The sequence below is a fragment of the Streptomyces griseicoloratus genome, from assembly GCF_014534645.1.
GTDB lineage: Bacteria > Actinomycetota > Actinomycetes > Streptomycetales > Streptomycetaceae > Streptomyces > Streptomyces griseicoloratus.
In genome coordinates this window covers 1-81,381 of record NZ_JACVQF010000178.1, presented here as the reverse complement: position 1 = coordinate 81,381, position 81,381 = coordinate 1, and the positions used below count along the sequence as shown (strand labels likewise).

Annotated in this window: 73 protein-coding genes and 2 pseudogenes; 26 read left to right on the top strand and 49 right to left on the bottom strand. The window is 70.3% G+C overall.

The features are described from left to right. Positions 1-178 precede the first annotated feature (178 nt). The 5 genes from H0H10_RS09525 to H0H10_RS09505 all read right to left on the bottom strand — a co-directional run bounded on the left by H0H10_RS09525 (position 179) and on the right by H0H10_RS09505 (position 7,710). Complete coding sequence (locus H0H10_RS09525) at positions 179-1,462, bottom strand: tetratricopeptide repeat protein (protein WP_188180417.1); 1,284 nt, start codon at positions 1,460-1,462, stop codon at positions 179-181. A 415-nt stretch (positions 1,463-1,877) separates the two neighbouring features. Further along, positions 1,878-2,543, bottom strand: a complete 666-nt coding sequence (locus H0H10_RS09520) for a pyridoxamine 5'-phosphate oxidase family protein (RefSeq protein ID WP_188180416.1) — start codon at positions 2,541-2,543, stop codon at positions 1,878-1,880. A 344-nt stretch (positions 2,544-2,887) separates the two neighbouring features. Further along, on the bottom strand, positions 2,888-5,104 hold the full coding sequence (locus H0H10_RS09515; protein ID WP_188180415.1) for an MMPL family transporter: 2,217 nt from the start codon (positions 5,102-5,104) through the stop codon (positions 2,888-2,890). A 330-nt stretch (positions 5,105-5,434) separates the two neighbouring features. Beyond that, a complete protein-coding gene (locus H0H10_RS09510) occupies positions 5,435-6,220 on the bottom strand; it encodes a hypothetical protein (protein WP_223179616.1) in 786 nt (261 codons plus the stop codon). A gap of 665 nt (positions 6,221-6,885) precedes the next feature. Then, positions 6,886-7,710 (bottom strand): helix-turn-helix transcriptional regulator, encoded by an 825-nt coding sequence (locus tag H0H10_RS09505; protein ID WP_188180414.1) that lies wholly within the window; start codon positions 7,708-7,710, stop codon positions 6,886-6,888. Positions 7,711-7,928: 218 nt separating this feature from the next. Between H0H10_RS09505 and H0H10_RS09500 the strand changes: the two genes are divergently transcribed. From H0H10_RS09500 to H0H10_RS09480, 5 genes and pseudogenes are all read left to right on the top strand, one after another. Further along, a complete protein-coding gene (locus H0H10_RS09500) occupies positions 7,929-8,666 on the top strand; it encodes an SDR family oxidoreductase (RefSeq protein WP_188180413.1) in 738 nt (245 codons plus the stop codon). Between the two features lie 146 nt (positions 8,667-8,812). Further along, positions 8,813-9,424, top strand: a complete 612-nt coding sequence (locus H0H10_RS09495; RefSeq protein ID WP_188180412.1) for a TetR/AcrR family transcriptional regulator — start codon at positions 8,813-8,815, stop codon at positions 9,422-9,424. After that, entirely contained in the window at positions 9,421-9,855 is a 435-nt protein-coding gene (locus tag H0H10_RS09490) for a DUF6069 family protein (RefSeq protein ID WP_309141765.1), read from the top strand. Before H0H10_RS09495 ends, H0H10_RS09490 begins: the two co-directional genes overlap by 4 nt. After that, positions 9,815-9,940 (top strand): annotated as a pseudogene (locus tag H0H10_RS09485) (chorismate synthase); the annotation flags it as partial. The gene H0H10_RS09490 and the pseudogene H0H10_RS09485, both read left to right, overlap by 41 nt. 100 nt (positions 9,941-10,040) lie before the next feature. Continuing rightward, positions 10,041-10,808 carry a hypothetical protein gene (locus H0H10_RS09480; RefSeq protein ID WP_188180411.1) on the top strand — a complete coding sequence of 256 codons (768 nt, stop codon included), beginning with the start codon at positions 10,041-10,043 and terminating at the stop codon, positions 10,806-10,808. 278 nt (positions 10,809-11,086) lie between these two features. Here H0H10_RS09480 and H0H10_RS39760 read toward each other — a convergent pair. From H0H10_RS39760 to H0H10_RS09470, 3 genes and pseudogenes are all read right to left on the bottom strand, one after another. Then, positions 11,087-11,671 (bottom strand): annotated as a pseudogene (locus H0H10_RS39760) (FAD-dependent monooxygenase); the annotation flags it as partial. Positions 11,672-11,739: 68 nt separating this feature from the next. After that, the gene (locus tag H0H10_RS09475) at positions 11,740-12,873 is read right to left on the bottom strand and encodes an aromatic ring-hydroxylating oxygenase subunit alpha (protein ID WP_188180410.1); all 1,134 of its coding nucleotides are present in this window, start codon (positions 12,871-12,873) and stop codon (positions 11,740-11,742) included. 67 nt (positions 12,874-12,940) lie between these two features. Then, positions 12,941-13,618, bottom strand: a complete 678-nt coding sequence (locus tag H0H10_RS09470; RefSeq protein ID WP_188180409.1) for a sarcosine oxidase subunit gamma — start codon at positions 13,616-13,618, stop codon at positions 12,941-12,943. A 339-nt stretch (positions 13,619-13,957) separates the two neighbouring features. Between H0H10_RS09470 and purU the strand changes: the two genes are divergently transcribed. Beyond that, positions 13,958-14,830 (top strand): formyltetrahydrofolate deformylase, encoded by an 873-nt coding sequence (gene purU / locus H0H10_RS09465; RefSeq protein WP_188180408.1) that lies wholly within the window; start codon positions 13,958-13,960, stop codon positions 14,828-14,830. Positions 14,831-15,019: 189 nt separating this feature from the next. Here the strand turns inward: purU and H0H10_RS09460 are convergent, their stop codons facing one another. From H0H10_RS09460 to H0H10_RS09430, 7 genes are all read right to left on the bottom strand, one after another. Beyond that, on the bottom strand, positions 15,020-15,625 hold the full coding sequence (locus H0H10_RS09460; RefSeq protein WP_188180407.1) for a sarcosine oxidase subunit gamma: 606 nt from the start codon (positions 15,623-15,625) through the stop codon (positions 15,020-15,022). Beyond that, entirely contained in the window at positions 15,618-18,920 is a 3,303-nt protein-coding gene (locus H0H10_RS09455) for a sarcosine oxidase subunit alpha family protein (RefSeq protein WP_188180406.1), read from the bottom strand. Before H0H10_RS09455 ends, H0H10_RS09460 begins: the two co-directional genes overlap by 8 nt. 12 nt (positions 18,921-18,932) lie before the next feature. Beyond that, positions 18,933-20,165, bottom strand: coding sequence for a sarcosine oxidase subunit beta family protein (locus H0H10_RS09450; RefSeq protein WP_188180405.1), 1,233 nt, complete (start codon positions 20,163-20,165; stop codon positions 18,933-18,935). Next, the gene (glyA, locus tag H0H10_RS09445; protein WP_188180404.1) at positions 20,162-21,451 is read right to left on the bottom strand and encodes a serine hydroxymethyltransferase; all 1,290 of its coding nucleotides are present in this window, start codon (positions 21,449-21,451) and stop codon (positions 20,162-20,164) included. The genes H0H10_RS09450 and glyA overlap by 4 nt, the downstream gene beginning before the upstream one ends. Then, positions 21,448-22,308, bottom strand: a complete 861-nt coding sequence (locus H0H10_RS09440; protein ID WP_188180403.1) for a bifunctional methylenetetrahydrofolate dehydrogenase/methenyltetrahydrofolate cyclohydrolase — start codon at positions 22,306-22,308, stop codon at positions 21,448-21,450. Before H0H10_RS09440 ends, glyA begins: the two co-directional genes overlap by 4 nt. Positions 22,309-22,321: 13 nt before the next feature. Then, positions 22,322-24,760: a GcvT family protein gene (locus tag H0H10_RS09435; RefSeq protein WP_188180402.1), complete on the bottom strand. Its 2,439-nt coding sequence runs from the start codon at positions 24,758-24,760 to the stop codon at positions 22,322-22,324. Positions 24,761-25,051: 291 nt separating this feature from the next. Then, positions 25,052-25,888: a methylenetetrahydrofolate reductase gene (locus H0H10_RS09430; RefSeq protein WP_188180401.1), complete on the bottom strand. Its 837-nt coding sequence runs from the start codon at positions 25,886-25,888 to the stop codon at positions 25,052-25,054. 167 nt (positions 25,889-26,055) lie between these two features. On the opposite strand from H0H10_RS09430, the gene H0H10_RS09425 reads away from it, so the two are divergent. Next, positions 26,056-26,853 (top strand): IclR family transcriptional regulator, encoded by a 798-nt coding sequence (locus H0H10_RS09425; protein ID WP_188180400.1) that lies wholly within the window; start codon positions 26,056-26,058, stop codon positions 26,851-26,853. 68 nt (positions 26,854-26,921) lie between these two features. Here the strand turns inward: H0H10_RS09425 and H0H10_RS09420 are convergent, their stop codons facing one another. From H0H10_RS09420 to H0H10_RS09360, 13 genes are all read right to left on the bottom strand, one after another. Beyond that, positions 26,922-28,085 carry an NAD(P)/FAD-dependent oxidoreductase gene (locus H0H10_RS09420; RefSeq protein WP_188180399.1) on the bottom strand — a complete coding sequence of 388 codons (1,164 nt, stop codon included), beginning with the start codon at positions 28,083-28,085 and terminating at the stop codon, positions 26,922-26,924. Next, positions 28,082-28,444 carry a bifunctional 3-phenylpropionate/cinnamic acid dioxygenase ferredoxin subunit gene (locus tag H0H10_RS09415; protein ID WP_188180398.1) on the bottom strand — a complete coding sequence of 121 codons (363 nt, stop codon included), beginning with the start codon at positions 28,442-28,444 and terminating at the stop codon, positions 28,082-28,084. The genes H0H10_RS09420 and H0H10_RS09415 overlap by 4 nt, the downstream gene beginning before the upstream one ends. Before the next feature lie 118 nt (positions 28,445-28,562). Then, complete coding sequence (folP, locus tag H0H10_RS09410) at positions 28,563-29,474, bottom strand: dihydropteroate synthase (RefSeq protein ID WP_223179615.1); 912 nt, start codon at positions 29,472-29,474, stop codon at positions 28,563-28,565. Next, on the bottom strand, positions 29,471-30,676 hold the full coding sequence (locus tag H0H10_RS09405) for an NAD(P)/FAD-dependent oxidoreductase (protein ID WP_188180397.1): 1,206 nt from the start codon (positions 30,674-30,676) through the stop codon (positions 29,471-29,473). Before H0H10_RS09405 ends, folP begins: the two co-directional genes overlap by 4 nt. Continuing rightward, on the bottom strand, positions 30,673-31,038 hold the full coding sequence (locus tag H0H10_RS09400) for a bifunctional 3-phenylpropionate/cinnamic acid dioxygenase ferredoxin subunit (protein WP_188180396.1): 366 nt from the start codon (positions 31,036-31,038) through the stop codon (positions 30,673-30,675). The genes H0H10_RS09405 and H0H10_RS09400 overlap by 4 nt, the downstream gene beginning before the upstream one ends. Before the next feature lie 184 nt (positions 31,039-31,222). Continuing rightward, entirely contained in the window at positions 31,223-32,269 is a 1,047-nt protein-coding gene (locus H0H10_RS09395) for a chorismate-binding protein (protein WP_188180395.1), read from the bottom strand. 127 nt (positions 32,270-32,396) lie between these two features. Continuing rightward, positions 32,397-33,032, bottom strand: a complete 636-nt coding sequence (locus H0H10_RS09390; RefSeq protein WP_188180394.1) for an MBL fold metallo-hydrolase — start codon at positions 33,030-33,032, stop codon at positions 32,397-32,399. Continuing rightward, complete coding sequence (locus H0H10_RS09385; protein ID WP_188180393.1) at positions 33,032-34,117, bottom strand: S-(hydroxymethyl)mycothiol dehydrogenase; 1,086 nt, start codon at positions 34,115-34,117, stop codon at positions 33,032-33,034. Before H0H10_RS09385 ends, H0H10_RS09390 begins: the two co-directional genes overlap by 1 nt. A 154-nt stretch (positions 34,118-34,271) precedes the next feature. Further along, positions 34,272-35,894, bottom strand: a complete 1,623-nt coding sequence (locus H0H10_RS09380; RefSeq protein ID WP_188180392.1) for a BCCT family transporter — start codon at positions 35,892-35,894, stop codon at positions 34,272-34,274. Positions 35,895-36,072: 178 nt separating this feature from the next. Beyond that, positions 36,073-37,407: a D-inositol-3-phosphate glycosyltransferase gene (mshA, locus tag H0H10_RS09375; protein ID WP_188180424.1), complete on the bottom strand. Its 1,335-nt coding sequence runs from the start codon at positions 37,405-37,407 to the stop codon at positions 36,073-36,075. A gap of 55 nt (positions 37,408-37,462) precedes the next feature. Continuing rightward, entirely contained in the window at positions 37,463-38,845 is a 1,383-nt protein-coding gene (locus H0H10_RS09370) for an L-serine ammonia-lyase (RefSeq protein WP_188180391.1), read from the bottom strand. A 572-nt stretch (positions 38,846-39,417) separates the two neighbouring features. Then, entirely contained in the window at positions 39,418-40,506 is a 1,089-nt protein-coding gene (locus H0H10_RS09365) for an S-(hydroxymethyl)mycothiol dehydrogenase (protein ID WP_188180390.1), read from the bottom strand. Between the two features lie 189 nt (positions 40,507-40,695). Beyond that, positions 40,696-42,108: an MFS transporter gene (locus H0H10_RS09360; RefSeq protein WP_188180389.1), complete on the bottom strand. Its 1,413-nt coding sequence runs from the start codon at positions 42,106-42,108 to the stop codon at positions 40,696-40,698. A 412-nt stretch (positions 42,109-42,520) separates the two neighbouring features. Between H0H10_RS09360 and H0H10_RS09355 the strand changes: the two genes are divergently transcribed. Then, positions 42,521-43,318, top strand: coding sequence for an IclR family transcriptional regulator (locus tag H0H10_RS09355; protein ID WP_188180388.1), 798 nt, complete (start codon positions 42,521-42,523; stop codon positions 43,316-43,318). Positions 43,319-43,402: 84 nt separating this feature from the next. Further along, positions 43,403-43,924, top strand: coding sequence for an ester cyclase (locus tag H0H10_RS40955; protein WP_309141764.1), 522 nt, complete (start codon positions 43,403-43,405; stop codon positions 43,922-43,924). On the opposite strand, the gene H0H10_RS09345 is transcribed toward H0H10_RS40955, so the two are convergent. Next, positions 43,899-44,300, bottom strand: a complete 402-nt coding sequence (locus tag H0H10_RS09345) for a RidA family protein (RefSeq protein ID WP_188180387.1) — start codon at positions 44,298-44,300, stop codon at positions 43,899-43,901. The genes H0H10_RS40955 and H0H10_RS09345 overlap by 26 nt on opposite strands. A 101-nt stretch (positions 44,301-44,401) precedes the next feature. Between H0H10_RS09345 and H0H10_RS09340 the strand changes: the two genes are divergently transcribed. Beyond that, on the top strand, positions 44,402-44,785 hold the full coding sequence (locus H0H10_RS09340; protein WP_188180386.1) for a winged helix-turn-helix transcriptional regulator: 384 nt from the start codon (positions 44,402-44,404) through the stop codon (positions 44,783-44,785). A 47-nt stretch (positions 44,786-44,832) separates the two neighbouring features. Here H0H10_RS09340 and H0H10_RS39745 read toward each other — a convergent pair whose 3' ends face one another. Both H0H10_RS39745 and H0H10_RS09330 read right to left on the bottom strand, forming a co-directional pair. Further along, positions 44,833-45,036 carry a hypothetical protein gene (locus H0H10_RS39745; protein WP_223179614.1) on the bottom strand — a complete coding sequence of 68 codons (204 nt, stop codon included), beginning with the start codon at positions 45,034-45,036 and terminating at the stop codon, positions 44,833-44,835. A 30-nt stretch (positions 45,037-45,066) separates the two neighbouring features. Further along, complete coding sequence (locus tag H0H10_RS09330; RefSeq protein ID WP_188180385.1) at positions 45,067-46,032, bottom strand: NADP-dependent oxidoreductase; 966 nt, start codon at positions 46,030-46,032, stop codon at positions 45,067-45,069. Between the two features lie 124 nt (positions 46,033-46,156). On the opposite strand from H0H10_RS09330, the gene H0H10_RS09325 reads away from it, so the two are divergent. Continuing rightward, entirely contained in the window at positions 46,157-47,137 is a 981-nt protein-coding gene (locus H0H10_RS09325; RefSeq protein WP_188180423.1) for a GlxA family transcriptional regulator, read from the top strand. 36 nt (positions 47,138-47,173) lie between these two features. Here H0H10_RS09325 and H0H10_RS09320 read toward each other — a convergent pair whose 3' ends face one another. Next, positions 47,174-48,625 carry an MFS transporter gene (locus H0H10_RS09320; protein WP_188180384.1) on the bottom strand — a complete coding sequence of 484 codons (1,452 nt, stop codon included), beginning with the start codon at positions 48,623-48,625 and terminating at the stop codon, positions 47,174-47,176. Between the two features lie 130 nt (positions 48,626-48,755). On the opposite strand from H0H10_RS09320, the gene H0H10_RS09315 reads away from it, so the two are divergent. Next, positions 48,756-49,793, top strand: a complete 1,038-nt coding sequence (locus H0H10_RS09315; RefSeq protein ID WP_188180383.1) for a LysR family transcriptional regulator — start codon at positions 48,756-48,758, stop codon at positions 49,791-49,793. Between the two features lie 150 nt (positions 49,794-49,943). On the opposite strand, the gene H0H10_RS09310 is transcribed toward H0H10_RS09315, so the two are convergent. The 4 genes from H0H10_RS09310 to H0H10_RS09295 form a co-directional block, all read right to left on the bottom strand. After that, positions 49,944-50,303 carry a hypothetical protein gene (locus H0H10_RS09310; protein WP_188180382.1) on the bottom strand — a complete coding sequence of 120 codons (360 nt, stop codon included), beginning with the start codon at positions 50,301-50,303 and terminating at the stop codon, positions 49,944-49,946. Positions 50,304-50,664: 361 nt separating this feature from the next. Then, positions 50,665-51,306, bottom strand: coding sequence for a TetR/AcrR family transcriptional regulator (locus H0H10_RS09305; RefSeq protein WP_188180381.1), 642 nt, complete (start codon positions 51,304-51,306; stop codon positions 50,665-50,667). Positions 51,307-51,529: 223 nt separating this feature from the next. Next, positions 51,530-52,204, bottom strand: coding sequence for an SGNH/GDSL hydrolase family protein (locus H0H10_RS09300; RefSeq protein ID WP_188180380.1), 675 nt, complete (start codon positions 52,202-52,204; stop codon positions 51,530-51,532). 60 nt (positions 52,205-52,264) lie between these two features. Then, positions 52,265-53,221: an SDR family NAD(P)-dependent oxidoreductase gene (locus tag H0H10_RS09295; protein WP_188180379.1), complete on the bottom strand. Its 957-nt coding sequence runs from the start codon at positions 53,219-53,221 to the stop codon at positions 52,265-52,267. 123 nt (positions 53,222-53,344) lie between these two features. Between H0H10_RS09295 and H0H10_RS09290 the strand changes: the two genes are divergently transcribed. Both H0H10_RS09290 and H0H10_RS09285 read left to right on the top strand, forming a co-directional pair. Further along, positions 53,345-54,544, top strand: coding sequence for a sensor histidine kinase (locus H0H10_RS09290; RefSeq protein WP_188180422.1), 1,200 nt, complete (start codon positions 53,345-53,347; stop codon positions 54,542-54,544). Beyond that, positions 54,541-55,194, top strand: a complete 654-nt coding sequence (locus H0H10_RS09285) for a response regulator (protein WP_188180378.1) — start codon at positions 54,541-54,543, stop codon at positions 55,192-55,194. The genes H0H10_RS09290 and H0H10_RS09285 overlap by 4 nt, the downstream gene beginning before the upstream one ends. A gap of 345 nt (positions 55,195-55,539) precedes the next feature. Here the strand turns inward: H0H10_RS09285 and H0H10_RS09280 are convergent, their stop codons facing one another. Next, a complete protein-coding gene (locus tag H0H10_RS09280) occupies positions 55,540-56,322 on the bottom strand; it encodes an MBL fold metallo-hydrolase (protein WP_309141763.1) in 783 nt (260 codons plus the stop codon). A 106-nt stretch (positions 56,323-56,428) separates the two neighbouring features. Here H0H10_RS09280 and H0H10_RS09275 point away from each other — a divergent pair, with 106 nt between their 5' ends. The 4 genes from H0H10_RS09275 (at position 56,429) to H0H10_RS09260 (ending at position 59,198) form a co-directional block, all read left to right on the top strand. Further along, entirely contained in the window at positions 56,429-57,031 is a 603-nt protein-coding gene (locus H0H10_RS09275; protein WP_373566826.1) for a CGNR zinc finger domain-containing protein, read from the top strand. A gap of 191 nt (positions 57,032-57,222) precedes the next feature. Then, entirely contained in the window at positions 57,223-57,390 is a 168-nt protein-coding gene (locus tag H0H10_RS09270; protein ID WP_188180375.1) for a hypothetical protein, read from the top strand. A 278-nt stretch (positions 57,391-57,668) separates the two neighbouring features. Continuing rightward, on the top strand, positions 57,669-58,097 hold the full coding sequence (locus H0H10_RS09265; RefSeq protein WP_188180374.1) for a VOC family protein: 429 nt from the start codon (positions 57,669-57,671) through the stop codon (positions 58,095-58,097). Positions 58,098-58,628: 531 nt separating this feature from the next. Beyond that, a complete protein-coding gene (locus tag H0H10_RS09260) occupies positions 58,629-59,198 on the top strand; it encodes an SMI1/KNR4 family protein (RefSeq protein ID WP_188180373.1) in 570 nt (189 codons plus the stop codon). 91 nt (positions 59,199-59,289) lie between these two features. Here H0H10_RS09260 and H0H10_RS39735 read toward each other — a convergent pair whose 3' ends face one another. The 5 genes from H0H10_RS39735 to H0H10_RS09235 all read right to left on the bottom strand — a co-directional run bounded on the left by H0H10_RS39735 (position 59,290) and on the right by H0H10_RS09235 (position 65,517). Further along, a complete protein-coding gene (locus H0H10_RS39735; protein ID WP_223179613.1) occupies positions 59,290-59,931 on the bottom strand; it encodes a hypothetical protein in 642 nt (213 codons plus the stop codon). 97 nt (positions 59,932-60,028) lie between these two features. Further along, complete coding sequence (locus H0H10_RS09250) at positions 60,029-61,270, bottom strand: cytochrome P450 family protein (RefSeq protein ID WP_309141762.1); 1,242 nt, start codon at positions 61,268-61,270, stop codon at positions 60,029-60,031. 669 nt (positions 61,271-61,939) lie between these two features. Continuing rightward, positions 61,940-62,446 carry a hypothetical protein gene (locus H0H10_RS09245; RefSeq protein ID WP_188180372.1) on the bottom strand — a complete coding sequence of 169 codons (507 nt, stop codon included), beginning with the start codon at positions 62,444-62,446 and terminating at the stop codon, positions 61,940-61,942. 963 nt (positions 62,447-63,409) lie between these two features. Beyond that, positions 63,410-63,931 (bottom strand): hypothetical protein, encoded by a 522-nt coding sequence (locus H0H10_RS09240; protein ID WP_223179612.1) that lies wholly within the window; start codon positions 63,929-63,931, stop codon positions 63,410-63,412. Between the two features lie 944 nt (positions 63,932-64,875). Further along, a complete protein-coding gene (locus H0H10_RS09235; RefSeq protein ID WP_188180371.1) occupies positions 64,876-65,517 on the bottom strand; it encodes a carbonic anhydrase in 642 nt (213 codons plus the stop codon). Between the two features lie 436 nt (positions 65,518-65,953). Between H0H10_RS09235 and H0H10_RS09230 the strand changes: the two genes are divergently transcribed. After that, the gene (locus tag H0H10_RS09230; RefSeq protein WP_223179611.1) at positions 65,954-66,853 is read left to right on the top strand and encodes a class I SAM-dependent DNA methyltransferase; all 900 of its coding nucleotides are present in this window, start codon (positions 65,954-65,956) and stop codon (positions 66,851-66,853) included. A 26-nt stretch (positions 66,854-66,879) separates the two neighbouring features. On the opposite strand, the gene H0H10_RS09225 is transcribed toward H0H10_RS09230, so the two are convergent. The 4 genes from H0H10_RS09225 to H0H10_RS09210 all read right to left on the bottom strand — a co-directional run bounded on the left by H0H10_RS09225 (position 66,880) and on the right by H0H10_RS09210 (position 71,521). Next, entirely contained in the window at positions 66,880-67,833 is a 954-nt protein-coding gene (locus tag H0H10_RS09225) for a phosphatase PAP2 family protein (protein WP_188180370.1), read from the bottom strand. A gap of 853 nt (positions 67,834-68,686) precedes the next feature. Beyond that, the gene (gene grpE / locus H0H10_RS09220) at positions 68,687-69,265 is read right to left on the bottom strand and encodes a nucleotide exchange factor GrpE (RefSeq protein WP_309141761.1); all 579 of its coding nucleotides are present in this window, start codon (positions 69,263-69,265) and stop codon (positions 68,687-68,689) included. Positions 69,266-69,267: 2 nt separating this feature from the next. Beyond that, positions 69,268-71,124 carry a molecular chaperone DnaK gene (gene dnaK, locus H0H10_RS09215; protein WP_188180369.1) on the bottom strand — a complete coding sequence of 619 codons (1,857 nt, stop codon included), beginning with the start codon at positions 71,122-71,124 and terminating at the stop codon, positions 69,268-69,270. Positions 71,125-71,170: 46 nt separating this feature from the next. Next, positions 71,171-71,521 (bottom strand): J domain-containing protein, encoded by a 351-nt coding sequence (locus tag H0H10_RS09210; RefSeq protein WP_188180368.1) that lies wholly within the window; start codon positions 71,519-71,521, stop codon positions 71,171-71,173. Between the two features lie 197 nt (positions 71,522-71,718). Here H0H10_RS09210 and H0H10_RS09205 point away from each other — a divergent pair, with 197 nt between their 5' ends. Then, complete coding sequence (locus H0H10_RS09205) at positions 71,719-72,720, top strand: sporulation protein (protein WP_188180367.1); 1,002 nt, start codon at positions 71,719-71,721, stop codon at positions 72,718-72,720. A gap of 82 nt (positions 72,721-72,802) precedes the next feature. Here the strand turns inward: H0H10_RS09205 and H0H10_RS09200 are convergent, their stop codons facing one another. Continuing rightward, positions 72,803-73,726, bottom strand: a complete 924-nt coding sequence (locus H0H10_RS09200) for a LysR family transcriptional regulator (protein ID WP_188180366.1) — start codon at positions 73,724-73,726, stop codon at positions 72,803-72,805. A 103-nt stretch (positions 73,727-73,829) separates the two neighbouring features. Between H0H10_RS09200 and H0H10_RS09195 the strand changes: the two genes are divergently transcribed. Beyond that, positions 73,830-74,960, top strand: a complete 1,131-nt coding sequence (locus tag H0H10_RS09195) for a diaminopropionate ammonia-lyase (protein ID WP_188180365.1) — start codon at positions 73,830-73,832, stop codon at positions 74,958-74,960. Further along, positions 74,954-75,571 (top strand): LysE family translocator, encoded by a 618-nt coding sequence (locus H0H10_RS09190; RefSeq protein ID WP_188180364.1) that lies wholly within the window; start codon positions 74,954-74,956, stop codon positions 75,569-75,571. The genes H0H10_RS09195 and H0H10_RS09190 overlap by 7 nt, the downstream gene beginning before the upstream one ends. Before the next feature lie 206 nt (positions 75,572-75,777). Here the strand turns inward: H0H10_RS09190 and H0H10_RS09185 are convergent, their stop codons facing one another. After that, entirely contained in the window at positions 75,778-76,707 is a 930-nt protein-coding gene (locus H0H10_RS09185; protein ID WP_188180363.1) for an NADP-dependent oxidoreductase, read from the bottom strand. Continuing rightward, positions 76,704-77,174 (bottom strand): MarR family winged helix-turn-helix transcriptional regulator, encoded by a 471-nt coding sequence (locus tag H0H10_RS09180; protein ID WP_188180362.1) that lies wholly within the window; start codon positions 77,172-77,174, stop codon positions 76,704-76,706. Before H0H10_RS09180 ends, H0H10_RS09185 begins: the two co-directional genes overlap by 4 nt. Before the next feature lie 149 nt (positions 77,175-77,323). Between H0H10_RS09180 and H0H10_RS09175 the strand changes: the two genes are divergently transcribed. The 4 genes from H0H10_RS09175 (at position 77,324) to H0H10_RS09160 (ending at position 81,165) form a co-directional block, all read left to right on the top strand. Beyond that, a complete protein-coding gene (locus tag H0H10_RS09175) occupies positions 77,324-78,535 on the top strand; it encodes an MFS transporter (protein WP_188180361.1) in 1,212 nt (403 codons plus the stop codon). Positions 78,536-78,586: 51 nt separating this feature from the next. Then, positions 78,587-79,009 carry a GlcG/HbpS family heme-binding protein gene (locus H0H10_RS09170; protein WP_188180360.1) on the top strand — a complete coding sequence of 141 codons (423 nt, stop codon included), beginning with the start codon at positions 78,587-78,589 and terminating at the stop codon, positions 79,007-79,009. A 118-nt stretch (positions 79,010-79,127) separates the two neighbouring features. Further along, positions 79,128-79,955: an aldo/keto reductase gene (locus H0H10_RS09165; protein ID WP_188180359.1), complete on the top strand. Its 828-nt coding sequence runs from the start codon at positions 79,128-79,130 to the stop codon at positions 79,953-79,955. 187 nt (positions 79,956-80,142) lie between these two features. Further along, the gene (locus tag H0H10_RS09160; protein WP_188180358.1) at positions 80,143-81,165 is read left to right on the top strand and encodes a TIGR03571 family LLM class oxidoreductase; all 1,023 of its coding nucleotides are present in this window, start codon (positions 80,143-80,145) and stop codon (positions 81,163-81,165) included. Positions 81,166-81,381: the final 216 nt, after the last annotated feature.

Genomic DNA, 81,381 nt, shown 5'->3' with positions numbered 1-81,381 from the left:
CACCCCCTTAGCCCTACAAGGTGAACCCTGACACCCCCTCACCCCCACCACCCACCCCACACCCCACAAGACCACACCAACCAGACCACAGCCGCTCGGCCCGTCCCGTGGTCCCGGTACTGGTAACGCGAGCTATGGGAAGTGGCGAGCTGCTCGGGCGGACGTCGGCCGGCACAGGTTAGGTGGCCTCCCCCAGGTAGCTCAGGGCTTGGCGGAAGTCATCGAGCGCGGGCCTGAACTCGCGGGCGGCTGTGTGGAAGGTCGATCGGTCGATCAGGGCCCTGGCCAGTGTTCGCATTCCGTCTGCCGGGTCGTGCTGAGACAGCCGGCGGGCCAGGTCCACTCCGTCGTCGAACAGGGAGCGCACTCGCTCCGCGAACAGATGCGTACGGTGCTCCCAGTAGACGGCGGAGCGGACGGTGAGGACCCGATGCAGCCGGACCAGTTCGGCCAGGTACTGGTCCGGATCCTCGGCGGCTCGCGGAGCAAGGGCATCCAGCTCTTCACGGAGGGCATGGCGGCTCTCGAAGTAGCGCCGCCTGGCATCGGGCGACCACTGCATGGGCGTCGCCCCCGAAGGGGGACGCGGTTCATCGGACGCAGGCCGATCGCTCTCGGCGCCCGAGATGGAGAGCACCACCGCCCAGAACGACGCCTGATAGCCACTCCAGGATTTCCGCTCACCGGTATCGGCCAACTCCGTCAGCAAGGCCAGTGCGTCTTGCCGGACGCGGGCCGCCCGCCCTCCTCGGCCGTGGGTATCGAGCACCTGTGCGTACCCGATGAGCGAGTAGAGATGGCAGGCCATCGGGCCGCGGTCATTCGCGGCTTCGGCCGCTTCCATGCTGACGAGTGTCTCGAACGCGGCGAGCGCTTCGCCGGACCGGCCGGCGTCATGGAGAGCGGCGATCCACTCCAGGAGTGACCAGGCAAGACCCCCGCTGCCGGGCCCGTCGGGCAGGATCGCTGAGACCAACTCGGTCATGGCATCGGCAGCCTCGGCATACCGGCCTTCCTCGGAAAGACCGGCAGCCCACTCACGCAGTCCTTTGACCACGGGGTCTCCGGACAGTTCCGCCTGTGCGCGGCCAATGGCAAGCATCTCGGCGCGCATGGCCAGCCCTTCGGCGCGTCGACCCAGGCTGTACAGCTCCCTCTGGCACGTGTTGAGAGCCTCGTACAGAACATCCGCACGGGCAGGTTCGGCCGGATCGATGGACCGTGCTACGGCCACTGCCTCCTCTCGCAGCGCGAGACAGGCTGCATGCTTCTTGCCGGAGCCGCTGTCGTAGCTCAGACGTTGTAGCGCCCTGGCCAAGAGCGGCAGGTACGAGGCGGGGCTGACCTGAGCGAGCACCCGGTAGGCGTCGACTTCCTCGCGCGGCGTGCGGCGACCTGATGCGAGCAGCACATTCCGCGCTCGCACGATGTCTTCCTGATCGACTTTCCCCGAATGATTCACAACGGGAATTCTGGGTGCCCCGGAGAGGGCCCAACAAGGCTCGTCACCTGTGCCGTTCCTCCTACGAAAACGCCCTATGACCTGTCATGATGGGTGCGACATCACTTTCCCGGGGCGTATCGGTAACCCCGGCCATCAGTTCTTGGGGAGTTCCCTCCGCGCCACCGCTGCCGTGGGGGCCGCCGCGGCGATGCACGAAGCGAATCAACGCACGTTCCCATCCCATCTGTTCACGGGCACCGGGGCAGCTGCGCTCTCAGCGCCCGCACATGCTGCCCAGCGGTGGCCTCGGCCGGCAGCAACCGGCCCTCCGCCGGGCCCCGTCAACCGGCTCCTCCGGTCACAACAACCGAGCTTCGGCCTACAACTGTGCAGCTCAGCCTGGCAGGTTGGAAAATGCTCACTCAGTCCCGATTCACTCGTAACGCAGGCGCAGTGACTCCCGTTCGGCCTCCTCGATCTGGTCAACGGTCAGGCCCGGCAGGTTCAGTTGGGCCAGCGTCACCTCGGCGCTGGTCGGCTGGGCGTCGGCAGGCACCCACTGCTCCGGTTGCCAGGCGTTGGCGCGCATCAGCGACTTCGGACAGTGCGGATAGACCTGCTCCGCATGCACCACAATCGCCGTGACCGGCGGTTTGCCGACGGGAGTGAGTTGGGCAAGCAGCTCCGGGCGCGCCGAGACACAGGCGCGGCCGTTGACGCGCAGCGTGGTAGGGCGGCCGGGGATGAGGAAGAGCAGGCCGACGCGTCCGGTCTGCAGGACGTTGTGCATGGTGTCGAGCCGCTTGTTGCCGGTCGCGTCGGGGATCACCAAGGTGCGTTCGTCCAGCACCGAGACGAACCCGGCCGGGCCGCCACGCGGCGTCACGTCCGCCCGGCCCTCGGCGTCCGCACTGCCGATGAACACCAGCGAGGAACAGCCGATCAGCGCCCGGGTCTCCTCGGTCAGGCGGTCGGTCTCCTTGCGGAGCGAGTTCTGGTTCGGCTGCGGGTAGAGCTCGCGCAGCTGGTCCGGGCTGGTGAGGGCATCTGCCTGGAGGGATTCGAAGAGCAAGCCGGCGGCCCCAGTGTCGATCATCATACGGACGACCCTAGAAGACGACCGCGGCAGTACGCGGGTCAGCACGTGATCTCGCCCGCGTTGACCGTTCACTGCTCCTCAGCGCAGTCAGAGGACGTGGGGGTGTGCCGGACGCCTACCCGCAGCTGGTCGGCGCCGCCCGGGGCGGGCGTTGTCGCGGCCGAGGCGCCTTCGACCACGCGCTCGACCCACTGCCGTCGGGATGCGAGAGGGAGGAAGCTCGCCCGCACCCTCGCCCGGGCACAGGTACGGCGTACGTGCGAAGGCCCCGGCGTCCTGGAAGCCAAGGCCCCGGCGCTCTGGAGGCCAGGGCGCCGGGGCACGGGAACCGTACGCGTGGGAGGTCAGACTCCGGCCGTCTCCGGCTCGCGCGTGTGCGGCGCGGGCGCGGTGTCGCCGAGTTCCTTGTGCAGCTTCTCGCCCTCGACGTCGACGTTCGGCAGGACGCGGTCCAGCCACTTGGGCAGCCACCACGCCTTGGTCCCGAGCAGCGCGAGCACCGCGGGCACGATGGCCATGCGGACCACGAAGGCGTCGAAGAGGACGGCGATCGCCAGGCCGAAGCCCATCATCTTGATCATGTCATCGTTCTCCATGATGAAGCCGGAGAAGACGCTGATCATGATGATCGCGGCTGCCGCGACGACCCGGCCGCCGTGGGTGAAGCCCGTGGTGACGGAGTCGGCGGCGGAGGACCCGTGGACGTAGGCCTCCCGCATGCGCGTCACGAGGAAGACCTCGTAGTCCATGGCCAGGCCGAAGACCACGCCGATCATGAAGATGGGCATCATCGACATGATCGGGCCCGGCTGGTCCACCCCGAAGACGTCCGCGAGCCAGCCCCACTGGAACACGGCGACGACCGCGCCGAGCGCCGCGGCCACCGAGAGCAGGAAGCCCAGAGCCGCCTTCAGCGGGACGAGGATCGAGCGGAAGACCAGCATCAGCAGCAGGAACGCGAGGCCGACGACCAGAGCCAGGTACGGGAGGAGCGCGTCGTCCAGGGTCTGCGAGAAGTCGATGGTCATCGCGGTCATGCCGGTGACCAGCATGGTCGCGCCCGTCTCGTCCTTGATGTCGCCGGACAGCGCACGGATGTCCTTGACGAGCGACTCGGTGGCCGCGTCGCTCGGACCGGTCTTGGGCACGACCGTCAGCACGGCGGTGTCGCCCGCCTCGTTGAAGTTCGCCGGGGTGACGGCCGCGGCCTCGCCCAGGTCGGTGATCTCCTTGCCGACGGTCTCGGCGGCGGCCTTCGGGTCGTCCGCGCCCCGCGTGTCGACGGTGACCATCAGCGGGCCGTTGAACCCGGCGCCGAAGGACTCCGACAGCATGTCGTACGCCTTGCGCTGCGTGGAATCGGGTGCCGCGCTGCCCTCGTCCGGCAGGCCCAGTTCCAGGCTGGTGGCCGGTACGGCGACGACACCCAGGCCGAGCACCGCGGCGAGCAGCACGGTCAACGGCCGCCGCAGGACGAAGCGGGACCAACGGGTGCCGAGCCTGGGCTTGGCGGACGCCTCCCGCTCGCCGGCGGGCGCCTTGCGGTCCTTGCGGCTGAGCGCCTTCTTGCCGGCGAAGCCGAGCAGGGCCGGGGTCAGGCTGAGTGCGATCAGTACGGCGATGGCGACCGTGGCCGCGGCGGCCAGGCCCATCTTGGTGAGGATCGGGATGTTGACCACCGCGAGCCCTGCCAGGGCCACGATGACGGTGAGTCCGGCGAAGACGACCGCGGAGCCCGCGGTGCCGACCGCGCGTCCCGCGGCCTCCTCGGGGGTGCGGCCTTCGGCGATCTCCGCTCGGTAGCGGGAGACGATGAACAGGGCGTAGTCGATGGCGACCGCGAGGCCGATCATCATGGCCAGCGTGGAGGTCGTGGCGGACAACTCGAGCGTGCTGCCGAGCGCTCCGATACCCGAGATGCCGATGCCGACACCGATGATCGCCGAGAGCAGCGGCATGCCCGCCGCGACGAGCGAGCCGAAGGTCAGCAGGAGGACGATCGCGGCGACGCCTATGCCGATCAGCTCGGCGGTGCCGCCCATCTCCTGCTCGGCCATGACGGCGTCACCGCCGGTCTCGACGGTGAAACCGTCGCTGCGCGCGTCGTCGGTGGCTTCGGTGAGCGAGTCGCGAGCCTGGTCGGTCAGCTCCATGGAGTTGACCTTGTACGTCACCGAGGCGTACGCGGTCGTGCCGTCCTTGCTGACGGCGTCCGCCTTGAACGGGTCGGCGACCGAGGCCACCTGCGGGCCGGCGCCGAGCGCAGCGACGAGCTCCTCGACCTTGGCCTTGCCGGCCGGGCCGGAGATCTTCTCACCCTCGGGTGCGCGGATCACGACGCGCGCGGTGGCGCCTTCGGCGCTGGCGGCCGGGAAGCGCTCGTCGAGCAGATCGAATGCCTTCTGCGACTCGGTGCCGGGCATCGAGAAGGAGTCTTCGGGCGGGGCGGGCGCCGTGGATGCGGCAACGCCGGCGCCCACGAGTATGGCCACCCACAACAGGGCGACGAGGCCGCGGCGCCGGAACGCGCGTCGGCCGAGTCGATAAAGGAACGTAGCCACCTGGGACCAATCCGTCGGGTTACGGGCAGGGCGAATACCCGGCACATGGAGAAGGCAGGGGTTCTGACCGGGGTACCCGTCCATGCTCGCCCGGGCTGCCCCGGCCTTTTATCCGTCCCTGGGTCTGGACTGGCGTACTGCATTGGGTGTAGTGCGCCCCCGTGTGCCTCTCCCCCGGGTGTAGATCACGGCGATGCATGTACGCCGCATCCTCTCGGCTGCGAGGTGCGGGGTGCGTCAACGGGAAGAACCTGCAGAGTTCCACCGGCATGCGGCGGGCGCCATGGGGCCCGGTCACGCCAGGTGGATGGCCGGTTGCCGTCTGAGCGGCTACTGCATCAGTTCAGTGTGAGGATGCTCCGGCGAAGTCGGGCAGACGTAGAGCTGCTGTACGTATCCGCTGCCCATTTGGACCGCGGTCGGTTGTCTCGGGACAGGGTCAATGACGGGCGACGTGGCGCGGGCTTCCAGGGGGACACGACCACGGACGTGGACCCCAATGCCTTTGGCTCGGAAGAAATCGATCACGGCCTGGTCCTCCGGGCGAGTATGCGTGGAGGACACCCTGGTGCGGGCTTGACCTTCGTCGGGGTTCCAACTGCGGTTGCTGTCGTCCCATTCGAAAGTGGCGATGGTCAGCAGCGGGTCCATCTTGGTGTCGCAGGCGGGGCAGACCTGGGGGTCGGGGTCGGTGGGGCCCCAGGAAGCCCAGCCGCCGACTTTCCAGCCGGGTGCGACGGACAGGTTGTTCCGGTAGAACTCCTCCGGGTAGGGCTCGTAGGAGCTGTCCACACCCACGTCGGCTGCCTGCCACGTGTTCCAGTCCCCGAGCGGCTCTCGCACCTCTTTGCTCAACTCCATGGGGTTGGGGTATTCGGTGATCTGCTCCGGGTTGAGCAGGCACGGCTCGGGCAGGTAGCCGTCGAACTGCACCGCGGGTGGTTCCGGGGGCGTGGTGAGAATGTCGGTCACCGTGGCTGCCGACCGCCAGAACAGCGCAGTCCTGGGCATGATCGGGTGATCGAAGGGGCACCACAGCACCTGAAGCAGATCGGCCCCGGCCGGTGCGTGCAGATCGGGCACATCCCGCACGTACAACTGCGCGACCGGCAGCATGGCTATGGATCCCTCATACGGCTGGGCGACCGCCGGTTCCAGCGGCAGCTCCCGCCGGGGACGGATTCGGTCAAGGGTCTCTCGCTCCTGCGGGGTCAGGGTCCTACCTCGCGTGGCGGCACGGCTCCGTCGCTCCAGCCGCACCTCCGCCGGGGACATCACCCGTCTCAGTCCGTCCACTTCATGAGGACCTTCGCAGTGGGGCCAGGGCTCGTCGGCGGGCCACAAGAGCGGCCCACCGACCGAACTGTCGCGCGGTGACGGAGCCCCAGGGTAGGGGTGCAAGCGGGTTGCTGTGCGGGGGGGCCAGTTGAGGGAAGACCGCGGTGACGTCGACCGGCCGCGGCGGGGTGGTACGGATGACGTTCATGGCGGCGATGCTGCCAGCAGCCGCTGACAATGGCCGCACCGATCCGCGTACGGCTGGCATCAGGCAACTTCCGTGGGTCAGAGGCGGATTGTGCCTCTCGGCCGAAGGCCGGTGGCCTGCCGCCCCGGCTGCCCCGGCGCAGTCGGTGACGTCGCTGGTCGGCCGGGACGGGGATCACTCCGTCCCGGCGGCGGGGAACGCACAGACGGGCCATCACCCAGCAGTTGCCCGGCGTGCAGCCGCCGGCCCTCCGCCGCCGTGGCGTGAGCGCTGATACGGCCGCCGGCGCCCTCCTTCATTCGCCGGTCCGGGCTGCGCCCCCGTCGCTCGGTTGGCTGCTGTCGACATACACGACCAGCGTCTGCTCCGGCTGTTCGGCCAGGTGAAAAGCGGTGTACGCATAATCGACCGTTCCCCGTTGCGGGTGCCGTAGCCGTTTCCGGCCGCCGTGCCGGGCCTGCACCTCGTACTGCGGCCACCAGTCCCTCACCTCCGGGCTGCCCTCGTTCAGCTCCTCGATCAGTCGGGTGTACCGCGGGTCGCCGGAATGGCGTGCCGCCAGCGTCCGAAATCGGCCGAGCAGGCCGCGTGCCTCGGGTTCCCAGTCGATCAGGACGTCCCGGGCCACCGGTTCGAGGAACACCCAGCGGAGGAAGTTGGCGGGCCGGTCCGCTTCGGTGATGAGCCTCGGGAACAACGCGTCGGCTGCCTGGTTGTGGCTGAGGACGTCATAGTTGCCACCGATGATGTACGCCGGGTTCGGCTGGAGCAGCAGGGGGACGGCACCCGCCTCGGCCGTCAGCGGCTCGCGTTCCTCGGCTTCGGCCGCGGGCGCGTGACCGGCGAGCTGGAGGAGATGATCGCGCTCGTGCCGGTCGAGCCGCAGCGCCGCCGCAAGGGAGTTGAGCACCTGTTCGGAGACGCGGATCTCCCGCCCCTGCTCCAGGTAGGTGTACCAGGTGGCGCTGATCCCGGCCAGCAGTGCCAGTTCCTCCCGTCGAAGTCCCGGTGTCCGACGGCGGCCGGTCTGCGGCAGCCCCACCTCTTCAGGGGTCAGGCGCTCTCTCCGGCTGCGCAGGAACTCACTCAGCTGACGGCGTCGGTCCGGCTGCGTGAGCATAGTGGCACCTTCAGTTCCAGAATAAATTCGGTCTGGATACCAGGCTAAGCCTCCCGGAGACTGGTGCGCGAGCACGGGGCCGCGGCACCACCGACGGCCTCACACGGTCACACCGGACCCGGCCGTCCGGTGCGCAAACGGCTTCCGGACGCTCCTCCAGGACCCGCTGCCGTTCGGCGCACCCCAGCCCCGGTGCCGAAGACGGAGAGGACGACGTCATGTCCGGAATCAAGGGCAAAGTGGTGGCGATCACGGGAGCGAGCAGTGGCATCGGCGAGGCGACGGCGCTGCTGCTCGCCGAGCGCGGCGCGCGACTCGTCCTCGGCGCCCGCCGGTCCGAGCGCCTGGTGGAACTGGTGGCCCGCATCGAGAAGGCAGGTGGCACGGCCGTGCAGATCCGCACCGACGTGACCCGGCGGGACGACCTGCAGGCCCTGGTCGCGCTGGCCGGTGAGGCCTTCGGCCGGCTCGACGTACTCGTCAGCAACGCCGGAGCCGGCACCATCTCGCCCCTCGACGATCTGCGCGTCGACGAGTGGGACCACATGGTCGACGTCAACGTGAAGGGGGTGCTGCACGGGATCGCCGCCGCACTGCCGGTTTTCCGGGCGCAGGGCACCGGCCACTTCATCACCACCGCCTCCACGGCCGCGTTTCGCATCGTGCCGGCCATGGCCGTCTACGCCGGCACCAAGTTCGCGGTCCGGGCCATCTGCGAAGGACTGCGCCAGGAGGCCGGCGACTCCCTACGGGTGACCACCGTCTCGCCTGGTGCGACTGCGACCGACTTCGCGGAGGCGTCGACCAACAGCCGGGTCAGAGCAGAGATCACGAAGATGCGGGACGCCCTCGCGATCCCGCCCGACGCGATCGCCCGGGCCATCGCTTTCGCGATCGAACAGCCTGCCACGGTCGATGTGAACGAGATCGTCGTCCGGCCCACCGCCCAGAGCTGACCTCCCAACCCCTCCGGTGCGGACACCCGCACCCGCGGGAGGGGTTCCACCTGGCTGCCATCGACGAGCGCCCAGGACGGGAAATGTGAGCGGAGTGAGGACTCACTCATTGACGGAGTGAGTCCTCACTCCGTACTCTCGCAGTCATGACAGCACCCAAGGAGAACCAGACCACCCGTCGCCGCGCCCCCGGCATGTCGCCGGAGCAGCGCCGCAAGATGATCATCCAGACCGCGATCCCGCTGATCACCGAGTACGGCGCCGCGGTGACGACCGCGAAGATCGCCCGCGCCGCGGGCATCGGCGAGGGCACGATCTTCCGGGTCTTCGCCGACAAGGACGAGCTGCTGCAGGCCTGCATAGCCGAGGCCCTCTCTCCCGAGCACGCGGTCCGCGAGCTCGACGCGATCGACGTGTCCCAGCCACTGCCCGACCGGCTCGCGGAGGCGGCCGAGGCGCTGCAGGCGCACATCTCCAGGATGGGCGCGATCATGGGCTCGCTGGGGCATCGCGGCGGCAAGCATCCCGGCACGGTGCGCGGCGCGGGCCGCAACGAGTCGACGACCCGTATCCGCGCGGCCCTCGCGGAGCTGCTGGAGCCCGACAAGGCCACCCTGCGCCGGCCGCCGGAGCAGATCGCGGCCCTCTTCTTCGGGCTGCTCTTCACCCAGCCGCATACGGAGGACCAGCCCGACCTGACCCCCCAGGAGCTGGTGGAGGTCTTCCTGCACGGGGCGGTCTCGGGGAGTGCCGAGTGAGCGCGTGGAGAAGGCGCTTCGGGGTTGCGGCCCTGGCCGTCCTGGCCCCCGTCTTGGTGTGGCTGGTCGCGGACCCACTGCTGGGGCACCGGCTGCGGATCGCCGACGGCGAGCAGACGCTGGACATCGGCGCCGTGCCCGTGGCGGTGGTCGCGCTGCTCGCGTCACTCGCCGGATGGGGACTGCTGGCTGCCCTGGAGCGGTTCGTGGCGCGGCGCGCCCACGCCATCTGGACCGGGGTGGCCGGCGCCGTACTGGCCGTGTCCTTCCTGCCGTTCATCGGCGACGGCATGGACGGCGGCACCCGGGTCGCCCTCGCTCTGATGCACCTGGCGGTGGCGGCGGTGCTGATCCCGGGGCTGGGCGGCAGGTCCCCCGGGGCGGGAGCCGGTGCCGCGGGCGTTGAAGACCGTGGACGTGGCCGCCGGTGAGTCGACGGCCACGCGCTACCGGCGTCCGGATGTGAGCGCGGCACCTGCGGCCGGGATCGTGGCTGAGGCGGTGATCGCGCTCGTGAGCGGACATGTCGGCCTCCAGCCTGAGTACGCGTACTCATGTCCTGGACGCCGTGCGGTCGGACCATGAAGGCCCTGTGCGTCTCAGGTTGGGGGTCGGCGTGGGGAAGATCGTGGCCGGGACGGTGGCGGTCGGAGTGACCGTCGGGGCGCTTGTGCTCGCCTACGCCGTGGGTGCGCCGCTCGGGACCGTGCTGGGGACGGCGGCAGGGGTGCTGGCCCTGCTGTGGCTGCTGGTGCTGCTCACCGTGCCGTGGAACCTGTACTTCAGGGCGCACTCGGTGCTGGCCGAGATCACGCTGAGCCGGGAGAAGGGGCTCGACGTGCCGCCCGTGCGCGACACGGAGGCGTCCCGGATCGCCCGGATCATGCTGCGGACGGCCGTGGCGGGGCATCTGGTCACCGCGGGGGCGGTGCTGGCCGTTGCGGTGGCGACGGGAGAGCGATTGGGGTACTGGTTCGCCGGGTTCTTCCTGCTCAGCACGGCCTTCCGGCCCGCGGGCGCGTGGTTCGGACAGGTGCGGCGGCGGCTGGGGACGCTGCTGCGGGACGTGACGTACCCGCGGGACGACGTGGTGGAGCTGAGGAGCGAGGTGCACCGGCTGGTACGGGGCGCGGAGGTGCTGCAGGGCAAGGCGGAGGAGCAGTACCGCGCGCTGGCCGAACTGCGTCGGACCATGGACGCGCTGACCGCCACGGTGTACGCACGCGCCGACGACGCCGACCGCAGGATCGCCGCCCTCGGCCGGGAGTTCGAGGCCACGGTGAACCGGCTGACGACGAATGAGGAGATCATCAGCGGAGTGAAGGCGTTCCTGCGGCTGATCCGGTCGGAGGACCTGGGGGCTCCGGCAGTGCCGCCCCCATGATCACCTGCCGCCGGCGGAGGAAGGCGAGGACGGGTTCCCGGGAGGGAGGACGGCTCTTCCTCCGGCAGCCCTGTGGAGTCAGAGTCGTGCGCCACGGGGTCGGGGCCCCCGTCCATCTCAAGAGTCGGCAGTTCGCCGCGGTCATGCGTGTAGAGCCAGGCCGTGGCCTTCTCGTAGAAGAGACGGACCCCTACGGGCATCACCAGGTCGCGCATCCGCCGTGCGAGCGGCCCGGCCGTCTTGGCGTCGCGGTTGTCCGATGCCGCCTTGGCCATCTTGGCCACACGGCTGGAGCGGACAGCCTCGTAAGCCGCGAGTGCAGCCGCCGCCGAAGGCTCTGCGGCCAGGGACCGGGCCAGGACGAGTGCGTCCTCCAAGGCCATCGACGCGCCCTGTTCCGCACCGACAGGGTGGGCGGCGTCGCCCAGCAGCGCGATGCGGTCGCTGTGCCGGACCGGGACCGGGTCGAGCCTGTGCATGAGGGTGGGGCGGTGCAGTTCGACGGTGGCGTCAAGGATCGCGGACGGCACCTGCTCGTGCCGATAGAGCCCGGCCAGACGACGCAGCCATTCCCCGTCGGTGAGTGTCGGCTCCGGCTGCACGGGGCTCGAGACCTGGGCCGACCACCAGATCTTGCCGCCGGGGGCGGCGAGGTGGATGAAGGTGCCGTTCCGGGCGAAGGTCAGGTTGAAGATGCCGGGTTCGGTCTCGATGCCGTGGGCGACGCCCGAGACGCTGTACGGGCCGGCGTACTCGGGGGTGGGCGCGTGCCGGTCGAGCAGCGACCGGGTGGCCGACCGGATGCCGTCCGCGCCGATGAGCAGGGCAGCCTCCGCCGTGCGGCCGCTTGCGGGTGGCCGCACAGCCGGTGCCGGGCGGAGCGGGGGCCTGGCTCCCGCCCGGCACCACTTGCCGGCCTCGCTCCTGGTGGCTACTGGGACAGCTGGGCGCCCAGCCGGGCCTGGACCCACTCGTGGAACTCGCCGATGTGGTGCTCGCTCGGCACCAGGACGCCGCCCTTGGCGTACAGACGGGAGCTCATGGCCGGCTGGCAGCGCTCACACGCCTCGAAGTCCTGCCGGTTGACGCGGTCGAACAGCTCCACCGACCTGCTGACGTCCTTGCCGCTCTCCACCACGTGGGGCAGATACAGCCAGTCGCACTCCACGATCGTGCGGTCGGCCGCCACGGGGTACATCCGGTGGAAGATCACATGGTCGGGGACCAGGTTGATGAACACCTGCGGCCGCACCGTGATCGCGTAGTAGCGGCGGTCCTGGTCCTCGGAGACCGTGGGAATGCGGTCCAGGCCCTCCGACCCGTCAACGGTGAAGCCCTGGATGTCCTCTCCGAACTCCGCGCCGTGCCCCACGTAGTACTGGGCGGCGTAGCCGTCGGCGAACTCAGGCAGTACCTCGGTGAGTTCGGGGTGGATCGTCGCGCAGTGGTAGCACTCCATGAAGTTCTCGATGATCAGCTTCCAGTTCGCCTTCACGTCGTAGACGATGCGCTTGCCGACCTCCAGACTCCCGATGTCGTAGCGGTCGATGGACTCCACGTCGCCCAGGCGTGCCACCACGTCGTCGATCACCGACTGCTCGAACGAGGGCGGGTTCTCGGCCAGGCACACCCACACGTAGCCCAGCCACTCGCGCACCGCCACGGTCGCCAGGCCGTACTGGGTGCGGCTCACGTCCGGCATCTTCGTCAGGTTCGGGGCCGCGACGAGCTTGCCTTGGAGGTCGTAGGTCCAGGCGTGGTACGGGCACTGGAACGCCCGCTTGACCTCGCCGGACTCCTCCGTGCAGAGCTTCGCGCCCCGGTGCCTGCACACGTTGAAGTAGGCACGGATGGAGTTGTCCCGCGACCGGGTCACCAGGATGCTCTCTCGCCCCACGTCCACGGTCCTGAAGGCACCGGGCTTCGCCAGCTCCGACGAGCGCGCCACGCAGAACCACATGTTCTCGAAGATGCGTTCCTGCTCCAGCCGGAAGATCTCCGGATCCGTGTAGTGATCACCGGGGAGGGTCGCGATCAGGCTCTCCGGGAGGTCGGTCGTAGTCATTGTTCACCTCGAGGGATGTGTCGTGGCAGGTGGTTCGTGCCGACGGCTGGGGAGGTCAGGGGCTGCTTCAGCTCACCTGGAGGGCCGGTTGCCCGACGTGCTCCGTTGCCGCGTCCAGGAGCCAGTCGGCGAGGTAGCCGGCGAAGGAGGAGCGGACCAGCACCCAGAATCCGGGCCTGAGATCGTCACGGGCCACGAGGACGACGTGGGCACGGGCGAGCGTGGTCTGCGCGCAGCGGCCGATCCCGAAGGCCCGCGGATGCAGGTCGATGGGGCAACCGTGGGCGAGGAGGTCACGGGAGCGGGGTCCGGCGACGAGCAGCGTGGTGCGCTGCGCGGAGACGTCGACGACCGCAGTGTGCTCGTCGACGACCGCCGTGTGTTCGTCAACGACCGCCGCGTGTTCGTCGGCGATCGTCACGTGTTCGTCGCCGATCGCGGTTCGCAGTCGCTCGGCCAGGCCGGTTGTCGCCGCCGGCCCGACGACCAGCCACTCGTCGGGGCCGAGCCACAGCACGGCCAGTTCGCCGCCGCGGTTGACGGTGTTCGGCACCAGGGGCAACGGAACCCCCAGGGCCAGGCCGGCGGCCTCCGCCGCCGGGCTCTTGGGGTCGAGCCGGACGGTGACCTGGGCGAGGAAGGGGAGCTCGGCCAGGCGCAGGGCCCCGCGTGAGCTCCGGGTCACTGCCGCGAAGCGATCGGCGGTGTGGGCCAGTGGGCTGCGACGGGCAGCGGTGTCAGCCATCGCGGCGGGCTCTTTCGGAGTTGCGCGGATGCCCCGGAAGACCGGCACCCGGAAGGCGAGCATGCATCAGAACTCCCTAACGCGTACGGGGGAGAGACCAGGGAGAAACCAGGAAGTTGCCTTATTCGCAACGTGCATCAGCTTGCGCAACACACAGTGCATCCCACCCGGACTGCTGTCAAGAGGTCGCAGAGGGTCGGCCCGTCCGACAGGCCGGCACGCCGGCCCACCACGGATCAACGTCGGGGCAGGCCCTTGACCACAGGCCGCCACGGCCCGACCATGTTGCGTATCAATCTCATCGTTGCGTAATGCGCTACGCATCTCCGGGAGGACTCAGTGTCTCTTCGACCCCAACCCGACCGCGAGTTCGTCCTCACCCTCTCGTGCCCTGATCGCTCCGGCCTCGTCCACGCCGTCACGAGCTTCCTCGTCCGGCACTCCGGGAACATCCAGGAGAGCCAGCAGTTCGACGACCGGCTCCAGGACCGCTTCTTCATGCGGGTGCACTTCGACGTCTCGGACCCGGGCACGTCCCTGGAGGACCTGCGGACCGGCTTCGCTCCGGTGGCGGAGGCGTACCGGATCTCCTGGCAGCTGCACCACGCGGCGACTCCGACCCGCACGCTGATCATGGTGTCGAAGTTCGGTCACTGCCTGAACGATCTGCTCTTCCGCTGGAGCATCGGCGCGCTGAACATCGAGGTACCGGCGATCGTCTCCAACCACCGGGACTTCGAACCGCTCGCCGAGAGCCACGGGATCCCCTTCCACCACATCCCGGTGACTCCCGAGACGAAGCCCGAGGCGGAGGCGCGGCTGCTGGAACTCGTCGACCGGCTCGACATCGACCTCGTGGTCCTCGCCCGCTACATGCAGATCCTGTCCAACGACCTGTGCAAGCAGCTCGAAGGGCGGGCGATCAACATCCACCACTCGTTCCTGCCGAGCTTCAAGGGCGCACGGCCCTACGTCCAGGCTCACGAGCGGGGCGTCAAACTCATCGGAGCCACGGCGCACTACGTCACCCCGGACCTCGACGAGGGTCCCATCATCGAGCAGGACGTCGTCCGCGTGGACCACTCGCAGAGCCCGGACAGCCTGGTCAGCCTGGGCCGTGACGTCGAGGCGCAGGTCCTCGCCCGGGCCGTGGAGTGGCACAGCCGGAGCCGGATCATGATCAACGGCAACCGCACGGTCGTCTTCCGCTGAGGGGCGAGTCCCCGGAGGAACAGCCCACTGAGGCCGCCGCGTACGCGGCGGCCTTTTCGTGTGAGCGGCAACGGCAAGAGTCCCGGTGGTCCGCAGCGAGCCGCTGCGGACCACCGGGACGGGCGGCGATCGGTGATCAGAGGCCGGGCCTGCTCACCGACCGCACGACATGGCGGCGTGAGTCCGGGCTCAGGCCCTCCACTCCGTGGCCGCGTCCAGCAGCCAGTCCGTCAGGTAGCCGGCGAAGGACGAACGGACCAGCACCTGGAACCCGGCACCGGGTTCCTCCGGAGCTACCAGCACGACCTGTGCGCGGGCCAGAGTGGTCTGCGCGCAGCGTCCGGTCGAGAAGGCACGCGGGTGCAGATCCAGTGCACAGCCGTGGGCCAGCAGGTCGCGGGCGCGTGGCCCCCCGACGAGAAGCGTGGTGCGCTGGGCGGAGACGTCCGTGACGGACACGAAGGCGTCACCCGCCGCTTCACGGATCCGGCTCTCCAGGTCCTGCCGGCTGCCGGGCGGACCGAGCACCAGCCACTCGTCGGGGCCGAGCCACAGAGCGGTCAGGTTCCCGGCGCGTACGACGGTGTGGGGTTCGACGGGCAGTTGCAGGCCCAGCACCAGCCCGACGGCGTCGGCCGCCGCGCCTTTCGGGTCGAGCCGGACACCGATCTGGGCGAGGAAGGGCAGTTCGGCCAGGTGCAGCGCTCCGCCCGTGTCCCGGCTGACGGCGGCCAGACGGTCCGCCGCGTGCGCCAGGGGACTGCGGCGCGGCACGGGACGTACGGCGTCAGCCATCACGGCGGGCCCCCTCCGGGTCGTAGAGGACGGGACTGGCGACGGTCACGGGGACCAGCCGGTCGCCCACGGGGGCGTACAGCCGCTCTCCGATGCGGTCCCTGCCGCCCTTGATCAGGGCGAGGGCGAAGGTCCGGCCGAGCGCCGCGCTGCGGTAGCTGGAGGTGACGTGGCCGAGCATCGGGACGGGGGGCGCGGGCAGCTCACTGTCGGCGACCAGGTGCGTGCCCTCGGGGAGGAAGGTGCCGGGGTCCTCGGGAAGCAGTCCGACCAGGTGCTTGCGGTCGGGGCGGACGGTATCGGCGCGTGCGAAGGAGCGCTTGCCGACGAAGTCCGGCTTCTTCTTGGACACCACCCAGCTCATGCCGAGGTCCTGCGGCGTCACCGTGCCGTCGGTGTCCTGGCCGACGATCGGATAGCCCTTCTCCGCCCGCAGCACGTGCATGGTCTCGGTGCCGTACGGGGTGATGCCGTACGGCCGGCCCGCCTCGTACAGCGCCTCCCAGAGCGCCAGGGCCTCCCACGGCGACACGTTGATCTCATAGGCCAGTTCGCCGGAGAAGCTGATCCGGCAGATCCGCGCGTCGATGCCCGCGACCGTCGTGTCCCGCCACGCCATGAACGGGAAGCTGTCGTTGTCCACCGCCAGCGTCGGCGCGAGCCCGGCCAGCACCTCGCGGGAGCGGGGGCCGACCAGAGCCACTGTGGCCCACTGCTCGGTCACCGACGTGCAGTGCACGCGCAGCTCCGGCCACTCGGTCTGCAGCCACTCCTCCATCCAGTCCAGCACGGTGGCGGCGTTGCCCGTGGTCGTGGTGACCAGGAAGCGGTCCGGTGCCAGGCGGATGACGGTGCCGTCGTCGAAGACCATCCCGTCCGCCCGGCACATCACGCCGTAGCGGATCATGCCGACTTTCAGGGTGCTCATCATGTTGGTGTAGAGCCGGTCCAGGAAGACACCGGCGTCCGGCCCCTGCACGTCGATCTTGCCGAGGGTGGAGGCGTCCATGAACGCCACACCCTCACGGGCCGCCCGGCACTCGCGCAGCACCGCCGCCTCCATGTCCTCGCCGTCCCGTGGGTAGTACCAGGGCCGCTTCCACTGCCCGACGTTCTCGAACAGCGCGCCGTGCTCGACGTGCCACTCGTGCAGCGCCGTCACGCGGATCGGGTCGAGCAGAGCGCCCCGGTGACGACCGGCGAGCGCGGCGAACGACACCGGCGTGTAGGGCGGCCGGAACGTGGTGGTGCCGAGGGCGGAGATGTCCACGCCGAGCAGTTCGGCGACGATGCCGCTGGACAGGAGTCCGGAGGTCTTGCCCTGGTCGTTGGCGGTGCCGGCCGTGGTGTAGCGCTTGGTGTGCTCCACCGAGCGCAGACCGGCGCCGGTCGCGCGGGCCAGGTCGTCGACCGTGACATCGCGCTGGAGGTCGACGAAGCGGGGTGCTCCGGCCGCTCCGGGGACGAGGAAGACCTGCATGGGCGGCGCCTGCGGTACGGCGGCCACGTCGGGCAGGCGGGGCACCTCGCAGGTGTAGCCCACGGCTTCGATCGCGCGGGCGCCGGCCGCGGCGCCCTCGGCGAGGGCCCCGGCGAGGTCCAGGACGCCGTTCGCGCCACCCGCGACCTCCACGGCCTGGCGGCAGGTGTCGGGGACGAAGGAGCCGAGCGTGTCGTCGTAGCGCAGCTTGCCGCCCGCCTGGCTGAACAGGTGGGCGACGGGGTTCCAGCCGCCGGAGACCAGCAGCAGGTCGACGGCGAATTCCCTGCGTGCGGTGGCCTCCCCGTACGGGGCGACGGACACGGCGGTGAGCCGCTCTCCGCCTTCCGTGCCGGTGACGGCGTGTCCGGTCAGCACCTCGATCCCGGCGTCCCGGGCGCGGTCCGCCCACGGGCCCGGCTCGGGCCGGGTGTCGACGATCGCCGCGACCTCCACGCCTGCCGCAGCGAGGTCGAGAGCGGCGGCGTAGGCACTGTCATTGGTGGTGAAGACGACGGCGTGGCGGCCGGGCAGGACGCCGTGGCGGTTGACGTACGAGCGGGCCGAGGCGGCCAGCATCACGCCGGGGCGGTCGTTGTCCGCGAAGGCCAGCGAGCGCTCGTGGGCGCCGGTGGCGAGGACGACGTGCCGGGCGCGGATGCGCCAGACGCGCTCGCGCGACACGTGGGCGGGAGCCTGGGCGCCGAGGTGGTTGGTGCGGCGCTCGACGGCGAGCAGGTGATTGTCGTCGTAGTGGCCGAAGACGGTGGTGCGGTGCAGCACGCGCACCTCGGGGGCGGCTGCGAGCTCGCGGCCGGTCTCGGCCACCCAGTCGAGCAGTTCGCCCGTGCCCAGCAGGCTTCCGCCCGGCTCGGGCTGGTCGTCGGCGAGGATGACGCGGGCGCCGCTTCTCGCTGCCGCCGCCGCGGCCGCGAGGCCGGCCGGGCCCGCGCCCACGACCAGCAGGTCGCAGTGCGCGTGTACGGCGTCGTAGCGGGCCGGGTCCGGTTCGGTGGCGAGGCGGCCCTGGCCGGGGAGGCTGCTCGCCACCAGGCCGTCGTACAGCTCGACCGTGGTCGCGGGGAGCATCGGCTCGGGGAAGGGTTCCTCGATCTGGATGACGGCGTTGGGCTCCTCGACGCCGGCGGAGAAGATGCCGCGGGGGCGGCCGAGTTTGATGCTGGTGCCGGTCTGGATGACGCCGTTGGCGAGGAGGGCGGAGGCGAGGGTGTCGCCTCGGTAGCCCTGGTATTCGGTGCCGTCGAAGGTGAACTTGAGGGGCGCGGTGCGGTCGATTCGGCCGCGGGTGGGGTGGCGGAAGGGGTGGTCGCCCCCGCCGCCCCTGCCCGTCCCGTCCTCCAGGGGCGCTGCCCCTTCGGCCCCGCCAGGGGGCTCCGCCCCCTGGACCCCCGTCGGACCTGGACGGGCCTCGTCCTCGAACGCCGGACGGGCTGGTGATCCCGGGCGCGGCTGAGAAGTGGCCGGAAGAGGCTGCGAAGTGGCCGGTCGCTGCTGGGAAGTCGCCGTGAGGCTCAGGTCCTCGGAAGACGGGCGGTCCTCGCCCGGCCGGTACACCGTGAGGATCTCGTTCGTCGACGTGTCCCGGACGGCGTTGAACCAGCGGCGGCAGCCTGCCGCGTGGCTCCAGCGTTCGGCGAAGGGGCCCTTGGGATTGTCGCGGAAGAAGAGGTAGCGGGCCCACTCCTTGTCGGACAGGGACGCCGGGTCCTGCGGATACGGCACGTGGGCCTGGCCGCCGTAGTGGAACTCGGCCTCGTCACGGGGCCCGCACCAGGGGCATGGGATGAGAAGCATGGGTTCGGCTCCCTAGTGGGCCACCGCGGCCGCGCCGTGCTCGTCGACGAGCGCGCCGGTGGTGAAACGGTCGAGCGAGAAGGGTGCGTTGAGGTGGTGTGGGGTGTCGTGGGCGATGGTGTGGGCGTAGACCCAGCCGAGGCCCGGGGTGGCCTTGAAGCCGCCGGTGCCCCAGCCGCAGTTGAGGTAGAGGTTGTCGACGGGGCTGAGGCCGACGATCGGTGAGGCGTCGGGGCTGACGTCGACGATCCCGCCCCAGGTCCGCAGCACATGGGCGCGGGCGAAGACGGGGAAGAGCTCCAGCGCTGCCGACATCTGCTCTTCGATGATGTGGAAGGCGCCGCGCTGGGTGTAGGCGTTGTACGCGTCGATGCCCGCGCCCATCACCAGCTCTCCCTTGTGCGCCTGGCTGACGTACACGTGGACCGCGTTGGACATCACGACGGTCGGGTGCACCGGCTCCAGGAGCTCGGAGACCAGCGCCTGCAGCGGGTGGCTCTGGATGGGGAGTTCGATACCGGCCATGGCGGCGAGCACCGAGGTGTGTCCGGCCGAGCAGAGCGCCACCTTGCCCGCCGCGATCGGGCCGAGCGTGGTCTGCACTCCGACGACCCGGCCGCCCGCGACGTCGATGCCGGTGACCTCGCAGTTCTGGATGATGTCGATCCCGGCCGCGTCGGCGGACCGGGCGAAGCCCCAGGCGACGTAGTCGTGCTTGGCGATGCCGGCGCGCGGCTGGTAGGTGGCGCCCAGCACCGGATAGCGCACGTCCTCGGAGACGTTGACGATCGGGCAGACCTCTTTGACCTGCTTGGCGTCGAGCCATTCGGCGTCCACGCCGTTGAGCCGGTTCGCCTCGACGCGGCGGACGCTGTCGCGCACGTCCTGGAGCCCGTGCGCGAGGTTCAGCACGCCACGCTGCGAGAACAGGATGGGGTAGTCGAGTTCCTCGTCCAGCCCCTCCCACAGCTTGAGCGCGTGCTCGTAGATGCCGGCGCTCTCGTCCCACAGGTAGTTGGACCGGATGATGGTGGTGTTGCGGGCCATGTTGCCGCCCGCGAGCCAGCCCTTCTCCAGCACGGCGACATTGGTGATGCCGTGGTTCTTCGCCAGGTAGTGGGCGGTGGCCAGGCCGTGGCCGCCGCCACCGACGATCACCACGTCGTACGACCGCTTGGGCTCCGGCGTGCGCCAGAGCCAGTCGGGGTGGTCCGGGAGGTCGGCGCCGGGGGTTCGGGGACTCATCGGGCGTCTCCGGCTTCTGCTTCGGAAAGGTGCGGGTAGAGCGGGTGCTTGGCGGCCAGCGCCTCGGTGCGGGCGCGCAGGGCCTTGATGTCCGGCTCGGGCTGGAGCGCCAGGGCGATCACGTCGGCGACCTCGGCGAAGTCCTCTTCGGTGAAGCCCCGGGTGGCCAGTGCCGGGGTGCCGATGCGCAGTCCCGAGGTGACCATGGGCGGGCGCGGGTCGAAGGGCACGGCGTTGCGGTTGACGGTGATGCCGATCTCGTGGAGCAGGTCCTCGGCCTGCTTGCCGTCGAGTGCGGAGTCACGCAGGTCGACCAGGACGAGGTGCACGTCCGTGCCGTCGGTGAGGACCTTCACGCCGGCGGCCGCCGCGTCCGGCCGGGTGAGCCGTTCGGCGAGGATGCGGGAGCCGGCGAGGGTGCGGGCCTGGCGTTCGGCGAACTCGGGCGAGGCGGCCACCTTGAACGCCACCGCCTTGGCGGCGATGACGTGCTCCAGCGGTCCGCCCTGCATACCGGGGAACACCGCCGAGTTGATCTTCTTCGCGAGGTCGGCGTCGTTCGTGAGGATGACTCCCCCGCGCGGTCCGCCGAGCGTCTTGTGCGTCGTCGTGGTGGTGACGTGGGCGTGCGGTACGGGGCTGGGGTGCAGTCCGGCGGCGACCAGGCCGGCGAAGTGCGCCATGTCGACCATCAGCAGGGCGCCCACCTCGTCGGCGATCCGCCGGAAGGCCGCGAAGTCCAGCTGCCGCGGGTACGCCGACCAGCCCGCGATGATCATCTTGGGGCGGTGTTCCTTGGCGAGGCGCTCCACCTCGTCCATGTCGACGAGGTTGTCCGCCTCGGAGACGTGGTACGGCACGACGTTGAGCATCTTGCCGCTGTAGTTGATGCGCATGCCGTGGGTGAGGTGGCCGCCGTGTGCGAGGTCGAGGCCGAGGACGGTGTCCCCGGGCTTGAGCAGCGCGAAGAAGACGGCGGTGTTGGCCTGGGCGCCCGAGTGCGGCTGCACATTGGCGTACCCGGCACCGAAGAGCGACTTGATCCGCTCGATGGCCAGCCGCTCGGTGACGTCGACGTGTTCGCAGCCGCCGTAGTAGCGGCGGCCGGGGTATCCCTCGGCGTACTTGTTGGTCGCGACCGACCCTTGCGCCTCCATCACGGCGGTGGGGGCGAAGTTCTCGGAGGCGATCATTTCGAGGGTGGACTGCTGGCGGTGCAGCTCGGCGCGGAGCGCGGCGTGGACCTCGGGGTCCAGCTCCGCCAGGGGGGTGTTCAGCGCGTTCATACGGAGTTCGCGTTCCTCTCGGCGGCCTCGACGACATTGGCGAGCAACATGGCCCGGGTCATGGGACCCACGCCTCCGGGCATCGGCGCGAGCCACCCGGCCACCGTGGCCGCGTCCGGGTGCACGTCGCCGACCAGCCCCTGGTCGGTACGGGTGATGCCGACGTCCAGGACGGCCGCGCCGGGGCGCAGCATGTCCTCGGTGATCAGCCCGGGCGAGCCGGCGGCGGCGATGACGATGTCCGCCTCGCGTACGTGCCAGGCCAGGCCCTTGGTGCCGGTGTGGCACAGGGTCACGGTGGCGTTCTCGGACCTGCGGGTGAGCAGCAGTCCGATGGGGCGTCCGACCGTGATGCCCCGTCCGATCACGCACACGCGCGCTCCGGCGAGCGGCACGTCGTGGCGCCGGAGCAGTTCGACGATGCCGCGCGGGGTGCAGGGCAGCGGGGCGTCGACGCCGAGGACGAGCCGGCCGAGGTTGACGGGGTGCAGGCCGTCGGCGTCCTTGGCGGGGTCCATGCGTTCCAGTACGGCGTTGGCGTCGAGGTGGCGCGGCAGCGGGAGCTGGACGATGTAGCCGGTGCAGGCCGGGTCGGCGTTGAGCTCGTCGATGACGTCCTCGACCTGCTGTTGCGTGGCGTCGGCGGGCAGTTCGCGCCGGAGGGAGGCGACGCCGATCTGTGCGCAGTCCCGGTGCTTTCCGTTGACGTAGGCGTGGCTTCCGGGGTCGTCACCGACGAGGACGGTGCCGAGGCCGGGTGGGCGGCCGGCGGTGGCGGTCAGCTTGGCCACGCGTTCGGCGAGTTCATGACGGATCGCGGCGGCGGTCGCCTTGCCGTCGAGCAGCTGCGCAGTCATCGTGTTCCCTCGGTCAGCCACGGAGGCGGGACATGGTCGGGTCGAACAGGGGCTCCTCGGCGACGACGGCCTCGACACGCTGGTCGAAGTAGCCGATGTGCAGGGCACGGCCGGTGGTGGCGAGCTCCGCCGGGAGCCACGCGTAGGCGATGCCCTTGCCGATCGTGTAGCCGTAGGCGGCGCTGGTGACGTAGCCGACGGGGCGGTCACCGTCGTACACCGGCTCCTTGCCCATGACGACGGCCCGCGGGTCGTCGATGGTGAGGCAGGTCAGCTTGCGCCGCACGTCGGCCCTGCGGCGCTCCAGCGCGGCCTTGCCGATGAAGTCGTCCTTGTCGGGCTTGACGGCGAACCCGACCCCGGCCTCGTAGGGGTCGTGTTCGTAGGTCATGTCGGTGCCGAACGAACGGTAGCCCTTCTCCAGGCGGAGGCTGTTGAAGGCGCCGCGGCCCGCCACGATGCCGCCCAGCGGACGGGCCGCCTCCCACAGGGTGTCCCACAGCTTCTGGCCCTGGTCGGCGGTGGTGTACAGCTCCCAGCCGAGTTCTCCGACGTACGACAGTCGCATCGCGGTGACGGGCACGGAGCCGATGTACGCCTGCTTGGCCCGGAAGTACTTCAGGCCGGCGCCCGAGAAGTCCGCGTCCGTGAGCGGCTGGAGCACCTTCCGGGCCAGCGGTCCCCACAGGCCGATGCAGCAGGTCCCGGCGGTGATGTCGCGGACCTGGACCGTGCCGTCGGCGGGCAGGTGCCGGGTGAACCAGTCGAGGTCCAGGTTGCCGTTGGCGCCGACCTGGAAGCGGTCGGGGGCCAGCCGGGCGACGGTGATGTCGCTGCGGATGCCTCCGTCCCGGTCGAGCAGCAGGGTGTACGTGACCGAGCCGACGGATTTGTCGACCTTGCCGGTGCACAGCCGCTCCAGGAAGGCGGCGGCGCCGCGCCCGCTCACCTCGAGCCGCTTGAGGGCCGTCATGTCGTACATGGCGACGGTCTCCCGGGTGACCTGCGCCTCGGCGCCGACGATCGGCGACCAGTAGCGCGCCGCCCAGTCGTTGGGCGTGGTGATGGTACGGCCCTCGGCCAGGCCCGCGTTGGCCTCGTACCACTGCGGGCGCTCCCAGCCGTTCGCCTCCAGGAAGAAGGCGCCGAGTTCCTGCTGGCGGGCGTAGAAGGGGCTGGTGCGCAGCGGCCGCAGGTCCTCCGCCGGCTGGAGCGGGTGGAGGATGTCGTAGACCTCGGCGAAGTTGCGGCAGTCGCGGGCCAGGACGTACTCCGGGGCCAGCTGGTGCGGCTCGAAGCGGTTGACGTCGCACTCGTGCAGGTCGAAGGTCGAGCAGTGGCCGTCGACGAGCCATTCGGCCATGGCGCGTCCCACGCCGGCGGAGTGGGTGACCCACACGGCCTCCGCGACCCAGAAGCCCTTGACGTCCGGGGACTCGCCGAGGAGGGGCAGGCCGTCGGTGGTGAAGGAGAACAGGCCGTTGATGCCTTCCTCGACCTTGGCCTCCCGGGTGGCCGGGAGCAGCGACTGTGTCTCGGTCCAGGCGTCCTCGAAGTCCTCCTCGGTGAACTTCAGCACCGACGGCATCTCGTCGGCGTCGTCCACGGAGAGGATGTCGTCGGCGGAGACCGGCATGGGGCGGTGGCCGTAGTACCCGATGCCCAGGCCGTCGAAACGGTCGCGGTAGTAGAGGTCGGCGTCCTGGTGGCGCAGGATCGGGCGCACCGCCTCCTCGGTCTGGCCGGCCAGCGCCGGGACGGGGCCGGTCCAGGCCAGCTGGTGGGCCAGCGGCGTCAGCGGCAGGTTCATACCGGCCATGCGGGCGATCTTCGGGCCCCAGATGCCGGCGCAGCACACGACGATGTCGGCGGGGAGCTCGCCCTGGTCGGTGAGGACGCCGGTCACCCGGCCCTCGCTGTGCCGGACGTCCAGGACCTCGTGGCGGGCGAGGAAGCGCACGCCGCGTTCGGTGGCCCGCCGGATCTGCGCCTCGACGGCGAGGACGGCCTTCGCGAGGCCGTCGGTCGGGACCAGCAGACCGGCGAGGACCTTGTCCGGGTTCACGAGCGGGTGCTGTTCGACGCACTCCTCGGGGCCGAGCAGGCGGGCCTCGATGCCCCATGAGGTGAGCCAGCCGTGGCGCCGCCGGAGTTCCGCGACGCGCTCGGGGCCGGTCGCCACTTCGAGGCCGCCGACCTGGAGGAAGCAGGGCTGCCCGTCGACGTCGAGCGAGCAGAACTTCTCGACGGTGTAGCGGGCCATCTCGGTCATGGTCTTCGACGAGTTGGTCTGGAAGACCAGGCCCGGGGCGTGCGATGTCGATCCCCCCGTGGCGGGGAGCGGGCCCTGGTCGACCACCGTCACTTCGGTCCAGCCTCGAACGGAGATCTCGTCGGCGAGTGCCGCTCCCACGACGCCCGCTCCGATGATGACCACCCGGGGTCCCGCCATCGCCGCACCTCCGACGTTGAAAACACTTGAGTTGCTTTCTGCGCAACACAGTTCAGGTTGCGCAACTCAATGTGCCCCCCGAGGGGGTGAGTGTCAAGGGGTCCGTGACGTCGGAGAACAGGCCGGAACGCGGCAGGGCCCGGCAGGCCGTGGAGGGGCCTGCCGGGCCCTGCCGGCGGGTGTCGGGGCACGCGCGAGCGGCGGAACCGGGCCGCTGTCCGACGGCCCGGTTCCGCCGCTCGCGCATGCCGGCGCGCGGTCGTGTCGTGTACGGCTTCCTGCGCCGGTGACTCAGCCGCCCGACCGGTCGAGCAGGGCGCGGCGCCACCGCTCGGTCTCGGCGATCTGGTTGAAGGTGAAGACGTGCAGGCCGGCCACTCCCGCCGAGGGCGCGGTGAGCGCTCCGGCGCTGCGGGCGAGCAGCCGGTCGGGCGAGTAGCCACCGGGGGCCGCGAAGCGCAGGAACCAGGACGCGTGCTTGGTCAGGAAGCGGGTCGACTCCCCCACCCCGATCTTCGCCGCCATGGACAGCAGCTTGGCCCGCTGCACGGGCCCCGCGACGCCCACCCGGAGGGGCAGGGTCACGCCGCGGCGGCGCACCCGGCCGACCCAGTCACCGAGCAGCCGCGGGTCGAAGCAGAGGTTGCTGACGATGTACGTGGCGTGCGTCCGCTTGTCCCACATCGCCTGGACGGTGAGGTCGTCGTGGATCAGCGGATGGCTCTCGGGGTATCCGGTGATCCCGAGCTGGGCGAAGGGGCTGCCCAGCTCGCCCAGCCTCCGCAGCATCGGCAGCGCCCCGTCGTAGGGGCCGGCCGGCGGATCGGCGTCGCCCGCCGGGACGAAGACGTCGTCGACGCCCGCACCGCGGAGCCGGTCGACGACGTCCTTCAGGTGCGCGTCGTCCCGCACCAGCCGTGCGGGCACGTGCGGGACGACGCGATAGCCGTGCGCCGCGAGCCGGGCGGTGAGGTCGAGCGTGGGTTCCAGGCCCTTGACCGGCGAGGCCGTCACGGTGACGGTGATGTCGCGCGGGACATGGGTGAGGACCTTGTCCTCGGTCGCCTTCGCGGGCAGCACCTCGTAGCGGACGCCGTCCAGAAGCGCGCGGAAGGATTCGCCGCTCATCGCACCTCCCTTCTCATCGCGCCTTCCTTCTCATCGCATCTTCGCGATCCAGGCGAGGATCTCGGCAACATATGCATCGTGTTGCGCAATATGCAACGTCCGCAGCCCGCACCCGACCCGTGGTGTGTACCACTGTTGTCCATGTTTACCGGGAGTATAGTTTCGCCATGAGCAACTTCAGTCCGGATTACGAAACGACAGGTCCACCCGCCGGCGGAGTCCAGTCCGTCGACCGCGCCATCACCGTGCTGGAGATCCTGGCTCAGCGTGGTGAGGCCGGAGTCAGCGAGGTGGCCGCCGAGATCGACGTGCACAAGTCCACCGCGTTCCGGCTGCTCGGCGCCCTGGAGGCGCGGGGCCTGGTGGAGCAGGCGGGCGAGCGCGGCAAGTACCGCCTCGGCTTCGGTGTCGTACGCCTCGCCGGCGCTGTCACCGGCCGGATCGACATCACCCAGCAGAGCCGCTCCGTCTGCGAACGTCTCGCCGAGGAGATCGGCGAGACCGTCAACGTGGCCGTGATGCAGGAGCACTACGCGATCAACCTCTACCAGGTGCGTGGCCCCGGTGCCGTCACCGCGCACAACTGGGTCGGCCAGCTGACCCCGCTGCACGCCACCTCCAGCGGCAAGATCCTCCTGGCCCACATGCCCGCCAAGGAACGCGCCGCGTTGCTGTCGGAGGCCGGCCTGCCCAAGGTGACCCCGCGCACCCTCACCGCGAAGACGAAGCTCGAGAAGCATCTCGCCGAGGCACGGGAGCGTGGCTACTCCTGGAGTCTGGAGGAGTTCGAGGAGGGGCTGCACGCCATGGCCGCACCGGTCCGCGACCGGGACGGAAAGGTCATCGCCGCGCTCAGCGCCTCCGGACCCGCGTACCGGCTCACCGAGGAGCGCATCCATGAAGTCGCCCCGGTGCTGGTCAAGGGCGCGGACGAGGTCAGCCACCGCATGGGCTACCTGGGCTGAGACGACGCACGGACGGAAGTCACCGAGCGCTCCCGGGGCAAGGCCGCGGACCGGATGCGCCGGCACAGTCAGGACGGTGATACCGCTAGCTGCTTGCGCCATCGCATGAACTCCCGCGGCTTGTTCATGCCGAGCACGGCGACCGGACGCCCGGCACGCCGGTAGACGGCCAGGACGTCGCGGTCCTCCGGGGTCCCCTCCTCGATCGTCACGCTGTCCGCGCCCGCCGCATGACCGGCGAACTGGACCCTCACGCCGTACTGGTCGGACCAGAAGTACGGCGGCCGGGGCACGCCCTGTTCCGCCGTGCCCCACGACAGCAACGTGGCGACGGCCGTGTCCGGCCGCTCCCGCGCACCGGTCCAGTGCTCGACGCGGCGGTGCGCCCCTGCCCGCGGGTCGTACCAGGAGGCGCAGTCACCGACCGCGACGACACCTGCCAGGCTGGTGCGGCCGTCCGCACCGCACGTGACGCCGTCGTCCAGTGCGACACCGGAGCCCTCGAGCCACTCGACGCAGGGGCGCGCACCGACACCGACGACGACGGTGTCGGCGGGGACGGTACGGCCGTCGTCAAGCAGAACGGCGCTGACCCGGGGCCCACCGCTCAGCCCCTTGACGCCCACACCGCACAGCAGCCGCACGCCGTGGTCCGCGTGGAGTGCGGAGACGATGCGGCCCATGGCCTCGCCGAGCGGACCGGCCAGTGGGGTGGGCGCCGCCTCGACGATCGTCACGTCGAGTCCGAGGGCGTACGCGGTCGAGGCGACCTCGGCGCCGATGAACCCTCCGCCGATCACGACGAGCCTGCCGCCCAGGGCCAGGTCGTCCCGGAGGGCACGGGCGTCGTCCAGGGTGCGCAGGGTGTGCACACCGGCGAGACCGTCCGCGCCCGGCAGATTCCGCGCGGCCGCGCCGGTCGCGATGACGATGCCGTCGGCCCTCACCTCTCGGCCGTCGGCGAGCCGGACGGCGCGCTGCTCCCTGTCGAGCCGGACCGCGCGGGTGCCGAACAGCCACTCCGCCGCCAGGTCCTCGCCGTCCCGCTCCAGCACGAGATCGGCTTCGCCGATCTTGCCGGCCAGGAACTCCTTGGACAGCGGTGGCCGGTCGTACGGGCGGTGCGGTTCCTCGCCGATGACGATCAGCTGTCCGTCGAAGCCCCGGTTCCGCAGCGCTCGTGCCGCGGACAGGCCGGCCAGCGAGGCGCCCACGACGGCCACGGTCCTCATGCGGGACCGCCGGCGAGCCTGGCCGCGATGCAGGGCGGCAGGTTGGGGGCCTCCGTGGACGGCTTGACGTAGATCATGCCGTCCTGGACGACGACCTCGTGCGTGCGGACGGGGAGCTTGGCCGGCGGAGCGTCGACGGCTCCGGTCCGGAGGTCGAACTTCGATGCGTGGAGCGGGCATTCCACCTCGCAGCCCTCCAGCCAGCCGTCGGCGAGCGAGGCGTCCTGATGGGTGCAGGTGTCGTCGATGGCGAAGATCTCGCCGTCGTCGGTGTGGAAGACCGAAACCGGCGGATCGATGTCGAGCCGGTGAGCCTCGCCTCGGGGAAGATCCGCGAGACGGCACGCGGGAATCATCATGACACCTCGGTGCGTATAACGAAACGGAGTGCGATTGACGCAACGCCAGTGTGAGGGCGGCCGCAAACCCCTGTCAAGGAGTCCGGAGGGCCCGTACGACGGCTGCGTCCGAGGGCCTTCACAGCAGCGGCATCCGCATCGCCGCTGCCGCGGCCTCCAGGCCCCAACGGGCCGTCACGCGCACCGCGTCCGACGTCGAGGCGACGTCGTGCACACGGACGCACCAGGCCCCCTGGGCGGCCGCCAGGACGGACACCGCGGACGTGGCAGCGTCCCGCAGCGGCGCCGGACGGGGCAGGCCCGTCGAGGGGTCCGCCAGCAGATGACCGAGAAAGGACTTCCGCGCCGCTCCCACGAGAACCGGCTGGCCGAGCGCGACCACCTCCCCGAGCCGGGCCAGCAGCTGCCAGTTGTGATCGGCGCGTTTGGCGAACCCGAGCCCCGGGTCGAGGATCAGGCGGTCCGGCGGGATGCCGGCGTGCAGCGCCGCTTCGGCCCGCAGCCGCAGCTCGTCGACCACCTCGGCGACGACGTCGCCGTACACGGCGTTCGCCTGCATGCCGGCGGAGTGCCCGCGCCAGTGCATGGCCACGTACGGTGTCCCGGCCTGTGCCACCAGCGGCAGCATCGCGGGATCGGCGAGCCCGCCCGAGACGTCGTTGACCAGCGTCGCACCGGCCTCGACGGCGCGCGCGGCGACCTCGGCCCGCATGGTGTCGACGCTGACGGGCACACCGGTGGCGGCGAGTTCCCGGACGACGGGCAGCACGCGCCGCAGCTCCTCCTCGACCGGCGGGCGCACGGCCCCGGGACGGGTCGACTCGCCGCCCACGTCCAGGATGTCCGCGCCCTCGTCGATCAGCGCGAGGCCGTGCGCGACGGCCCGTCGCGGATCGGACCACCGCCCGCCGTCGGAGAACGAGTCCGGCGTGACGTTCACGATGCCCATGACCAGGGTCCGGTCGCGCCCGGGAAGCCCGCGCGGGTACAGCGCGGGGACTCCCCCGCCCGTCCGGGTGGCGGTGCTCATGCGACTCCGGCCTGGGCCGCGGCGGTGGCCAGCTGCCGACGCCAGCGCGTGAACACCTTGGTCCGGTCCACGCCCAGGACGGCGACCGGATGTCCGGCACGCCGGTAGACCGCGAGGAAACTCCGGTCGGCCGGGTCACCGTCCTCCACCGTCACGCTGTCGGCCTGTGCGGCATGCCCGGCGAACTGGATCCGCACACCGTACTGGTCGGACCAGAAGTACGGCGGGCGGGGCGGGGCGAACGGGGCGGTGCCACCGGAGAGCAGGGCGGCCACTGCCGTCGCCGGGCGCTCCTTGGCGCCGGTCCAGTGCTCGATGCGGCGGTGGTCGGTGAGAGCCGGGTCGTACCAGGCGGCACAGTCGCCGACCGCGACGACGCCCGGCACACTCGTGGTGCCGTCGGTGCCGCAGCGAACCCCGTTGTCGAGCGCGACGCCGCTGCCTTCGAGCCAGCCGGTGCAGGGAGTCGCGCCGATTCCCGCGACGACGATGTCGGCCGGGATACTGCGGCCGTCGTCGAGGAGGACGGCCGTCACCCTGCCCCGGTCCGTACCCGAGCCGTCGGCCGGCCCGCCCGTCACCCCTCGCACGCCGGTCCCGCACAGCAGGCGGACGCCGTGATCGCCGTGCAGCAGGGAGACGGCCGCCGCCATGTCCGGGCCGAGCACACCGGAGAGCGGTGTGGGGCCGGCCACGACCAACGTCACGTCCAGGCCCATTCCGCGAGCCGTGGAGGCCACTTCGGCACCGACGAAGCCGCCGCCGACGACCATCAGCCGCCCACCCAGCGCCAGATCGTCGCGCAGGGCCCGGGCGTCGTCGAGTGTGCGCACCACGTGCACGCCGGCGAGCCCGTCGCTGCCGGGCAGGGTCCGTGCGGTGGCTCCCGTGGCGATCACGACGCCGTCCGCGCGCACCTCCCTGTCGTCGGCGAGTCGCACGGTGCGGTCCCGGGTTCCCAGGCCGACTGCTCGTGCGCCGAGAATCCATTCGGCACCGAGGTCCTCGCCGTCCGTCTCAAGGGCGAGTTCGGCCTCGGAGACGGCACCGGTGAGGAACTCCTTCGACAACGGCGGCCTGTCGTAGGGACGGTGGGATTCGTCACCGATGACGAGGAGGCGACCGTCGTAGCCCTGCACGCGCAGCGAGCGGGCGGCGGACAGTCCGGCGAGGGAGGCGCCCACGATCGCCACGGTCTTCACGCGGAGCCTCCGATCAGACGGGCGGCCGTGCAGGAGGGCGGCAGGTTCGGCGGGGCGTCGGACAGCACCACGTGGATCACGCCGTCCTCGATGACGACCTCATGGGTGCGCACCGGGAGTCTGGCCGGAGGGGCGTCCGCACCTCCGGTGCGGAGGTCGAACTTCGAGGCGTGCAGCGGGCATTCGACCCAGCAGCCCTCCAGCCAGCCGTCGGCGAGCGAGGCGTCCTGATGGGTGCAGGTGTCGTCGATGGCGTAGATCTCGCCGTCCTCGGTGTGGAACACCGCGACAGGCGGGTCGGTCTCGAGCCGGTGGGACTCGCCTCGCGGCAGATCGTCGAGACGGCACGCGGGAATCACCATGACACCTCGTTGCATATAGAGAAACTGATTGCGATTGACGCAACGAGTTTGCGGGCGGCCCGGAGCCCCTGTCAAGGCGCGGGTGAGCGCGTAACCGTTGGGGCGCACACAGAAGGGAACGGGGCCGGGAAAGGCCGTGCGGGCGCGACCGCCGTCGGACCGCGGGCACCGTGGAACGGCGCCGTCAGCGCGTGCTGTACGGCCTCGAAGAGGCGAGCGCCAGCAGCCGGGAGGCCTTGAGCTCCGTCTCGTCCCACTCCCGCTCCGGGTCGGATCCCCAGGTGATGCCGGCGCCCGTGCCGAAGCGCAGCAACGGGCCTGACCAGGCGGCACGGTCGATCCAGAACGTGCGGATGCCCACGGCCAGTTCACCGATCCCCCGGTCGGCGTCGACCCAGCCGATGCCACCGCAGTACGGGCCGCGGGGCACGGTCTCCAGGGTGTCGATGACGCGCAGCGCGCTGGACTTGGGCGCGCCGGTGACGGAGCCCGGCGGGAACGTTCCGGCCAGCAGCGCGGGCCACCCGGCGCCGTCCGCCAGCTCGCCGCGCACGGTCGAGACGAGATGCACCAGGCCGGGGTGTTCCTCGACGGCGCACAGGGCAGGGACGGTCACGGTTCCGGTGGCGCAGACCCGCCCCAGGTCGTTGCGGACCAGGTCCACGATCATCACGTTCTCGGCGTGGTCCTTCTCCAGCAGGTCGGCCGCCGTGCGCCCGGTGCCCTTGATCGGCCCGGACTCGACGATGCGGCCCCTACGGCGCAGGAAGAGCTCGGGCGAGGCGGTGGCCACCTCGACGCCGTGCGCGGGGAGCCGGACCGTACCGGCGTACGGCGCGGGATTGCCGCGGGCGAGCAGCGCGCCGAGCGCGTCGACGTCGGCGGCGGCAGGGTCGGGCAGCGGTGCGGACAGCACCCGGCAGAGATTGGCCTGGTAGACCTCGCCGGCCGCGATGTGCTCGCGGATGCGTTGCACGCCCGCCATGTAGGCGGCGCGGTCCAGTGAAGAGGTCCAGTCGCCGGCGGCCGGGCCGCGCCAGGCCGCGGTCACCGGCGCGGGCGGCGGCTCACGGCGCACCTCACCGAACCGGGCGCAGACCAGGCGGCCTTCGAAGTCCGCGACGACCGCCCAGAAGCCGGAGGAGTCCAGGGCCGTGGGATCGCTGGTCACCTCGCGCAGGTCGGTGGCGACGAGCCCGCCGAAGCGGGCCAGCGGGGCGATGTCGTACACGGTGGTTCGTCCAGTGAAAGGTGGCTCGGGGGTGTTGGGGGCCGGGTCGGGGCGCTCGGCTGCGGGTGCCGTCCGAGGGGAACGCGGTGGCAGTCGATCGCCCCGACGGGGCAGGGCCGAGGCCGCGTCACCAGCCGCGGGCCACCCACTCCGCAAGGTGCGGCGCCTCCGCGGCGATGCCGGTCTTCTCGCCGTGTCCGGTGTGGACGACCGTCTCCCCCGGCAGCGCCAGCAGCCGGTCACGGATCGAGGTGATGATCACACCGAAGTCGCTGTACGAGCGCCCGGTCGCGCCGGGCCCGCCGGCGAACAGCGTGTCACCGCTGAACAGGGCTCCCAGTTCCGGTGCGTACAGGCACACGGCGCCCGGAGCGTGTCCGGGCGTGTGGAGCACCTGCAGACCGATACCGGCCACCTTGAGCTCGTCGCCGTCGGCGAGCGCGCCGCCGGGCCGCCGGTTGGGGTGCGCCAGCTCCCACAGCACCTGGTCGTCGGGGTGCAGGAGGACGGGGGCTCCGGTGGCGTCCGAGAGGGCCGGTGCGGCGTTCACATGGTCGTCGTGGGCGTGCGTGCACACGATGGCCGACAGCCGGCGGTCACCGAGGGCCTCCAGGACGGCGTCGGCGTCGTGTGCCGCGTCGATGACGACGGCCTCGTCGTCGTCACCGACGATCCAGACGTTGTTGTCGACCTCCCAGGTGCCGCCGTCGAGGCTGAACGTGCCGCTGGTGACGAGGTGTTCGATACGGACGGTACCGGCCATCAGAGCACCACCACCGAGCGCAGGACGTCACCGCGGTGCATCTTCTCGAACGCCTTCTCCACGTCGCCGAGTCCGATGGTCTCGGTGACGAACGCGTCCAGGTCGAAACGCCCCGCCAGGTACAGGTCGATGAGGGCCGGGAAGTCGCGGGAGGGCAGGCAGTCGCCGTACCAGCTGGACTTCAGCGAGCCACCGCGCCCGAAGACGTCGAGCAGTGGCAGCTCCACGGTCATCTCAGGGGTGGGCACGCCGACCAGGACGACCGTGCCGGCCAGGTCGCGGGCGTAGAAGGCCTGCTTGTACGTCTCGGGCCGGCCGACGGCGTCGACGACGACGTCCGCGCCGTGGCCGCCGGTCAGCTCGCGCACGGCTTCCACGACGTCCGTCGCCCTGCCGTCGACCACGTGCGTGGCGCCCATGCCCGTGGCCCGCTCGAGCTTGCGCGGGTCGACGTCGACGGCGATGACCTTCGCGGCGCCGGCGAGCCTAGCCCCCGCGACAGCGGCCATGCCGACCCCGCCGCAGCCGATGACGGCGACCGAGTCCCCTCGGCCGACGGCTCCGGTGTTCACGGCCGCGCCGAAGCCCGCCATGACGCCGCATCCGAGCAGGCCGGCGGCGGTCGCCGGGGCCGCCGGGTCGACCTTGGTGCACTGCCCCGCCGCGACCAGCGTCTTCTCGGCGAAGGCACCGATGCCGAGCGCGGGCGAGAGCGGTGTGCCGTCGAGCAGTGTCATCGGCTGCTTCGCGTTGTGGGTGGCGAAGCAGTACCAGGGCTTGCCCTTGCTGCACGCCCTGCACTCACCGCAGACGGCACGCCAGTTCAGGATGACGAAGTCACCCGGCTCGACACCGGTGACACCCTCTCCTACGGCCTCGACGCGGCCCGCCGCCTCGTGCCCGAGCAGGAAGGGGAACTCGTCGTTGATGCCGCCCTCCCGGTAGTGGAGGTCGGTGTGGCAGACGCCGCACGCCTCGATCGCGACGAGCGCCTCACCCGGACCGGGGTCGGGGACGACGATCGTCTCGACGGAGACCGGGGCCCCCTTCTCGCGGGCGACGACGGCACGAACCTCGTGAGCCATGGTTACTCCTCTGGCGGGAACTCTCATCATGCGTTGCTTAATCCGATACACGCACCGCTATACGCAACCGAGCATCGTGGAAGGGAAGGTGCGAGGTCAAGAGGCCGACTGCCACCGGGTGAGCCAGGAGCCGGCAGCCGACCGGTTCTGCGGCTCAGCCGGTGATCCGGGGATCCGCCACCTCGGCCGGCCGCGCACCGTTGTCCGACGTGTGTGCGCCACCGACGGCGGCGGTGACGCAACCGTCGGGGGACCGTTCGTCCCTCGGCTCGGCGCGCAGCGCCTTCACCAGGGAGACACACAGGCCGATCATCACGAAGAGGAACGGGAACGCGGCGATGATGGCGACCTGCTTGACCGCCTCCAATCCGCCCGCCAGCAGCAGGACGGCCGCGACCAGGCCGGTCAACGCGCCCCAGAGGACCACGACGGGGCGAGTGGGGGTCATGCTGCCCCGGCAGGAGAGCATGCCCAGCACGACGGAGGCCGCGTCGGCGCCGCTCACGAAGAACAGGCCGACCAGGATGATCACCACGACGGAGGTGATGGTGAACCAGGGCAGTGTCTGCAAGGTGGCGAACAGGCCCGCTTCCTCGCCCTCTGCGACCGCCGCGGACAGCCCGCCGCCGTGCATCTGCTGGTTCAGCGCGGTACCGCCGAGGATCGCGAACCACACGACACTCACCACGCTCGGCGCGATGATCACACCGATGATGAACTGCCGGATCGTACGACCGCGGGAGATCCGCGCGATGAACGTGCCCACGAACGGCGTCCAGGAGATCCACCACGCCCAGTAGAAGACCGTCCAGCCGGAGAGCCATTCGCCGCCGCCGAAGGCACCCGTCATGAAGCTCATCTCGGGAAGCGAGGCGAGGTAGCCACCCAGCGCCTGGGTCTGGCTGTTCAGGATGAACACCGTGGGCCCGACGACGAAGACGAACAGAAGCAGGACGGCGGCCAGGATCATGTTGCCGTTGCTCAGCCACTGGATGCCGCGGTGCACCCCGGAGAGGGCGGAGACGACGAACAGGACGGTGAGCACCGCGATGATCACGACAGCCAGGGCGGTGGAGTTCGCGATCCCCCAGAGTTCGTTCAGGCCGCTGTTGATCTGCAGCGCGCCGAGCCCGAGCGAGACGGCGGAGCCGAAGAGGGTGGCGAAGATGGCCAGGATGTCGATGGACTTGCCCAGCGGCCCGTCCACCCGGTCGCCGAGCAGCGGCCGGAAGGCGGAGGAGATCAGGCTGTTGCCGCTCTTGCGGAATCCGAAGTAGGCGAGCGCGAGACCGGCGACGGCGTACATCGCCCACGGGTGGATCGCCCAGTGGAAGTACGAGTACTCCAGCGCCACGCGGGCCGCGTCGGCCGTGCCCGCCTCGGCGGTGCCGGGCGGCGGGCTCGCCATGTGCATCAGCGGCTCGCTCGCGCCGTAGAACATGAGGCCGATGCCCATGCCGGCGCTGAACATCATCGCCACCCATGAGGCGGTGCTGAATTCCGGACGGTCGCCGTCCTTGCCGAGCCGGATGCGGCCGAACCGGCTGAACGCCAGCACGACCGCCAGGAGGACGAATCCGGAACTGGACAGGACGAAGAGCCAGCCGAAGTTCTCGATGATCCGCCCCAGCGTCGCCTCTGCCACCGCGGCGAGATTGTCGGTGAAGAACACTCCCCACGCCACGAAGAGGGCGGACAGCGTCACGGAGATGTACAGGACCGCCGGATCGAGCCGCGTCGGGGCCGGACCCGGCTTCTTCGTCGTAGGGGTACTCATCAGAGGCCTTCCGGAAGGGGGCATGGGAAGAGGAGGCGGAAGAGAGGGGAAGTCCCCTGTCCGCGGGCCTGCTCACGGGGATGCGCAACACGCAACTGAAAGCTCGATGTGCAACAGAGTTTCCCTGTCGGCCCCGATAGGTCAAGCCCCGTACACCCATCGTTATGGGGATGTCCGGCTACGACGACGGCGTACGACGTTCGCGCATCGCCTCCGCGTAGACGTCCGCCGTCGCCGCGGCGGCCGTGTCCCAGCCGAAGGTGCGGGCGTGCCGGGCGGCGGCCTCCCCCATCCGGACGGAGAGCGCCGGGTCGTCGGCGAAAGCACCCAACGCCCGTGCGTAGTCCACCGGGTCGTGCCCTGGCACGAGCAGGCCGCTCGTCCCGTCTCGTACCGCCACCGGCAGACCGCCGACCTCTGCCGCGATCACCGGGGTGCCGCAGGCCTGTGCCTCGACGGCCACCAGGCCGAAGGACTCGCTGTGGGACGGCATGACGAGAACCGAGGCGGCGCGGTACCAGTCGGCGAGCTGCGCATGGCCCACCGGCGGCCGGAACCGCACGACGTCGCCGATGCCCAGCTGGGCCGCCAGCTTCTGCAGCCCGTCGGGCTTCGCCAGGCCGCTGCCGCTCGGCCCGCCCACGACCGGGACCGTGATGCGCTCACGGAGCCAGGGCCGTTCCTCCAGCAGCCGGGCCACCGCGAACAGCAGGACGTCCGGCGCCTTCAAGGGCTGTATACGGCCCACGAACAAGGGGATGAGCGCGTCCTGGGGCAGGCCGAGGCGGGCGCGGGCCGCGGGCCGGCCGGCTTCGACGCCGGACGGGTCGGGCCGGAAACGCTCCAGATCGACGCCGGGGTGGACCACGCCGACCCGGCCGCTGTCGGCGTCGTAGTGACGGACCAACTCCCCTGCTTCCTTGCGGGTGTTGGCGATCAGCCGGTCCGCGGCGGCGACGATCCGGCTCTCGCCCACGACCCGGGCGGCGGGCTCCGGGGTGTCACCCTCGGCCAGGTTGGCGTTCTTGACCTTGGCCATGGTGTGCATGGTGTGCACCAGGGGAACGCCCCAGCGCCGGGCGGTGAGCCGACCGACGTGGCCGGAGAGCCAGTAGTGCGAGTGCACCAGGTCGTAGTGGCCGGGACGGTGCCCGGCCCAGGTCCGCATCACGCCGTGCGTGAATGCGCACAGCTGCGTCGGCAGATCCTCCTTGGCCAGACCCTCGTAGGGTCCCGCGTCGATGTGTCGGACCAGGACACCGGGGACCAGTTCCACGGTGGGCGGGAGGGCGGCCGTGGTGGCGCGAGTGAAGATCTCCACCTCGATGCCGATCGCGGCGAGGCGCTGCGCGAGCTCCAGGATGTAGACGTTCATCCCGCCGGCGTCACCGGTGCCGGGCTGGTGCAGCGGAGACGTGTGCACGGAGAGCATGGCCACGCGACGGGGACGCCGGTGCGGCCGCGGCAGGGCACTCGAGGTCGATGCATGCTGCTCGTCCGCGTACACGTTCATGGAAGCGCCACGCAGGAAGCCGACGAGCGTGAGCCCGGCTCCGGATCCCATGCCTTCAGCACTCGATGACGTTGACGGCGAGCCCGCCGCGGGCGGTCTCCTTGTACTTGACCTTCATGTCGGCGCCGGTCTCCTTCATGGTCTTGATGACCTTGTCGAGGGAGACGTGGTGCCGGCCGTCGCCGCGCAGTGCCATCCGGGCGGCGGTCACCGCCTTGACCGCGGCCATGCCGTTGCGCTCGATGCACGGGATCTGCACCAGGCCGCCCACGGGGTCGCAGGTCAGTCCGAGGTTGTGCTCCATGCCGATCTCGGCGGCGTTCTCCACCTGTTCCGGGCTGCCGCCCAGCACCTCGGCCAGGCCGCCCGCGGCCATCGAGCAGGCGGAGCCGACCTCGCCCTGGCAGCCGACCTCGGCGCCGGAGATGGAGGCGTTCTCCTTGAACAGCAGACCGATCGCACCCGCCGTGAGCAGGAAGCGGACGATGCCGTCCTCGTCCGCGCCCGGTACGAAGTCGAGGTAGTAGTGCAGAACGGCCGGGATGATGCCGGCGGCTCCGTTCGTCGGGGCGGTCACGACCCGGCCGCCGGCGGCGTTCTCCTCGTTCACCGCCATCGCGTAGAGGGTCACCCACTCCATCGCGCGGAGCGCCGGATCGCCCTCGCTGCGCAGCGCCCGCGCCGCGGCCGCGGCGCGACGGCGGACCTTCAGTCCGCCGGGGAGGATCCCCTCGTACGACAGTCCCCGGGCGACACAGGCCTCCATGACCCGCCATATCTCCAGCAGCCCGGCCCGGATCTCGTCCTCGGTGCGCCAGGCCTTCTCGTTCTCCAGCATCAGCGCGGAGATCGACAGGCCCGTCTCGCGTGCCAGGCGCAGCAGTTCGTCACCGGTGCGGAAGGGATGCTTCACGACGGTGTCGTCCAGCTTGATGCGGTCCGCGCCGACGGCGTCCTCGTCGACCACGAAACCGCCGCCGACCGAGTAGTACGTCTTCTCCAGCAGCGGCAGCCCGTCCTCGTCGTACGCGCTGATGGTCATGCCGTTGGCGTGATACGGCAGCGAGCGCCGGCGGTGCAGAACCAGCTGGGTACCGACGTCGAAGCCGATCTCGTGGTCCGGTCCGATCTCGGTGCCGAGGAGGCGGATGCGCCGGGTGCCGCGGATCCGCTCGACGTCCAGCTCGGCCTGGGCGACGTCGACCATGTGCGGCTCGTTGCCCTCCAGGCCGAGCAGTACGGCCTTGGGGGTGCCGTGGCCGTGGCCGGTGGCGCCGAGGGAGCCGAACAGCTCCGCCCGTACCGCGGCGGACTGGGCGAGCAGGCCGTCCCTCTTCAGCCGGACGACGAACATCCGGGCGGCTCGCATCGGGCCGACGGTGTGCGAGCTGGACGGCCCGATGCCGATGGAGAACAGGTCGAAGACGCTGATTGCCACGCCATACTCCGTGGGATGAGAGGGGGTTGCGAAACATGCCGTGAGCACGTCCGGCGGAGGTGGACGACATCACCGAAGGCCTGCGCCGCGGACGCGGGTACCGCAGGTGCTGCGGAACGCTCAGGGCGGTCTCCCCGCGGGGACCGCGGACGGTGTCGGGGCAGGGAGCTCATGAGAAGGAGGTGGTGGGCAGGGGAAGTTCGCCGAACCAGTCCGTCGGCCGGTCGTGGGCCGGTGCGGCGTCCTGGTGCGTGCGCATGGACTCGCCAGGCGGCGGATCTTCGATCCGGCACACCGTGATCATGGGGAACCTCCGGGTTGCGGGTGCCCGACGGGGAAGGGGAGCCGTCGGCCGAGGGTGGACACCCGACCATTCGACGGAGCGGAAGCGATGGACTCGCTTGTCTCAGATAACACAACCAAACTCGCTATGCGCAACATGCTTTCGTTCGATTCGGGCCGTTGTCAAGAGCGGGCCGGCCTCCCGTGCGGCCGGGTGCCCGCCACCTCCCGACCACCGCCGCCGTCCGACTCGAAGGTTCCGGAGGTGACCGGGTGCTCGATGCGCACCGTCACAGGACCACCACCGAGCGCAGGACCTCACCGCGATGGATCTTGGCGAACGCCGACTCCACCTCGTCCAGCGCGATCTTCTCGCTGACGAAACCCGCCAGGTCGAAGCGGCCTTGCAGGTAGAGGTCGATCAGCGCAGGGAAATCCCGGGAGGGCAGACAGTCGCCGTACCACGAGGACTTCAGCGCCCCGCCCCGGCCGAAGACCTCCAGCAGGGGCAGCTCGACGGTCAGCTCCCGGGTGGGCGCGCCGACGAGGACTGCGGTGCCGGCCAGGTCGCGGGCATAGAAGGCCTGCTTGTAGGTTTCCGGGCGGCCCACGGCGTCCACGACGACGTCGGCGCCGAAGCCGCCGGTCAGCCTGCGGATGGCCTCGACAGCGTCGGTCCTGGAGGAGTCGACGGTGTCGGTGGCGCCGAACGTCTCGGCCCATCGCAACTTCCGCTCGTCGACGTCGACGGCGATGATGCGGGCCGCGCCGGCGACCTTGGCGCCGGCGATGGCGGCCATGCCCACTCCCCCACAGCCGATCACCGCGATCGAGTCACCGCGGCCGACGCCCCCGGTGTTGACCGCGGCCCCGAACCCGGCCGTCACACCGCAACCCAGCAGTGCCGCCGCGGCCGGCGAGGCGGTCGGGTTCACCATGGTACACTGGCCGGCCGCGACCAGGGTCTTCTCGGCGAAGGCACCGATGCCCAGGGCCGGGGACAGCGGGGTTCCATCGGCCAGCGTCATCGGCCGGCCGGCGTTGCGGGTGTCAAAGCAGTACCACGGCTTGCCGTTACGGCAGGCCCGGCACCGACCACCGCAGAGCGCACGCCAGTTGAGCACGACGAAGTCGCCGGGCGCGACCTCGGTGACACCCTCACCGACCGACTCGACCACCCCCGCGGCCTCGTGGCCGAGCAGGAAGGGGAACTCGCCGGTGATCCCGCCCTCCCGGTAGTGCAGGTCCGTGGGGCAGACCCCACAGGCCTGTACCCGCACCAGCGCCTCACCCGGGCCGGGGTCCGGCACCAGGACGGTCTCCACCGAGACCGGCGCGCCCTTCTGCCGGGCGACGACGGCGCGTACCTCGTGTGTCACTGTCGTTCTCCTCGCTGAGGGCGACGGCCGAATCCGAGGTTCGGCCGGACGTGCTGGTTGTGGGTGACCGCTGTCAAGCGGGCGCCGGAAGAACGTGGGCTCCAGGGGGACGGACCTGCCGGGCACGCAACTGTCCGGCCCCCGAGGGGGCCGGTCGGCTGCGTGTCATCCTGTTCGGCGCGTGCGCTGTCAGGATCGTTCGAGGTCGCTCTCCCGCAGGTCGGCTCCGCGCTTCTCGTCGGCCGCCGAGGGGCGCCGGGACCCGACCGGGACGGCACTGGTCTCCGCCAGCGTGCGGCCCCGCGTCTCCTCGGCCCACGCCAGGGACACCAGCCAGCCCAGCAAGGTGATGCCGGCGCCGATCAGCATGGTCGTACCGATGCCGAGCCTGCTCAGGGAGATGGGGAGCAGCAAGGTGCCCGCCGCGGCGCCGATACGGCTGATCGAGGTGGCCACACCACCCGCGGTGGCTCGGATGCCGGTGGGGAACAACTCGTTGGGATAGGTCCACTCCAGCACCGTGGGGCCGCCCGAGAGCAGGGCGTAGGCACAGAAGCACACGATGACCACCGCGATGGGGAGCGAGTCACCGCCGCCGAGCACCGCGAGCGGGATCGCCATCAGGGCGAACGACCAGACGATGACGGGACGGCGCCCCACCCGGTCCACCAGCCGCAGCGCGGGGATACAGCCCGCCACGAACACGATGCTGATCAGCGCCGAGCCCAGGTTACTGGCGTTGCCTTCGCCGAGACCGAAGGAACCCAGGATGGCCGGCCCGAAGGTGTAAAGGGCGAACATCGGCGTGATCTGACACATGTAGAACAGGCCGCAGAAGAGCGTCCGCCGCAGGTAGGCGCCCTGGAACAGGTCACGGAACCGGTGTTGGGCCATGGACTGCTCGGCGGCCGAGGCGGCCAGCAGGTCGTCGATGGGGACGGTACGGCCGAGGGCCCGCTCGATCGACTTCTGGGCATCGGCGGTACGGCCCTTGTTCACCAGCCACAGCGGGGACTCGGGCGTACCGATGCGCATCAGCAGGACGACGGCGCTGAGCACGGCGCCCGAGGCGAGCATCCACCGCCAGGCACCGGCGCCACCGATCTCGGCCATGACGTAGCCGACCACATATGCGGCGGCGGCGCCGACGTACCAGGCAAGGATGAGGATCCCGAGCAGTCGGCCGCGGTGCCGGTTCGGCACCCATTCGGCCAGCAGGGACGTCGCGATGGGGTAATCGGCCCCGACGGCCACGCCGAGGACGAAGCGCAGCACCACGAACTGCCAGCTTTCGCCTGCGAAAACCGACAGCACCGATACGCCGACCAGGACCATCAGGTCGATGGTGTACATCGCCTCGCGGCCGAGCCTGTCGGTGAGGACTCCGCCGAACAGGCCCCCGACGAAGATGCCGACCAGGGCGGCGGCGCCGATGAGGCCCTCGTCCCCGGCGCTCAGGTTCAGCTCGTTGCTCATGCCGATCAGCGCGACGCCGATGATGCTGAGCAGGTAGCCGTCCAGGAACGGACCTCCGGCGCAGGCCACGGTGAGTTTGCGATGGAATGTGGTCAGCGGCGCCTCGTCGATGGCACGGATGGACATCTGAGCTCCCGGGGTGGGGGACGGGGACTGCGTGGCCCGCGAACCGTGACTCCCCTCCGGCGGTACCGGCTTCGAAGAAACCGGTCGGCCTGGGCGGCGACATCACGGTTGACGACCCACGCCGCAGGGGTTGCGTCGAGAAGAACGCGTTCCTGCATGCGCAACAGAACATCGATAGTGTGTCGGCGTCAAGACAAGCTGCACAAGGTCTTGTAACTTCCGGCACGCCCCTTCAGCCCCCAGCCGTTGCCGCGTGCGTGCCACCGTGGCGGCGCATGCCCGCCCGTCCCGGAGGAACTGAGCAGCGATTTCGCGCCGGAGGCCGAGGAGTGCCGGATCATCTGGCAGCCCGCACGCCCCGGCGAGCCCGATCCACCCTGATCGTGACACGGTCCGGTCGTATAGTTGCGCCATGAGCAACTACACGGCAGACGGTGAAGTAGCGGCTCCCGCGGCGGGTGGGGTGCAGTCCGTCGACCGTGCCATCAGCGTCCTGGAGATCCTCGCCCAGCGTGGGGAGGCGGGGGTGAGCGAGGTCGCGGCCGAGATCGACGTCCACAAATCGACCGCGTTCCGCCTGCTCGGGGCGTTGGAGGTGCGCGGCCTCGTCGAGCAGGCGGCCGAGCGGGGCAAGTATCGGCTCGGTTTCGGGATCGTGCGTCTGGCGGGCGCGGTCACGGGCCGGCTCGACCTCACCCAGCAGGGCCGGGTGGTGTGCGAGCGGCTCAGCGAGGAGATCGGCGAGACCGTCAACATCGCCGTCCTGCAGGAGCACTACGCGGTCAACCTGTACCAGGTGCGCGGCCCGGGCGCGATCGGCACACACAACTGGGTCGGGCAGCTCACGCCGCTGCACGTCACTTCCAGCGGCAAGATCCTGCTGGCCCACCTGCCGGCGACAGAGCGGGCCGCAGTGCTCACGGCGTCCGGGATGCAGAAGCTGACGTCCCACACGATCACTTCCAGGACCAAGCTGGAGAAGGATCTCGCCGAGGCGCGGGAGCGTGGTTACGCGGTGACGCTGGAGGAGTTCGAGATCGGACTGCACGCGATGGCGGCTCCGATCCGGTCTCACAGCGGTGAGGTCGTCGCCGCCCTCAGTGCCTCCGGCCCCGAGTACCGCTTCACCGAGCAGCGCATCCACGAGCTCGCCCCCGTGCTGATCAACGGCGCCGAGGAGATCAGCCGCCGCATGGGGTACGTCGGCTGAGCCCGCTCGGCCGGAGCGCCACGGCCTGCCCGGCGGCCATCCATTCGAGCTTGTCCTCGATGGTCTCGCCCGGGGGGCCCTCGGGTGCGGGGCGGCCCCCGGGTCGCGGGTCGATGCGGCTGCCCGGCGGCCCGGGCCGCGGCCGAGGCCTGCTCGGACGAGCGCAACAGATCGCGTGCGTCCCGGAGGAAGGCCTCTCCCGCTTCGGTGAGCCGTGTGCGTTGCCGCGTGCGGTCGAGAAGCCGTGCACCCACCTGGGCGGTCAACCGCGCGAAGCACACCGGGCTGCTCGGCGTGGAGGGCACCGGCCGCGAGGTCGAGTTCCGGGCGGCCGACTTCCATCAGGTGGTCGAGGGCTGCATCGTGCGGACCTGGCACCTGGAGGACTACTTCGCGATCGCCACCCAGATGGGACTGGGTTCGCCCGTGGCGCTTGACGGAACGACGGCGGTGGTGACCGGGGCAGCGCGGGGCAGCGGGTGCGCGTACTGCCAGCGCCCTCACCGCGGAGGACGCGAACGCGGTCGCGGGGCAGATCAAACCGCGCCGGCCGGAAAACAAGGGCTATGGGAACGAGACCTCAAGCGGGCAGTTTCGTGTCGATGACGAAGCTGATTTCGACGACCTGGCCGGGCAAGGTCAGTTCAGTGACGCCCAAGACCGTGCTGGCCGGGCGGTGGTCGCCGAAATACCCCAGGTTGCCCTCCGCCGTCGCCGCGGCGTTCTGCCGCAGGTTCACCACGTACAGGGTCTGCGAGACGATCTGGTTCCGGGTGGCGCCGTAGTGGTCCAGGACCCTGTCCATGTTGGCGTAGGTCTGCTTGAGCTGGGCGGCGAAGTCGCCCGCGTAGAGGAACTCACCTGCCTCATCGAACGAGAGCTGTCCAGAGACGTGGATCAGTTCGCCGGACTTGATCGCCTGTGAGTAGCCGAAGTCGCTCTCTGCCGGCACGTTGTAGTTGAAGACGTCAATGGTGCCCACGGTGCTCACCCTTCCGGTTCGCTCTCTTGTAGTTACCCGGAAACTGTAGGAGAGTGACGGTTGACCTGGAAGAACGCACTTTTCGGTGACTGAGGAACCTGATGGTGACCAAGCGGCAACTCACGGGCCTGCCCGAGGACGCTGACCTGCGGCGCGCAGACTCCCTGGCGCGGGAGATCTTCTCGGACGTCGCCAACAAGTGGGCACTCCTGATCATCGAGGCGCTCGGCGAGCGCACCCTGCGCTTCAGCGAGCTGCGGAACGAGGTCGAGGGCGTCAGCCACAAGATGCTCACCCAGAACCTGCGCATGCTCGAACGCAACGGCCTGGTCGACCGGAAGGTGCACCCGACCGTGCCGCCGCGAGTCGAGTACACCCTCACCGAGCCGGGCCGGGACCTGCGCACCGCGGTCGACGCCATATGCGGCTGGACCCACCAGCACCTCAGTCACATCGAGAGTGCACGCGGCCGTTTCGACGCCTGACGGCACGCCGCGACACACTCGCGCGTTGCGCGATTCCTTGATCGATCTCACGTTGGCGGCCACCGACGTGGCCCGCGCTTCCCCTCATAGGGCTGCCGAGCCATCCTGTGCCACAACTGAACGTCGACGAAGGAGGCAGTCACGTCCATGCCCAGCAGGGCCTGGAACGGGACGACCACGTCCTCCACGTAGCGCACCCACTCCTCGCTGCGGCCGGGCCGGGCCTGGTAGCGGCGGATCTCGTAGGACACGCCGCCACTTCAAACGCCTTGCTACGGTGGTCAGTTGACGATGGTCAGGACGAGCTTGCCCCGGGTGCGGCCGGCCTCGCCGCGGGAGTGGGCCGCGCCGGCCTGCTCGAGCGGGAAGGTCTCCTCCACCTCGACGGCGACCTCACCGGCGTCGATCAGGCCTGCGATCGTGGTCAGCGCTGCGCCGTCCGGCTCGACCAGGTACGGAGTGGCCCGCACGCCGGCCGCTTCGGCGGCCGCGGCCAGTTCCGGGGAGACACCGGCCGGGACGGCCACCAACAGGCCGCCCGGGCGCAGGACCTTCAGCGAGCGGGTGCTGGTCCGGTCATGCGCGTCGCCCACCAGGTCGATGACGACGTCGACACCGGCGGCGGCGTCCTCGAAGCGGGTGGTGGTGTAGTCGATGGTCTCGTCTGCGCCGAGTTCCTTCAGCCAGGGGTGGCGGGCGGCGCTGGCGGTGGCGATCACATGGGCGCCCAGGTGCCGGGCGAACTGGACCGCGAAGTGGCCCACGCCGCCGGCGGCGGCCGTGATCAGGACGCGCTGGCCGGCCCGCAGGTGGGCGGTGTCGACCACGGTCTGCCAGGCGGTCAGCGCCGCCAGCGGCACGGCGGCCGCGTGCACGTGGTCAAGGGTGGCCGGCTTGCGGGCCCACTGGCGCGCCGGTGCGGTCACGTACTCGGCGTAGGCGTTCGCGACGCGCGGGAACCACGGCATGCCGTACACCTCGTCGCCGGGCGCGAGCGTGGTGACGCCGAAGCCGACCTCCTCGACGACACCCGAGACGTCCCAGCCCAGGATCAGCGGGAACGTCTGCATTCCCGCCATGCCCTGACCCGCGCGGGTCTTCCAGTCCACCGGGTTGACGCCGGCGGCGTGGACACGCACCAGCACCTCGGTCGGCAGCGGTTCGGGGCGGGCCACCTGCTCGGCGGTCAGAACCTCCGGGCCCCCGAATTCCTTGATCGTGACGGCGCGCATGGTCTGCTCGCTCATGCTTCCTCGCTCATGTCTGTTCCGTACGTCCTCTCGCCGGGCCGAGCCCGGCGAGATCCACTCTGCCGTGCTGTCACGGCAGCGAGTGAGTGGCCTGAGGGACACCTGTCGTACCATTCCGGCCATGCCGCACAACGTTGCCGTTCTCGCTCTCGACGGAGTCCTGCCCCTCGATCTGGGCATCCCGGCCCGGGTGTTCAACGAAGCGTGCACTCCGGACGGGACTCGCCTCTATTCGGTGAGGACCTTCTCGATCGGGGGCCGACCGGTGCGTACGCACGAGGACTTCCAGATCGTCGTGGACCACGACGAGTCGCTGCTGCGGACCGCGGACACGGTGGTGATCGCCACCCTGGAGCCCAGCGCCGACCTGCTCGAAACGGGGACATTGCCGGGCGACGTCGCCGCGGTACTGGATTTGATCCCGCCGCGGACCCGCATCGTGAGTCTGTGCACCTCGGCCTTCCTGCTCGCGGCGGCCGGACTGCTCGACGGTCGGCGAGCCACCACTCACTGGGCGTTGTGTGACACGTTCGCGCGGCTGTTCCCCGACGTCGAGGTCGATCCGAATGTGCTGTTCATCGACAACGGTCGCATCCTGACGTCCGCAGGCGGCGCGGCCGGCATCGACATGTGCCTTCACCTGGTTCGGCTGGACCACGGGGCGACGGTCGCGGCGGCCGCGGCACGCCGGTGCGTCGCAGCGCCGTGGCGCGAGGGCGGACAGGCGCAGTTCATCGAGCACCTGGTACCTCAGGACACCGACCGTTCCACGTCGGCGACCCGGCAGTGGGCACTGGAACGGCTGGCCGAACCGATCACGCTGGAGGACATGGCACGACACGCGCACATGAGCGTGCGCACTTTCACCCGCCGTTTCCGCAAGGAGGCGGGCGTCAGCCCACTCAAGTGGCTGGCCCAGTGCCGACTGGCCCACGCACGCCTGCTGTTGGAGTCCACGACCCTGCCCGTCGCCCGCATCGCGACCGCCTGCGGCTTCGGCGACCCGGTCGCACTGCGCAAGCAGTTCCACACCTATGTGGGCCTGTCCCCGGCGGCCTACCGCCGGGCGCACAACGCGCCGGAGCCGACGACAGCGCGATGAGTGCTCACGCAAGGTGCGCTCCTTACCGATGAGGGGTCAGTGAGAGGCAGGGATCTCGGTGGGACGGTCGGCGGGTTCGCCCGATGCGGCCACCGTGGCCGCCGGCCCGGTGCGCAGTCCGAAGGCGGTGATCAGAGTGGCGAGGAGGGCTGCGCCGAGCGGAACCCACAGGGCCGCCCGGTAGCCGTCGAGCAGCGCGGCCGATGACGTCGATGCAGTGGCCGCGACGTTGACGGCGGTGGCGGTGGAGAGGCCGATCGCGGCGCCGAACTGGAAGGAGGTGTAGAGCAGTCCGCCGGCCAGACCCTGCTCCTCTTCCCGCACTCCCTCGGTGGCGACGATGGTGAGCGGGCCGTATGCGAGGGAGAAGGCAAGACCGAGGGTGATCAGGCTGGGAAACATCGCCAGGTATGTCCAGTCGGCGCCGACCGGCAGGAACAGGGCGTACGACAGTGATGCCAGAAGCAGCCCGCCGAAGATCACCCGGGCGTTGCCGAAGCGGTTCACCAGCCGGGGTGTGAGGACCGGGGAGAGGATCGCGTCGACGCCGATGACGATCATCGCGAAGCTGGTCTGCAGGGTCGACCAGTCGCGCAGTTCCTGGAGGTAGAGGACCACCAGGAACTGGAAGCCGAAGAAGCCCGCAGCGAAGAGCAGTCCGACCAGATTGGCGCGGACCAGGGCACCGCTGCGGAAGATGCCGAGACGAACCAGCGGGGATGCCGAGCGGCGTTCGGTGACGACGAACGCGGCGAGGAAGGCGAGGCCCGCCCCGAGGGTGCCCACGGTCCAGGCGGGGCTCGTATGGCTGGCGCGCTCCACTCCGAGGACGAGCAGTACGACGGCGGCGGTGATGGTCATGCCGCCGACCAGGTCGATGCCCTGGCCGGCGCGGTCCGGGTGCGGCTGCCTGGGCACGAAGGCGAGCGCCGCGATCAGGATCAGCGCCGAGAGGACGACGGGGGCGAAGAACACCCAGCGCCAGCCGGCCGAGGTGAGCAGCCCGCCGACGACCAGGCCGATCGAGAAGCCGCCGGCCGCTGTGCCGGAGTAGAAGAGGAGGGCCTTGTTGCGCCGGGGGCCCTCTTCGAAGCTCGTGGTGATGATGGACAGGCCGGCAGGTGTCATGAAGGCGGCGGCGACTCCGGTGACGAACCGGGCGACGATCAGCATCCACTCCTCCGTGGCGAACCCGCCCAGGCCGGAGAAGAGCAGGAAGACCGAGAGCCAGAAGACGAACATCCGGCGGCGCCCGAAGAGGTCGGCGGCACGTCCGCCGACCAGCATGAAGCCGCCGTATCCGAGTACGTAGGCACTCATGACCCACTGCAGGGAGCCGGTGGACAGACCGAGGTCGGCGCGGATGGACGGCAGAGCCACGTTGAGCATGGCCACATCGATGCCCTCCAGGAAGATCGCGCCGCACAGGACGAGCAGGACTCCCCAGTCCCGTGCGCTCAGGGCGGCCGCCGATTTCTGTGCACTCATCTCAGTTCCTCGATGGTGTAGGGATGCTGTCGGTGCGATCACCATCGATCAGGGCGCCGGCGGGAACAACGGCAAAGATCGCAACGTTCGTTCAACCACGCTTACCGATCCGCTTGACCTGGGGAAGTCGATGGAACGCGATGAACTGGAGTGTTTCCTGCTCCTCGCCGAGGAACTGCACTTCGGTCGCACGGCCGACCGGATGCGGCTGTCCCGAGCCCGGGTGAGCCAGCTCGTGCAGCGACTTGAACGCCGCGTCGGCGCCCCGCTGTTCACGCGCACCAGCCGCCGCGTCGCCCTGACCTCGCTCGGCCGGCAGCTTCGCACCGATCTGGAACCTCACTACCGGGCGATCGAAGCCGCCCTGGAGCGGGCGGCCGCCACCGCGCGCGGCATCGACACCGTGCTGCACGTCGGCTTCGCGAATCCGCTGACCGGCGAGATCGTCATGAGGGCGACGGAGGCGCTGCGCGTCAGTCACCCCGGTCTCGCCGTGGAGATCTGTGAGGTGCCGCTCGCCGACCCGTACGGGCAGTTGCGCGAGGGAGAGTTCGACGTCCAGATCACCGAACTACCCGTACGCGAGGAGGACCTGGGCGCGGGGCCGACGCTGCTCGTGGAGGAGCGCGCGCTCGCGATCGGCTCGGCTCATCCGCTCGCCGTCCGGGAGTCGGTGTCCCTTGAGGACCTGGCCGACGTGCCGTTGCTCACGATCGCCGGCAACGTGCCCGACTACTGGCTTGAGCATCACGTCCCCGCGCACACACCGAGCGGCCGGCCGATCGCCCGCGGCCCCGGCGTGACGAATATGCAGGAGGCGTTGATGCTGGTCGCCGGCGGCCAGGGAGCGCTGCTCGTACCCGCGCACGCGGCGACGTACTACGCCCGCCCCGGTGTCGCCTACGTCCCCTTCGCCGACGCGGAGCCGACCGGCTACGGCCTGGTGTGGCGGGCCGGAGACGCCACCGGCGCGATGGAGACCTTCGCCGCAATGGCCCGCGAGATAGCGAGGGACATGACGCGGGGGCATTCCCGCAGGGCGGCGACGGGGGCACTCGAAGGTGACCGCGAGAGGCCGCCGACGCCCCGGGCCGGGGCGGGGCCGAGTGACGCGGATCAGCTCCATCAGGGGCGCGTCAGGGCACACCCAGCGGTAGTTCCCCGTTGAAACATTCCAGGGGCGCGGATGGGACAGTGTCCCCGGGCCTCACCTTTTTCCCACCCACAGGGACGATCGTTCGGCTCCCGGACGGCCGGCCTGGCCGGGCGTTGCCGCCCGGCCAGGCCGTGAACCCGCTACACGCCCGCGGGCTTCAGGTCAGAAAACGTTGCCGTTCCCATTGCCGTTCCCATTGCCATTGACGGTGTTGTTGTTCCCGATGACGATGATGGTCACGGGACCATTGTTGTTGCCGTTACTGATGCCACCGAACGGGCTATACTTTTTGTACTTGTTGTCCTTCTTGTTCTTGTGATAGCCGTACTTGTTGTACTTCTTGTTCTTGCCATGGCCGTCCTTCTTGTACGAACCATGATCGCCCGCAGTAGCCGTGACGGCGCCGGCATGCGGCGTAGCCGGAGCAGCAAACGCACCCGTCGGCATCAGCACACCCCCAGCAACAAGGGCAGTCGAAGCGGCAGCCGTCACAAGGCGCTGCGTCCGAGAGATACGAGGCATGGGAACTCTCCTCCAGCTAGAACAGTCGAGATGTGGGCAGGTCCACCGCTCCACGGCGACCCATGCCTCCAGTAAGCCCTCACCGGACACATCACGTCATGCCACAAAAACTCGGGACTTGACAAAGGAAACTCACCCCGATAAAAGCGGCTGAGCCCATTGGGCCGGGGTCGGGCCTGCTCAAGCACCGCTTGATCACCCAGCGTCCGCCGGGAGCGGCGTACGTGCGCGCCGGGATCTCCATGCCGGCCCAGATCAGTGATCACGCACTCGCGCCGGGTCTGGCCCGACTCGCCGCGGACTTGACGACCGGCCGCCGGCGGTCCCGATACGCCGAGCTGCTCACGCTCGAAACGAGGGTTCAGGCCGCTTCCAGAAGATTTTCCACGGTGCGGCGAACCTTGGTGATGACGTCTTCGTCTCCCAGGCGCAGAGCCGTGTTGGCCGCGCGGAGCACGGAATCGATCTGAAAGACCGCCAGGTCGATGTCGAGTTCCGCGGCCTCATGGGATCCGACGGCGTTCCGCAATTCCTTCCCGATGGTGTCGAGCCATTCCCGATGACTGCGAACGAGAGCGTCACGGATCGTTCCCGGCTTGCTGTCGAAACGGGCGATGTTGGCGACGATGAAGCAGCCGCCTTCGAACACCGGGGTTCTGGCGTACTCGATCCAGTGCTCTATCAGAGCGCGCAGCCGGTCGACTCCGGGTGCCGCTTCCCTTGCCGGGCGGACGACCGCGTCGATGAACATCTCGCGCGCATAATCGATGGTCGCGAGCTGGAGCACTTCCTTGGACCTGAAGAGGGTCTGGATGCCCGCTTTGCTCATTCCCGTATCGGTCGCGAGACGGCCGAAGCTCACGTCGTCCAGCCCATCCAGGGAGGCGATGTCGACGGCGCGCCGAAGCGCGGTCTCACGCGCTCGTGCCCCTTTGAGCAGGCGCTTGTCAGTGATCGACACCGTATCTGCCCGCGTGATGAACGCTCGCGCCCCAGTGTCCATACGGTCGATCGTACCTCTTGTGTGCTTGCGTGCTGCGCGTGGGACGGCCCTCCCATTCATGCTCTCGCTGTGGCGCGCGGACGTGGTGGACGGACCCTGCCAGGGGTTCGTCCACCACGTCCGCGGCCGAGGAGCTGCATCAGCGGCAGACGACGGCTCGCGCCCCCTGCTCGACGCGCCTTCCTCCCTGTGCTGCCGCACCGGCGTGCTGCCGCACCGGCGTTCAGAGCGTGCGGCGGGCCAGGGTCGCGGCCAGTGCCTTCACCATCTCGCTCGCGATGACGGCCTGGCCCGACGTGGAGAAGTGAATGCGATCCGCACTCAGCAGGTTCTCCCTGGAGTTGACGGGGTGATCCCACATGTCGACGACGACGGCGTCGTACTCGTCGGCAACGGCGCGTGTGAGGTCGTTGAGGGTGAGAACGCGCTCCGTCCAGTCGGGGAAGACCGGCACGACGTAGGCGCGTCCCAGGGTGAACGTCGTGAGCTGCGCACCCGTCTCAGCGGCCAGGCCGTACATCTTGCGCATGTTCTGTTCGATCTCCCCGAAATCCGGTGAGCGGCGCAGGAGGTCGTTGGCGCCGCACGGGAGGTGCAGCAGGTCCGGGGCGAAGTCCCGCATCTCGTCGATCTGGTGGTCGAGGGTGTCAACCGTCGTGGCACCGATCACCGCTGTGTTGAGGTAGGCCAGATCGGGCCTGACCTGCCGCAGAACGTGCGCGAATCGATCGGACCAGCCCTCGCTCCCGTAGCCGACACTCTTGTCTCCCGTCCCTGCGGAGAGGCTGTCCCCGATCACGGCGTAGCGCTGCCAGGGGGCATCGAACAGCATCGCCGCAGCGTCGACCGTGGCCAGGCAGAACGGGTCGGTCTCCTCGGTGAAGGATGTCGAAGTCATAACTTAAGAATGCGGTCGACCGTATGTAAAGTCAACGCGGAGCCGTCCCCTGGCCCAGCCTCAGGTGCCGCTCGGCTGGATCATTTTCCGGCCCGTGGTGCTTCCGCCGTCCACGGTGACCGACGCACCCGTCATGTACGGGAAGTCGTCGGACGCGAGCCCGAGCACCGCGCGCGCGATCTCCTCGGCGTCGGCCATCCGTTCGAGACCGTCGACGTTGAGCGGCCCCCATGCCTGCTTGTACATGGCCCATTCCGCGTCCGGGATTCCCGGCGGGCGGACGAAGGGGGTGTCGGTGGTGCCGGGCAGCAGGGCGTTGAGCCTGATTCCCTTGGGCCCGTACGCGAGCGCCGCGGACTTCACCATGCCCTGCACCGCCCGTTTGCTTGCGGTGTAGGCGGCGCCGTTCGGCCGCGCCTGTTCGGCCGCCGACGACGACGTACAGATGATGACGCCGCGCTGCGCCCTGAGCATGTGCGGGATCTCGTACTTGATCGCGAGGAACACACCTCGGGCGTTGGTGGCCTGGATGTCATCCCACTCCTCGACGCTCATCTCGTGGGGTAGTTTGCCGCCACCGATGCCGGCGTTGTTGAAGGCCACGTCGATGCCGCCGTAACGGCTCGCGACCCGGTCCACGAAGCTCTGTACCTGGGCGGCTATCCGGACATCGGCCTGGATGTACGTGGCTTCGCCGCCCGCGTCCCGAATCTCCCGTTCCACCTGGCGCCCCAACGCGGCTCGCCTGCCACAGAATCCGACGTGGGCACCCTCCGCGGCGAACGCCATCGCCGCCGCCCTGCCGATACCCGATGTGGCACCCGTGATGAGCACCGACTTTCCCTGGAAACGGCCGGTCTTGGTGCGGGACCTGGACGGGGCACCGGCCGCATGGGCAGTGCTGCCGAAGGCCGCGCTCGCCAGGCCGAGGGCGGCAGCGCCACCGAGGAGGGACCGTCGCCCCGTGGCCGCGGGATTCGCACTCGTTTTAGTAGTCGTGTTCGCGTTCGTATCCATGACGAGCACAGTGGCAGCCCGTCCCGGGCACACGACTCCCTCCTCGGGCCGGACCTCGCGGCCGGTGGGAGGAGCTGCCCTCCTCCCATGGCAGGACCCCAGGAGCACGGGCGTCCGCCTATCGTGGACCGCGTGAACCGATCTTGGATCGAGCTTGCGTTCGACAGGAGATTCGCCGTCATACGGGCCTTCGTACTCGCCGGCTTACTGGTCGGCGATTTTCTGCTGCTGCAGCGGCCCGGAGAGCAAGACTGGGGCGTTGCCGCAGCCGGGCTCGTGCTGTGCCTGGCTGCGGGTAAGTGGGCGTTCGGCGCGCTGGTGGCGCAGTCGGTCCTGCTCGTTGTCGCACACGCGCTGGGCGCGAGCATCGTTTCTTCGCTGAAGGTGCTGGCCGCCGTGACTCTCTTCGAGCTGGCGGTTCGGCAGCCCGGGCGCCGCCTGGCCGCCGGGACGACGGCACTGGCGCTTGCCGTCGCCGTGAACCGTCTCGACGACCTGCCCGGCGGACTTCTTCCCGTGCTCTACAAGATGGGCGCCGTCGCAGGCCTGCCACTGCTCCTGGGCGCGTACGTACGCGTGACCCGCGACGCCGCGGTGCACGCCCGTCAGCACGCGGAACAGCAGGAAGCCCGCGCCGAACAACAGCTGCTGGCCGTCCGCGCAGCGGAGCGCACCACCATCGCGCGCGAGCTGCACGACCTCGTGGCCCACCACGTCTCCTCCATGGTGCTGCGCGTCGGTGTCGCCCGGCATGTCGTCGCCGCCACCAGCAGCACCGACCCGCGGATCACCGAAGTCCTCGACGACCTGCACTCCAGTGCCGGTGCGGCACTGAAGGATCTGCGGCGCCTGGTGGCTGTGCTGCGCGCCCCGGACAGTGCCGGTCCGGACACCGGTTCCCTGGTCTCGCCCGGGGCACTGCCGGCGGCATTGGAGTCGGTGGTGGAACACAGCCGCCAGACCGGCCTGGCAGTGACCGCTTCCGTGGATCCCCGTGTCGCGCGGCTCGACGCGGTACGGGGCCTCGCGGTCCTCCGCCTGGCGCAGGAGGGCCTGGCCAATGCGGCCAAGCACGGCGGACCCGGCGCACACGCCGAGCTGGCCGTGCGGTTGGCCGATGACGCCGTACACGTGACGATCCACGACGACGGGGCCGGCCGCACCCGGCCACCGGCCCCCGGCCCGTCCGGACACGGCTTGATCGGCATGCGTGAACGCGTGGACCTGCTCGGCGGCCGGCTGGATGCGGGCCCCGCTGCTCGGGGCTGGCGCCTCACGGCCGAACTGCCCGCTTTCGCACCCGACTTGGAGTCCCAGCTGTGATCCGCATCCTCGTCGTCGACGACCAGCAGCTCGTCCGCATGGGACTGCGCATGCTTTTCGAGCAGGCTCCGGACATCGAGATCCAGGGCGAGGCGGACAACGGAGCGGAGGCGGTACGACTGGCTGAACGCCTCACTCCCGACGTCGTCCTCATGGACCTGAGAATGCCCGGCATGGACGGCATCACGGCCACCCGCCGCATCCTGGCGGCGCGTCCCGCCACCCGGGTCGTCGCCCTCACGACGTTCGACGACGACGACCATCTGTACCCGGTGCTCGCGGCCGGAGCCTGCGGCTTCCTCGTCAAGGACACCCCACCGGCCGAACTCCTGGCCGCCGTACGCCGGGCCGCGGGCGGAGAGGCCCCCTTCAGCCCGGACATCCTCAACCGCCTCGTCGCCCAGGCTCTCCACGCCCGTTCCTCCTCCGACAGCCCTACGGACCTCCCGGTACCGGCCATCACCCCGCGCGAGAGGGAGGTACTCGGCCTGCTCGGCGTGGGCCTGTCCAACAAGGAGATCGCCGACCGGCTGCATCTCGGGGTCACCACGGTGAAAACGCACGTGGCGAGCCTGATGGCGAAGACGGGCCGAGACAACCGCATCCGCCTCGCCGTTCTCGCCGTCCTCACGGGCATCACTCCCGACTGACGCCTCTGCTCAATTCACGGCAGCCAGCAGGTACATCTGCAACGGCGCGGCCGTCGTGATCCACAGCAGGTTGGACTCGCCGTCGTTGGCTCCACCACCGGTGACCGGGCCCTGGACGAAGCCTCCCCCCTACCTGCTGCCCGGCAAGTTTCCCCACCGCCCCCGCAATGCCCACAGGGCAGGCAGACTACTGAAGCGGCATCAGAGACCTTCTGCCCGGCCGTCTACGGCGATCCGCTCTGGTGTCACCGCTTGCGGGCGGTGGCGATGATGACAGGCAGCAACACGAGGGGCTGCTCCGCGTGGGGGGTGCCCCCCACGGGAAGGGAAGAGGGCCGGCTGCGCTCAGCTCAGCTGCAGGCGGTCGGCCAGACCTGCGGCGGTGAAGGCGGCCTCCAGTTCGTCGCGGCCCTCGGTGAAGTGGGACCAGCTGTCGAAGTGGACGGGCACCACGCGGCGGGCGCCGAGGATCTCGGTGGCCTCGGCGGCCTGGGCGCTGTCCAGGACGATCAGTCCGCCGTCGAAGATTTCCGCGAAGCGGGGGGCGCCGGCGAAGAGGATCGCGGTGTCGATGGGGGTGAAGCGTTCGGCGATCTCCCTGACGGCGTCGAGGGAGGCGTTGTCGCCGCTGACGTAGACGGTGGGCAGGTCCTCGCCGGTCAGGACGAAGCCGATGACCTGTCCGGCGATCGGTTCGACTTCTTCGCGGGTGCCGGGTCCGTGGATGGCGGGGACGGCGGTCACCGTGAGTGTGCCGCCGCCGGGGCGGTCCAGCTCGATGGACTCCCAGTCGGCCAGCCCCTTGGCCTTCTTGCCGAGGCGTGCGCCGCCGCCGGTGGTGGTGAGGGTGAGCGGGATGTCGGCGAGCAGAGCGCGGCCGGCGTTGTCGAGGTTGTCGTCGTGCTCGTCGTGGGAGAGGAGGACGACGTCGACGGGGCCGAGGTCGGCGGGGGTGCCGGTGGAGGGGGCGGTCTTGGTCAGGGCCGGGGCGCCGGGCGGGGCGGGGTAGGTGCGGGGGGCGTCGAAGGTGGGGTCGGTCAGAAAGCGCAGGCCGCCGTACTCGAACAGGGCCGTGGGACCACCGAAGACGCGGACGGGGAACTGCGTGGTCGCGGGGGAAGCAGACACCAAAAACCTCATGGATAGATTTGCGTGAACCGTGATGCGACTATAGGCAGGCATCACGGATGAGGGCAAGTTCAACCGTGAGTCATGGTTGCGAGCAGGTCGTACCATGAGAGGTATGGAAGAGAGCGTCATCACCGAGTCCGGGCTGCCGCCGGCGCCGGGGGCCGAGGAGCACCCCTCGCTCGCCCTGGTCAACAGCGCCGTCGCGCTGCCGGGCGGACACTTCGTCGACGAGCTCGGCACGCCTGCCGGGGCCGACCAGTGGCTGACGCAGCAGGGCCTCACCCCTGTCGACGCGGGCATGCTCGACATGTGCGCCGCACAGCTGCGTTCCCTGCGCGAGCAGGTCCGGGCACTGTTCGCGTCCCGTGTCGCGGGGCTCCCCGCCCTGCCCGCCGCCGTCAACGCGATCAACGACACCCTGACCCGCGTGCCCACCGCTCCGCTGCTGGCCTGGGACGACAAGAGCGGCCCCTACCGCGCCATGCCCAACCCCACCTCGGAACTCGTCGACCACGCCCTGGCAGCCCTGGCCGCCGACGCCGCCGACCTCCTCACCGGCCCCGACGCAGAGCGCCTCACCGCCTGCGCCTCCGCCCCCTGCAACCGCTACCTGATCCGCCACGGCCGCCGCCACTGGTGCTCCACCCGCTGCGGCGACCGCGCCCGCGCCGCCCGCGCCTACGCCCGCCGCACCGGACGGACCTGACCAGCACCCGGACATCGATCGCCGAGCCGTCGCGGCGCCACTGGCATTCGCCCCGGGAACAGCTTCTTCAGGCGGCGCTGAACTCGTGGACGGTGCCGCCGCGCCACTCCACCCACTGCGGGCCGTCCAGGATGGCCTAGGGGTCGGCGACGCCTGCGCCTTCGAGGCTCGTCCAGACCGGGCTCGCGAAGGTGGCCGCGCTGGACGAGGGCGAGGTGGCGGCGGGCATCGGCGAGAAGGTGCCGGCGGTGGAAGCCGCCGTCCTTGTGCATCACGAACACCGTGGCGGTGACGGCGGCGGCCGCCAGGGCGACGTCGACGACGGTGGCGACGCGGCCCCGTTCGCTCGGGCCGGCTGAGACGTTGCGGCCGACCGTCCGCCGCATGGTCTCTTGCTTGAGCGGGCGGCGCGGCTGTCGGTCTTCTCCGGATCGAGTGGTGGATTCCCCGCCGTCACGGATACTCACGGACGGGTTCGTTGCTGTACGCCTTGCCGGCAGCGAGGATGCCCGGCTTCAAGGCGTGACCTTGGGACAGCCCCTGCGGCCCCACGGCGCAGCAGCACCTCGCAAGGGCCACTCCCCCGTCAACTCGCGCACTCCTACCCGGAGATGAGTGCCCCTGTTATGGTGCGCCTGTGTCGTCGATCAAGCAGTTCCAAGTCACCTTTGACTGTGCAGAACCCGAGCGTCTCGCTCGCTTTTGGTGCGAGGTGTTGGGGTACGTCGTACCGCCGCCACCGGAAGGGTTCGCCACGTGGGACGACTTCAACCGTTCCCAGGCTCCCGAGGATCGGGGTTCGTGGTTCGCCTGCAGTGATCCCTCTGGTGTGGGTCCGCGACTGTACTTTCAGCGCGTTCCCGAAGGCAAGGTCGTCAAGAATCGGGTGCATCTTGACGTTCGGGTCGGCACCGGGCTCGTGGGGGAAGAGCGCCTGGCCGCGCTCGAAGCCGAATGCTCACGGCTGGTCCCGCTCGGCGCGGTACGCGTGCGACTCCTGTACGACGGCAACGATTCGTGCATCGTGATGCAGGACATCGAGGGCAACGAGTTCTGTATCGACTGAGCGTCCTCCGTGCCGGCGAAGTGGGGAGCCGTCGTCGAGCGGCGGCGTTCCCTCTTGACGGGTGGTCCCCGAGCCCGAAGGCCATAGCGGGTGAATGCCCACAACACCGTCTGGCGGGCCTGCTGGTGGAAGCGCGCAAGGTCGGCGGCGGTGGCTGTGTTGGTGACGATGTCGGCATCCTGTTCCCGCAACCGGCCGACCTGCTCCTGGAGTCGGTGGCCGGTTTTGGGCAACTGACGTCGTGTGGTGAGGGGTGAGGCGGGCTCCGGCCAGCTGGTCCGGGGGCCCGAGAGGGATTCGACGAGGAAGCGCAGGAGCAGGGCGGTTCGGTCTGTGTACTCGACGGCCTCGCCAGGCGGCCGTTGCAGTTCCTCGTGCAGGACGCCACGGCGGATGTCGTCCTCGCTGGCGCCATGGAGGTCACTCGGTCTGCTCGGAGTACGATCCCTGCGAGGCTCTCCGGTCGGCGCTCCACAACTCCCGCGGTGGCGCAGTCACGCGAAGGCATCCGTGTAGAGAGGGCAGAGGGGAATGAGTGTGGCGGAGAGCTGGTCCCGCGTGATGAATCTTCTTCGGCAGCACGCCCCGGCCGATCACGCGGATCTGCCTGGGCCCGCTACGGAACAGATGCTCGTGGCCGCCGAGGAACGGATGGGTGTCCCCCTCCCTTACGACCTGCGGGCGTGGCTGCTGCAGAACAATCTGGATCTTCCTGAGGAAGATGTGGACGACGATGTGGCATGTTGCGGCTTCGCCGGGTTCCCGGACGAGGGAAGCTTCTTTCTGGGCATCCGGGCGATGGAGAAGCTCTACGCGAACCGCTCCGTAGCCGGTGGATTCGACCCTCCGGACCAGCCGGACCATCCGTTCTGGCGTAATGAGTGGATCCCGTTCGTGTCGGACCAGGACGGCTGGATGGGAAAGTTCGTCGACGTGCGGGACGGGCGTGTCGGCAGGTGGTTCGTGGGAGAGATCACGATCACGGGCGAGTACGAATCGCTGGCCCACTATTTCGACTCCGTAGCGGAGATGCTGACGAAGATCGCCGACGGAAACCATCCGGTGTGTGAGGTTGCCGAAGGGCGACTCGTCTGGTCGTGAAACAGCAGGAGCACCGCCGCCGCTGTGCTTTGGTGTTGGTGAGCAGAGCCGGGCCGCCGTGCTCCAAGCGCATGACCTGGAGCAGCACGGGTCACTGCTTCCGCCCTCCAGCCGTGAACGGGCCGGTTGCCGGGGCCACACACTTGTCGACGACCGTCTGCTCGCCGGCTGCCGAGCCCTCCAAGCAGAGCCGTCCGCCCTTGTCACGCAGGTCGAGGAAGAACCGCGTGGCCGCACCGGACTGCTTGAGGTCGTGGATGCGCTCGTCTACATAGCCGAGGTCGTTCAGGATCGCCCTGACCTTGGTGGGGGTGGGCTCCGCCAGATCCCAGAGCGCCTGAGCGATGCGTTCTTCGTGCAGGGCGCTCGCGCACCAGTCGCGAGCGTTCAACTCCACTTCCGGCCCCGCAGTGGGGGCGATGGGCTCGATCGCGTCGTCCGGCACTGTTTCGACCGAACCGGACGGCAGTGTCTCCGCCGGACCCGACGGCGGCGCCTCTGGCGGGGCGCTCGGGGGACACGACTGCGCGATCTCGTCCAGCATCGCCTTGAAGGGCGCGTCGGGCCGGGCCCCGACGGCGTCTGCGGGCTTGGTCTGCTCTCCGTCGGCGTTCGTCTTCTCGGTACCGCACGCCCCAAGTGCCGGTGCAGAAAGGGCGGTTACGACGAGAGTGAGCCGCTGGCGGCGCCGGGAACGGGCAAACGTGCTGGTCAAGGCGGGGGTTCGTCTCATGCGCACAGTCTGCGATCAAGCCTCCCCCTGCACGTGAGTACGCATACTCACGTGGATGGGGTCACTCGCTCAATCCGAGCTGCCGACCGAGTTGCCGTCAGGCCCGGCTGACCGGCAGCCTCCGGGGGCCCCGCACCAGCAGGCCGGGACGGTACGGCAGGTCTGCCGGGTCCTCGGCGAGCCGCAGGCCGGGGGAAGAGAGGAGCGCGTCGAAGAGGAGCGGCAGCGCCACGACCGCCTCCAGGCGCGCGAGCCGCGAGCCGACACAGAAGTGCGGGCCGTGACCGAACGCTGCGTGCGGCACGGCCCGCGTGCCGTCGGCCGAGGAGACATAGCGGTCGGGCTGGAACGCGTCCGGGTCGGGGAAGTACGCCGGGTCGCGGTTCGCCGCCGCGAGGACGGCCAGCACCGAGGCGCCGGCCGGTACGACCGTCCCCCCGCCGAGGTCCACGTCCTCCGCGGCCTGCCGCCAGGTGGTGCCCTCCAGGGGGCTGGCGTGCCGCAACACCTCCTCCACCACGGCGTGCCAGCGTGCCGGGTCGCAGCGGACCGCTGCCAGCTCCTCCGGGTGCGTGAGCAGCAGCAGCGTCGCCGACGCCAGCAGGTTCATCGTGGTCTCGTAACCGGCGAAGAGCAGCAGGAACGCCATGGCGAGCAGTTCACCGTCGTCCAGCCCGCCCTCGGCCGCGTCGTGGACGAGCCCGCTGAACAGGTCCTCGCCCGGCCTCCGGCGCTTGTCCTCGATCAGGACCGAGAAGTAGCCGTAGAGCCGCGCCCACGCCTCGTCGACCGCGCCCTGCGGCAGCGTGTCGGCCGGAGAGCCGACCCGGTAGGTCCACTCCCGCAGATCGTCCCGGTCGGCCTCCGGCACGCCCAGCACCTCGCCGATCACCAGCACCGGCAGGGGGAACGCGAACGTGTCCACCAGGTCCACGGGGCCTTCGCCCCGCTCCAGCCTGGACGCCAGCTCCGTCACGAGCCCGTCGGCGAGCTTCTCGATCCGGGGCCGCAGCGCATCCACGCGGCGCGGCGCGAACGCGGCCGAGGTCAGACGTCGAAGCCGGGTGTGGTCGGGGGCGTCCGTGTTGAGCATGTGCCGTGCGAGGCAGGCCCGGGCGCGCTGCGCCGGCGAGTCGGCCTTGGGACGTCCGGCCCCCTGCGGGGGAACGTTGGAGAAACGTGCGTCCGCGAGCACGGCACGCGTCTGCTCGTAGCCGGTGACGAGCCATGCCTGCGTGCCGTTGGCCAGCGCCACCCGGGCCGCCGGGCCCTGCTCACGCAGCCGCGCGTAGAAGGGGTACGGATCGCGCGCGAAGCCGGGGTCTGCGGGGTCGAGCACGTGGATTCTCCTTCGGGTGTCCGCGAGTGGTGACTCCGTTGGCGCCGCGACAGCCGTGCGGGCGGGTGCGCAGCCGGCTCACGTGGCGCTTCACCGTAAGCGATGAGGGCTGCGGCGGCGGTGGGCGGGGTGGTGCGTGACCCGCTGGCCGGACCATCGGTGTTGCGGTGCGTGACAAGGGGGTCCGATGCGACAGGCAGGCGACCCGGTCGGTCGTCCGCGGACGGTACGAGGGTCGCCACCACCCCTCAGACGCCTTTCACCCTCCCGTCACCTCCCCGCGAGTGGGCGAGCATGAGATCGACAGCAAGGCGCAGCGAGGTACACAACCGGTGGAGACGGCTCCGCACCTTCCGGGGATCAACGCGTCCCGGACGCCCGCTCGTTGTAACGACACCGCAACCCGCTCATCCCCCAGTAACCCGGCAACCCCACCGTCCTGCTCTGGGAGGTCCCCAGCGTCCACCGCGACCGCCGGTCACGCGCCTTCATCAACTCATGTGCGGCATCGACGACCAGGATCGTCGCCCGGGCCGAACAGCCCGAGCGCGGCCCCGCCGAGTGGTAGTCCGACCACGCTCGCGGTCCATGTCGCGGACGAGAACCGGCTGTTCACGACGAGCAGGTCCTCCGGCGGCATGAGCGCCTTCAGTTACAGCGGTCACCGGCTCAGAGGATGCCGTCGTAGACGTCGACCACCCGGAAGCTGCCCACCACCGCGTTCTTGACGAACACGGTCCGGTCGGGCCCCGGGGCAACGCCCGTGATGGAGCTGCGGGGGCCGACGGCGGCGATGGGAGCGCCGTTGCCGCAGGCGACCCCGCGGAAGACTTCGACGGTCCCTCGGCTTTCGTTGTGGATGTCGAGGCTCTTGGCACCCGGACCACTGACCACGGTGATGCAGCCGCCCGGGCGTCCGTAGTACGTCCGCCCGCTGATGTGGATCCAGCCCTCGTCGTGATCCCTGCCGTGGTGAGCGCCGTCCTCCCCTCTCTTGCTCAGGTCGCCGTCCGCGGTGTCGCCGCCGAGGGGCGCCTGGGCAGGGGCCTGCGTCGCCTGCTGAACGGTGACCGGGGCTGTCCGGGCCGCCGGTGCGGCGGTGGCGCAGGTGACGCTGATCGCGGCCAGGGCTGCGAGAGCCGCGACGGCCGTGGTGGTGGCGGAGGAACGGGTCATCAGCGTGGCACTCCTTCCCCGGTTCTCAGAGAGAGGCCGGCTCAAGCACCGACGTGTGATCGAACGCACCGATGCCCTACGGGTGTTATTTCGGGCTTATCGGAGTTTCTCCTGTCAGGGAGCCGAACGGAGGCTGGGACACGAGCCGATCACTCTTCTGCTGGCTGATGGTGGCTCAAATGGGTGTGTGGCGACCAAATTGACGTGCCATTGACCATGTGGGCGAGCTGATCGTGCGCGCGTCACCGGTGGACCCGTCCTCGGCGTCGCCTCGTGTCCGTCGGCACGAGATCGAACGGTCCCCCACCCCATCGCAGCGGTCGCTGCGGTGGGGCCTCGGCGATCCGTAACCGGCTCGGCGACCGCGAGGCCGCCGCAGGTCACAGCGGCCGGCCGAGGTGCCCGTCAGAAATCGGGGGTGTCCGCCGAACCGGTGACGGCAGTGTGGTGTCGGTGGCTGGGGTCGAGGTTCCCCAGCCCGGCTGGCGGCCGCAGGTCACCGGAGAGGCGCGCGGCGCCGCGTCGGCCCGCCCTCCCGAGCGCGTGTCGGGTGTTGTCACGGACCCTGCGGGGAGGAGCCGCACCTGGTGTGAGGCTCGGGGCGTCACCCGTTCGGGCGCACGGATGGCACGCATGGACCAGCGGCCATCCCTTGGGGACAAGGCCCAACGGAGGGTGCTCCAGCGCGGATCGCCGGCAAGTGGGCCGGTGAGGTGGGAGCACGGCCGTTCGGGCAGCCTCGCAGCGCCTGCCGTGCGGCTTTAGGATGGCCTGGAAGGCGCGTGGTACGCCGCGTGACAGCGGCCGCGGGCCCCGGACGGGGTGTTCCCGCGGCCGGGGCCTGGATGGGAACCCCGGCCCGATTACGGCGGGCCGGGATTCTGTGTCATGCGCCTGGTCGTGGAGCCCCGGCCCGATTACGGCGGGCCGGGGTTCCGCTTCGTACGCTTCCCGTGGGTGGGCTCAGTGGTCACCCTTGCCGTTGTCACCGTGGTCGATGACACGGAAGCTGCCGATGACGCCGTTGGGGACGACGACGCCGTGAGTCTGGCCGGGGACGACGCCGTGTGCGGTGCTGTGCGGCCCGACGGTGGCGATGGGGGCGCCGTTGTCGCAGGTCAGTCCGCGGAAGACCTCGATGGTCTTCTTGCTGTCGTTGCGGATGTTCAGGCTGCGGGAGCCCAGGCCGCTGGCGACGACCACGCAGCCGCTGGAGTGCGCGGAGTAGGACCGCTCGTTGATGTGGATCCAGCCGCCCTCGTGGTCTCCGTGCTTGCCGCCGCGGTGGCCGTTGCCCTTTTTGTCGTCGTTGTTGTCGTCGTTGTTGTTCCCGGTGTCGCCGCCCGTCGGCGCCTGAACGGGCGCCTGCTGGACGACTGCCGGGGCCGCCTGAGGCTCGGGGGCAGCAGTGGCGTAGGTGATGCCGGTCGCGGTCAGCGCCGCGGCGGCCGCGACGCCCGCGGTGATCGCGGAAGAACGGGACATGATCATGGCGTTGCTTCTCCTGTCTCAGAGTCAGAGAGCTCGGCTGTGAAAGCCGTGCGTGATTGAACGTACTCACGCCTCCCAGAACTGTCATTTCGGGCAAATCGGAGAGGGCGGTTACAGGGGGCCGAGCGGGGTACTCAGCACACTCTTCGGCACGTTCCGCGGGGGCTAACTGCGTATCAATTGGTCTTATTTTCAGACGACTTGACTGGCCATTAGTCCTTGCAGGTGATCCTCTGACGCATGCTCACCCCCGGAGGCGGCAGACCATAGAAAACTGTCGGCGCGCCGCTGCTTGACAATCGGGCCACGGCAGGAAATAGGGGGTTCGCCGACAGCCGACAAATCTGGATCCCCAACAACGGTCCTCATGGAACTGCGGACAGAGCCGGAATGCATGCAGATATCGCCGTCAACGCCGGTCGGCGAACACGGGCAGTCGCCCGCCTGACGCGCCGCTTCACGGCCACACGCTCGGCCGGGACAGGAGGCGAGGACCGTTCCCCGGCCGAGCGTGCCTGTTTCACAGCCGGCTGCCAGAGCCGTGCCGACCGCCGAGGGCGCGTGCGCGCACAGCCAACGCCTGCACGCGTCGGCCAACAGGCTCGCCGTCGCGGAAACCTCCACGGCCCAGGCGCCCACGTGCTCCGCGCCGCCGAAGTGGACGCTCAGCGACGCGCGACGGCGGCGGAGGCGCCGGCATCGGGCTCGGCGGCGGCGTCGCGTCGGCGCTCAGGCCGTAGACGGCTTCGGCCGGGAAGGCCACCGGACCTCCGGCGCGCAGTGGACCGGCCGCCTTGTCGATCTTGTCGATGCCACTGCTGCGTGCCGTCACGACAGGCGTGCAGGAGCCAGCCTGTTCGGAGTCGCGCACAGCGGTCTGCTCGTCCAGCGGCGCGCGGGCCTGGGCCCGCATGACGGGCGGACGACTGGTAGCGGGTTCAGCGCGCGACGGCAGCGGCCTTGCTCAGGCCGTGGGAGGCGACCAGCTGCGCACTGCCGTCGGCCAGCCGGTAGGACAGACCCGCCACGGCGAGGCGGCCGGCCGCCACCCGCTCGGCCAGGACGCGGGAGCGGTCCAGCAGCAGGTCGACGGTGTGCCGGATGTGCTCGTGGAGGATCTCCTCGGCCTGGTCGCGTCCGGCGGCGCGGGCAGCCAGCACGCTCGGGGTCACCCGCTCGACGACGTCACGGACGAAGCCGGCCGGCACCCTGCCGCCGTCGGCGGCCGCGCGGGCGGCGGCGATGGCCCCGCACGAGTCATGGCCCAGGACCACGACCAGCGGGCAGTCCAGCACGCTCACCCCATACTCGATACTGCCCAGAACCTCCGTACCGGCCACGTGCCCGGCCGTGCGGACCACGAACAGATCACCCAGTCCCCGGTCGAAGATGATCTCGGCGGCCAGCCGGGAGTCGGAGCACCCGAACAGCACCGCGAAGGGACTCTGCGCCGGTGCGGTCTCGGTGCGGCGCGCGGCGTCCTGGTTGGGGTGCTCCGGCGAGCCGGTGACGAACCGCCGGTTGCCGGCCATCAGCACCTCGAAGGCATCGTCGGGGTTCTGCGTCAGTACCTCGGTCATGGCCGCAGGCTACGGCCGGCCACGTGGAAACGCGCGGCCAGGTCCACCGACAGCCGCCGTCCTCGCTCACTGAGCCTCGGATCGGGTGGCTCGTCCTGGTCAGGAGTGACGACAAAGTACGTGGAAAGACACTGTCAAGGCGGGACAAAGGGGATACCCCGGCACAAGTACGTTCGATCACGAGGTCGACGACCGGCGACCGGCGCCGTGCAGGCGCGGGCCGGACCCGCAGCCAAGAGGTGATCCGATCAGCCCCCGGCCCCGGGGCTGCCGTCGCACCCGTCCGTCGCGTGCAGCGGCCCACTACATTGGCCCGCGGCTTACCAGGACGGGCCGGTGCGCTGGTGAAGCTCGGTCGGTCACCCGCATGTTTCATCCCTATGTCAGAGGCCGCTCCCCTCATCGGGGACGCCCCTCGTACGGAGGTCGATCCGTCATGCCCAAGGACGCCAAGTCCCCGAAGAAGCTGCGCAGCAACCGGGCCGCGCTCACCCACAAGGTCGGTTACGCCCTGCGCCATCCCGAGCGTGTCGGGCCCTACGTCCGCCGCGCCGGCCGGGACGCCTGGCTGCGGCTTAAGCACCCCGACCACGTCGGCTACTACCGGGCCGTGATGGCCTCCGACACCCGCCGCAACCCGGAGGCCGCGGTCGGCAGCCGTACGCACGACCGCTGGCTGGCACTCGGGCAGATGCAGTTCGACTACCTCGTCGAGCACGGGCTGCGCCCCGGGCACCGCATGCTCGACATCGGCTGTGGCAACCTGCGCGGCGGCTGGCGCTTCATCGAGCACCTCGACGCCGGCCACTACTACGGCATCGACATCTCCCCCGACATCCTGATCGCCGCCAAGAAGACCCTCACCGAGCGCGGACTCCAGCACAAGCTGCCCCACCTGACCATCACCGGCGACCTCACCCTCGACTTCCTGCCCGACGACCACTTCGACGTCGTCCACGCCCACAGCGTCTTCTCCCACTCACCGCTGAGCGTCATCGAGGAATGCCTCGCCCACGTCGGCCGCGTCCTCACCGACACCGGGTTCTTCGACTTCACCTTCGACCGCACCGAAGGCACCGAACACCAGGTGCTCCGCGAGGACTTCTACTACCGCACCGAGACCCTGCTGGCCCTGGCCCGCAAGCACGGTCTGCACGCCCGGTTCATGGAGGACTGGGAGAAGCGCCCGCACGGACAGTCCAAGATCCGCGTCAGCCGCTCCCCGATGCCGGAAGCCGACCGGAGCGACGAGCTGAACCGGAGCCGGCCGCCGGTTGCGGACCCCGCCGGCCCGGTGTCGTCGTGGTCAGGCAGCTCTCGGCAGGACCGTCGGTGAGTATGCCCCGGCGCGTGCCGTACCGGTCAGCCCTCTGTCAGGGGCCGGGGCGCCGAGGTCGTCCCACGCAGCATGCCGTCGGAGCCCGGGTGCAGCGGCGAACGGGCCGCCGGCGACACCGTGTCGTGGGCCGGGGCCTCGTCCTCGGCCGGTGAACGCCGTACCAGCACAACGGGCGAACCAGCCGGGGCAGGCGCGGGCGTGCCGTGACCGTCCAGGGGAGGCCAGAAGGCGCGCAGCTCATCGCGCCGACCGGAAATCCATGCCTCGATCCGGGCGATCAGCGGCTCGAACCACGGCAGAGCCAGCAGAATCAGCAGCCCCGCGGCCCAGCCGAGCAGGACGTCGCTCAGCCAGTGCGTACCGAGGTAGACGGTGGTGAGACCGACACCGAGCGCGGTCGCCGCAGACAGGGCGGACAGTCGGCGCCGTGCTCTCTGAGTGGATGCCAGATAGGCCAGGATGCCCCAGGTCACCACAGCGTTTGCGGTGTGGCCGCTGGGGAAGATGTCGCCGCCCAGGCCCATCTCGTTCGAGCCGATCACGGTCGCGTAGTGCGGTCCGAGGCGGCCCATGCCGATCTTGGCGACGCCGACGGTGATGTTCAGCAGGAGCAGCGAGACACCGAGTACCAGCAGCGGCCGGATGACACGCTGCCGCCACGAGCGCCAGCCCAGCCACGCGGCGACCATCACCGCGGTCGGGCCGCGCTGGCCGAGCACCACGTAGTAGTCGGCGAAGGCGTGGACCTCGGGCCACTGCTGGTACGGCCGGAAGAACATCAGCCGCCAGTCGAGCCGGACCAGCCATGAGGTGACCACCACGGCCCAGACGATCACCAGGCAGAAGATCAGCGTCGCGGCGAGCAGCACGGTGCGGTGCCGGCTCATCGTCGGCACATCGAGTACCGGCCGCTCCCACTCACGGTCCAACCTGGCGAACAGCCGGTCCAGACCTGTCAGTGCTCGTTCGATACGCACCCGATCGACGTTACAGTCCGCAACAGGGTTCTCTCTCTCCGTGGTGGCGTTCGTGAGGGAGGGGATCGGGGCCCCCGCCTGCGCGGGAGCCGCTCCCTCATGGGCGGCGCCGCAGGGCGGCTGCGGCTCCGTTCGGACGCACCCGGCCCCCTGCTCGCCCAGTGGTTGTGACGTGGCTCCTATGCGGGTTCTTCCGACCAGGGTCTCGGCGTCACCGAAAAGGTGAGCTCGTGGAGCACTCCTCCTGCCGCTGTGGAGCCACGTGGACCAAGACCTACCAGGCCCGGGAAGAGGGTTCCGACCAGGACGGACACAGCACCCGCAGCGGAGCGTGGAGCTCTCGTCGCCGCCATCGGCCCTGGACACCGCGGCGATCTCCTCGGCCACGTGTCGCGCCCACCTCCTCGGTGCGCGAAGCCGCCGGGCGCGGAGCAAGGGTTCCGTGCCCGGCGGTTCAGGGTGGCATCAGGCCGGCGTACCGGTGGGTTCGTGCTTCTGGGCGCCCCAGCATGCCACGAGCGATGCGGGCGTGCCGCCGACGGCGGTGGCCGGGGCGCCCGGCAGCACCGGCGCGTCGGTGCGGCAGCGGTCGACGGCGAGCGGGCAGCGCGGGTGGAAGCGGTAGCCCGGCGGGGGGGGCTGCCGGGGTCTGGGAGATGAGGGAGAAAACGTCGCGTCCGGCGGGGTCGGTGCCCAGCCACTGCGCTGACGACGCGTCCTGGAGGGGTGCCGCACTCTGGTCGAGCCGGTCGTACGGCACTGTGGCAGCGCCCTCACCTCTGCTCCTGGTCGCCCTGCTGTGTGAGCGGTGGGGCACCCGGCACACCGGGGCCCGCAGAGTGCGCCTTGGAACTCATTCGGAAGGCCTGACGCGGGGCGCCGGGCGGGACGGCCGGGCTCGCTCATCGTGTGCTTCTGTGTCGTCGCGTTCGTCGCGGGGTTCTCCGCACTCGTCCCGGAGCCGGTTCCTCGCGGGCGGGGGCGGGCCGGTGACCTCCACGTGGGCCGGACGCAGCAGTTGGTCACCGAGCCGGTAGCCGGAGCGCAGGATCTTCGTGCAGATCAGCCGATCGGCGTCGGCGGAGATGTGATGGACCAGGGCCTCGTGGCAGGCGGGGTCGAACGCGTCGCCCTCCTCGCCGAATGCCTCCAGGCCCAGGGACCCCAGCTGGGTCCGGAGGGTGTCGGTGATGTCCTCCAGGCCCCGGGTCATGGGCTCGTGCGCGCACGTGCGGTCGACGGCGTCGAGGACGGGCACGAGTGCGCGCAGCACGTTGGCCACGGCGATCTCGCGTACGGCCATGCGATCCCGGCGCACCCGCTTGCGGTAGTTGTCGTACTCGGCCTTCACCCGCTGCAGGTCGACCGTGCGCTCCTGAAGCAGACGCTGCAGCTGTGTGGGGTCCCTGGTCGGCAGCCTGCCTTTCTCCACGGTCAGCCCGCCTTCCCCTTCTCGTCGTCGACGATCTCGGCGTCCACGACTTCGTCGTCCGCGCCGCTACCGCCGGCCGCGGCTGTTCCCGTCGTCGCGCCGCTCTCGGCGCGCGACTTCTCGTACAGCGCCGTGCCGATCTTCTGCGCCGCCTGCGCCGCCCGGTCCATGGCCTGCCGGACAGCTGCCGTGTCCTCGCCCTTGAGCTTTTCCTTCAGGTCCGCCAGCGCCGCCTCGGTCTCGCTCTTCGCGTCGGCCGGGATCTTGTCGGGGTTGTCCCTGATGAGCTTCTCCGTCGAGTAGACCAGCTGTTCGGCCTGGTTACGGGTCTCAGCCGCCTCCCGGCGCCTGCGGTCCTCCTCGGCGTGCTGCTCGGCCTCGCGGACCATCCGGTCGATGTCGTCCTTGGGCAGCGCCGAACCCCCGGTGACGGTCATCTTCTGTTCCTTGCCGGTGCCGAGGTCCTTTGCCGAGACGTGCATGATTCCGTTGGCGTCGATGTCGAAGGCCACCTCGATCTGGGGCACCCCGCGCGGCGCCGGAGGCAGCCCGGTCAGCTCGAACATGCCGAGCTTCTTGTTGTAGGCGGCGATCTCCCGCTCGCCCTGGTAGACCTGCACGGCCACCGAGGGCTGGTTGTCTTCCGCGGTGGTGAAGATCTCCGAACGCCGGGTCGGAATCGTGGTGTTGCGTTCGATCAGCTTCGTCATGATGCCGCCCTTGGTCTCGATGCCCAGGGACAGCGGGGTCACGTCGAGCAGCAGGACGTCCTTGACCTCGCCCTTGAGCACACCTGCCTGGAGTGAGGCGCCGACGGCCACGACCTCGTCGGGGTTGACGCCCTTGTGCGGGTCCTTGCCGGTCAGCTCGCGGACCAGGTCGGTGACTGCGGGCATGCGGGTCGAACCGCCCACCAGAATCACGTGGTTGATGTCGGACAGTTTGATCCCGGCGTCCTTGACCGCCTGGTGGAACGGCCCCTTGCATCGCTCCAGCAGATCGCTGGTGAGCTGCTGGAACTGGGCACGGGTGAGCTTCTCGTCCAAATGCAGCGGCCCCTCGGCCGAGGCCGTGATGTAGGGCAGGTTGATCGTTGTCTCGGACGAGCTCGACAGTTCGATCTTGGCCTTCTCCGCGGCCTCGCGCAGCCGCTGCACGGCCATCTTGTCCTTGGACAGGTCCACGCCGTAGCCGTTCTTGAACTGCTTGACCAGGTGGTCGACGATTCGCTGGTCCCAGTCGTCACCGCCGAGACGTGTGTCGCCGTTGGTGGCCTTCACCTCGATGACGCCCTCACCGATTTCCAGCAGCGACACGTCGAAGGTGCCGCCACCGAGGTCGAAGACGAGGACCGTCTGGTCGTTCTCCTTGTCCAGGCCGTACGCGAGCGCGGCGGCCGTCGGCTCGTTGATGATGCGCAGGACGTTCAGGCCCGCGATCTCGCCGGCCTCCTTGGTGGCCTGGCGCTGGCTGTCGTCGAAGTACGCGGGCACGGTGACCACGGCATCGGTGACGTCCTCACCCAGGTACGCCTCCGCATCCCTCTTCAGCTTCTGCAGCACCCGGGCGGAGATCTCCTGCGCGGTGTACCGCTTGCCGTCGACGTCGCCGTGCTCCGGGAACCGCCAGGCGTGGTCGCCCATGTGCCGCTTGACCGAGCGGGCCGTGCGCTCGACGTTCGTCACCGCCTGCCGCTTGGCCACCTCGCCGACGAGAACCTCGCCGTTCTTGGCGAAGGCCACGACCGACGGAGTGGTCCGCGCCCCCTCCGTATTGGTGATCACGGTGGGCTCGCCGCCCTCGAGGACCGAGACCACCGAGTTCGTCGTACCCAGGTCAATACCGACTGAACGCGCCATCTGGGCTCTCTCCCTCCTCGTCTTGGCCCTCAGCCAGGCATCCTGTTCACCGACTGGGCTCCCAGCGGACCGGTCCGGCACGCAGTGGCGGTTCGCGGAGTGCGGTGGCTGCGTAGGGCCACAGACCCACCGGGCAGCCGAGGCGGGGCCGAAGTCCGATCGGCTGGTCCGGGCAGCGGTACCACCGCTCGTACGTCCGGTCATAGGCCGCGCGTCGCACAGGGTCACGCAGCGTCTCGTACGCCGACCGCACCCGGCTGAACCGTTCCGCCGTGACGGCGTCCACCCGGATATCGGGGCGCAGTTCTCGCACCTGACGGCGGAAGGCAGAGGTGATCACTTCGGCCGTCGCCGAGGGCTCCACCCCCAGCACCGCGTACAGGTCCGCCACCGTCATCCCGGCCACCTCCCCGACCGCTGTGAGCTGCGGTTCAGGACCAGCCTGCCTACAAGTTTGAATAAAACCTGAGTCCACTGATGTCAAGTCTTGGCAGCATCATCGAGAGCCCTCCCCCTTCTACACACGTGTAGAGTTCTGCAGGCTGTCCGACGGAGTACTGAAGCATCCAGCTATACGTAAGGAGTGAACTCCCCATGGTGTTCAAGCGTCTGCTCGGTTCGCTCGGAGTAGGGGGCCCCTCGGTGGACACCGTGCTCGACCCCGGAACCGTGACACCGGGCGGTGTCCTGAGCGGCCAGGTCCACCTCCGGGGCGGCAACGCGGACTTCACCATCGAGCACATCACCCTGGAACTCGTGGCCCGCGTCGAAGCCGAGCAGCACGACGGCGAATCCGAGGGCACCGCTGTCTTCCACCAGCACGTGGTGGGCGGCAACTTCCGCCTGGGCGAGGGCGAGCAGCGCAGCGTGCCGTTCTCCGTCCCGCTGCCGTGGGAAACGCCGGTCACCGAGCTGCACGGCCAGGGCCTCGGTATCGCCCTCGGCGTGCGGACCGAGCTCGGTGTCGCCGGGGCGAAGGACAAGGGCGACCTCGACCCGCTCGCGGTCCGGCCCCTCCCGGTCCAGGAGGCGATCCTGGAAGCCCTCGGTCAGCTCGGCTTCGGCTTCAAGTCGGCCGACCTCGAACTCGGGCACATCCGCGGGACGGGCCAGCAGCTGCCCTTCTACCAGGAGATCGAGCTCACTCCCCCGCCCCCTTACGCCCACCAGGTCAACGAGGTCGAGCTGACCTTCCTCGCCGGTCCGGGCGGGATGGAGGTCGTCCTGGAGGCCGACAAGCGCGGCGGCTTCTTCTCCGAGGGCCACGACGCCCTCACCCGCTGCACGGTGAGCCACCACGGCATCGAACAGATCGACTGGAACGCCGAGGTCGAAGGCTGGATCCGCCGGCTCGTCGAGCACCGCGCCGGGTACGGCTCACACTCCTCGTACGGATCGCAGGGTGCGTATGGCCACGGCGACGACCACGGCCACGGCCACGGTCACGGCCACCGCTCCGGCCCGGGGATGGGCACCGCGATCGCGGCGGGTGCGGCCGGACTCGCCGTCGGTGTCGTCGGCGGCATGGTCGCGGCCGAAGCCGTCGACGAGATCGGCGACTTCTTCGAGGGCGAGGAGGAGGGCGACGAAGGCTGAGCCCGGCCTGACTGGTGCCGCCCCGTGAGTCTCCTGCGGCTCGGCACGGCGACAGAGAGTCGCTCGGCCTCGCCCCGCAGCCTCACCCCGCAGCGGGACGTCCCGGACGGACCGCCTGGCGGAGGGCCTCCCGGCAGGCCAGGATCGCGGGATGCCGGCTGCGGCCGCGGCGTACGACGGTGAAGACGCGGCGTGCGCGCTGGCCGCGGGGCAACTCCCGCAAGGGGACGGCCGGCGGCCGGCCGCTCCAGACCAGGTCGGGCAGGAACGCGGCGGCGTGTCCCTGCTCGACGAGGCGGAGGTGGAGCAGGAGGTCGGTGGTGTCGAACCGTACGTCGGGTTCGAAGCCGGCGTTGCGGCACAGCGTCATGGCCCAGTGACGCGCGGCTGTGCCCTCGGGCTCCATGACCCAGGGGTGGTGGGCGAGGGAACGCAGTGCCGCCGTCGGACCGCTGCTGTCGGGGGCGTCGGCAGGTTCGGGCAGGGCGAGACGGAGAGGGTCGTCGAGCAGGTCCTCCTGTTCGAGTTCCGCAGAGCGCGGGTTGGGGTTGCCGGGGTACTCCTCGGCGAGGACCAGATCGAAGTCGCGGGCCTGCAGGGCGGGGAGGGATCTCTCCGGTTCCATCTGCGTGACGTGGACGCGCAGATGGGGATGCCGGTCGCGCAGCAGTCCGAGTGCGGCCGGGATCAGGGCCAGGGCTGCCGTCTGGAACGAGGCGATGCGCAAGGTGCCGGTCAGATCGGCCAGGGAGGTGGCGATGTCCGCCTCCGCGCGCTCCAGGCGTTCCAGTACCGCCTCGGTGTGGGCGACCAGTATCTCGGCCTGCTCGGTAAGCCGCACCCGCCGCCCGACCGGTTCCAGGAGCGGCACACCGACTTCGGCCTCCAGCTGCGAGAGCTGTTGGGAGACCGAGGAGGGGGCGTAGGACAGGGCTGCCGCGACTGCGGCCAGGGTGCCGCGGTGCTTGAGTTCGCGCAGCAGCCGTAGTCGGTGCAGGTCGAACATCGGCAGTTTTCCTGTCCCGGGAGCTAATGCTCGGTTTTTCCGATGAGTATAGGTCGAAAACATTCGCTGGACCGATGGTGCGAGGACATCGGATTCTTGGCCTGTGTCCGACAAGGCTTCCTCTCCCCGTACGCTGCCGTGGTTCGCACGCTCCGGTGCCCGCACCTGGCGGTGTGCCCCCGCGCCCGCCGAAGTACGGCATTTCCACCGCGCCCTTCCCGACTACTCGCCCACCCCGCTGACAGAGCTCCCTTCGCTCGCGGCGGAGCTGGAGGTCGGCCGGGTTTTCGTCAAGGACGAGTCGAGTCGTCTGGGGCTGCCGGCGTTCAAGGCGCTGGGCGCGTCCTGGGCGGTCCACCGCGCCCTTGCCGCGCGGGCCGCGGACGGCGGTGAACCGGGACCGGTGACTCTGGTGACCGCCACCGACGGCAACCACGGTCGTGCGGTGGCCCGCACGGCTCGGCTGCTCGGGCAGGGCGCCCATGTCTTCGTCCCGCAAGGCGTCCACCCCGAGGCCGTCGCCGCCATTGTCGCCGAGCATGCGAAGGTGACGGAGGTCCCGGGGGCGTACGACGAGGCCGTCCGGCTGGCGGCCGAGGCGGCCGAGGAGCCGGACGCGGTCCTGGTCCAGGACACCGCCTGGCCGGGCTATGAGCGGATCCCGGGGTGGATCGTCGAGGGCTACTCCACCCTGTGCAGCGAGATGGACGAGCAGTTGGCGGTGGCGGGAGCGGTGGAGGGACCCGACCTCGTCGCGGTACCCGTCGGCGTGGGCTCGCTCGCCCAGGCCGTCGTCACCCACTACCGCAGCGGCACCGCCGGCCGTGCTCCGGCGCTGCTGTCCGTGGAGCCCGAGGCCGCGGCCTGCGTCCTCGAAAGTCTCACCCTCGGTGAACCCGTCAGCGTCACCACGGGTGGGACCACGATGGCCGGACTGAACTGCGGCACCCCGTCGAGCATCGCCTGGCCCTACCTGTACGGCGGACTGGACGCCGCGGTGGCCGTCCCCGACGCCGACAGCGCCGACGCCGCCGCTGACCTCGCCGCCCTGGGAGTCTCCTCCGGTCCCTGCGGGGCCGCGTCGCTCGCCGGATTCCGCGCAGCGCTCACGGGTGCGGGCGCCGAAGGCCGCCGCGAGGCACTGGAGCTCGGGCCTTCCTCCGTGGTCGTGCTGCTGAGCACCGAGGGCAGGGCCGCCAATCCGTACTCCACACCGGTCACTGAACCGTGCTGACCCACCTCGCCACCGCGTTCGGGGTCCTTGGCCTGCTGACCGTCGTGCCCGGCCCGGACATGGCCGTGGTGACCCGCCGCGCCCTCGTGGCCGGGCGCGGGGACGCTCTGCGTACCGTGGGCGGGATCGCGACCGGGCTGCTGTTCTGGGGCGCGCTGACTGTCGCCGGGCTCTCGGCCGTGCTCGCCGCGTCGCCCGCGGCCTACCTGGTCGTCAAGCTGCTGGGCGCCGGCTACCTGTTGCTCCTCGGCGCGCAGGCACTGTGGCAGCACCGTAGTGCCGGATTCGTCGGCGCGACGGACGCCCCGGTCGCCGCCGGGAGCCCTTGGCGGACCGGACTGGTCAGCAACGTTCTCAACCCGAAGATCGCCGTCTTCTACACCGGGTTGCTTCCCACGCTCGCCCCTCCGGGCCTGCCCACCGCCTGGGCCATGACGCTGCTCGTCCTCCTGCACGCCGCCCTCACTCTCGCCTGGCTGGGCGGCTACGCGCTCCTGCTGTCCAAGGCCGGGCCGGTCCTCCACAGGCCACGGGTCCGCCGGGCCCTCGGTCGCACCACCGGCGTCGCGCTGATCGGCTTCGGTCTTGTCGTCGCAACCGCCCCCCGCTGATCGGAGTCCGCCATCCAGCCACCGCTTCCGACGCCCTCTCGGACGCGATCACGGTCAACAGCGACCGCCCGCAGAGAGCCCTGATGGACCTCGGGCACCATCTACGGCCGCCGGGGCGCCGATCCCCCTCTCGCCGGCTCAGCCACGCAGCACACCTGCGGCCGGCCCTCGACCGGGCCGGCCGCAGACGCGAGCAACCGCGCTGTTCAGCGCGTGCCGACGGACAGCACGAGCTTGCCGCGCGTGTGCCCTTGGCTGTTCAGGCGCCAGGCCTCCGCCGCCTCTTCGAGCGGGAGCACCTTCTCGACGTGCACCTCCAGCTTCCCCCTGTCGGCCAGGTCGGCAAGGGCTGAGAGGTCCACCGGGTCGGGACGGACCCACACGTAGTGTCCGCCCTTCGCGGCCGCCTCGGGGTCGGCGATGGACGCGAGACGGTCCGGCCGTCCGAGGAGGTGCAGCGATGCGTCCACGGTGCCTGCGCCGACGAAGTCAAGGGCCGCGTCGATGCCTCCGGGCGCCAGCCGCGCCACGCGGTCGACGAGTCCGGGGCCGTAGGTCACGGGCTCCGCCCCCAGTCCCCGTACGAAGTCGTGATTGCGGGCGCTCGCCGTGCCGATCACGCGTGCGCCGAGCGCCACGGCGATCTGGACGCCGAGCGACCCGACGCCGCCCGCGGCCGCGTGCACCAGGACGGTGTCGCCGGCGCCGACACCGACCCGCTTGATCGCCTGGTACGCCGTCAGCCCGGCGAGCGGCACACCCGCAGCCTGTTCCCAGGTCAGCGCGGCGGGCTTGAGAGCCAGCATGCGCACGTGCGCGGCGACGAATTCGGCGTACGCGCCGAACTGGACGGTGTCCTTGCGGATGTAGCCGAAGACCTCGTCGCCGGGTGCGAACTCCTCGACGTCGAAGCCGACCCGCTCGACCACTCCGGCCACGTCCCAGCCGGGGACGAGGGGGAAGTGCGTCTCCATGAGCGCATCAAGTCGCCCTTCGGCGAGCTTCCAGTCCACCGGGTTGACCCCGGCGGCCCTGACCCGGACCAGTACCTCGCCGGGGGCCACCTTCGGGTCCGGCAGGTCGGTCAGCCGCAGCGTCTCCGGTCCGCCGTATCCGTTGAGGGTGATCGCCTTCATGCGGCCGTCCCCGCCGGCACACGGACCGTCTCAAGGGTGCGCACCAAGGGTTCCAGCCGCGGGTCTTCGGCCGCCTCCGCGAGAGCCTCGCGCAGGGCCGTCTCGTTGGTCGGGCGGGCCTCTTCGAGGAGCTCGAGGCCGGCGTCGGAGACGTTGGTGTAGATGCCGCGCCGGTCGGTGGGGCACAGGTAGCGCATGAGCAGGCCCCGGTCCTCCAGGCGGGTGACCAGGCGGGTCGTGGCGCTCTGGCTGAGCACGACGGCGTCGGCGACCTGCTTCATCTGCAGATGACCGCCCTCTCCGTCGTGCTGGCGGCTCAGCACGTCGAGCAGTGAGTACTCGCGCACGCTCAGACCGTGCTCGGCCTGCAGGGCGCGCTCCAGGTGGGCCTCGATCCTGTCGTGCAGCAGGGACAGCGCGCACCAGCCGTGAGCCAGGGCGGTGAGCGCGGGGGCGGTTGCGGTCATCAGGGCCTCCTTCGTCGGGCCGTCGCTTCCATGGTTGCACACGAAGGCAAATTCAATCGACCTCTTGCCGCGCTTGCATTTATGGAGCGTATGCAACTATTGTCTTCGAACGTAAGCGCCTCACGCAATCACCTGGAGGGTAACTCCCCATGCCTCTCGCGCTCCTGGCCCTGGCCATCGGGGCCTTCGGGATCGGCACCACCGAATTCGTGATCATGGGCGTGCTGCCCCAGGTCGCGGGCGACTTCGGCGTCACCATCCCCACCGCCGGCTGGCTGGTCTCCGGCTACGCCCTCGGCGTCGTCATCGGTGCGCCGCTGCTGACCGTGCTGGGCACCAAGGTGTCCCGCAAGAAGATGCTGATGTTCCTGATGGCCCTGTTCGTCGTCGGCAACACCCTCTCCGCCCTCGCCCCGAGCTTCGGGCTCATGCTCGTCGGCCGAGTCGTCGCCTCCCTGGCGCACGGCGCGTTCTTCGGCATCGGCTCCGTCGTCGCCGCCGACCTGGTGGCGCCGGAGAAGAAGGCCTCGGCCATCTCCCTGATGTTCATGGGCCTGACCGTGGCGAACATCGTCGGTGTGCCGGGCGGCACCTCCATCGGCCAGGCCGCGGGCTGGCGCGTCACGTTCCTCATCGTCGCCGCGCTCGGTGTCATCGGCTTCCTGGGCGTCGCCAGGCTGGTGCCCGAGACGGGCCGGCCCGAGTCGCAGGACGTGCGCCGAGAGTTCGCCGCGTTCAAGAACGTCCAGGTGTGGCTCGCCATGGCGATGACGGTCCTGGGCTACGGCGGCGTGTTCGCCGCGATCACGTACATCACGCCGATGATGACCGAGGTCGCCGGCTACACCGAAGGCGCCGTGACCTGGCTGCTCGTCCTCTTCGGCATCGGAATGTTCCTGGGCAACCTGCTCGGCGGCAAGTTCGCCGACCGCAGGCTCATGCCGATGCTCTTCACCGCCCTGGCGGGCCTGAGCGCGGCCCTGCTGCTGTTCACCGCGACCGCGCACGACAAGGTGCTGGCCGCGATCACCCTCACGGTGATCGGCGCCCTGGGCTTCGCGACCGTGCCGCCGCTGCAGAAGTGGGTCCTCGACCAGGCCTCGGCCGCCCCGACCCTGGCCTCGGCCGCCAACATCGGCGCCTTCAACCTCGGCAACGCCCTCGCGGCCTGGCTCGGCGGCATCGTGATCGCCGCGGGCCTCGGCTACACCTCCCCCAACTGGGTGGGCGCCCTGCTCTCCGGCACCGCGCTGCTCCTCGCCCTCGTCGCCGCCTCCCTCGACCGCCGCACCCGCAACGCCGGACGCGTCGTCGCCGGAACCACGGTGAGCGAAGAGGCCCCGGCGGCCGTCCGGACCTGACCGGGCCACCCCACGCCGAATCCATCCCCCTCCCTTGTGAAGGACCCCCTCGTGAGCACCACCACCGCCGTCGCGCCGCTGACCACCCGCGAGGCCGAACTCCTGGTGACGGCCGCCCGCACCACCGCCGAAGCAGCCGGTGTCACCGTCAGCGTCACCGTCCTCGACGCCGGCGGCCACCTCCTCGCCTTCCGCCGCGACGACCGTGCCGTCCTCATCTCCGGCGAGACCAGCACCCGCAAGGCCTACACCGCCCTCCAGCTGGGCGCCCCCACCGCCGACCTCGTCGACCTCGTCAAGCCCGACGGGCCGTTCCACTCCCTGCCCACCGCCCTGGACCGGCCGCTCCTCTTCATCGCCGGCGGACTGCCGATCCTCCGCGACGGCCGCCTCATCGGCGCCATCGGCGTCGGCGGCGGCACCCCCGAACAGGACCACGGTTTCGCCACGACCGCCGTCGAAACGCTCGGCTGACACCGCGCACAGATCGTCACTGCTCCCCCATCGGGTGCGGGACCGCTGATCACTGCACCGCGGTGCCGCACCCTCAGCCCCTCCCTCAGACCCTCCGTTCGAAAGCAAGGAACCACACATGGGCCACGTCATCCCCACGGTCACCCTGAACAACGGCGTCGAGATCCCCCAGCTCGGCTTCGGCGTCTTCCAGGTCCCCGACGCCGAGACCACCGCCGCGGTCAGCTCCGCCCTGGAGGCCGGTTACCGCAGCATCGACACCGCCGCGATCTACGGGAACGAGACCGGCGTCGGCCGCGCCCTCGCCGACTCCGGGATCGCCCGCGAGGACCTGTTCATCACCACGAAGCTGTGGAACGCCGACCAGGGCTACGACGCCACGCTCAAGGCCTTCGACGACAGCCTGGCCAAGCTGGGCCTGGACCACGTCGACCTGTACCTGATCCACTGGCCGGCCCCGGCCCGCGACCTGTACCGCGAGTCCTGGAAGGCCGTCGAGAAGCTCGTCGCCGAGGGCCGGATCCGCGCCGCGGGCGTGTCCAACTTCCAGCCCGCACACCTCGAGCGGCTCATCGCCGGCTCCGGGCTGGTCCCGGCGGTCAACCAGATCGAGCTGCACCCCGGGCTGCAGCAGAGCGAGCTGCGCGCCGCACACGCCCGGCTCGGCATCGCCACCGAGGCCTGGAGCCCGCTGGCGCAGGGCGCCGTCCTCAAGGACGAGCCGATCACCACGATCGCCGCCCGCCACGGCAAGTCGCCCGCCCAGGTCGTCCTGCGCTGGCACCTTCAGCTCGGCAACGTCGCGATCCCCAAGTCGGTGACGCCGGCACGCATCCGCGAGAACCTCGACGTCTTCGACTTCACGCTCACCGACGACGAGATGACCACCATCGCCACCCTCGACCGCGACCTGCGCACCGGCCCCCACCCGGACGAGCTCAACTGACCCTTCCGACCGGCCCGGGCGGGGCGGCGCTCCGGCGCCGCCCCGCCGGGTTGCTCCGGCTCGCGGGGGCGTGGACGCAGGTCCCGCCCGCGCGAGCCCGTACTCGTACTCGACCTCTTCTTCCGTACCTCCGCGTCGCCACGCACCATTCCGCGTCGTCGCTGCGCTCCCGAAAGTTGTGCCTGTGATGTCTGTCGCCCCCACCGCCCTGGACCGGCTGGTGAACGCCGCGAGCCTGCCGACCCTGGGGCTCGAACTGCCCCTCGACAACGACTGGGGCGCGACCCGGCTGCGCGCCGACCGGGCCGCGGGCCGCCCCTTCGGCGTCCCTGACCTGACCCAGCATGCCGAACTCGCACGCCTGGCCGACGAGTTGGGCTTCGCCGGGCTCTGGGTACGGGACGTCCCCCTCTACGACCCCGAGCAGTTCGGCGACGCCGGCTCCGTATTCGAGACGTTCACGCACCTCGGGCACCTCGCGGCCGTGACCGAGCAGGCCGTGCTCGGCACCGCGGCCGTCGTACTGCCGCTGCGGCATCCCCTGCTGGTGGCCAAGGCCGCGGCCACCGTCGACGTGCTCTCCGGCGGCCGGTTCGTCCTCGGCCTCGCGAGCGGGGACCGACCCGTCGAGTATCCGCTGTTCGGGGAGGACTTCCAGGGCCGCGGTGCCGCGTTCCGCAGGGGTGTGGAGATCCTGCGTGCCGCGTGGGCCCGGCACACCGACGGTGCGGGCATGGAACTGCCCGAGCCAGGTCTCGACGCCGACCGCCGCCTGGACGTCCTGCCCAAGCCGACGGGCCCGTCCGTGCCTCTCGCCATCGCCGGGCACGCCCAGCAGTCGGCCGAGTGGATCTCGCAGAACGCGGACGCGTCCCTCAATTACCCACGTCCGCTGGGGGCCCTGCGCCTCAAGACGCAGCAGTGGCAGGAGCTGACCGCCGGCAGGCCCAAGCCGTACCTCACCCCCGTGCAACTGGACCTCACCGAGGACCCGTCCACTGCGGCGACCCCGATCCGGCTCGGGCTGCGCACCGGCCGCCAAGCTCTGATCGACCATCTGCGGGCGATGGGCGAACTCGGTGTCGCCCACGTCTCCTTCAACCTCCGTCCCGGCGACCGCCCCGTGGAAGAGGTCCTGCACGAACTCGCCGAGTCGGTCCTGCCGCACTTCCCCTCCCCCGGCCTGTCCCGGCCGCCGGCAGGCCGGTGAAACTTGCATTAGCCAGCGTATGCAAGTATTGTTTCCACACGTAAAGCGCGCCTGCAATTTACACGCGGCGCTCATCCGGTGGTCCGCCCCCGGTGCCCCGGCTCCCCCGGCGGAGCCGCCGCACACCCGACGGTGGTCCACCTCCCACCCCCCTCGAAAAGGCACTTTCATGTCCCTCAAGGAAATCCTTCCCGGCCGTCTCGGCTTCGGTACCGC

Coding starts and splice junctions, on each gene's coding strand:
- H0H10_RS09245 (WP_188180372.1), bottom strand. CDS start 62,446: ATGACCCGTTCCTCCGCCACCACCACGGCCGTCGCGGCTCTCGCAGCC.
- H0H10_RS09305 (WP_188180381.1), bottom strand. CDS start 51,306: ATGGACACTGGGGCGCGAGCGTTCATCACGCGGGCAGATACGGTGTCG.
- H0H10_RS09505 (WP_188180414.1), bottom strand. CDS start 7,710: ATGCTCACGCAGCCGGACCGACGCCGTCAGCTGAGTGAGTTCCTGCGC.
- H0H10_RS09180 (WP_188180362.1), bottom strand. CDS start 77,174: ATGACCGCAACCGCCCCCGCGCTCACCGCCCTGGCTCACGGCTGGTGC.
- H0H10_RS09380 (WP_188180392.1), bottom strand. CDS start 35,894: ATGAGTACCCCTACGACGAAGAAGCCGGGTCCGGCCCCGACGCGGCTC.
- H0H10_RS09400 (WP_188180396.1), bottom strand. CDS start 31,038: ATGGTGATTCCCGCGTGCCGTCTCGACGATCTGCCGCGAGGCGAGTCC.
- H0H10_RS09160 (WP_188180358.1), top strand. CDS start 80,143: ATGTCTGTCGCCCCCACCGCCCTGGACCGGCTGGTGAACGCCGCGAGC.
- H0H10_RS09320 (WP_188180384.1), bottom strand. CDS start 48,625: ATGAGTGCACAGAAATCGGCGGCCGCCCTGAGCGCACGGGACTGGGGA.
- H0H10_RS09185 (WP_188180363.1), bottom strand. CDS start 76,707: ATGAAGGCGATCACCCTCAACGGATACGGCGGACCGGAGACGCTGCGG.
- H0H10_RS39735 (WP_223179613.1), bottom strand. CDS start 59,931: ATGAGACGAACCCCCGCCTTGACCAGCACGTTTGCCCGTTCCCGGCGC.
- H0H10_RS09460 (WP_188180407.1), bottom strand. CDS start 15,625: ATGGCTGACGCCGTACGTCCCGTGCCGCGCCGCAGTCCCCTGGCGCAC.
- H0H10_RS09230 (WP_223179611.1), top strand. CDS start 65,954: ATGCCCAAGGACGCCAAGTCCCCGAAGAAGCTGCGCAGCAACCGGGCC.
- folP (WP_223179615.1), bottom strand. CDS start 29,474: ATGAGCACCGCCACCCGGACGGGCGGGGGAGTCCCCGCGCTGTACCCG.
- glyA (WP_188180404.1), bottom strand. CDS start 21,451: ATGAACGCGCTGAACACCCCCCTGGCGGAGCTGGACCCCGAGGTCCAC.
- H0H10_RS09385 (WP_188180393.1), bottom strand. CDS start 34,117: ATGGCTCACGAGGTTCGTGCCGTCGTCGCCCGCGAGAAGGGGGCCCCG.
- dnaK (WP_188180369.1), bottom strand. CDS start 71,124: ATGGCGCGTTCAGTCGGTATTGACCTGGGTACGACGAACTCGGTGGTC.
- H0H10_RS09430 (WP_188180401.1), bottom strand. CDS start 25,888: ATGAGCGGCGAATCCTTCCGCGCGCTTCTGGACGGCGTCCGCTACGAG.
- H0H10_RS09310 (WP_188180382.1), bottom strand. CDS start 50,303: ATGCCTCGTATCTCTCGGACGCAGCGCCTTGTGACGGCTGCCGCTTCG.
- H0H10_RS09425 (WP_188180400.1), top strand. CDS start 26,056: ATGAGCAACTTCAGTCCGGATTACGAAACGACAGGTCCACCCGCCGGC.
- H0H10_RS09295 (WP_188180379.1), bottom strand. CDS start 53,221: ATGGATACGAACGCGAACACGACTACTAAAACGAGTGCGAATCCCGCG.
- mshA (WP_188180424.1), bottom strand. CDS start 37,407: ATGAACGTGTACGCGGACGAGCAGCATGCATCGACCTCGAGTGCCCTG.
- H0H10_RS09450 (WP_188180405.1), bottom strand. CDS start 20,165: ATGAGTCCCCGAACCCCCGGCGCCGACCTCCCGGACCACCCCGACTGG.
- H0H10_RS09240 (WP_223179612.1), bottom strand. CDS start 63,931: ATGTCCCGTTCTTCCGCGATCACCGCGGGCGTCGCGGCCGCCGCGGCG.
- H0H10_RS09235 (WP_188180371.1), bottom strand. CDS start 65,517: ATGACCGAGGTACTGACGCAGAACCCCGACGATGCCTTCGAGGTGCTG.
- H0H10_RS09510 (WP_223179616.1), bottom strand. CDS start 6,220: ATGCTGCCGGTCGCGCAGTTGTACGTGCGGGATGTGCCCGATCTGCAC.
- H0H10_RS09210 (WP_188180368.1), bottom strand. CDS start 71,521: ATGACGGTGGCGGACCTGTACGCGGTGCTGGGGGTGGAGCCCTCGGCG.
- H0H10_RS09440 (WP_188180403.1), bottom strand. CDS start 22,308: ATGACTGCGCAGCTGCTCGACGGCAAGGCGACCGCCGCCGCGATCCGT.
- H0H10_RS09415 (WP_188180398.1), bottom strand. CDS start 28,444: ATGATGATTCCCGCGTGCCGTCTCGCGGATCTTCCCCGAGGCGAGGCT.
- H0H10_RS09420 (WP_188180399.1), bottom strand. CDS start 28,085: ATGAGGACCGTGGCCGTCGTGGGCGCCTCGCTGGCCGGCCTGTCCGCG.
- H0H10_RS09435 (WP_188180402.1), bottom strand. CDS start 24,760: ATGGCGGGACCCCGGGTGGTCATCATCGGAGCGGGCGTCGTGGGAGCG.
- H0H10_RS09200 (WP_188180366.1), bottom strand. CDS start 73,726: ATGTTCGACCTGCACCGACTACGGCTGCTGCGCGAACTCAAGCACCGC.
- H0H10_RS09165 (WP_188180359.1), top strand. CDS start 79,128: ATGGGCCACGTCATCCCCACGGTCACCCTGAACAACGGCGTCGAGATC.
- H0H10_RS09470 (WP_188180409.1), bottom strand. CDS start 13,618: ATGGCTGACACCGCTGCCCGTCGCAGCCCACTGGCCCACACCGCCGAT.
- H0H10_RS09390 (WP_188180394.1), bottom strand. CDS start 33,032: ATGGCCGGTACCGTCCGTATCGAACACCTCGTCACCAGCGGCACGTTC.
- H0H10_RS09205 (WP_188180367.1), top strand. CDS start 71,719: ATGGTGTTCAAGCGTCTGCTCGGTTCGCTCGGAGTAGGGGGCCCCTCG.
- H0H10_RS09275 (WP_373566826.1), top strand. CDS start 56,429: ATGAGAGGTATGGAAGAGAGCGTCATCACCGAGTCCGGGCTGCCGCCG.
- H0H10_RS09340 (WP_188180386.1), top strand. CDS start 44,402: ATGGTGACCAAGCGGCAACTCACGGGCCTGCCCGAGGACGCTGACCTG.
- H0H10_RS09360 (WP_188180389.1), bottom strand. CDS start 42,108: ATGTCCATCCGTGCCATCGACGAGGCGCCGCTGACCACATTCCATCGC.
- H0H10_RS09475 (WP_188180410.1), bottom strand. CDS start 12,873: ATGACTACGACCGACCTCCCGGAGAGCCTGATCGCGACCCTCCCCGGT.
- H0H10_RS09330 (WP_188180385.1), bottom strand. CDS start 46,032: ATGAGCGAGCAGACCATGCGCGCCGTCACGATCAAGGAATTCGGGGGC.
- H0H10_RS09315 (WP_188180383.1), top strand. CDS start 48,756: ATGGAACGCGATGAACTGGAGTGTTTCCTGCTCCTCGCCGAGGAACTG.
- H0H10_RS09300 (WP_188180380.1), bottom strand. CDS start 52,204: ATGACTTCGACATCCTTCACCGAGGAGACCGACCCGTTCTGCCTGGCC.
- H0H10_RS09260 (WP_188180373.1), top strand. CDS start 58,629: ATGAGTGTGGCGGAGAGCTGGTCCCGCGTGATGAATCTTCTTCGGCAG.
- H0H10_RS09520 (WP_188180416.1), bottom strand. CDS start 2,543: ATGATGATCGACACTGGGGCCGCCGGCTTGCTCTTCGAATCCCTCCAG.
- H0H10_RS09500 (WP_188180413.1), top strand. CDS start 7,929: ATGTCCGGAATCAAGGGCAAAGTGGTGGCGATCACGGGAGCGAGCAGT.
- H0H10_RS09175 (WP_188180361.1), top strand. CDS start 77,324: ATGCCTCTCGCGCTCCTGGCCCTGGCCATCGGGGCCTTCGGGATCGGC.
- H0H10_RS09355 (WP_188180388.1), top strand. CDS start 42,521: ATGAGCAACTACACGGCAGACGGTGAAGTAGCGGCTCCCGCGGCGGGT.
- H0H10_RS09495 (WP_188180412.1), top strand. CDS start 8,813: ATGACAGCACCCAAGGAGAACCAGACCACCCGTCGCCGCGCCCCCGGC.
- H0H10_RS09455 (WP_188180406.1), bottom strand. CDS start 18,920: ATGCTTCTCATCCCATGCCCCTGGTGCGGGCCCCGTGACGAGGCCGAG.
- H0H10_RS09325 (WP_188180423.1), top strand. CDS start 46,157: ATGCCGCACAACGTTGCCGTTCTCGCTCTCGACGGAGTCCTGCCCCTC.